Origin of the sequence: Kutzneria sp. CA-103260 (genome assembly GCF_018263855.1) — a bacterium.
Lineage (GTDB): Bacteria > Actinomycetota > Actinomycetes > Mycobacteriales > Pseudonocardiaceae > Kutzneria.
Genome location: NZ_CP073318.1, coordinates 6,016,421 through 6,129,836, shown reverse-complemented (window position 1 = coordinate 6,129,836; position 113,416 = coordinate 6,016,421). Strand labels below are relative to the sequence as shown.

Annotated in this window: 108 protein-coding genes (1 of these 108 only partly in view); 49 read left to right on the top strand and 59 right to left on the bottom strand. The window is 70.7% G+C overall.

Annotated features, from left to right (window positions below):
* Positions 1 to 176: 176 nt before the first annotated feature.
* The 4 genes from JJ691_RS26805 (at position 177) to JJ691_RS26790 (ending at position 6,318) form a co-directional block, all read left to right on the top strand.
* Positions 177 to 2,372, top strand: a complete 2,196-nt coding sequence (locus JJ691_RS26805) for an RICIN domain-containing protein (RefSeq protein WP_442912444.1) — start codon at positions 177 to 179, stop codon at positions 2,370 to 2,372.
* A gap of 121 nt (positions 2,373 to 2,493) precedes the next feature.
* Entirely contained in the window at positions 2,494 to 3,402 is a 909-nt protein-coding gene (locus JJ691_RS26800; protein WP_211762403.1) for an RluA family pseudouridine synthase, read from the top strand.
* 523 nt (positions 3,403 to 3,925) lie between these two features.
* Positions 3,926 to 4,921: a tryptophan dimethylallyltransferase family protein gene (locus JJ691_RS26795; RefSeq protein WP_249227030.1), complete on the top strand. Its 996-nt coding sequence runs from the start codon at positions 3,926 to 3,928 to the stop codon at positions 4,919 to 4,921.
* A gap of 20 nt (positions 4,922 to 4,941) precedes the next feature.
* Entirely contained in the window at positions 4,942 to 6,318 is a 1,377-nt protein-coding gene (locus tag JJ691_RS26790; RefSeq protein ID WP_211762401.1) for a tryptophanase, read from the top strand.
* A gap of 56 nt (positions 6,319 to 6,374) precedes the next feature.
* Here the strand turns inward: JJ691_RS26790 and JJ691_RS26785 are convergent, their stop codons facing one another.
* Genes JJ691_RS26785 through JJ691_RS26770 form a run of 4 tightly spaced genes read right to left on the bottom strand, consistent with a single transcriptional unit; the run spans position 6,375 to position 10,394 of the window.
* Entirely contained in the window at positions 6,375 to 6,986 is a 612-nt protein-coding gene (locus tag JJ691_RS26785; protein ID WP_211762400.1) for a GTP-binding protein, read from the bottom strand.
* Positions 6,967 to 7,335, bottom strand: a complete 369-nt coding sequence (locus tag JJ691_RS26780; protein WP_211762399.1) for a DUF742 domain-containing protein — start codon at positions 7,333 to 7,335, stop codon at positions 6,967 to 6,969. Before JJ691_RS26780 ends, JJ691_RS26785 begins: the two co-directional genes overlap by 20 nt.
* Before the next feature lie 3 nt (positions 7,336 to 7,338).
* On the bottom strand, positions 7,339 to 7,767 hold the full coding sequence (locus JJ691_RS26775; protein WP_211762398.1) for a roadblock/LC7 domain-containing protein: 429 nt from the start codon (positions 7,765 to 7,767) through the stop codon (positions 7,339 to 7,341).
* Positions 7,767 to 10,394 carry a sensor histidine kinase gene (locus JJ691_RS26770; protein WP_211762397.1) on the bottom strand — a complete coding sequence of 876 codons (2,628 nt, stop codon included), beginning with the start codon at positions 10,392 to 10,394 and terminating at the stop codon, positions 7,767 to 7,769. Before JJ691_RS26770 ends, JJ691_RS26775 begins: the two co-directional genes overlap by 1 nt.
* A gap of 392 nt (positions 10,395 to 10,786) precedes the next feature.
* Here JJ691_RS26770 and JJ691_RS26765 point away from each other — a divergent pair, with 392 nt between their 5' ends.
* Positions 10,787 to 11,254, top strand: a complete 468-nt coding sequence (locus JJ691_RS26765; protein WP_211762396.1) for a hypothetical protein — start codon at positions 10,787 to 10,789, stop codon at positions 11,252 to 11,254.
* 314 nt (positions 11,255 to 11,568) lie between these two features.
* On the opposite strand, the gene recQ is transcribed toward JJ691_RS26765, so the two are convergent.
* From recQ to JJ691_RS26745, 4 genes are all read right to left on the bottom strand, one after another.
* Positions 11,569 to 13,386 (bottom strand): DNA helicase RecQ, encoded by a 1,818-nt coding sequence (gene recQ / locus JJ691_RS26760; RefSeq protein WP_211762395.1) that lies wholly within the window; start codon positions 13,384 to 13,386, stop codon positions 11,569 to 11,571.
* Complete coding sequence (locus JJ691_RS26755; protein WP_211762394.1) at positions 13,383 to 14,558, bottom strand: FAD-dependent monooxygenase; 1,176 nt, start codon at positions 14,556 to 14,558, stop codon at positions 13,383 to 13,385. The genes recQ and JJ691_RS26755 overlap by 4 nt, the downstream gene beginning before the upstream one ends.
* An 80-nt stretch (positions 14,559 to 14,638) precedes the next feature.
* Complete coding sequence (locus JJ691_RS26750; RefSeq protein ID WP_211771733.1) at positions 14,639 to 16,390, bottom strand: sensor histidine kinase; 1,752 nt, start codon at positions 16,388 to 16,390, stop codon at positions 14,639 to 14,641.
* Entirely contained in the window at positions 16,390 to 17,082 is a 693-nt protein-coding gene (locus JJ691_RS26745; RefSeq protein WP_211762393.1) for a response regulator transcription factor, read from the bottom strand. The genes JJ691_RS26750 and JJ691_RS26745 overlap by 1 nt, the downstream gene beginning before the upstream one ends.
* A gap of 78 nt (positions 17,083 to 17,160) precedes the next feature.
* Here JJ691_RS26745 and JJ691_RS26740 point away from each other — a divergent pair, with 78 nt between their 5' ends.
* The 5 genes from JJ691_RS26740 to JJ691_RS26720 all read left to right on the top strand — a co-directional run bounded on the left by JJ691_RS26740 (position 17,161) and on the right by JJ691_RS26720 (position 21,518).
* Positions 17,161 to 17,697 (top strand): hypothetical protein, encoded by a 537-nt coding sequence (locus JJ691_RS26740; RefSeq protein WP_211762392.1) that lies wholly within the window; start codon positions 17,161 to 17,163, stop codon positions 17,695 to 17,697.
* Between the two features lie 13 nt (positions 17,698 to 17,710).
* Positions 17,711 to 18,784, top strand: coding sequence for a peptidoglycan-binding protein (locus JJ691_RS26735; RefSeq protein WP_211762391.1), 1,074 nt, complete (start codon positions 17,711 to 17,713; stop codon positions 18,782 to 18,784).
* Positions 18,781 to 19,467 (top strand): ABC transporter ATP-binding protein, encoded by a 687-nt coding sequence (locus JJ691_RS26730; protein ID WP_211762390.1) that lies wholly within the window; start codon positions 18,781 to 18,783, stop codon positions 19,465 to 19,467. The genes JJ691_RS26735 and JJ691_RS26730 overlap by 4 nt, the downstream gene beginning before the upstream one ends.
* A 61-nt stretch (positions 19,468 to 19,528) precedes the next feature.
* On the top strand, positions 19,529 to 20,737 hold the full coding sequence (locus JJ691_RS26725; RefSeq protein ID WP_249227029.1) for an ABC transporter permease: 1,209 nt from the start codon (positions 19,529 to 19,531) through the stop codon (positions 20,735 to 20,737).
* Between the two features lie 79 nt (positions 20,738 to 20,816).
* Positions 20,817 to 21,518, top strand: coding sequence for a flavodoxin family protein (locus tag JJ691_RS26720; RefSeq protein WP_211762389.1), 702 nt, complete (start codon positions 20,817 to 20,819; stop codon positions 21,516 to 21,518).
* Positions 21,519 to 21,636: 118 nt separating this feature from the next.
* Here JJ691_RS26720 and JJ691_RS26715 read toward each other — a convergent pair whose 3' ends face one another.
* Positions 21,637 to 22,122, bottom strand: a complete 486-nt coding sequence (locus tag JJ691_RS26715; protein ID WP_211762388.1) for a MarR family winged helix-turn-helix transcriptional regulator — start codon at positions 22,120 to 22,122, stop codon at positions 21,637 to 21,639.
* Between the two features lie 14 nt (positions 22,123 to 22,136).
* Positions 22,137 to 23,246, bottom strand: coding sequence for an FAD-dependent oxidoreductase (locus tag JJ691_RS26710; RefSeq protein WP_211762387.1), 1,110 nt, complete (start codon positions 23,244 to 23,246; stop codon positions 22,137 to 22,139).
* Positions 23,247 to 23,511: 265 nt separating this feature from the next.
* On the opposite strand from JJ691_RS26710, the gene JJ691_RS26705 reads away from it, so the two are divergent.
* Positions 23,512 to 24,444 carry an NAD(P)-dependent oxidoreductase gene (locus JJ691_RS26705; protein WP_211762386.1) on the top strand — a complete coding sequence of 311 codons (933 nt, stop codon included), beginning with the start codon at positions 23,512 to 23,514 and terminating at the stop codon, positions 24,442 to 24,444.
* A 75-nt stretch (positions 24,445 to 24,519) separates the two neighbouring features.
* Positions 24,520 to 25,533, top strand: coding sequence for a LacI family DNA-binding transcriptional regulator (locus tag JJ691_RS26700; protein ID WP_211762385.1), 1,014 nt, complete (start codon positions 24,520 to 24,522; stop codon positions 25,531 to 25,533).
* 89 nt (positions 25,534 to 25,622) lie between these two features.
* Here JJ691_RS26700 and JJ691_RS26695 read toward each other — a convergent pair whose 3' ends face one another.
* From JJ691_RS26695 to JJ691_RS26685, 3 genes are read right to left on the bottom strand one after another with little or no spacing between them, the layout of a single operon-like run.
* Positions 25,623 to 27,674: a xanthine dehydrogenase family protein molybdopterin-binding subunit gene (locus JJ691_RS26695; RefSeq protein ID WP_211762384.1), complete on the bottom strand. Its 2,052-nt coding sequence runs from the start codon at positions 27,672 to 27,674 to the stop codon at positions 25,623 to 25,625.
* Positions 27,671 to 28,135 carry a (2Fe-2S)-binding protein gene (locus JJ691_RS26690; RefSeq protein WP_249227028.1) on the bottom strand — a complete coding sequence of 155 codons (465 nt, stop codon included), beginning with the start codon at positions 28,133 to 28,135 and terminating at the stop codon, positions 27,671 to 27,673. Before JJ691_RS26690 ends, JJ691_RS26695 begins: the two co-directional genes overlap by 4 nt.
* An 11-nt stretch (positions 28,136 to 28,146) precedes the next feature.
* Positions 28,147 to 29,037, bottom strand: coding sequence for a LysR family transcriptional regulator (locus JJ691_RS26685; protein WP_211762383.1), 891 nt, complete (start codon positions 29,035 to 29,037; stop codon positions 28,147 to 28,149).
* Positions 29,038 to 29,111: 74 nt separating this feature from the next.
* On the opposite strand from JJ691_RS26685, the gene JJ691_RS26680 reads away from it, so the two are divergent.
* Positions 29,112 to 30,317, top strand: coding sequence for an MFS transporter (locus JJ691_RS26680; RefSeq protein WP_211762382.1), 1,206 nt, complete (start codon positions 29,112 to 29,114; stop codon positions 30,315 to 30,317).
* Here JJ691_RS26680 and JJ691_RS26675 read toward each other — a convergent pair.
* Positions 30,301 to 30,939: a TMEM175 family protein gene (locus JJ691_RS26675; RefSeq protein ID WP_211762381.1), complete on the bottom strand. Its 639-nt coding sequence runs from the start codon at positions 30,937 to 30,939 to the stop codon at positions 30,301 to 30,303. The genes JJ691_RS26680 and JJ691_RS26675 overlap by 17 nt on opposite strands.
* 85 nt (positions 30,940 to 31,024) lie before the next feature.
* On the opposite strand from JJ691_RS26675, the gene JJ691_RS26670 reads away from it, so the two are divergent.
* Positions 31,025 to 31,750, top strand: coding sequence for a class I SAM-dependent methyltransferase (locus JJ691_RS26670; protein WP_211762380.1), 726 nt, complete (start codon positions 31,025 to 31,027; stop codon positions 31,748 to 31,750).
* 25 nt (positions 31,751 to 31,775) lie between these two features.
* A complete protein-coding gene (locus JJ691_RS26665; RefSeq protein WP_211762379.1) occupies positions 31,776 to 32,366 on the top strand; it encodes a nitroreductase family protein in 591 nt (196 codons plus the stop codon).
* 140 nt (positions 32,367 to 32,506) lie between these two features.
* Here the strand turns inward: JJ691_RS26665 and JJ691_RS26660 are convergent, their stop codons facing one another.
* Positions 32,507 to 34,063, bottom strand: coding sequence for a CocE/NonD family hydrolase (locus JJ691_RS26660; protein ID WP_211762378.1), 1,557 nt, complete (start codon positions 34,061 to 34,063; stop codon positions 32,507 to 32,509).
* Between the two features lie 52 nt (positions 34,064 to 34,115).
* On the opposite strand from JJ691_RS26660, the gene JJ691_RS26655 reads away from it, so the two are divergent.
* The 4 genes from JJ691_RS26655 to JJ691_RS26640 all read left to right on the top strand — a co-directional run bounded on the left by JJ691_RS26655 (position 34,116) and on the right by JJ691_RS26640 (position 37,537).
* On the top strand, positions 34,116 to 34,649 hold the full coding sequence (locus JJ691_RS26655) for a GNAT family N-acetyltransferase (protein WP_211762377.1): 534 nt from the start codon (positions 34,116 to 34,118) through the stop codon (positions 34,647 to 34,649).
* A gap of 31 nt (positions 34,650 to 34,680) precedes the next feature.
* A complete protein-coding gene (locus tag JJ691_RS26650; protein WP_211762376.1) occupies positions 34,681 to 35,661 on the top strand; it encodes a GNAT family N-acetyltransferase in 981 nt (326 codons plus the stop codon).
* On the top strand, positions 35,658 to 36,614 hold the full coding sequence (locus tag JJ691_RS26645) for a GNAT family N-acetyltransferase (RefSeq protein ID WP_211762375.1): 957 nt from the start codon (positions 35,658 to 35,660) through the stop codon (positions 36,612 to 36,614). Before JJ691_RS26650 ends, JJ691_RS26645 begins: the two co-directional genes overlap by 4 nt.
* A 137-nt stretch (positions 36,615 to 36,751) precedes the next feature.
* Complete coding sequence (locus tag JJ691_RS26640) at positions 36,752 to 37,537, top strand: sugar phosphate isomerase/epimerase family protein (RefSeq protein ID WP_211762374.1); 786 nt, start codon at positions 36,752 to 36,754, stop codon at positions 37,535 to 37,537.
* Here JJ691_RS26640 and JJ691_RS26635 read toward each other — a convergent pair.
* Both JJ691_RS26635 and JJ691_RS26630 read right to left on the bottom strand, forming a co-directional pair.
* Positions 37,532 to 37,738 (bottom strand): hypothetical protein, encoded by a 207-nt coding sequence (locus tag JJ691_RS26635; protein ID WP_211762373.1) that lies wholly within the window; start codon positions 37,736 to 37,738, stop codon positions 37,532 to 37,534. The two genes, JJ691_RS26640 and JJ691_RS26635, sit on opposite strands and share 6 nt — an antisense overlap.
* A 1-nt stretch (position 37,739) precedes the next feature.
* Complete coding sequence (locus JJ691_RS26630; RefSeq protein ID WP_211762372.1) at positions 37,740 to 38,543, bottom strand: NAD(P)-dependent oxidoreductase; 804 nt, start codon at positions 38,541 to 38,543, stop codon at positions 37,740 to 37,742.
* Positions 38,544 to 38,601: 58 nt separating this feature from the next.
* On the opposite strand from JJ691_RS26630, the gene JJ691_RS26625 reads away from it, so the two are divergent.
* Complete coding sequence (locus JJ691_RS26625; protein WP_211762371.1) at positions 38,602 to 39,486, top strand: LysR family transcriptional regulator; 885 nt, start codon at positions 38,602 to 38,604, stop codon at positions 39,484 to 39,486.
* Between the two features lie 54 nt (positions 39,487 to 39,540).
* The gene (locus tag JJ691_RS26620; RefSeq protein ID WP_211762370.1) at positions 39,541 to 41,175 is read left to right on the top strand and encodes a flavin monoamine oxidase family protein; all 1,635 of its coding nucleotides are present in this window, start codon (positions 39,541 to 39,543) and stop codon (positions 41,173 to 41,175) included.
* Here JJ691_RS26620 and JJ691_RS26615 read toward each other — a convergent pair.
* The 3 genes from JJ691_RS26615 to JJ691_RS26605 form a co-directional block, all read right to left on the bottom strand.
* The gene (locus JJ691_RS26615; RefSeq protein WP_211762369.1) at positions 41,161 to 42,288 is read right to left on the bottom strand and encodes a glycosyltransferase; all 1,128 of its coding nucleotides are present in this window, start codon (positions 42,286 to 42,288) and stop codon (positions 41,161 to 41,163) included. The genes JJ691_RS26620 and JJ691_RS26615 overlap by 15 nt on opposite strands.
* A 114-nt stretch (positions 42,289 to 42,402) precedes the next feature.
* Positions 42,403 to 43,665 (bottom strand): aspartate--tRNA(Asn) ligase, encoded by a 1,263-nt coding sequence (aspS, locus tag JJ691_RS26610; RefSeq protein WP_211762368.1) that lies wholly within the window; start codon positions 43,663 to 43,665, stop codon positions 42,403 to 42,405.
* Positions 43,666 to 43,970: 305 nt separating this feature from the next.
* Positions 43,971 to 44,423 (bottom strand): MarR family winged helix-turn-helix transcriptional regulator, encoded by a 453-nt coding sequence (locus JJ691_RS26605; RefSeq protein WP_211762367.1) that lies wholly within the window; start codon positions 44,421 to 44,423, stop codon positions 43,971 to 43,973.
* A 112-nt stretch (positions 44,424 to 44,535) separates the two neighbouring features.
* Between JJ691_RS26605 and JJ691_RS26600 the strand changes: the two genes are divergently transcribed.
* Both JJ691_RS26600 and JJ691_RS26595 read left to right on the top strand, forming a co-directional pair.
* Positions 44,536 to 45,996, top strand: a complete 1,461-nt coding sequence (locus JJ691_RS26600) for an aldehyde dehydrogenase family protein (RefSeq protein WP_211762366.1) — start codon at positions 44,536 to 44,538, stop codon at positions 45,994 to 45,996.
* A 106-nt stretch (positions 45,997 to 46,102) separates the two neighbouring features.
* Positions 46,103 to 46,840, top strand: a complete 738-nt coding sequence (locus JJ691_RS26595; RefSeq protein ID WP_211762365.1) for a DUF4097 family beta strand repeat-containing protein — start codon at positions 46,103 to 46,105, stop codon at positions 46,838 to 46,840.
* Positions 46,841 to 46,928: 88 nt separating this feature from the next.
* Here JJ691_RS26595 and JJ691_RS26590 read toward each other — a convergent pair whose 3' ends face one another.
* The 3 genes from JJ691_RS26590 to JJ691_RS26580 all read right to left on the bottom strand — a co-directional run bounded on the left by JJ691_RS26590 (position 46,929) and on the right by JJ691_RS26580 (position 51,743).
* Positions 46,929 to 50,522: a discoidin domain-containing protein gene (locus JJ691_RS26590; RefSeq protein WP_211762364.1), complete on the bottom strand. Its 3,594-nt coding sequence runs from the start codon at positions 50,520 to 50,522 to the stop codon at positions 46,929 to 46,931.
* Positions 50,523 to 50,672: 150 nt separating this feature from the next.
* Positions 50,673 to 50,903 (bottom strand): hypothetical protein, encoded by a 231-nt coding sequence (locus JJ691_RS26585; RefSeq protein WP_211762363.1) that lies wholly within the window; start codon positions 50,901 to 50,903, stop codon positions 50,673 to 50,675.
* Positions 50,904 to 50,954: 51 nt separating this feature from the next.
* Positions 50,955 to 51,743 carry a helix-turn-helix transcriptional regulator gene (locus tag JJ691_RS26580; RefSeq protein ID WP_211762362.1) on the bottom strand — a complete coding sequence of 263 codons (789 nt, stop codon included), beginning with the start codon at positions 51,741 to 51,743 and terminating at the stop codon, positions 50,955 to 50,957.
* A 51-nt stretch (positions 51,744 to 51,794) separates the two neighbouring features.
* Between JJ691_RS26580 and JJ691_RS26575 the strand changes: the two genes are divergently transcribed.
* Positions 51,795 to 52,496 carry an SDR family oxidoreductase gene (locus JJ691_RS26575; protein ID WP_211762361.1) on the top strand — a complete coding sequence of 234 codons (702 nt, stop codon included), beginning with the start codon at positions 51,795 to 51,797 and terminating at the stop codon, positions 52,494 to 52,496.
* A 52-nt stretch (positions 52,497 to 52,548) separates the two neighbouring features.
* Positions 52,549 to 54,588 (top strand): oxidoreductase, encoded by a 2,040-nt coding sequence (locus JJ691_RS26570; RefSeq protein ID WP_249227027.1) that lies wholly within the window; start codon positions 52,549 to 52,551, stop codon positions 54,586 to 54,588.
* A gap of 7 nt (positions 54,589 to 54,595) precedes the next feature.
* On the opposite strand, the gene JJ691_RS26565 is transcribed toward JJ691_RS26570, so the two are convergent.
* The 10 genes from JJ691_RS26565 to JJ691_RS26520 all read right to left on the bottom strand — a co-directional run bounded on the left by JJ691_RS26565 (position 54,596) and on the right by JJ691_RS26520 (position 63,174).
* Positions 54,596 to 55,234 (bottom strand): cytochrome b/b6 domain-containing protein, encoded by a 639-nt coding sequence (locus tag JJ691_RS26565; RefSeq protein WP_211762360.1) that lies wholly within the window; start codon positions 55,232 to 55,234, stop codon positions 54,596 to 54,598.
* Entirely contained in the window at positions 55,212 to 55,877 is a 666-nt protein-coding gene (locus JJ691_RS26560) for a molybdopterin-dependent oxidoreductase (protein ID WP_211762359.1), read from the bottom strand. Before JJ691_RS26560 ends, JJ691_RS26565 begins: the two co-directional genes overlap by 23 nt.
* A gap of 72 nt (positions 55,878 to 55,949) precedes the next feature.
* Complete coding sequence (locus tag JJ691_RS26555) at positions 55,950 to 57,098, bottom strand: serine hydrolase domain-containing protein (protein ID WP_211762358.1); 1,149 nt, start codon at positions 57,096 to 57,098, stop codon at positions 55,950 to 55,952.
* A gap of 121 nt (positions 57,099 to 57,219) precedes the next feature.
* Positions 57,220 to 57,807 (bottom strand): TetR/AcrR family transcriptional regulator, encoded by a 588-nt coding sequence (locus JJ691_RS26550; protein ID WP_249227026.1) that lies wholly within the window; start codon positions 57,805 to 57,807, stop codon positions 57,220 to 57,222.
* 31 nt (positions 57,808 to 57,838) lie between these two features.
* Positions 57,839 to 58,873 (bottom strand): amidohydrolase family protein, encoded by a 1,035-nt coding sequence (locus JJ691_RS26545; RefSeq protein WP_249227025.1) that lies wholly within the window; start codon positions 58,871 to 58,873, stop codon positions 57,839 to 57,841.
* The gene (locus tag JJ691_RS26540) at positions 58,870 to 59,658 is read right to left on the bottom strand and encodes a methyltransferase domain-containing protein (RefSeq protein WP_211762357.1); all 789 of its coding nucleotides are present in this window, start codon (positions 59,656 to 59,658) and stop codon (positions 58,870 to 58,872) included. Before JJ691_RS26540 ends, JJ691_RS26545 begins: the two co-directional genes overlap by 4 nt.
* Complete coding sequence (locus tag JJ691_RS26535) at positions 59,651 to 60,739, bottom strand: cupin domain-containing protein (protein WP_211762356.1); 1,089 nt, start codon at positions 60,737 to 60,739, stop codon at positions 59,651 to 59,653. Before JJ691_RS26535 ends, JJ691_RS26540 begins: the two co-directional genes overlap by 8 nt.
* Before the next feature lie 72 nt (positions 60,740 to 60,811).
* Entirely contained in the window at positions 60,812 to 61,702 is an 891-nt protein-coding gene (locus JJ691_RS26530) for an oxygenase MpaB family protein (protein WP_211762355.1), read from the bottom strand.
* A 15-nt stretch (positions 61,703 to 61,717) separates the two neighbouring features.
* Entirely contained in the window at positions 61,718 to 62,665 is a 948-nt protein-coding gene (locus JJ691_RS26525; protein ID WP_211762354.1) for an LLM class flavin-dependent oxidoreductase, read from the bottom strand.
* Positions 62,662 to 63,174, bottom strand: coding sequence for a hypothetical protein (locus JJ691_RS26520; protein ID WP_211762353.1), 513 nt, complete (start codon positions 63,172 to 63,174; stop codon positions 62,662 to 62,664). The genes JJ691_RS26525 and JJ691_RS26520 overlap by 4 nt, the downstream gene beginning before the upstream one ends.
* 263 nt (positions 63,175 to 63,437) lie before the next feature.
* On the opposite strand from JJ691_RS26520, the gene JJ691_RS26515 reads away from it, so the two are divergent.
* Positions 63,438 to 63,773 (top strand): hypothetical protein, encoded by a 336-nt coding sequence (locus JJ691_RS26515; RefSeq protein ID WP_211762352.1) that lies wholly within the window; start codon positions 63,438 to 63,440, stop codon positions 63,771 to 63,773.
* Positions 63,774 to 63,824: 51 nt separating this feature from the next.
* Complete coding sequence (locus JJ691_RS26510; RefSeq protein WP_249227024.1) at positions 63,825 to 64,646, top strand: hypothetical protein; 822 nt, start codon at positions 63,825 to 63,827, stop codon at positions 64,644 to 64,646.
* Positions 64,647 to 64,741: 95 nt separating this feature from the next.
* Here the strand turns inward: JJ691_RS26510 and JJ691_RS26505 are convergent, their stop codons facing one another.
* The 4 genes from JJ691_RS26505 to JJ691_RS26490 form a co-directional block, all read right to left on the bottom strand.
* A complete protein-coding gene (locus JJ691_RS26505) occupies positions 64,742 to 66,925 on the bottom strand; it encodes a heavy metal translocating P-type ATPase (RefSeq protein WP_256449306.1) in 2,184 nt (727 codons plus the stop codon).
* A 58-nt stretch (positions 66,926 to 66,983) separates the two neighbouring features.
* On the bottom strand, positions 66,984 to 67,190 hold the full coding sequence (locus JJ691_RS26500; RefSeq protein ID WP_211762351.1) for a heavy-metal-associated domain-containing protein: 207 nt from the start codon (positions 67,188 to 67,190) through the stop codon (positions 66,984 to 66,986).
* 53 nt (positions 67,191 to 67,243) lie between these two features.
* On the bottom strand, positions 67,244 to 67,525 hold the full coding sequence (locus tag JJ691_RS26495; protein WP_211762350.1) for a metal-sensitive transcriptional regulator: 282 nt from the start codon (positions 67,523 to 67,525) through the stop codon (positions 67,244 to 67,246).
* Positions 67,526 to 67,612: 87 nt separating this feature from the next.
* Positions 67,613 to 68,302: a TetR/AcrR family transcriptional regulator gene (locus JJ691_RS26490; RefSeq protein ID WP_211762349.1), complete on the bottom strand. Its 690-nt coding sequence runs from the start codon at positions 68,300 to 68,302 to the stop codon at positions 67,613 to 67,615.
* Positions 68,303 to 68,387: 85 nt separating this feature from the next.
* On the opposite strand from JJ691_RS26490, the gene JJ691_RS26485 reads away from it, so the two are divergent.
* On the top strand, positions 68,388 to 69,401 hold the full coding sequence (locus JJ691_RS26485; RefSeq protein WP_211762348.1) for an aldo/keto reductase: 1,014 nt from the start codon (positions 68,388 to 68,390) through the stop codon (positions 69,399 to 69,401).
* On the opposite strand, the gene JJ691_RS26480 is transcribed toward JJ691_RS26485, so the two are convergent.
* Positions 69,398 to 70,213 (bottom strand): class I SAM-dependent methyltransferase, encoded by an 816-nt coding sequence (locus JJ691_RS26480; protein ID WP_211762347.1) that lies wholly within the window; start codon positions 70,211 to 70,213, stop codon positions 69,398 to 69,400. The two genes, JJ691_RS26485 and JJ691_RS26480, sit on opposite strands and share 4 nt — an antisense overlap.
* Positions 70,214 to 70,268: 55 nt before the next feature.
* Here JJ691_RS26480 and JJ691_RS26475 point away from each other — a divergent pair, with 55 nt between their 5' ends.
* Together JJ691_RS26475 and JJ691_RS26470 are read left to right on the top strand one after the other, a co-directional pair.
* Positions 70,269 to 70,811 (top strand): DUF2087 domain-containing protein, encoded by a 543-nt coding sequence (locus JJ691_RS26475; RefSeq protein ID WP_211762346.1) that lies wholly within the window; start codon positions 70,269 to 70,271, stop codon positions 70,809 to 70,811.
* Positions 70,812 to 70,905: 94 nt separating this feature from the next.
* Positions 70,906 to 71,823, top strand: coding sequence for an MEDS domain-containing protein (locus JJ691_RS26470; RefSeq protein ID WP_211762345.1), 918 nt, complete (start codon positions 70,906 to 70,908; stop codon positions 71,821 to 71,823).
* A gap of 58 nt (positions 71,824 to 71,881) precedes the next feature.
* Here JJ691_RS26470 and JJ691_RS26465 read toward each other — a convergent pair whose 3' ends face one another.
* A complete protein-coding gene (locus JJ691_RS26465) occupies positions 71,882 to 72,340 on the bottom strand; it encodes a helix-turn-helix domain-containing protein (RefSeq protein WP_249227023.1) in 459 nt (152 codons plus the stop codon).
* Between the two features lie 17 nt (positions 72,341 to 72,357).
* Between JJ691_RS26465 and JJ691_RS26460 the strand changes: the two genes are divergently transcribed.
* Positions 72,358 to 73,317, top strand: a complete 960-nt coding sequence (locus tag JJ691_RS26460) for a hydrogenase expression protein HypE (protein ID WP_211762344.1) — start codon at positions 72,358 to 72,360, stop codon at positions 73,315 to 73,317.
* 114 nt (positions 73,318 to 73,431) lie between these two features.
* On the opposite strand, the gene JJ691_RS26455 is transcribed toward JJ691_RS26460, so the two are convergent.
* The 4 genes from JJ691_RS26455 to JJ691_RS26440 form a co-directional block, all read right to left on the bottom strand.
* Positions 73,432 to 74,568, bottom strand: a complete 1,137-nt coding sequence (locus JJ691_RS26455) for an ABC transporter permease (RefSeq protein WP_249228275.1) — start codon at positions 74,566 to 74,568, stop codon at positions 73,432 to 73,434.
* 92 nt (positions 74,569 to 74,660) lie between these two features.
* Positions 74,661 to 75,347: an ABC transporter ATP-binding protein gene (locus tag JJ691_RS26450; RefSeq protein WP_211762343.1), complete on the bottom strand. Its 687-nt coding sequence runs from the start codon at positions 75,345 to 75,347 to the stop codon at positions 74,661 to 74,663.
* Positions 75,344 to 76,429, bottom strand: coding sequence for a peptidoglycan-binding protein (locus tag JJ691_RS26445; RefSeq protein WP_211762342.1), 1,086 nt, complete (start codon positions 76,427 to 76,429; stop codon positions 75,344 to 75,346). Before JJ691_RS26445 ends, JJ691_RS26450 begins: the two co-directional genes overlap by 4 nt.
* A complete protein-coding gene (locus tag JJ691_RS26440) occupies positions 76,426 to 76,932 on the bottom strand; it encodes a hypothetical protein (RefSeq protein WP_211762341.1) in 507 nt (168 codons plus the stop codon). The genes JJ691_RS26445 and JJ691_RS26440 overlap by 4 nt, the downstream gene beginning before the upstream one ends.
* A 113-nt stretch (positions 76,933 to 77,045) precedes the next feature.
* Between JJ691_RS26440 and JJ691_RS26435 the strand changes: the two genes are divergently transcribed.
* Positions 77,046 to 77,705, top strand: coding sequence for a response regulator transcription factor (locus JJ691_RS26435; protein WP_211762340.1), 660 nt, complete (start codon positions 77,046 to 77,048; stop codon positions 77,703 to 77,705).
* Positions 77,702 to 78,817, top strand: a complete 1,116-nt coding sequence (locus JJ691_RS26430; RefSeq protein WP_211762339.1) for a sensor histidine kinase — start codon at positions 77,702 to 77,704, stop codon at positions 78,815 to 78,817. The genes JJ691_RS26435 and JJ691_RS26430 overlap by 4 nt, the downstream gene beginning before the upstream one ends.
* Here JJ691_RS26430 and JJ691_RS26425 read toward each other — a convergent pair.
* The gene (locus tag JJ691_RS26425) at positions 78,798 to 80,006 is read right to left on the bottom strand and encodes an NAD(P)/FAD-dependent oxidoreductase (protein ID WP_211762338.1); all 1,209 of its coding nucleotides are present in this window, start codon (positions 80,004 to 80,006) and stop codon (positions 78,798 to 78,800) included. The two genes, JJ691_RS26430 and JJ691_RS26425, sit on opposite strands and share 20 nt — an antisense overlap.
* 174 nt (positions 80,007 to 80,180) lie before the next feature.
* Between JJ691_RS26425 and JJ691_RS26420 the strand changes: the two genes are divergently transcribed.
* Complete coding sequence (locus JJ691_RS26420; protein ID WP_211762337.1) at positions 80,181 to 80,816, top strand: maleylpyruvate isomerase N-terminal domain-containing protein; 636 nt, start codon at positions 80,181 to 80,183, stop codon at positions 80,814 to 80,816.
* Between the two features lie 13 nt (positions 80,817 to 80,829).
* Here the strand turns inward: JJ691_RS26420 and JJ691_RS26415 are convergent, their stop codons facing one another.
* Both JJ691_RS26415 and JJ691_RS26410 read right to left on the bottom strand, forming a co-directional pair.
* Positions 80,830 to 81,432: a TetR/AcrR family transcriptional regulator gene (locus JJ691_RS26415; protein WP_211762336.1), complete on the bottom strand. Its 603-nt coding sequence runs from the start codon at positions 81,430 to 81,432 to the stop codon at positions 80,830 to 80,832.
* Positions 81,433 to 81,478: 46 nt separating this feature from the next.
* Positions 81,479 to 82,900 (bottom strand): aldehyde dehydrogenase family protein, encoded by a 1,422-nt coding sequence (locus tag JJ691_RS26410; protein ID WP_211762335.1) that lies wholly within the window; start codon positions 82,898 to 82,900, stop codon positions 81,479 to 81,481.
* A 231-nt stretch (positions 82,901 to 83,131) separates the two neighbouring features.
* On the opposite strand from JJ691_RS26410, the gene JJ691_RS26405 reads away from it, so the two are divergent.
* Positions 83,132 to 83,779 carry an HNH endonuclease family protein gene (locus JJ691_RS26405; RefSeq protein ID WP_211762334.1) on the top strand — a complete coding sequence of 216 codons (648 nt, stop codon included), beginning with the start codon at positions 83,132 to 83,134 and terminating at the stop codon, positions 83,777 to 83,779.
* Positions 83,780 to 83,862: 83 nt separating this feature from the next.
* On the opposite strand, the gene JJ691_RS26400 is transcribed toward JJ691_RS26405, so the two are convergent.
* The gene (locus JJ691_RS26400; RefSeq protein ID WP_211762333.1) at positions 83,863 to 84,786 is read right to left on the bottom strand and encodes a LysR family transcriptional regulator; all 924 of its coding nucleotides are present in this window, start codon (positions 84,784 to 84,786) and stop codon (positions 83,863 to 83,865) included.
* A gap of 82 nt (positions 84,787 to 84,868) precedes the next feature.
* Here JJ691_RS26400 and JJ691_RS26395 point away from each other — a divergent pair, with 82 nt between their 5' ends.
* From JJ691_RS26395 to JJ691_RS26385, 3 genes are read left to right on the top strand one after another with little or no spacing between them, the layout of a single operon-like run.
* Entirely contained in the window at positions 84,869 to 85,567 is a 699-nt protein-coding gene (locus JJ691_RS26395) for a succinate dehydrogenase cytochrome b subunit (protein WP_211762332.1), read from the top strand.
* Between the two features lies 1 nt (position 85,568).
* Positions 85,569 to 87,497 carry a fumarate reductase/succinate dehydrogenase flavoprotein subunit gene (locus JJ691_RS26390; RefSeq protein ID WP_211762331.1) on the top strand — a complete coding sequence of 643 codons (1,929 nt, stop codon included), beginning with the start codon at positions 85,569 to 85,571 and terminating at the stop codon, positions 87,495 to 87,497.
* Complete coding sequence (locus tag JJ691_RS26385; protein ID WP_211762330.1) at positions 87,494 to 88,228, top strand: succinate dehydrogenase/fumarate reductase iron-sulfur subunit; 735 nt, start codon at positions 87,494 to 87,496, stop codon at positions 88,226 to 88,228. The genes JJ691_RS26390 and JJ691_RS26385 overlap by 4 nt, the downstream gene beginning before the upstream one ends.
* 4 nt (positions 88,229 to 88,232) lie before the next feature.
* Here JJ691_RS26385 and JJ691_RS26380 read toward each other — a convergent pair whose 3' ends face one another.
* Positions 88,233 to 88,829 (bottom strand): DedA family protein, encoded by a 597-nt coding sequence (locus tag JJ691_RS26380; protein WP_211762329.1) that lies wholly within the window; start codon positions 88,827 to 88,829, stop codon positions 88,233 to 88,235.
* A 114-nt stretch (positions 88,830 to 88,943) separates the two neighbouring features.
* On the opposite strand from JJ691_RS26380, the gene JJ691_RS26375 reads away from it, so the two are divergent.
* The 6 genes from JJ691_RS26375 (at position 88,944) to JJ691_RS26350 (ending at position 97,029) form a co-directional block, all read left to right on the top strand.
* Entirely contained in the window at positions 88,944 to 90,062 is a 1,119-nt protein-coding gene (locus JJ691_RS26375) for an MFS transporter (protein WP_211762328.1), read from the top strand.
* Between the two features lie 73 nt (positions 90,063 to 90,135).
* A complete protein-coding gene (locus JJ691_RS26370; protein ID WP_211762327.1) occupies positions 90,136 to 91,059 on the top strand; it encodes an ABC transporter ATP-binding protein in 924 nt (307 codons plus the stop codon).
* A complete protein-coding gene (locus tag JJ691_RS26365) occupies positions 91,056 to 92,393 on the top strand; it encodes an ABC transporter permease (protein WP_211762326.1) in 1,338 nt (445 codons plus the stop codon). The genes JJ691_RS26370 and JJ691_RS26365 overlap by 4 nt, the downstream gene beginning before the upstream one ends.
* A 4-nt stretch (positions 92,394 to 92,397) precedes the next feature.
* The gene (locus JJ691_RS26360; RefSeq protein WP_211762325.1) at positions 92,398 to 95,121 is read left to right on the top strand and encodes an alkaline phosphatase family protein; all 2,724 of its coding nucleotides are present in this window, start codon (positions 92,398 to 92,400) and stop codon (positions 95,119 to 95,121) included.
* A 119-nt stretch (positions 95,122 to 95,240) separates the two neighbouring features.
* The gene (locus JJ691_RS26355; RefSeq protein WP_211762324.1) at positions 95,241 to 95,816 is read left to right on the top strand and encodes a TetR/AcrR family transcriptional regulator; all 576 of its coding nucleotides are present in this window, start codon (positions 95,241 to 95,243) and stop codon (positions 95,814 to 95,816) included.
* A 19-nt stretch (positions 95,817 to 95,835) separates the two neighbouring features.
* Positions 95,836 to 97,029 carry a macrolide family glycosyltransferase gene (locus tag JJ691_RS26350; RefSeq protein WP_211762323.1) on the top strand — a complete coding sequence of 398 codons (1,194 nt, stop codon included), beginning with the start codon at positions 95,836 to 95,838 and terminating at the stop codon, positions 97,027 to 97,029.
* Between the two features lie 49 nt (positions 97,030 to 97,078).
* On the opposite strand, the gene JJ691_RS26345 is transcribed toward JJ691_RS26350, so the two are convergent.
* The gene (locus JJ691_RS26345; RefSeq protein ID WP_211771724.1) at positions 97,079 to 98,479 is read right to left on the bottom strand and encodes a S28 family serine protease; all 1,401 of its coding nucleotides are present in this window, start codon (positions 98,477 to 98,479) and stop codon (positions 97,079 to 97,081) included.
* A 175-nt stretch (positions 98,480 to 98,654) separates the two neighbouring features.
* Between JJ691_RS26345 and JJ691_RS26340 the strand changes: the two genes are divergently transcribed.
* The 3 genes from JJ691_RS26340 to JJ691_RS26330 are packed head-to-tail and all read left to right on the top strand — an operon-like array spanning position 98,655 to position 101,448.
* Positions 98,655 to 99,902 carry an MFS transporter gene (locus tag JJ691_RS26340; protein WP_211762322.1) on the top strand — a complete coding sequence of 416 codons (1,248 nt, stop codon included), beginning with the start codon at positions 98,655 to 98,657 and terminating at the stop codon, positions 99,900 to 99,902.
* Positions 99,892 to 100,152, top strand: coding sequence for a hypothetical protein (locus JJ691_RS26335; RefSeq protein ID WP_211762321.1), 261 nt, complete (start codon positions 99,892 to 99,894; stop codon positions 100,150 to 100,152). The genes JJ691_RS26340 and JJ691_RS26335 overlap by 11 nt, the downstream gene beginning before the upstream one ends.
* A gap of 51 nt (positions 100,153 to 100,203) precedes the next feature.
* The gene (locus tag JJ691_RS26330; RefSeq protein WP_211762320.1) at positions 100,204 to 101,448 is read left to right on the top strand and encodes a flavin-dependent oxidoreductase; all 1,245 of its coding nucleotides are present in this window, start codon (positions 100,204 to 100,206) and stop codon (positions 101,446 to 101,448) included.
* A gap of 216 nt (positions 101,449 to 101,664) precedes the next feature.
* On the opposite strand, the gene JJ691_RS26325 is transcribed toward JJ691_RS26330, so the two are convergent.
* The 7 genes from JJ691_RS26325 to JJ691_RS26295 are packed head-to-tail and all read right to left on the bottom strand — an operon-like array spanning position 101,665 to position 108,536.
* Positions 101,665 to 102,591, bottom strand: coding sequence for an NAD-dependent epimerase/dehydratase family protein (locus JJ691_RS26325; RefSeq protein WP_211762319.1), 927 nt, complete (start codon positions 102,589 to 102,591; stop codon positions 101,665 to 101,667).
* Positions 102,588 to 104,105 (bottom strand): class I adenylate-forming enzyme family protein, encoded by a 1,518-nt coding sequence (locus JJ691_RS26320; protein ID WP_211762318.1) that lies wholly within the window; start codon positions 104,103 to 104,105, stop codon positions 102,588 to 102,590. Before JJ691_RS26320 ends, JJ691_RS26325 begins: the two co-directional genes overlap by 4 nt.
* A complete protein-coding gene (locus JJ691_RS26315; protein ID WP_211762317.1) occupies positions 104,102 to 105,283 on the bottom strand; it encodes a cytochrome P450 in 1,182 nt (393 codons plus the stop codon). The genes JJ691_RS26320 and JJ691_RS26315 overlap by 4 nt, the downstream gene beginning before the upstream one ends.
* On the bottom strand, positions 105,280 to 106,038 hold the full coding sequence (locus JJ691_RS26310) for a glycosyltransferase (RefSeq protein WP_211762316.1): 759 nt from the start codon (positions 106,036 to 106,038) through the stop codon (positions 105,280 to 105,282). Before JJ691_RS26310 ends, JJ691_RS26315 begins: the two co-directional genes overlap by 4 nt.
* Positions 106,039 to 106,040: 2 nt before the next feature.
* The gene (locus JJ691_RS26305; RefSeq protein WP_249228274.1) at positions 106,041 to 107,027 is read right to left on the bottom strand and encodes a 3-oxoacyl-ACP synthase III family protein; all 987 of its coding nucleotides are present in this window, start codon (positions 107,025 to 107,027) and stop codon (positions 106,041 to 106,043) included.
* 28 nt (positions 107,028 to 107,055) lie between these two features.
* Positions 107,056 to 108,282 (bottom strand): beta-ketoacyl-[acyl-carrier-protein] synthase family protein, encoded by a 1,227-nt coding sequence (locus JJ691_RS26300; protein ID WP_249227022.1) that lies wholly within the window; start codon positions 108,280 to 108,282, stop codon positions 107,056 to 107,058.
* On the bottom strand, positions 108,279 to 108,536 hold the full coding sequence (locus JJ691_RS26295; protein WP_211762314.1) for an acyl carrier protein: 258 nt from the start codon (positions 108,534 to 108,536) through the stop codon (positions 108,279 to 108,281). Before JJ691_RS26295 ends, JJ691_RS26300 begins: the two co-directional genes overlap by 4 nt.
* A gap of 266 nt (positions 108,537 to 108,802) precedes the next feature.
* Between JJ691_RS26295 and JJ691_RS26290 the strand changes: the two genes are divergently transcribed.
* On the top strand, positions 108,803 to 110,005 hold the full coding sequence (locus JJ691_RS26290) for a PucR family transcriptional regulator (protein WP_249227021.1): 1,203 nt from the start codon (positions 108,803 to 108,805) through the stop codon (positions 110,003 to 110,005).
* Positions 110,006 to 110,060: 55 nt separating this feature from the next.
* Here the strand turns inward: JJ691_RS26290 and JJ691_RS26285 are convergent, their stop codons facing one another.
* Positions 110,061 to 110,435, bottom strand: a complete 375-nt coding sequence (locus tag JJ691_RS26285; RefSeq protein WP_211762313.1) for a hypothetical protein — start codon at positions 110,433 to 110,435, stop codon at positions 110,061 to 110,063.
* Positions 110,436 to 110,454: 19 nt separating this feature from the next.
* On the opposite strand from JJ691_RS26285, the gene JJ691_RS26280 reads away from it, so the two are divergent.
* Entirely contained in the window at positions 110,455 to 110,682 is a 228-nt protein-coding gene (locus JJ691_RS26280) for a hypothetical protein (RefSeq protein WP_211762312.1), read from the top strand.
* 58 nt (positions 110,683 to 110,740) lie between these two features.
* Here the strand turns inward: JJ691_RS26280 and JJ691_RS26275 are convergent, their stop codons facing one another.
* Together JJ691_RS26275 and JJ691_RS26270 are read right to left on the bottom strand one after the other, a co-directional pair.
* Positions 110,741 to 111,268 carry an alpha/beta hydrolase gene (locus JJ691_RS26275; RefSeq protein WP_305873244.1) on the bottom strand — a complete coding sequence of 176 codons (528 nt, stop codon included), beginning with the start codon at positions 111,266 to 111,268 and terminating at the stop codon, positions 110,741 to 110,743.
* 49 nt (positions 111,269 to 111,317) lie between these two features.
* A protein-coding gene (locus tag JJ691_RS26270; RefSeq protein WP_211762310.1) for an ATP-binding protein crosses the window boundary here: on the bottom strand, positions 111,318 to 113,416 show its 3' portion. 175 nt of this gene lie beyond the right edge of the window; only the last 2,099 of its 2,274 coding nucleotides appear in the window; its start codon lies beyond the right edge, outside the window — the gene reads right to left on this strand; the stop codon is at positions 111,318 to 111,320.

Sequence of the window (113,416 nt, the reverse complement as noted above, 5' to 3'; positions counted from 1 at the left end):
AGTCGTGTATTGACGCTTTCCTGTGACCCCCATAACATTCGGCCTTGTCGGGGCCGCCAACTGACACCTGTCCTCTTTCCAGCGAAGCAGGAGGGCCTCGTGACTGAGCTTGCGAAGGCACCATTCAACACAGCGGCCTCGGTCGCAGACTCGCCGAGCGTCAGCGAGGTGGGACTGTGACCCCTGTGCGAACCGCCGCGCTCGCGGCGGTGGTCGTGACCCTGTCCGCGACCGCAGTCAGCATCGCCGTGGCGCCGGCGGCCAGCGCCGCGGTGAATCCCGGCACCTACACCGTCACCAACGTCGGCAGCGGGAAGTGCGTGGACGCGGCCTCCGCCGCCACCGCCAACGCCACCGTCGTGCAGCAGTACAGCTGCAACGGATCCGGCGCCCAGTCGTGGACCTTCACCGCGACCGACTCCGGCTACTTCAGAATCGGCGCGGCCGGCGCGCCGTCGCAGGTCTGGGACGTCACCAACGTCTCCACGGCCGACCAGGCGCCGATCCAGCTGTGGCTCTACGGTGGCGGCGCCAACCAGCAGTGGCAGCCGGTCGACGAGGGCAACGGCAACTTCCACCTGGTCAACCGCAACAGCGGCAAGTGCCTGGACGTGCCCGGCGCGTCCGTGAACGACAGCGTCCAGCTGCAGCAGTACGCCTGCAACGGCACGGCCGCGCAGTCGTTCTCCATCGGTGGCGGCGGCAGCAACCCGCCCCCGCCGCCCAACACCCCGGACTTCGGCCCGAACGTCTCGGTCTTCACGCCGTCCACGCCGCAGTCGACCATCCAGAACAAGCTCAACCAGGTCTTCAACGCCCAGCAGACCGCGCAGTTCGGCGCCGGCCGCTACGCCCTGCTGTTCACGCCCGGCACCTACAACGTGGACGCCAACATCGGCTACTACGAGCAGGTCGCCGGCCTCGGTCTGACCCCGGGCCAGGTCACCATCAACGGCCAGGTGCACGTCGAGGCCGACTGGGACGGCGGCAACGCCACCCAGAACTTCTGGCGTGACGCCGAGGGCCTGACCATCAACCCGCCCGGCGGCACCAACACCTGGGCCGTGTCCCAGGCCGACCCGCTGCGCCGGGTGCAGGTCAACGGCAACCTGAAGCTGGACGACGGCGGCTGGTCCTCGGGCGGCTTCCTGGCCGACTCCCGGGTCACCGGCCAGGTGCAGTCCGGCTCGCAGCAGCAGTGGCTGTCCCGCAACGACCAGATCGGCAGCTGGAACGGCCAGAACTGGAACATGGTGTTCTCCGGCGTGCAGGGCGCGCCCGGCAACACGTTCCCGAACCCGCCGTACACGACGGTCAACAACAGCCCGGTGATCGCCGAGAAGCCCTACCTGTACGTGGACGGCTCCGGCAACTACAACGTGTTCGTGCCGGCGCTGCGCACCAACAGCTCGGGCACCTCGTGGGCCAACGGCAACCCGGCCGGCAACTCGCTGCCGATCAGCCAGTTCTACATCGTCAAGTCCGGCGACACCGCCGCGACCATCAACGCGCAGCTGGCCGCCGGCAAGAACCTGATCGTCACGCCCGGCATCTACCACCTCAACCAGGCGCTCAACGTCACCCGGCCCGACACCGTGATCCTGGGCCTGGGCATCGCGACCTTCGTGCCGGACAACGGCGTCACCGCCATCTCGGTCGGCGACGTCAACGGCGTGAAGATCGCCGGCCTGCTGATCGACGCCGGCACCACCAGCTCGCAGTCGCTGGTGCAGGTCGGCCCGAACGGCTCGTCGGCCGACCACAGCGCCGACCCGACCGTGCTGTCCGACGTGCACTTCCGGCTCGGCGGCGCGACCGTCGGCAAGGCCCAGCAGTCGCTGGTCATCAACAGCAACAACGTGATCACCGACGACACCTGGATCTGGCGCGCCGACCACGACGACAACAACGGCACCGCCGGCTGGAACGTCAACACCGGCGCCAACGGCCTGGTCGTCAACGGCAACAACGTCACCGCCTACGGCCTGTTCGTCGAGCACTACCAGCAGTACCAGACCATCTGGAACGGCAACGGCGGCAAGACGATCTTCTACCAGAGCGAGATGCCCTACGACGTGCCCAACCAGGCGGCGTACATGAACGGCTCCCGCAACGGCTTCGCCTCGTACAAGGTGGGGGCCAACGTCACCAGCCACGAGGCGTGGGGCCTGGGCGTGTACTGCTTCTTCAGCGCCAACACCAGCGTGAACAACTACCACGCGTTCGAGGCGCCGCAGAACGGCAACGTCAAGTTCCACGACATCATGGACATCTCGCTGGGCAACAGCGGGTCGATCACCCACGTCATCAACGACACCGGTGCGCAGACCCCGACCAACACCACCCCGGTCGACATCGTCAGCTACCCGTGATCCCGGGGGTGGTCGAGGGGCGCCGTGGGGCCTCCTCGACCGCCCTCCTCCACCCTGATCCGAAGGGCCCTTTCCTCACGGGGAAAGGGCCCTTCGCGCGCTTGCCGTACGCTGAGTCCCGATGAGACGCCGAGCCAAGCCGCCGCTGCCGCAGCGCCTCGGCCTCGACCCGGTGCGGATGCGGATGCCGGCGGAGGGGCCGTGGCGGACGCTGCGCGAGCACCTGGTGTTCCGACTGCCCAGAGTGGACCCGGCGCGCATCGACGAGATGTTGCGGGAGCAGCGGATCGTCGACCTGGCGGGGCCGCTGGGCCCGGACGCGCCGTTCGTGCCGGACGGGGTGATCTGGTTCCACCGGGACCTGCCGGTGGAGACCCCGGTGCCGTTCGCCATCGACATCGTGCACCGCGACGACGAGCTGCTGGTCGTGGACAAGCCGCACTTCCTGGCCACCATCCCGCGGGGACAGCACATCGCCGAGACCGCCCTGGTGCGCCTGCGCCGGGATCTCGACCTGCCGGATCTCGTCCCCGCGCACCGGTTGGACCGGGTCACGGCCGGCCTGGTGCTGTTCGTCATCCGCCCCGAGGTTCGCGGCCGTTACCAGACGATGTTCCGGGATCGCTTGGTGCACAAGGAATATGAGGCCGTCGCCCGGCACCGTCCCGAATTGGCGCTGCCGACCACGGTGCGCAGCCGAATCGTCAAGGAGAAGGGTGTGATCGTGGCGCAGGAGGTGCCCGGGCCGGCCAACGCCGAGACCATTGTGGAGCTCGTCGAGCACCGCGACGGCCTCGGCCGCTATCGGCTGCGCCCACTCACCGGCCGCACCCACCAGTTGCGGCTGCACATGAGCGGTCTCGGCGTGCCCATCCTGCACGACGACTTTTATCCGGAGCTCACCGAGAAGCCCCTCGACGACTTCTCCGATCCACTCCAGCTGCTGGCCAAGGTGCTGGAGTTCGACGATCCGGTGACCGGGAGGCCCCGCCGCTTCGAGAGCCGCCGAGCACTGTCCGCCTGGGACTGACGCCGCTGTCCTAAAGTGCTTGTCCCAAAGTGGACATTCGTTGCGTTCGAATCTTTGTTCGAATACGATGGGGTCGCGCTCAGTGGCAAACGTTAACGGTGTGTGCGTTTGCTCGCAGCGCGGACGCGAGATCCTAGCATGCTTAACGTCTCGCGAGTGGGTGAATTCCGGACTCCGGTCGGCGCACCCCTGTTGATATGCGAAAACGTGCCCGAGGTCGACATGTTCGACTTCCGTTGACATTCTCACAATGCGTCGCCAACTCCGCTGGGTTATGGAAAGTTGAGCATGCAAACGCCGGATAGGCGGTATGCCGGTTCGGGGGGCCTGTGTAGGTTTCTGGACAGCTTGCAGGGACGCTGGACAGGTGATTAATGTAACGAGTCATCGGAGTCGAAGGATGATCGTGCGGTCCCTTTCGTTGCGTGAACATGTGTGCGCTCAGCTGCGCAGTCTGTGTGTCGCGGTGGGCTTGGCGGACGCCGAGACGCCGGTGAGCATTCTCACATTGCTATTGGGTGCGGTGGGTGAGCGGCCCCCGGCCGAGCCGCCGATATGGGCCTCGCACGTATCGGACGACCTGACGCCGGTCGAATTCTCGCTCGCGATTGACGAGGACGGTTCGCCGGCCCTGCGAATGCTCGTCGAACCGATCGCCGACGGCTCCGGTGTGTTGGCCAACAATCGGGTCGCGCGGCGGGTGCTCGCCGCGCTGGCCGAACGGTACGACATTCCACTCGACAAGTTCGAGGAGGTGTGGGGACTGTTCGCGCCGGGCGAGCCGAGTGGACGTTTCGGGATGTGGTTCTCCGTCATTTTCCGTCGGGACGCCGCACCGGATTTCAAGGTCTACTTCAATCCCTCGGCCCGTGGCGAGGAACGCGCCCCGGCGCTGGTGGCGGAGGCGCTGGCCCGGTTGGGGCTCGACGCGGCGTACGGACTGGTCAGGGACCGTGCGGCCACCCGGCCGGAGCTGGACCGGCTGACCTTCTTCGCCCTTGATCTGCATTCCCGGTCCGAGGCCCGGGTGAAGATCTACGTCTCCCACTACGACGCCGGCCTGGCCACCGTCGAGCGCGCCGTGGACGGCGTCCCGGGCGTCGCGTTGGACCGGGTCCGCGAGTTCTACTCGATCATCGGCGGCGACCTCGATCGACGGCTGACCGGGCTGCCCTCGCTGTCGAGCTATTCGTTCGTCACGGGGAATCCGGACGTGCCGAACAACTACTCCTTGTACCTGCCGATCCGCGATCTTGTGCCCGATGACGAGGCGGCGGCGGAGCGGGTGATGACATTGATGGATCAATGGGGCCTGGATCGACCGCTGTTGGAGCGCTCCATCGAAGCCGTGTGCGCACGGCGACTGGAGGACGGGGTCGGGCTGATCGCCTACGCCTCGTTGCGGATGGGTCCGGACCGGTCCGGGATCACGGTGTACCTGTCGTCGGAGGCGTACGCGACGATGCCGCCGCGGTCCGGGGCGCGCACAGCCGTCCAACTTTCACAAGCGAACCTGTAGAGAGGTGGAAGGGTCATCCCATGCCCATCATCGAACCGTACCGGATCAAGGTCGTCGAGCCGATCCCGCTGACCACGCGGGAGGCCCGTGAGCGCTCACTGTCTCGTGCCGGCTACAACGCCTTCAACCTCCGGGCCGACGAGGTCACCATCGACCTGATGTCGGACTCGGGCACCGGCGCGGTGTCGGTGGCGCAGGAGTCGGCGGCGGCGCTGGGCGACGAGTCCTACGCGGGCGCCCGCTCCTTCTACCGATTCCACGGGGTGCTCAGCGAGCTGACCGGGTTCCCGCACATCTTCCCGGCACATCAGGGCCGGGCCGCGGAGCGCATCCTGTTCGGCGCGCTATTGGAGCCGGGCCAGATCACCCTGAGCAACACTCACTTCGACACCACCCGGGCCAATGTCGAGCTGTTGCGCTGCGAGGCGCGCGACCTGCCGTGCCCGGAGGCGGCCGACCTGGACAGTCTGGATCCGTTCAAGGGCAACATCGACCTGGCCGAGTTGGAGCGGACGCTGACCGGGCCGGACGGCGGCCGGGTCGGCTTCGTGATCATGACGATCACCAACAACGGCGGCGCCGGCCAGCCGGTGTCGATGGCCAACATCGAGGCCGCCGGCGCGCTCTGCCGTCGCCACCACGTGCCGTTCCTGTTGGACGCGGCCCGGTTCGCCGAGAACGCGTGGCTGGTGACCCAGCGGGAGCCCGGATATGAGCACTGCTCGCCGACCGAGGTGGCCCGCAAGGCGTTCCGGCTGGCCGACGGCTGCGTGGCCAGCCTGAAGAAGGACGGGATCTCGCCGATGGGCGCGTTCCTGGCCATGAACGACCCGGAGCTGGCCTCGCGCTGCGAGCTGATCCTCACCGCCACCGAGGGCTTCCGCACCTACGGCGGCCTGGCCGGCCACGAGCTCGACCGGCTGGCCCAGGGCCTGCGCGAGGTGCTTGAGCCCGACTACCTGCGGTCCCGGGCGGCGGCCGCGGCCCACCTGGCCCAGTTGGCCAACGAGGCCGGCGTCGACGTCGTGCAGCCGCCGGGCATCCACGCCCTGTACGTCAACGCCGGGCGCCTGCTGCCGCACATCCCGCCGGGCCGCTTCCCCGGCCACGCCCTGGCCTGCCAGCTGTACCTGGAGGGCGGCATCCGCTGCGTCGAACTGGGTTCGCTGTACCTGGGCACCCTCGACGACGACTACGAACTCGTCACGCCCGCACCGTACGAGCTGGTCCGGCTGGCGCTGCCGCGTCGGGTCTACACCCAGAGCCACTACGAGTACGTCGCGGAGACGCTGGCCACCATCGCCAAGAACCCGGAGCGCGTGCCCGGCTACCGAATGGTTGAGACCACGCCGATCCTGCGGCACTTCAACTCCCGCATGGCGCCCGTGCAGATGTAGGCCCACACAGGAAAGGGCCCCGCCGGACGCGTCGGCGGGGCCCTTTTTCCGTTGTCTCAGGCGGAAGCCTTCTCGCCCTCCACCGGCAGCCGGCTCATCGCGTGCTCGATCAGCCGGATCAGGATCAGCTTGCTGGCGTCCCGCTGACGGGCGTCGCAGGGCACGATCGGGATACCCGGGCTGATCGCCAGCGCCGAGCGGATCTCCTCCGGCTCGTAGCGGTGCTTGGCCCCGTCGAAGTGGTTGATGCCCACCACGAACGGGATCTCGCGCCGTTCGAAGAAGTCGATCGCCGCGAAGCTGGTGTCCAGCCGACGGGTGTCGATCAGCACGATGGCGCCGATGGCGCCGCGCGCGAGTTCGTCCCACATGAACCAGAACCGGTCCTGCCCGGGCGTGCCGAACAGGTACAGCACCAGCTTGGGGCTGATCGTGATGCGGCCGAAGTCCAACGCCACCGTGGTGGTCGTCTTGCCTTCGATGCCGGCGAGGTCGTCGACGCCGCTGCTGGCCTCGGTCAGTAGTTCCTCGGTGCTCAGCGGCGGGATCTCGCTGACCGACGCGACCATGGTGGTCTTGCCGACGCCGAAGCCGCCGGCCACCAGGATCTTCACCGACTCGGGGGCCAGCGCCGCGGCCTGACGCTGGTCAGAGTGCACGGACACCATCGAGCACCGCCTGGAGGAGGTCGCGACCCGGCGCTTGCAGGGCCTGTGCTGGGGGACGGACAACCACGTCGCCGCGATCCATCAGGTCACTGATCAGGACCTTGATCACGACGAGCGGCACGTTCACGTACGAGGCGAGCTCGGCCACCGACAGCGCGCGGTGGCACAGCTCGAGGATGGCCTGGTGCTCGGGACCGAGGCCGAGTCGCTCGGTGGCCGACGGCACGGTCACCACCTGGGTGGCTACGTCCAGCCAGGTGGCGCCGGGCCGGGTGCGCCCGCCGGTCATCGCGTACGGCCGGACGAGCGGGCCGTTCTCCTCGTCGAACCACTGTGTCTCCTCGGTCATCGGCTACGCCCTCTGACCGGTGTCCGCGGCCGCCGCGCTGCGCGGCGCCGAGCTCAGGTACACGCCGACCTGCTTGACGAGCAGGTTCATCTCGTAGGCGATCAGGCCGACGTCGGCGCTCTCGGTGGCCAGCACCGCCAGGCACGCGCCCCGGCCGGCCGCGGTCACGAACAGGTAGGCGTGCTCCATCTCGACGATGGTCTGCCGCACCTGCCCGCCGCTGAAGTGCCGGCCGGCGCCTCTGGCCAGGCTCTGGAAGGCCGAGGCCATCGCCGACAACTGGTCGGAGTCGTCGCGCGAGAGTTCCCTGGACTTGCCGATCAGCAGTCCGTCCGCCGACAACACGACGGCGTGCTGGGCGTCGACGACCCGCTCGACCAGGTTGTCCAGCAGCCAGTTGAGGTCGGTCTCCGAAGTGGCCTTCTCGTTCATCAGTCCTGACTTCCCTGTGCCTGCGGTGAAAAGTCCGAGGATTCGCCGGCGCGGCGGCCCAGCAGGGAACCGCTCTGGAATGCCGACATGGTCCGACGGATCTCCTCGGGAGACTTGCCCTGGTCGTCGTCGAGCTCGGGTTCCGGCTCGTCGTAGAGGTCGCCGCGCAGCTGCGGCGCGAGGTTGTGCTGGGGCTGCCGCTGCGGCAGGACCGGACGGCTGCCGGTGGCGCCGAACGAGGGCTCCTCGTCCGCGACCTCCGCGGCCGGCGGCGACGGGGGTAAGGGGTCGACGCCCTGGATGTCAGCGCCGGGGAGGTCGATGTGCTGCGCGCCCACGCCGCGGGAGTCGATGCCGTGGGAGTCGATGCCCTGGATCTCGCTGGCGGCCCGGTTGAAGCTGTCCTGGCCGTAGCCGTTGTGCCGGTGGCTGTCGCGGCCGAAGCCGTCCTGGCCGTCGCCGCTCTGGCCGACCATCGGCGGCGCGACCCGCTGGGCCTGCGCCGGCGGCGCGGCGACCTGCTGGCGCGCGCCGGTGGTCTGCACCGAGTCGGCCAACCGGGACCGGCTCAACGCCCAGAACTCGTCCAGCTCGTTGGCCCCGCTCATGTCCTCCTCCTGGTACTCGCCGGACACCGGCTGGCCGACGACCGGCACCAGGTGGCCGGTGACGGACTCGGCGTAGGGCTCCTCGTCGCGGGCCAGCAGCTGGTTGGGCAGCAGCACGATGGCCCGCGTGCCGCCGTAGGGCGAGACCCGGAACTCGACGTTGATCTCCAGCCGGGACGCCAGCCGCGCGATCACGAACAGGCCCAGCCGGGAGTCGGACTTCAGGGCCATGGCGTCGAACTCGGGGGCGTCGATCATCATCGCGTTGGCCCGGGCCCGGTCCTCGTCGCTCATGCCCAGACCCTGGTCCTCGACCTCGACCACCACGCCGCGGGCCACCGGCGTGCTGCCGACCAGCACCTGGGAGCGCGGCGGCGAGAACGACGTCGCGTTGTCCACCAGCTCGGCGATCAGGTGGATGGTGTCGGCCACCGCGGAGCCGACGATGGCCACGTCCGGGCCGCGCTCCACCTGAACCCGGTGGTACAGCTCGGTTTCCGACACCGCGGCCCGCAGCACGTCGACCAGCTTGACCGGCTTGCGCCAGCGCCGGCCGGGCAGCTCGCCGCCCAGGATGATCAGGTTCTCCGCGTTGCGCCGGGCCCGGGTGGCCAGGTGGTCCAGCTGGAACAGGCGCTCCAGCTGCTGCGGGTTCTCCTCGCCGCGTTCCATCGTGTCCAGGATCTTCAGCTGCCGGTGCACCAGGCCCTGGTTGCGGTGGGCGATGCTGAGGAACACGTTGTGCACGCCGTCGCGGGCCTGGGCCTCGGTGACGGCCGCGGTGACGGCGGTGTACTGGGCGGCGTTGAACGCGTCGGCCACCTGCCCGATCTCGTCGCCGCCGAATTTCAGGTCGGGCAGCTCGGCGCGCACGTCCACGGTCTGGCCGTCACGCAGCCGCCGCACGATGTCGGGCAGCCGCTCCTGGGCCGAGCGCAGCGCCTCCTCCTTCATCTTGGTCAGTCGGGTGACCAGGGTGCGGTCGACCAGGGTGCGGGACACCCGGACCGCGAAGAAGATGGCGCCGACCGCGGCCAGCAGGGCCAGCACGCTGCCGACGATCACGGTGGTGAGCTGGCTGTTGCTGTCGTCGATGGCCTGGCTGGAGACCTCGTTGGCCTGGTCGACGGTGAGCGAGACCAGCTGGTCGGAGACCCGGTTGGTCAGGTCCAGCCAGGCGCCCTGGCTGGTGGGCAGGCCGGCCAGGCCCTTGGTCCAGGCGCCGTGCTCGATGAACGCGTTCTCGGTGTCGACGAGCTGCTTCCAGTCGTCGCCGGCCAGCAGCGCGTTGAACCGGTTCTGGATGTCGGACTGCACGAACGGGACGGTGGTGTCCAGCTCGGAGTGGTAGGCCGCGACCTGGTTCGAGTACTGGAGGTGGTCGGCCGGGCTGAGCGTGCCGGCGGCGAAGCCGCTGGAGATCAGCGTGGCCGAGCGGGACATGAGGTCGGTGGCGCGGAAGACCGCCGCCGAGGTGACGCCGCCCAGTGAGACGGTGACGGCGGGCAGGATGCGGGCCTGGGTGTCGAACAGGCTCCAGGCCGAGTCCAGCATCGTGTTGTAGAACTGGAAGACCTGGGCCTTGTCGATGGTCTTGCTGTCGACCTCGGCGCGGATCTTGGGCAGCTGCTCGATGCTGGCGTTGAGCTTGGCCAGCCCCTGCACGACCGGCGGCGGCGCGTTCTGGGCCAGCGCGTCGGCCGCGGTTTTCATCGTGGCCAGGTACTTGTCGGTCTGCTGCTCCTGGTTGTGCAGCGTGTTCAGGTCGTTCGACGATCCGCTCAGGAAGGCGGTGCCCAGCTGGCGTTCCTTCTGCGCCGAGGCCAGCGCGGTGACCGCCGGGATCGACACCTCACGGACGCCGCTGACCACCAGTTTCACGTAGATCGCGTCGAAGACCAGGTACGATGCGGCCACCGTCCACAGCACGACCAGCGCGATACTGGGAATCAGCACCGCGCCAACCAATCGCGACTTGATCGACCGGTTCGCCTTGTCCGGCTTGTCCTTGTTCTTCACGACGCTCCATCACCGACCCTGAGGTGTGCGGTTCGTGGCCTCACACCGACCGTCCTGGCGGACGGTCGGCGATTTCGGCGGCGGTCACTCCCCGTTCCTTGCCGGCCGCACTCGTGGCCGTCTTCGGACAGGAAGCATCCGCTCACCGATCTTGATCTTCTTGCGGCCAGGAAATCTAGCACGTTCCAGTTCGCACGCGAACAGTCCGCGGCTCGGCGAGGCGGCCTTTTCCCGACTACTGCGGTGAGCGCGCCGAAGCATGCGCCGAACGGTCGCAAGTCGTTAGGTCGGACTGTCGCCTAGGGGCGGTTCTGGCCCCGATCTTTCACTCGTTCGGTGGTACGCACCCTGCGGTTCGGCGGGATATGGGGCCGAAAGTTTCGTCGCTATCGGTGTTCAACCGGATCGGTACAGTGATCATTCGCGGGTTCGGCGAATTCTCTGTCTTCATCGTGAAAATTCGGTCCGGCATTACCGTCGGTGAAACGCTTGTCCGCGCTGATCTGCGTTTATGTGCCGACGTGCAGATGCACGTGCACGAAGGTGCACGCACGAGGCGTCACGACTGGTCGCTGATCGTGTCGGTCGGCTCCTCGACGTGCTCCCGTCAGCCGAACCGCCGCGTCCGATCGACAGCGATCGGCACGCCGGGCCGACTATCGCGGCGGCCGCGGGTGGGACTGCGGTCCGTCGCCAGGCGAGTGCGCGGCGGCGTGGCGGTCGGTCGTCGCGCCTCGGCGCGGTCGGTCCGGCGCGGTCGGCCGGAGTGGGTCTGGGCCCAGCGGTGCAGTGTCGGCTGCGCCGACCGTCACAAGGGCAACCGCCGACCGGTCGTGCCGAGAAAAGAGTCACCGCATTGACGATATTCGTGCGAAAACGTTTTTGCCGGCCGGTCTGCGCCCGCTGCCTGCGCTGTTCGACGCCCGTGCGCCCGTCGCGACAGTGGACCGGGAGTCCGTGTCGCTGACGGGCCTCTGGTCAGCGCCTTCTCGGTGGAACGGTGGGATTCCGGCCGCCGATTCCGGCGGCGGACGGGCTCTCATCGGCGCGCCGGGAATACGGCACAAGGTCGCTGTGGGTATCCTGTGTCGACGGTCTTGTGGTGCCGCGTCCCACATTTGTCGCGTGTGCGTGGTCGAATTTATGTCCTTTTAACGACCACTGTGCGTGTTGTTCACGCCCCCGGGCTGAGGGTGTCCAGGATGGCCTGGCCGTATTTGGCGAGTTTGTTCTCGCCGACGCCGCTGACCGTGCCCAGCTCGGCCAGGCTGGTCGGGGCCTGGGTGGCGATCTGGCGCAGCGTCGCGTCGTGGAAGATCACGTAGGCCGGCACGCCCTGCTCGCGGGCGGTCGCGGCACGCCACGCCCGCAGCTGCTCGAAGACCGGGGCGGCCTCGGCCGGCAGGTCGGCGACCGCGGCGGCGGCCTTGGTGGAGCGGGCCGCCCGGGGCGCCTTGACGGCGGTCTCCCGGCGCAGCCGGACCTCGCGCCTGCGGCCGAGCACGTCGGCGCTGGCCTCGGTCAGCGACAACGTGCCGTAGTCGCCCTCCACGGCCAGCAGGCCCTGGGCCAGCAGCTGCCGCACCACGCCGCGCCACTCCGACTCGTTGAGCTCCTCGCCGATGCCGAACACCGTGAGCCCGTCGTGGTCGTGCTGGATCACCTTGGCGGTCTTGCGGCCCAGCAGGATGTCGATGACCTGCCCGGCCCCGAAGCGCTGCCGGCGCTCCTTGTCCAGTCGGAACACCGCGGACAGGAACTTCTGCGCCGCCACGGTTCCGTCCCACGACTCGGGCGGCGTCAGGCAGGTGTCGCAGTTGCCGCAGGGCTCGGTGAGCGTCTCGCCGAAGTAGGCCAGCAGGTTGCCGCGCCGGCACTGCACGGTCTCGCACAGCGCGAGCATCGAGTTCAGGTGCTGCCCGAGCCGCCGCCGGTGCGCGTCGTCGCCCTCGGAGGTGTCGATCATCTTGCGCTGCTGGATCACGTCCTGCAGGCCGTAGGCCAGCCACGCGGTGGACGGCAGCCCGTCCCGGCCGGCGCGGCCGGTCTCCTGGTAGTAGCCCTCGACCGACTTGGGCAGGTCCAGGTGGGCCACGAAGCGTACGTCCGGCTTGTCGATGCCCATGCCGAAGGCGATGGTGGCCACCATGACCACGCCGTCCTCGCGCAGGAACCGGGCCTGGTTGGCGGCGCGGGTCTGGCTGTCCAGCCCGGCGTGGTAGGGCAGCGCCGGAATCCCTTGCTCGGTAAGCCATTCCGCCGTCTTGTCAACCGAGGACCGGGACAGGCAGTAGACGATGCCGGCGTCGCCGGAGTGCTCGGTGCGCAACAGGTCCAGCAGCTGCCGCTTGGGCTCGTTCTTGGGCGCGATGCGGTACTGGATGTTGGGCCGGTCGAAGCTGGACACGAAGTGCCGGGCCTGCTCCAGGTTGAGCCGGCTGGCGATCTCCTTGCGGGTGGCCTCGGTCGCGGTCGCCGTCAGCGCGATCCGCGGGACGTCCGGCCAGCGCTCGTGCAGGTGGGACAGCTGGAGGTAGTCCGGCCGGAAGTCGTGCCCCCACTGGGAGACGCAGTGCGCCTCGTCGATGGCGAACAGCGACACCTTGCCCCGCTCCAGCAGCCGCGGCGTGGACTCCATGCGCAGCCGCTCCGGCGCCAGGTACAGCAGGTCCAGCTCGCCGGCCACGAACATGGCCTCCACCATCTGGCGCTCGCCCGGATCCTGAGTGGAGTTCAGGAAACCGGCCCGCACGCCGAGCGCGCTCAGCGCGTCCACCTGGTCCTGCATCAGCGCGATCAGCGGCGAGACCACCACGCCCACGCCGTCCCGGACCAGCGCGGGGATCTGGTAGCACAACGACTTTCCGCCGCCGGTCGGCATCAGCACCAGCGCGTCGCCGCCGGCCACGACATGCTCCACGATGGCCTGTTGGTCGCCGCGGAACGAGTCGTAGCCGAAGACGGTGCGCAGCACATGAGCCGGATCTGTCACGCCGCCCGAGTGTAGTCCGGCAACTCGATCGAGTCGGCGGTGCGGTTGACCAGCCACGTCAGCAGACCGTTGAGCGGCTTGAGGTTGAGCACCCGGTACACGCGGCTGCGGCCGCGGATGCCCCGCGCGCTGTCCGGCGCGAAGAAGCCGCCGGCCCGCTTGGCCTGGTTCTGGCCCATCTTGGCGGAGGGTCGGATGATCCGCTCGTAGGCGGCGAAAGCCTGGTCGTGGCCCGAATTCGTGGCCAGCTCGCCGGCCAGCACGTAGGCGCCGACCATGGCCAGGCCGGTGCCGCCGCCGCCCGGGCCGGCCGACCACGCGGCGTCGCCGACGAGCACCACACGGCCCTTCGACCACTTGTCAAGTCGCACCTGGCTGAGCGAGTCGAAGAACAGCGTGTCGGTCTTCGCCAGGCCGTCCAGCAGGATCGGCAGCTGCCAGCCGGCGGTCCGGAACTTCTCGGCCAGGATCCGCTTGTGCTGCTCGGTGTCACGCCGGTCGTAGGACAGCGGCTCGGACGCGAAGACCAGCATCGCGCCCAGGGTGTCGCGGTCGACAGCGCTCGTCACCATCGCGCCGAGGCCCGGCTCGGCGTACAGCTGGCCGGCGTGGTCCAGCCGGAGGTGGTTGGGCACGGTGAAGTAGGCGGCGTAGTAGCCGAGGTGGGTGGCGAAGTCCCGCTCCGGCCCGAAGACCAGCGACCGCACCCCGGAGTGCGCGCCGTCCGCGCCGACCACCAGGTCGAAGGTGCGGGGCGCGCCCTTGGCGAAGGTGACGTCCACGCCGCCGGCGTGCTCGGTCAGCGCGGTGATCCGGTCGCCGAAGACGTACTCCACCTTGTTCTTGGTGTGCTCGTACAGCACCCGGCTGAGGTCGCCGCGGGGGATCTCCACCTCGCCGCTCATCACCGCCGACGGCACCCGCGCCTGGTACCGGCCGTCGCCGTCGACGATCGTCACGTCGCCCATCCGCGTGCTGCGGGCCTCGACGTCGGCCAGCACGCCCATCTTGCGCAGGATCTCCAGTTGCTCGCCCCGGAAGTCGACGGCCGAGCCGCCGGCCCGCAGCGCCGGGGCCTGCTCGACGACGGTGACCTCGAAGCCGTGGCGGTGCAGCCAGTAGGCGGCGGTCGGGCCGGCGATGCTCGCCCCGGAAACCAGGATCTTCGTCATGACTGCCTCCATCGATCGGTGTGTGTCCACACCGTCGCGGCCGGCCCTGACCGTCGGCTGACCAACCGCTGACGAGGCCGTCAGCGGGCCGGCAGCCGGACCCGGAACACGGTCCCCACGCCGAGTTCGCTCTCCACCCCGACCCTGCCGCCGTGGGCCTCGACCAGCTTGCGCACGATGGCCAGGCCCAGGCCGCTGCCGCCGGTCTGCCGGCTGCGGGACTTCTCGGCCCGCCAGAACCGGTCGAACACGTGCGGCAGGTCCTCGGGCGAGATCCCGCTCCCGCTGTCCCGGACCTCCAGCACCACTTCCTCGCCGTCGACAAAGCTGTTCAGGCGCACGGAACCGCCGGTACCGGTGTGCCTGATGGCGTTGGTGACGAGGTTGTCCACGACCTGCCGCAGCCGCACCGGATCGGCCGGTAGCTCCACGTCGCCGTCCTCGGCCGCCAGCGTCACGCCGGCCGCCTCGGCCCGGGTGCGGTGGGCCGCGGTGACCTGCGTGAACAGCTCCCGCACGGACACCGTCTCCGGGTGCAGGCGCAGCGTGCCGGCGTCGGCCATGGCCAGGTCCTGGAGGTCGTCGATGATGTGGTGCAGCTGCATGGCCTCCTCCAGCAGCGACGCCACCAGCACGTCGTCGGCCTCGGCCACCCCGTCCTGGGCCGCCTCCAGCCAGCCCCGGATGTTGCTCAGCGGCGTGCGCAGCTCGTGGGCGATGTCGCTGATCAGGTCGGTCCGCAGCCGCTCCACCTGCGCCCGGCTGGCCGCCATGTCGTTGAACGCCCCGGCCAGCCGGCCGATCTCGTCCCGGCGGCGCACCGTCACCTGCGTGGTCACGTCGCCGTCCCGCATCCGCTGCGCCGCCGTGGTCAGCGCCCGCAGCGGCCGGATGAACCGCCGCCCAGCCAGCACCGTCACCACGATCGTCACCACCAGCACGCCGCTGACGGCCAGTCCGATCCGCAGCTTGTTGCCGGCCGACAGGTCGAAGGGGCTGGGCGTGGCGACTCCGCCGGCGCTGGTCACGAACAGCAGGGCCGCCGGCGCGACGAACGGCGTCAGCTGCTCGTGCCGGCCGGTGGTGACGCAGTCCTGCACCCGCTGGTCGGTCTGCCCCGGCACCGCCCCGCTCGGCGCCGCCTGCGCCGTGGTTGGCTGCCACCCGAAGTCCAGCCCGAGCAGAATCGGGGGCAACTGCTGGCGGGCCAGGCACTCGTTGACTAGCGAGTCCAGCTGGCTGAGCGCGGCCTGCTCCGACTTCACCGGCGTGTCCAGGGTCCTCGTGCACTGGGCGGTGGCCACCGGGTCCGGGCTCTGGATCCTCGGCCGACCGCTGGGCGAGGTCACGATCGACCCGACGGCTCCCCGCTCCCGCACGCACTGCAAGGCCCGCTGGGCCAACACGTTCAGTGTGTCGATGGACGTCTGGTCCAGCGCGTACGGGCCGATCGCCGACGGGCTGATCCGGTCCGGGCCGGCGCTGACCAGGCTCGGGTCCACCGCCAGCGGGTCCACGTTGGCCGACGCCGAGTCCGGCAGCGGGTGGCTGCCCGGCTCCGAGTCCACGATCACCCGCCGGTTCTGGTCGGTCAGCACGATCCGGCGGCCGGTCTCCTGGGCCAGCACCGTCACGACCTTGTCCACGCCGGCCCAACTGGTGTGCTGGGCCGCGTAGTCGACCAGGACCTCGTAGACGCGGTTGCCCGAGCTGATCGCCTGCCCCTGCTCCTGTTGGATGGCCACGCTGGTGGTCTGCACCGCCAGCCAGGCCGTCGCGGCGATCGAGCACGCGGCGACCACAATGGACACCGCCAGCAGCCGGGCCAGCATCACGGCCTCTCGTCGGTGGTCAGCTTGTAGCCGACGCCGTACACCGTGACCAGGCGGACCGGTCGCCGCGGGTTGGGCTCGATCTTCTTGCGCAGGTTCATCACGTGCACGTCGATCGTGCGGTCGGTGATGTAGCGGTCGAAGCCGTGCAGCCGCTCCAGCAGCTGCTGCCGGGTGAACACCCGATCCGGTTGCCCGGCCAGGGTTTCCAGCAACCGGAACTCGCCCGGCGTGCACTCCACCCGCTCGCCATCGCAGGTGACCACGTGTTTGGCCGGGTCCACCGCCAGGGTGCCCACCCGCAGCAGCGCGTCCGGCTCGTCCGCGCGCTGGCCCCGCCGCAGCAGGGTTCGCACCCGGGCCACCAGCTCACGAGGGCTGAACGGCTTGGTCATGTAGTCGTCAGCGCCCAGGTCCAGACCGAGCAGCAGATCGTCCTCAGTGGACCGTGCGGTCAGCATCAGCACCAGCACGTCCGATTCGGCCCGCAGCACCCGGATCACGTCCAGACCGTCCACTTTGGGCATCATCACGTCCAGCACCAGCAGGTCCGGCCGGTCGGTCCGGACGGTGTCGATGGCCGCCCGCCCGTCGCCGACCACGACCACCGTGTGCCGCTCCCGCTCGAGATAGCGGCGGACCAGCTCCGCCTGCTTCTCGTCGTCCTCGGCCAGCACGATGTGGGCGCACATGGCACCGATGATAGGGCGGCCACGCACCGGCCACCGGATCCTGACAAGTTCCTCATATCCGTCGGCGATGTTGTCGTCATGCGCAAAGTCCTCGGCCTCGCAGCGGCGGCGGCACTGCTGAGCGCCTGTTCCACGGCCACGCCGCCGCCGTCGCAGGTCGCCTCGCTGGACGGCGGCAGCACGGCCGCCACGACCACCAGCGCCGCGCCGACCACCGACCGGCCCTACATCCGGCTGGACGCCACCCAGGACGAGATCAACCAGCTGCTCAAGGGCTGGTACGCGTGCCTCAAGGACCAGGGGCACAAGATGATCGTGGTGCGCGGGTCGCCCGACTTCCAGAGCAACACCCCGGCCGACAAGGCGGCGGTGGCGGCGTGCGAGAACAAGCACCCCTACGGGCCGGACGAGATGGACCCGAAGAAGAACCCGCACTTCTACGACGACTACCACGTCTACATGAAGTGCCTGCCCGAGCACGGCCTGATGGTGCACGCCATCGACCCGTTCGGCACCGGGTGGACCTTCGACGACGGCGTCACCCAGAAGCTGTCCAACGACCAGATGACGAAGGTCGAGCAGGACTGCCAGATCCAGGCGTTCGGCAAGCACTGAGGGAGAACGAGTAGTGGCAGCGGACACCCGCCGGCGGGCGGTGATCGGGATCGCCGTGCTGGTCGTGGTGGTCGGTGCGGTGCTGGGCGTCGCCGTGATCGACTCACGGCATGGTTCGGCGGCCAGTGTGACCGCCACTCCGCCGTCGGCCCAGACGGTCGCGGTGAAGCGGATGGACCTGTCCAACGGGCAGTCCTTCGGCGGCACGCTCGGCTTCGGAGCGCCGCAGGCAGTGAAGGGAGCCGGCTCCGGGGTGGTGACCAAGCTGCCCAAGATCGGCGACGTCGCGGCTCAGGGCAAGGCGCTCTACTGGGTCAACGACAAGCCGGTGCCGGTGTTCTTCGGTGACACGCCGTTGTTCCGCAAGTTGGACGGGCCGACGGTGAAGGGCGCGGATGTCGCCGTGGTGGCGCAGAACCTCAAGGCCCTCGGCTACAGCGTCGGCATCCTGCCCAAGGACCCGCAGGAGACGGCGTTCACGCCGGCCGTCGCGGCGGCGTTGAAGAAGTGGGAGAAGAACGCCGGCCTGGACGACACCGGAACCCTTGACGTGGGCCAGGTTCTGGTGCTAGCCGGGCCGATGCGGGTCAACTCGGTGACCGCTCAGCTGGGCGATCCCGTGGCTGGCGACCTGCTGACCGTCACGTCGACGCAGAAGGTTGTCACCATGCCGGTGGACGCCACCGAGGTCGGGCAGATCAAGACCGGGGCCGCGGTGACGATCATCCGCCCGGACAACAAGACCGTGACGGCCAAGGTGACGGCGATCAGCACCACTGTGGACGGTGGCGACAAGCAGCAGAACACCGGTCCGCCCAAGCTGAACGTCACCGTGACGCCGGACGACCCGTCCACGCTGTCGGACCTCGACGCCGCCTCCGTGCAGGTGCAGGTGACCACGTCCGTCCACAAGGGAGTGTTGGCGGTCCCGGTCGGCGCGCTGGTGGCCCTGCGCGAGGGCGGCTACGCCGTGCAGACCGTGGACGGCAAGTACCACGCCGTGCAGACCGGGATGTTCGCCAACGGCATGGTGGAGATCAGCGGCGACGGCGTGGCCGAGGGGCTGAAAGTGGTGACCACGTCGTGACTCCGGTGCTGGAACTGGCCGGCGTGAGCAAGCACTACCCGGGCGGGGTGGTGGCGCTGGACTCGGTGTCGCTGGAGATCGAGACCGGCGAACTCGTGGCCATCGTGGGACCTTCGGGCTCGGGCAAGTCGACCATGCTCAACATCGTCGGCACCCTCGACCTGCCGTCGCAGGGCACCGTCCGGCTCGGCGGCCTGGACGTCACGACGCTGTCCGACCGCCGGCTGTCCGCGTTGCGCGGGCGTTGGCTCGGCTTTGTGTTCCAACAGTTCCACCTCACTGACGGCTTGAGCGCCGCCCAGAACGTCGCCACCGGGCTGCTGTACGCCGGCGTCCCACGCCGACGCCGCCGAGCCCTGGCACTGGAGGCGTTGGACCGGGTCGGGCTCTCACACCGGGTCGACCACCTGCCGCAGCAGCTCTCCGGCGGTGAACGGCAGCGGGTGGCCATCGCCCGCGCCGTCGTCAACGATCCCGCGCTGGTGCTGGCCGACGAGCCGACTGGCGCGCTGGACACCGCGAACGGGCAGGCCGTGCTGGAACTGTTGCGGCGCTTGAACAGTGACGGCACCACCATCGCCGTGATCACGCACGACCGGGACATCGCCGCCAGCCTGCCCCGCCGCATCGAGATGCGGGACGGCCGACTGGTGGCCGATACCCGCGCAGGGAGCCTGGTGTGAGGGGACTGAACCCGCGGCCGGTCCGCCCGGCCTCCGACCACTTCCGCGCCGGGAGGCCGGCTTGACCACCCTCGACACCCAGCCCGTCCGCCTCTCCTTCGGCGACATCTTCCGCCTCGGGCTGCTCGGCGTCGGCACCCGCAAGATGCGGACCGTGTTGTCGGCGCTGGGCATCTCCATCGGCATCGCCACCATGGTGATCGTCACCAGCATCCCGGCCTCAAGCCAGCAGGCGCTGCTGGACCAGCTGACCGCGTTGGGCACCAACTTGTTGCGGGCGGAACCCCAGCAGACGCAAGACAATCCCATCCTGCTGCCGCCCGACTCGATGGACATGGTCAAACGGATCGGCCCGGTCACCGCCGCGGCCCAGGTCGCCAACGCGCACAGCCACGTGCAGCGCAACGACAAGATCGACCCCAACGCCGACTCCGGCATCACGGTGTTGGCCAGTAGCACCAACCTGCTCAGCGCCGTCAACGGATCCCTGCACGCCGGCAAGTTCCTCGACGACGCGACCTCCAACTTCCCGACGGTCGTGCTCGGCTCCGTGGCCGCGGCCCGACTCGGTTTCACCACCCTGACTCCGGCACAGCAGCCGCCGCAGGTGTTCATCGGCCAGCAGTGGTTCACCGTGATCGGCATCCTCAACCCGATGCCGCTCGACCCCGACCTGGAACGGGCCGTGCTGGTCGGATGGGGCGCGGCCAAACAGGTTCTGGGCTTCGACGGGCATCCGACCGTGGTCTACGTGAAGGCCGACGAGGACGCCATCCAGGATGTGCGGGCGGTGCTCGGACCGACCCTGTACCCGCAGCTGCCGGGGCTGGTGCAGGTGTCACGGCCGTCTGATGCCTTGGCGGCCAAGCAGGACACCAAAACCACCTTCTCCGCCCTCTTCCTCGGCCTGGCCGGTGTCGCCCTGTTGGTCGGCGGTGTCGGCGTGGCCAACACCATGGTCATCTCCGTCCTGGAACGGCGGCGGGAGATCGGTCTTCGCCGGGCACTCGGCGCCACTCGGGGCCAGATCCGTGGGCAGTTCCTCACCGAGGCCGCGGTGCTGTCCGGGCTCGGCGGCCTCGCCGGCACGATCATCGGGGTGGCGGCGACGCTGGCCTACACCGGATACCAGGGCTGGCCCGTGGTCATCCCGTTCGCCGCGCTCGGCGGCGGCCTGGCCGGGGCGGTGCTGATCGGCGTGCTCGCCGGCATCTACCCCTCCGTCCGAGCCGCGCGGCTGACCCCCACCGAGGCGCTTGCCACCACGTGACATTAGGGGGTTCTTACCGATCGTCCACAACGGCCGGTTTCGTGCTGGACTGTCGGTGGACGGGAAGGAGCCCCCTCACATGTCGTTCCAGGACCTGCGCGCGCTGTTCGTCAACTGCACGCTCAAGCGGTCGCCGGAGACCAGCAACACCGACGGGCTGATCGACATCAGCAGCGGCATCATGGCCCGCAACGGAGTGACCGTCGAGGTGATCCGGGCCATCGACCACGACATCGCCGTCGGCGTGTGGCCCGACATGACCGAGCACGGCTGGGCCGCCGACGCCTGGCCGGCGATCTACCAGAAGGTGCTGGCCGCCGACATCCTGGTGCTGTGCGGCCCGATCTGGCTGGGGGACAACAGCTCCGAGATGAAGAAGGTGATCGAGCGGCTCTACGCCTGCTCCCACCTGCTCAACGGCGCCGGCCAGTACGCCTACTACGGCCGGGTCGGCGGCTGCCTGATCACCGGCAACGAGGACGGCGTCAAGCACTGCGCCATGAACGTGCTCTACAGCCTGCAACACCTGGGCTACACCATCCCGCCGCAGGCCGACGCCGGTTGGATCGGCGAGGCCGGCCCCGGACCGTCCTATCTGGACCCCGGCTCGGGCGGGCCGGAGAACGACTTCACCAACCGCAACACCACGTTCATGACCTGGAACCTCATGCACCTGGCCCGGCTGCTCAAGGACGCCGGCGGCATTCCCGCCCACGGCAACCAGCGCTCCGAGTGGGACGCCGGCGCCCGCTTCGACTTCCAGAACCCCGAATACCGCTGACCGTGCCATTGCCGCGCGTTCCGCGCGGGGCGAGGCCGCTCGTGACCGGTGCCTCGCGACTCTGGCTTGAATCCGTATTCATCAATTCGGTGTGTCGGAGAGCGTGACTCGCCGGGGTTCAGGCCCAGCCGGTGTCGATGACGGCGGGCTCGCCGCCGGCCTCGGCGAAGGCCAGCAGGGCGTCGACCAGGCCGGCCCGGGTGGGCTCGGGCATGCGGGCGACGATGGCGGCGATCTCCTGGCGGCGGCGGGCGGTCACCTGGCGGACGACCCGGCGGCCCTCGGCGGTGAGCTCGATGACGATCTCCCGCCGCGACGCCGGGTTGGCCTGCCGGTCGACCATGCCGGCGCTAACCAGACGGTCGACCATGCGGCTGGCGGTGGACGGGTTGACGCCGAGCTGGTCGGCCAGCGCGGCGTGCTTGACCGCGCCGACGGTGTTGAGGATGACCAGCAGCCGGAACTGGGCCAGGGTGATCGACTCGTCCACGGCGGCGATGGAGCGGGCGGTCACGGCCATCAGCAGCCGGGCGGCGGCCAGCACCGCGTCGGTGACGGCGTCGACCTCGGTGTTCTCGGCGAGCTCGCCCGGGGTGCGCGGCATGGCACCAGTGTGCCTCAGGCCGGCCCGGCCAGGGCCGGCACGCCGTCGCGGATGATGATCTGCCACCGGGTCGTGGGCGCGACCCAGCCGGCTGCCCGCCGCCCGGTCCGCTGCACGAGTTCGACGGCCGGCATCAGGCCCTGCTGGTAGGCGATCATGCCGGCCCGCAGGTCGACGGCCTGGTGCAGCGACTCGGCGAGCCGGTAGCCGCCGAACACGGCCAGCGACGCCCCGTGCCCGGCCAGCACGGACCCGGCCGCGGCGGCGTCGCCGACCAGCACGGTCCGGCCGACGTGCCAGCCGGCCAGCTCGACCTGGGCCACCGGGTGGTGGGCCAGCCCGGCCGGGCAGTGGTCCAGGGCCCGGTCGACGATCCAGCCCATGCCGGCGCAGCGCCGCCGCACCTCGGCCACCGGGTCGTCGGGGGAGTGGTCGCCGCGGTGCACGACGAACGCGGCGACCCGGCCGTCGGCGGTGCGGCAGAAGCCGGCCTGCCGGTCGGCCAGGCTGAGCACCTTCAGGTTCGGTCCGAGGCACGCCGCGAGCTCGTCGTCGGCGAACACGAAGGCGCCGCTCTGCTGGCCCAGGGTGCGCACGTACAACCGGTCCGGCCCGAAGACGAGCCGCCGCACGGTGGACGCCAGGCCGTCCGCGCCGACCAGCAGATCCACTTCCTCGACGCGGCCGTCGGACAGCGTGACCCGCAGTGGATCCCCAAGTCCGTTGACACCGCCGTCCTCGACGCCGACGACCTCGGCCCCGCGGCGCAGCCGCACCTGGGCCGGCAGCGCGGCGGTCAGCGCCGCCTCCAGGTCGCCGCGCATGATCGTGAGCAGCCGGCCGTCCAGCAGCGTGGCGGCGGCCAGGTAGCTGACGGTGGCCAGGGTGCTGCCGTCCTGGTCGACGTACTCGATGGCCCGGATGGGCCGCCGGGTCCGGGCCAGCGCCGGCAGCAGACCCATCTTGTCCAGCACGTCATAGCCGGCGCCGCCGATGTCCAGCAGGTGCCCGGGACCGCGGGGGTGCTCGTCGCGCTCGGTCAGCAGCACGTCCCAGCCGTGTCGGCCGAGCCACCACGCGGTGGTCAGCCCGGCGGCCCCGGCGCCGCACACGAGCACCCGCATCGTCCCTCCGTCCCGTTGTCCGGTTCCAGTTCTATCCGGTTTCCCTGTCCGGTTCCCGGCTTTCGGCCGGGTTACCCAGGTTCAGACCAATCGACATTCTTGCATAGTGCAACAGTCGACGGCGGTACCATGCGCCATCGGCCCTGGTGGAGGAGTGCCCGCGACAATCGATTGCATCACACTGCCGGGCTAGTGGGGTTGACGTTCACAGGATGCAGGGGCATCGTGAATGCGAACGATTGCAAATGCGATGCGGAGGAAGGTCATGGCTACGCCCAGCATCGGGTGGATCGGCGCGGGCCGGATGGGCGCCGAGCTGGTGAAGCGGTTGTTGGCCGCCGGGTATGACGTGGCGGTGTACAACCGGACGCGGGCCAAGGCCGAGGCGCTGGCCGGGCGGGGTGCGGCGGTGGTGGGGCGGCCGGTGGAGTTGGCCGGTCGGGACATCGTGTTCACGATGGTGGCCGCGTCGGCGGATCTGGAGCAGGTGACCTCGGGTGTGGACGGCCTGTTCACCGATCCGCAGGCCGCGCCGGGGGTGTTGGTCGACTCCTCGACGGTGTCGCAGGAGGCCTCGGCGGCGGTGCGGGTGGCGGCGGGCAAGCGGGGCACGGAGTTGTTGGCCGCGCCGGTCAGCGGGAATCCGAAGGTGGTGGCGGCGGGCAAGCTGACGTTGGCGGTGTCGGGTCCGCGGCCGGTGTTCGACGAGGTGGAGCCGGTGCTGCGGGTGTTGGGCCGGGGTGTGACCTATGTCGGGGAGGACGAGGTGGCGCGGTTGGTGAAGATCGCTCACAACGTGTTTCTGGGGGTGGTGATCCAGTCGTTGGCCGAGATCACGGTGTTGGCGGAGAAGGGTGGGGTGAGTCGGGCGGCGTTTCTGGAGTTCCTCAACGACTCGGTGCTGGGTTCGGTGTTCACCCGGTACAAGTCGCCGGCGTTGGTGAATCTGGATTTCACGCCGACGTTCACGATGCCGTTGCTGCGTAAGGACTTCGATTTGGGGTTGGCGGCGGCGCGGAGTTTGGAGGCGCCGATGCCGGTCGCGTCGGCGACCGCGCAGTTGGTGGCGTCGGCGGTCGGGGCGGGGCACACGGAGGAGGACTTCGCGACGCTGGTGCTGGAGCAGGCCCGCCGCGCCGGCCTGACGCTGGAGCCGGAGCACGCGGCGGTCGATGACGGGCTGGCCCCCGGTGTTTGACCAGCCGATCATCGGTTGATCAGGTTCGCGTTTGTCGCCGACATGGACCGAACATCCAGTCCCTATGCTGGCGCGATGGACAAGCCCGCGACCATCAAGGACGTCGCCGAACTGGCCCGCGTGCACGCGGCGACCGCGAGCCGTGCGCTGAACCCGCAGACCAGGGACAAGGTGAGCCCGCGGACAGCGGCCCGGATCGTGGAGGCGGCGCGGACCCTGGGCTACTCGCCCAACTCGGCCGCGCGCTCGCTGCGCACCCGGACGTCCTCGGTGGTCGGGGTGGTCATCCCCGACCTGCGCAACCCGGTGTTCCCGCCGATCGTGCGCGGCGTCGAGGACGGGCTGCGGGAGGCCGGCTACCTGGCGCTGCTGGGCAACACCGACGGCGACGTCGAGCGGGAGCGGGACCTGTTGGCCACCATGCGCGGCCAGCAGTTGGCCGGGTTCATCCTGGCCACCAGCAAGCGGGACGGCGCGCCGCTGGGGCCGGACTCCTCGGTGGTGCTGGTCAACCGGCGCACCGACGCCGGGGACATCGCCTCCGTGGTCGCGGACAGCGCGGCCGGCGTGCATGCCCTGGTCAACCTGTTGGTGAGCCAGGGGCACACCCGGATTGGCCATCTGGCCGGGCCACAGGACACCTCGACCGGCGTCGAGCGGTACCGGGCGCTGCTGGACGGCCTGTCCACCCACGGCCTGGCCCCGTCCGGCGTCGAGTTCTGCCCCGCCTACAGCGAGGAGGCCGGCTACGACGCCACCCTCGCGCTGCTGGCCGACCGGACCTCGGCCACGGCGATCGTCGCCGGCAACGACATGATCGCCCTGGGGTGCTACCGGGCGCTAGCCGAGCTGGGGCTGCGCTGCCCGGAGGACGTCTCGGTGACCGGCTTCAACGACATGCCCTTCGTGGACAAGCAGCGGCCCCCGCTGACCACGGTCCGCATCCCGCACTACGGCATCGGCTACGAGGCGGCCCGGCTGCTGCTGGAGCGCATCGCCAACCCCACCTCCCCGCCCAAGCGCATCGTCCTACCCGTGGAGCTGATCCCCCGCGCCTCCGTCGCGCGAGTCCCGCTCTCAGGCAACTGAAACACCAATTCCAGGCGCCGCGGGTCCCGGCTCTCGGCCAGTCATGAAACTCGACACATGGCTGCCTGAGAGCGGGACTCGCGGGGGTGTCACAGGGCGGCGATGATGTTGGCGGGGGTCAGGGGCAGGGTGCGGACGCGGATGCCCAGGGCGGAGTGCAGGGCGTTGGCGATGGCCGCGGCGACCGGGCCCTGGGCGGTCTCGCCGGCGCCCAGGCTGGGCTGGTCAGGGCGGTCCACGAGGACCACCTCGACCGCCGGCACCTCGGAGAACCGCAGGATCGGGTAGGACTCCCAGTCGGTGCTGGTGACCCGGGACCGGTCGAACCGGACCTGCTCCTTGACCGTCCAGCTGGTGCTCTGGATCGCCCCGCCCTCGACCTGGTTGCGCAGCCCGTCGGGGCTGATCACGGCCCCGGCGTCGACGGCGAGGGTGAGCCGCCGAACCCGCACCGAGGTCTCCGCCTCGACCTCGGCGACGACCGCGCAGTAGGCGCCGTGGTTGCTGTAGCGGGCGAAGGCGAAGCCCCAGCCCTCGCCGCGGTCGGCCCAGCCGGCGGCGTCGGCCGCGGCGGTGATCACCGCCCGGGCGCGGTCGTCTTCCAGGTGTCGCAACCGGTACTCGACCGGGTCGGCCCCGGCCCGCGCGGCCAGTTCATCCACAAAGGACTCGATCGCGAAGACGTTGGCGTACGCGCCCAGCGCCCGCAGCGACGAGGTGCGCAGCGGCATCTCCAGCAGCCGGTGCTTGACCACGTGCTTGGACGGAAACGTGTACAGCGGCACGGAATTGCGCTCGGAACCACCGCCGCCGGCGTAGGGCGGGTCCATCGAGACCGGCGGGGCGTCACCGGTCCGAAGCTGATTGCCGAGCAGCGAGGGGATGTCGAACAGGCCCGGCCGACTGACGTGTCCGTTGCTGTACAGGTCATGCCGCCACGCGACGACCTCGCCGTCGGCATCGAGATCGGCCTCCACGCGCACGGCCATCGCGGCGCCGAACGGGGACCAGCCGAGTTCGTCGGCCCGGGACCAGACCACCTGCACCGGCTGCCCGTTCACGGCCCGGGCCAACAGAACCGCGTCGAAGGCGGCGTCATCGGCGCCGTTGTGGCCGTAGGCTCCAGCGCCCTCGACGTGGTGCACGGTGACCTGGTCGATCGCCACCCCGAGCGCCCGGCAGATGTCCCGGCGCAGGTGGTAGACGCCCTGGCTGTGGCACCACAACTCCAGCTTGTCGCCGTCCCAGCGGGCCAGGGCGCAGGAGGGCGCCATCGACGCGTGGGCCAGATACGGCCGGGAGTACACGGCGCTGACCGTGGTCTCAGAAGAGTCCGAAATGGATGGTCCGCTGATCGTGACGTCCTCGGTGTCGCGGGACATCAGGAACTCCGGCAGGGCGTCGACATCGGGCAGGCAGTCCTGCTCGACCCACTCGCAGCGCAGCAGCTCCGCGGCCCGCACGGCGGTTTCCTCACGGGTGGCGATCACACCGAGGAAGTCGCCTTCCCGCACCACTTCCACCAGGCCGTCCAGCTTGGGAGCCGCCATTGACACCAGGGTCGCGCCCCGGGACGGCGGCCGGACGACCCGGCCGTAGAGCATGCCGGGCAGTGCGACGTCGTGGATGAACCGGGGCCGCCCGTACACCTTGTCGGGGATGTCCAGCCGCGGCCAGCTGGTGCCGACCACACGCCGCTCCGCGAACGGTTTGGGGGCGACGGATCCGGTCGCCTCCACGTCCAGGTCGACATCATCGACCAGGTCCCAGTAGGTGATGGCGCCGTTGATCACGCCGTCGTCGACCGACAGCAGGTCGGTCGACACGCCCATGATGCCGGCGGCGGCATCGACGAACAGGGCGCGGACCTCCGCGCCGACCTGACGTAGCGCGGCGCCGGAGTCCTCGATGGAGCGGCTGCCGGCGGTCAGCGCCTCGTCCGGGCTGGAGTCGGTGGTCAGCGGCACCATCCGGATCCGGTGGTAGGCCACGTCCAGCTCGTCGGCGGCGATCTGCGCCAGCGCGGTCAGAACACCCTGTCCCAGCTCGACCTTGCCGCAGCGGACGTCGATCGTGCCGTCGGCGTGCACGGAAACCCAGTGCGACAGCCGGGGATTGGCGGCCAGATTGGGCGGTATCATCGGGTCGCCTCGACCTGGGAAGCCTTCACCACAGCCCGCACCATCCGGTTGTGCGCCCCGCAGCGGCACAGATTGTCGTCCAGCGCCGCCCGGACCTCGGCCTCGTCCGGCGCGGAATTCCGGGCCAGCAGGGCGGTCGCGGTCATCACCACGCCGGACACGCAGTAGCCGCACTGCGCCGCCTGCTCGTCGATCATGGCCCGTTGCAGGGGAGTGTCGCCGAGGCCTTCCACCGTCACGACTTCCTTGCCGTCGACCGACCACAGTGGAGTGTCGCAGGAGTGGATCAGCCGCCCGTCGACGAGCACGTTGCACGCCCCGCACAGTCCCAGACCGCAGCCGAACCGGGTGCCCTTCAGTCCGAGCCGGTTGCGCAGCGCGAACAGCAACGGAGTGTCGCGGTCGCACTCGACTGTCACCTCGGCCCCGTTGACCAGCAGCCGGAATGTCTCGTCGCTCACCTGAGGAAACGCTAGTCGTCCGCCACCAGCCCGTCCACCAGGTCCAGCAGCGTGGCCAGCGCCCGGCTGGGCTGCCGGTCGGCCAGGCACACCAGCGTCACCAGCCACTCCACCGCCGTGCCGGCCAACTCCACCGCCACCAGGTCCGGCGCGCGGACGATGTCGAGGTCCGGCACGACCGCGATGCCCAACCCGACCCGCACGTAGTCGGGCACTGTGCGGATGTCGGCGACCTCCGCGACCACCCGCCGCGGCGCGCCGGCCGCCTCGAAGGCCCGGTCGACGGTGACGCGGTTGCCGAATCCCCTTGGCGTGTCGACGAATTCCTCGCCGGCCAGGTCGGCGACGGTCACCGCTGCCCGCTCGGCAAGCCGGTGGCCGGGCGGCACCAGCAGCAGGTACGGCTGCCGGTCCAGGTGTCGCGTCGACAGGCCGCTCAGGTCCGAAGCGGGCAGCGCCACCATGGCGGCGTCGAGCCGGCCGGTGCGCACGTCCTCGACCAGCCCGGTCGAACCGGCCGTCGACTCGATCAGGTGCAGGTCGACCAGCGGATACCGGTGATGGAACGCGCCGAGCAGGCCGGGCAGGTCGATGTTGCCGACGGTGGTCATGGTGCCGATCCGCAGGCTGCCCCGCAGCCCCGCGCCGGCTTCCTCCACGACCGCCCTCGCTCGGTCCAGCGCAGCCAAGGCCGCCTTCGCTTCAGGCAGGAACGCCGCGCCGGCCGGGGTGAGCGCCACCGCCCGGGTGGACCGGTCGAACAGGACGGTGCGCAGGTCGGACTCCAGCGACTTGATGCCGGCCGACACCGTGGACTGCACGGCGTGCAGCCGCAGCGCGGCCCGGGTGAAGCTCAGCTCTTCGGCGACCGCGACGAAGTACTCCAGCTGGCGCGTCTCCATTAACGCATCATATCGATAACTGAGACAAGAATCTTTCGTTGGACTCGATCAACAATCGATCGCATCGTAGGGACATGACTTCCTCGCTGATGGTCGAGCGCCCGACTCGGCTCGGACACGGCGGCGGCTTCTGGGCGGTGGCCGCCGCGTTCGGGGTGTCGCTGGCGTTCTCGACCCTGCCGACCCCGCTCTACCGGCTCTACCAGGCGCGCGACGGCTTTCCCACGGCTGTGGTGACGGTGGTGTTCGCCGCGTACGCGATCGGCGTGGTGGCCAGCACGTACCTGGTCGGACACATCAGCGACCGGATCGGCCGTCGCCGCATGGTGCTGGCCTCGGTGCTGGCGGAGATCGTCGCGGCGGTGCTGTTCCTGGCCTGGCCGGAGGTGCCGGGCCTGATCATCGCCCGGTTCGTCTGCGGCACCGGCATCGGCGCGCTGACCGCGACCGCCACCGCCCACCTGGCCGAGTTGCGAGCCGTGGCCCACCCGGGCCGGGACGCCGGGCTGTTCTCGTCCATGCTCAACATGGCCGGCCTCGGCCTCGGGCCGGTGGTCGGCGGGGTGCTGGCCAGCTACGTCACCGCGCCGTTGACCGTGCCGTACCTGGTTTTCCTCGTCCTGCTGGTGGCGGTGGCCCTCGCCGTGCGGCACGTGCCCGAGACCGTCGAGCGCAGCGAAGACCGCCTTCGCTACCGTCCGCAGCGCGTGTCCGTGCCGCCCCACGTGCGGCCGGTGTTCTGGGCCGCGGCCGCCGTCGCCTTCGTCGGCAACATGTTCAGCGGCCTGGTCTCGGCCGTCTCTCCGACCCTGCTGGCCGGCTCCTTCCACATCGCGTCGCCGCTGGTCGGCGGCCTGCTGTCCACCTCGGTCTTCGCCGCCGCGGCCGGCGCGCAGCTGCTGTTCGTCGGGCAGCCGCTGCGTCAGCAGCTGATCACCGGGCTGGGCGCGATGATCGTGTCCCTGGCTGCCATCCCGGCCGGTGTGCTGGCCGGCAGCGTGCTGCTGTTCTGGGGCGGCGCCCTGTTCGGCGGCGCTGGCATGGGCCTCACCTTCCGGGTCACCCTCGCGATGGTCGGCTCGCTGGCCACGCCCGAGCTGCGCGGCGAGACCCTGGCCGGCGTGTTCCTCGCCTTCTACCTGGGTCTCGCCCTGCCGGTGCTGGGCATCGGCGTCGCCCTCACCGCGCTGCCCAGCCTCACCGTCCTGGTGCTGTTCGGCCTGGTCGAGCTGGTGCTGGTGGTCTGGGCCGGCCGGCGGCTGCTCACGCAGTGGCGCTGATCCGCCGTCCCACGAAGCGCACGATGGCCCGCACCACCGGCAGCAGCAACCAGCACAGCAGCGCCCAGTTCGTCACGAACGCGACCGGGATCGACAGCACGAACATCGCCGCCACCGCCGTCATGAACTCCATCGCGTCGCTGATCACCTCGGCCGGGGCGTCGGCCCGCAGCAGGTGGAACCGGCGCAGGTCGGCCACGGCCAGCAGCAGGAACAGGCCGGCCAGCGCCTGGTCGGCGGCGTACACCGTGAACTGGACCGGGAACGCGTCGACCTCGCTGGTCAGCAGCTTGGTGGTGCACGGCATGAGCACGATCATGAGCAGCCACAACAGGTTCCACCGGATCAGCCGGCCGTCCAGGCCCACCGCGTGGCGGAACAACCGCTGGTGGATCAGCCAGTGCATGGCCACCGCCCCGAAGCTGATCAGGAAGGCCAGGTACTCCTCGGCGTGCTCGCCGAAGAACGCCAGCACGCCGGCGTCCCCGTGCACGCCGGAGGTCGGCGTCGGCAGCTCCAGGGCCAGCAGCGTGATGGCGATGGCGATCACCGCGTCCGAGAAGTAGATCAGCCGTTCCGGGCCGGCCACCTCGACGTCGGCGCGGGCAGCAGTCTCGGCCATGTGGTGTCCCCTCTGACAGTCCATTGTTGGACGGTCCGAAGTTAGACTGTCGGCGTTCGCCTCGTCAAGACGGCATGGTGGGGGCATGAGCCTCCAGTACCGCACCACCGGAAAGCTCTCGGCCCGGATCGAGCTGCACCGCTACGGCACGAATCCGACCCCGTGGCACGACTGGGTTCGGGACCACCTGCCGAGCGGCCGTCGCGTGCTGGAGGTCGGCGCCGGCACCGGGGCGCTGTGGCCGTACCAGCCGGATTTCCAGCTGGTGCCGACCGATTCCTCCGCGGCGATGTGCACCGCGTTGCGGGACAAGGGATTCGCGGCCGCCCGGTGCAGCGCCGACGCCCTGCCCTTCCCGACCGGCTCGTTCGACGGCGCGGTCGCGTGTCACATGCTGTACCACGTCGACGATCCGGCCCGGGGCATCGCCGAGCTGCGGCGGGTGCTGCGCCCCGGCGGCTGGCTGGTCGCGAGCACCAACGGTGACGGGCACATGGCGCAGCTGTGGGAGATCGCCGCCCGGGCCGGGCTGCCGATGTCCTTTCCCGAGGCCATGAATCTCTCGTTCCGGGCCGAGAACGCGGTCGAGCTGCTGGCGGCGCAGTTCGACGACGTCGAGCTGGTCCGCTACGAGGACGAGCTGGTCGTGCCGACCGCCGAGCCGGTGGTGGCCTACCTGGCCAGCTGCGTCGACCGCGACCTCACCGACGAGGAGTTGTCGGCTCTGCGGGCCGAGGTCACCGGCGACGTTCGGGTGAGCAAGCACGCAGTGCTGTTGACGGCCCGTTCCCGGCCCGGGAATGGTTCGTGACGCCGATCGATCCGAGGAGATGCCCGTGGACTTCGCCGATGTGCTCCGCGCCCGCCGAATGGTGCGCAGCTACCGCCCCGACCCGGTGCCCGAGGACGTGGTGCGCCGGATCGTGCAGGTCGTGCACCGCGCGCCCAGCGCCGGCTTCAGCCAGGGGCACCGGCTGATCGTCGTCACCGACCCTGAGATTCGCGGCAAGGTCGCCGAACTCATCGAGCCGCCCTACCTGGAGTCCGGCGTGGGGCCGTGGGTCTCGGTCGCCCCGGTGCTGATCGTCATCGGCGTGCGCGAGGCCTCCTACCACGAGCGGTACCAGCAGCCGGACAAGGTCACCGAGGACGGCGAGGAGGGCCAGTGGCCGGTGCCGTACTGGTGGTTCGACAGCGGCAGCCTGCTCGTGATGCTCCAGATGGCTGCCGCCAACGAAGGCCTGGCCACCGGCTTCTTCGGCCCGCACGCCGACGGTCTGGAGGAGGTCGTCGGCCTGCCGGCCGACGTCGGCCTGGCCGGGATCATGACCCTCGGCTACTCCGACGACAACGACCGCCGCGTGCCGGCCAAGCTGACCAACCGCCCCAAGCGCATCCCCCTGGACGACCTGGTCACCTGGCGCTAGCCTCGCCCCTCTTTTTTCGCCACATGTGGTCCACATGTGGCGAAAAAAGTCGACTGTGGCGCACATGTGGCATTTGCCTGTGTGAAAGGCGGTGGGTGGAGGGTGGGGTGGGGTGGCGTGGTGTCCGGGTGGCGGGGCGGTCAGCCGGCCGGCCCGCGGTCGATCACCGGCAGGGTCAGCCGGCTGGGGCGGGCCGCGCCGAAGTACACCGTGTTCTCCGCGACCACCACATCGTCCTTGCCCGCGGCCGCGACCACCCCGCCGGTGTTGGGACTGCGGTCGTAGCGCGGGAAGTTGCTGCTGGTGACGTCCAATCGGATCCGGTGGCCGGGGAGGAACACGTTGGACGTCACCGAAAGGTCCAGGGTCAGCTCGTAGACCCGGTCCGGCGCAAGGAGTTCCGGCGTGGACAGGGAGTTGCGGTAGCGGGCGCGCAGCATGCCCTCGCACAGGTTGACGGCGGCGCCGTCGGGGTGGACGTCGACGAGCTTGCCCATGAAGTCGGTGTCTACGGCGGAGCTGGACACGAACAGGGTCAGCGACACGTGTCCGGTGACCTCCAACGGGTCGGCCAGCGCGGGCCCGGTGAAGCTGAGCACGTCGTCGCGGGCCTCGACCGGGCGCTGGTCGCGCGGACCGGCGTCGGCGGCGAGGGTGTTGCCGCCGAGGGTGGGCACGGGGTCGAGCGGGTCGTACCGATAGGTCAGGGAGCCTTCGGCGAGCGTGGTGCCGGAAAGTGTGCCGTCGCCGAGGAAGTAGTCCATCCGACGGGTGTCGGGCAGCGGCCAGGCCGGCTCGTCCCGCCACTGGTCGATGCCCATCACGAAGATCCGCACCGGCGCCGAGTCGTCGGGCTTGCCCCGTAGCCACTGGTCGAAGAACCGCAGGTGCGCCTCGGTGAGGTTGGCCCCGCGGTAGTCGGTGCTCAGGTGCGTCCACGGCCCGATGACCAGCCGCTCGTTGTGCCCGCGGACCGTCTCGTCGATGAAGACGTCGTACCAGCCGCCGACGCTCAGCGCGGGGGCCTTGGCCGCGGCGGCCAGCTGCTGCCAGTACTGATCCCGGTCCGGGTGGGCGAAAACCGTGTCCAGCCAAGGGAAGTGCTTGGCCAGCACGGGATGGTCCCTGGTCGGCAGCGCGTCGAACTGCTGCCGCATGATCTCCGGCAGGTCGCCGACCGCGCCGGCCTTCATGGCCTCGCCGGCGGCGTTCGCGGTGATCCACGTCAGCACAGTGTGCAGCGACATCGCGCCGCCGGGGGAGTACCAGGGGGCGCGGTAGAAGTCGGCGGTGGCGAACGTGGGGGCGATGGCCTGCAACAACTCGGCCGACTGCCACTGCACCGCGCCCTGGTAGGACGCGCCGAAGCCACCGATGTTGCCGTCGCACCAAGGCTGTTCCCGCAGCCAGCCGATGGTGTCGGCGCTGTCGGCGGCCTCCGTCTCGTGCGGCACGTGCACGCCCCCGGAGCGGGCGGTGCCCCGGCAGCACTGGATCACCACCGCGTAGCCGGCGGCCAGCAGGGCGAACAGGTTGGGCCGGTTGCCGCCGTAGCTGGCCACGTCGTCCTTGCCGTACGGGGTGCGCAACAGCAGCACCGGCGCGGGGCGCTCGTCGGCCGGCCGCCAGATGTTGCTGGCCAGCGCGATGCCGTCCCGGGTCGGGACCGGCACGTCGGTGTCCATGATGAAGCGCATGGCCCGGATCGTACGGGCGTTGCCGAACGGGTGTCTCTGGCATTGTTGCGGCATGAACCCGTTCGCATCGCCGCTGGTCCTCACCGGAAACGGCCTGCTGCTGCGGGATTTCACCGACGCCGACCTGCCGGCGATGGTCGAGCTGTTCGACGATCCCGACGTGGCGCTGCGCACGCCCATCGTGACGCCGTTCGACCTGGCCGCGGCCCGGGACTACCTGGCCGCCATGCGGCGGACCCGGGTCGAGGAGAACCGGCTGCACCTGGCCATCACCCGGCCGGGCGAGGACGTGCCGCTGGGCATGGTGTTCCTGCGGCCGGCGCTGTGCCTGGCCGGCTATGTGGTCGGCAAGGCCCACCGGCGGCAGGGCCTGGCCGTGCGGGCCGGGCAGGTGATCACCGGGTTCGCGCTGCGCACCGTGGGGCTGCCGCACGTGCTGCTGGAGATCGAGGCCGAGAACGTGGCCAGTGTGGCCGTGGCCCGGGCGCTCGGGGCCCGGCTCAGCGGCGCCGCCCCGATCGAGGTCACGTCCAAGGGGCGGTCGCTGCGGGTGGACATGTGGATCATCGAACCGGAATTCGCCTGACCGCACGGCGTTGAGCGGCCATAGTGGGTTGGTGCTGGAAGTGCGATTGGTCGACGGGCGGCAAGCCGACGTCGACGAGTACCACGAGTTGCAGCGGGCCGCGAGCCTGGTCGACTACCCGCAATCGCCGCCGCCGACCCGGGACGCCGTGTTGGCCCGGCTCCGCGATCCCGACGTCGACCTGGGCGAACGCCTGCTGTGGACGGCTCGTCTGGACGGTCGGCTGGCCGGCTGCCTCATCGCCCAGCTGCCCGTGGACGGCAACGAGCACCTGGCCTTCGCCCGGATCGTCGTGCATCCCGCGTTGCGGCGGCAGGGCATCGGCTCGGAACTGCTGCGCACCGGGGCGGTCGCCCTGCGCGAGCGCGGCCGGGTGGTCGTCGAGGTCTCCCAGGTGGAACCCAACTCCCCGGGGGCTCGGTTCGTCGCCGACCGGGGCTTCCGCACGGTCAACATCTCCGTCTTCCAGATCCTGGAGTTCGCCGAGGTCGACCCGGCCATCTGGGAGGTCGAGCCGCCGCCCGGCTACCGGCTCGTGCGCTGGATCGGGCACGCGCCCGAAGACCTGGTCGAGTCCTACGCCCGGGCTCGGCACGCCATCGGCGACGCCCCGCCCGGGGAGTCCGCCTTCCGGGCCCCCGACTGGACCGTGGAACGGGTTCGGCGGCTGGAGGCCGGCTACCGCGAGCACGGCATCGAACGCCGGGTCGTCGCCGCTGTCGCCCCGAACGGCGAGGTGGTCGGCGTGACCGAGCTCGATCTCCAGCCCTTTCGGCCCGAGCTCGCCGCCCAACGCGACACCGCCGTCCTGGCCGCCCATCGCGGTCTCGGGCTCGGCCAGGCCATGAAGGCCCACATGCTGTGCTGGATCACCGCCGACAAGGCCGGCCTGCGCCGGGTGTGGACCTCCACCGCCACCGCCAACCAGTACATGGCCGATGTCAATCACCGCCTCGGTTTCGCCACCGTGCGGCGGTATTCCGTGGTGAACCGGGAGCTGGCCGGCCTGTGATCGAAATTCAGCCGGGCAGCGACGTCGACATCGACGAGTACCACGCGATGCGGTGTGCGGTCTACGCCGTCGACTATCCGGAGCTGCCGACGCCGACCCGGCAGGCCACTGCCGCCGTGCTGGCCGTGCCCCCGGTGCACCTCGGCGAACGCCTGATGTGGCAGGCGCACCTCGATGGCCGGCTCGTTGCCGCGGCGACAAGCTATCTGCCGGTCGACGGCAACGAACACCTGGCCATCGCGCAGCTCTTCGTGCACCCGGAGTTCCGCAGGCAGGGCATCGCCACGGAACTGTTGCGCGCCATCACTCCCGTGCTGCGCGAGCGTGGCCGCACCAGCATCGAGGGCCGGCACGTCACCGAGGGCGGAGCGGGCGATCACTGGACGAAGGCCCTCGGTTTCCGGGCCGTGCACACCACTTTGACCCAGATCCTCAACTTCGGTGAGGTGGACCGGGGACGCTGGGAGGTCGCCGTGCCCGAGGGGTATCGGCTGGTGCGCTGGATCGGCGCCGCACCCGATGACGTCGTCGAGTCGTACGCGAGCGCCCGCAACGCCATCGCCGACGCCCCGGCCGGCCTCGTGACGCCGAAATGGTCGGTGGACCGGGTGCGGCGCGTCGAAGCCGGCCTCGCCAAGCACGGCGTCGAGTGCCGGACCGTCGTCGCGGTCGATCCCGACGGCGAGGTCGTCGGGCTCACCGAGCTGGAGTACCGACCGCTGAATCCGATGCGGCTCATGCAGGGCGACACCGCCGTGCTCGCCGCCCACCGCGGGCACGGGCTGGGTCTCGCGATGAAGGCGGCCATGCTGCGCTGGTTCACCGCCGATCGCGACGGGCTGCGGGAGATCTGGACGAACACCGGGGCGGACAACACGCACATGGTGGAGGTGAATCTTCGGCTGGGGTTCGAGACGGCCCGCCGGTCGAACGTGGTGAGTCTGCGGCTGTAAACCCCGGGGCCGGTTTTTCGACCATATGTCACCCCAGGCGTGGCCGGGCTGGACCGTTACGGCCGGTAGCCGTTGCGTCGAGTGGCGGACAGCTGGTACTCCACGGGTAACCCTGCCGATCGTGGAGTGGAAGCGCCATGCGGTTGTCCGTCATCACCGACGAGATCGCCCCCGATCTCGACACGGCGCTGCGCGAGTGCGAGGCGCTGGGGTTGGAGGCGGTCGAGCTGCGCAGCGTCGCCGGCCGCAACGTGGTGCACCACGACCAGCGCCGCCTGCGCGAGTTCCAAGCCGCTCTGAAGGGGTTCAGCTGTCCGGTGGTGGACACGCCGTTCCTGAAGGCGACCAAGGCCATCTGGGAGCACCTGGACCGGGGCATGGAGATCGCCGACCTGGTCGGCGCGCAGGCCATCCGGGTGTTCTCCGGCCTGCGGGTGGACGACCGCGACTGGTACCTGCCGTGGCTGGCCGACGTGCTGTCGGCGGCGGCCAACCAGGCCCGGGCGGCCGGCTTCACGCTGCTGCTGGAGATCGACGAGGCCTGCATGGTGGCGACCGTGGCCGAGGCCGACGAGCTGCTCGGCAAGATGGCCCCGGGCCTGCTGGGCGTGGTCTGGGATCCGGCCAACGAGGCCCGCTTCCGGGACGCCGAGCCGGACCCGGTCAACCAGGGCAAGGTGGCCGACGCGGTGGCCCACGTGCACGTCAAGGACTACCAGCGGGGCGAGGGCTGGGTGCGGCCCGGCGCGGGCATCGTGGGCTGGGCGGGCCAGCTGCGCAGCCTCGAAGACGCCGGCTACGGCGGCTACCTGTCGATCGAGACGCACCACTCGGTCCCCGAGGGCGGCACGGTGCAGGCGACCCGGGACAGCGTCCAGGCGCTGCGGCAGATCGCCGCGGAGAACGGGATTTCCCTGCTATGATGGGAGAATCCCGCAGCGCTGGGCCCGCAGCACGGTGGTGAGCCGGTCGGACGTGCCCAGCTTGCGGTAGGACGCCGCGGTACCACGGCGTCCACACCTCGACCTCGTCCGGTCCGCGTTGCGGCTGTCCATCACCGCGACGGCCAGGTCGAGCATGCGCTCGTAGTCGCGCGACACCAGCTCCGCCAGGTCACGGCGCACGCTACACGGCGGTATGCCGCAATTGCGCCACCACCTTGCCCAAGTCCTGCTCGGAGTCGGCCAGCCGCGTCAGCTGTTCGTGCACGGTGCGCGCCAACGGCAGCTCGGCCGACCCGGTGGCGAGCGCGACATCCTTGGCCGCCAAGCGAATCGGGTAGTGCACGCCCTCGGCGAAGGCCCGCGCCGTGACGCCACCGACCGGGCTGTTGCCCAGGGCGGCCCGGACCAGATCCTCGGGCAGGCCATAGGTGTCGGCGAGTTTCACGGCCTCCGCCACCGCCGTCACGCCGACGATCACCGCCGTGATGGCGACGATCTTCAACGCCGAGCCGGTACTTGGCCCGCCGCAGCGGGTGATCCGGCCGAACCGCTCCAGGACCGCCTGCACGGGCGTCGGATCGCCGCCGACGAACAGCACCAGCTCGCCGGCGGCGGCTCGATCGACACTGCCCAGCACCGGGGCGTCGATCGCGGTGATGCCCGCCGGCAACTTGGCCGCGACCTCGGCGAAGGCCTGCGGGCCGATGGAGGACATGTCGATCAGATGTGCGCCCGGCTTGAGGGCTGGGGCCATGGCGTCGACGACGGCGTGCACGGCCTCCGGATCGGCCAGCATCGTCACCACGACGTCGGCGTCCCGCACGGCTTCCGCCGGGGTGGAGGCGACCTTGGCACCGTCCTGGGCCAGCAGGTCCGCCTTCGCGGCGGTCCGGTTCCACACCGTCAGCTCGTGGCCGGCGGCCAGCAGGCGGTGGGCCATCGGCCGGCCCATCGAGCCCAGTCCCAGAAAGGCGATCTTTTCCATGGCGTCGACGCTACGATTGTCCCCGCGATGCCACCAGCGAATGTCTAGCATGACTGGCATGCCAGACGCGCATGAGTTGTCCAGCAGCCTGCTGCGGGTGTTCGTCGAGGTCGCGAGGCTCGGTTCGTTCACCGCGGCCGGCACGCGCCTGGGCTACACCCAGTCGGCGATCTCCCGGCAGATCTCCGCGCTGGAGGACGAGGCCGGCACCCCGCTGTTCGACCGGCTGCCGCGTGGCGTCCGGCCGACCGAGCCCGGCCGCCGCCTGCTCCTGCACGCAGAGGCGGTGCTGGACCGGCTGGAGGCGGCCCGCCGCGAGCTGGCCGACCTGCGCGAGCTGGCCACCGGCCGGCTGCGGATCGGCGCGTTCGCCACGGCCGACGTATCCCTGGTGCCGAAGGCGATCGCGGCCTTCCGGGCGGCTTATCCGGCGGTCGTGGTGACGCTGACCGAGGGCTACACGCCGGGCCTGGCCAAGCGTTTGCGGGCCGGCGAGCTGGACGTGGCGATCCTGTCCGGCGACGGCCCGTTCGACGGTCTCGACCTGCGCAAGCTGTGCGATGACCCGATGCTGGTGGCGCTGCCGGCCGGGCACCGGCTGGCCCGGCGGCGCCGGGTGCGGCTGGTCGACCTGGCCGAGGAGCAGTGGATCGCCGGCAGCGACCGGTCCGAGGACACCCTGATCAGCTCCTGTCTGGAACACGGCTTCCGGCCGCGGATCGGCTTCGTGGCCCGGGACTGGCTGGCCAAGCAGGGCCTCGTCGCGGCGGGCGTGGGCATCACGCTGATCCCGGGCATCGCGGCCGAGTCGGTGCGGCCGGACATCAGCGTCGTGCGGCTGCATCCGGACGAGGTGCCGGTGCGGGCCGTGCACGCGGCGACCCCGGCCGGAGTGGCGCTGTCTCCTGCGACTCGCGCGTTCCTGGGCATGGTTAACGACTGATTTCGTTGCAAGAATTCGTTGACAGTACTGATTCAGTTGGTGTTTGCTCCCGGCATGCCGCGTACGGAGATGTTCCGGTTCCTGCGTCGAGTCGCCGCCGACCACACCGCCGCCGCGCGGCTGGGCCTGCCGGTTGCCGAGTTCCAAGAGGCGCGGGCGGCCCGTGCCGCCGGCACGTTGGGTCGGCGAGACGTGCTCAAGATATTCGGCGCCACCGCCGCCGTGCTGGGCGCGGCGAGCGTCTTACGCGCACCGAAGGCGGCCGCGGTCCCGCGGATCGACACCAAGGCGCGGATTGCTGTCATCGGCGCCGGCATCGCCGGCCTCAACGCGGCACTCGCCCTGGCCGACGCCGGCGTGCGCTGCACCGTCTACGAGGCCAACGACCGGGTCGGCGGCCGGATGTTCTCCGAGCGTCACTACTGGAACGGCGGCCAGGTCACCGAGTATGGCGGCGAGCTGATCGACACCGACCACACCGTGATCCGGGACCTGTGCAAGCGGTTCGGCATCGGCCTCACCGACATCCACGCCGCCGAACCGGCCGGCAGCGAGGACGTCCTGTTCTACGAGGGCCGCTACCGTTCGCACGCCGAGTTCACCGCCGAGTTCCAGCCGGTCTACAAGGCGTTGCAGGACGACATCGCCAAGGCCGGCCCGGACGCGCCGGCCTGGAACTCCTCAACCCCGGAAGGCGTCGCGCTGAGCCGGATGAGCGTGCAGGAGTGGATCGCCACCCGGGTGCCCGGCGGCCACTCCACCTGGTTCGGCCGCTTCCTCGACGACGCCTACGTGGTCGAGTACGGCCGGGACAGCGGCCAGCAGACCGCGGTCAACCTCGCGTACCTGATGATCGACCAGGAGAACCTGGACGAGCCGTCGATCTGGGGCGCGTCCGACGAGCGCTACCACATCACCGGCGGCAACCAGACCCTGCCCGAAGCCATCGCCGCCACGTTACCTAGCGGCACCGTGCAGCACGGGCATCGGCTGGAAGCCTTGGTGCGCAACGGAGACGGCACCCAGACCCTGCACTTCGACACCGGCGCCGTCCGCGTCGACCACACCATTCTCACCGTGCCGCTCGGCGTGCTCCAGCGTCTCGACCTCACCCGCGCTGGCTTCGATCCGCGCATGCGGGGCGCGATTTCCACGCTGGAGATGGGGTTCTGCACCAAGCTGCACATGCAGTTCACCTCCCGGCCATGGGTCGGCCGTGGGCCGTGGCCCGGCATTGCCAACGGGATCAGCTTTGCCGACACCGGTTATCAGCAGGTGTGGGACGCCACCACCGGGCAGCCGGGACGGCCGGGCATCGCCATCCAGTACGGCGGCGGCAGCGGGGCCCTGAGCTTCCAGCCGTCGACGCCGTTCTCCAACGCCTCCTCGTCCTCTGTGCGGGCCGCCGTGCGGACGAAGCTCGCCCAGTTCGGCGTGGTGGTTCCCGGGATCAGTAGCGCCTACGCAAGCAAGGCCACCCTCGCTGCGTGGCACAAGAATCCTTACACCTACGGCGCCTACAGTTGCTACCCCGTCGACTACTGCCACCGCTACGCCGGCTACGAGGGCACCCGCCAGGGCAACGTCCACATCGCCGGCGAGCACACCTCCGTGGACTCCCAGGGTTATATGAACGGCGGCGCGGAATCCGGGGCCCGCGCCGCCGCCGAACTGCTATCGCTGCTCTAGCACCATCTTCGCCGCCACCGTGGTCCCATCGGTGCGGATCGTGCTGGCCACCTCCTCGGCCCGCACGGCCGTCTCCGGGGCCAGGGCAGTGGCCAGCGCGGCCGAGAAGGACTCGTAGGTCGGCGCGGCACCGTCGTGCGCGGCCCCGATGCCCAACTCGGCCACCCGGGCGGCGAACTGGGGCTGGTCGCCGATCTGCGGCACGACCACCTGCGGCGCGCCGGCCCGGGCGGTCGTGGTCGTGGTGCCGGCCCCGCCGTGATGGACGACGGCTGCGACTCGTGGGAACAGGGCCTGCTGGTTGACGTCGCCCACGACAAAGCAGTCGTCGTCGGCAGCGTCCAGTTCGGCCCAGCCCCGGGCGAGCACCACCCGCCGCCCCTGGGCCCGCGCGGCCTCGACGGCGATCCGGCCAAGGTCCGGCGCGGCGTGCAGGTGCATGCTGCCGAAGCCCACGTACACCGGCGGCTCACCGGCGTCGAGGAATTCCGCCAGCCCGTCAGGCAGCGGGCGGTCGTCGGGCAGGATCCACGCCCCCGTCTGCACGACATCGAGCGCCGTGACACCTTGCCACGGGCTGAGCACCGGATCCGCCGCCAGCCACGGCCGGTCGGTGAACACGTGATCACGCACGTTGTCCACCGGCGGTAGGCCGAGCGCGGCCAGGTGGGTGTTGAGCGGTTCCTGGTAGAAGGCGTTGATCCGCGCGACATCCTGCTGCCACACAGCCTTCTGCAGCCCGTACAGCTGGTAGCTCGCGAACACGTAGCGAATGCCCAGCTGCTCCGCGACCGTGCGGGCCCCGGCCGGCATCAGGCCGGCGGCCACGATCGCGTCGCTGCCCTCCGCCACCTTCGCCAGCGTGTCGAACCGTTCGTCGACCAGGCCCGCCGCGAGCCGGAACGGGTCCGGCTTCGCAGCGGACATCAGCTCCCGCACCGACGGCCCGAGCGGCACATGCGGCACGCCGGCGCGGGCCATCAGCGCCACGAACTCCTCGTCCGGCGGCGCGCACACCGTCGCCTCCGCCCCGAGCTCCCGCAGCCGCGCTGCGAGCGCCACCACCGGCTCCACATCGCCGCGCGAGCCGTACGCCGTCACCGTGACATGCATGGTGAATCCCCCCATTTCCGCTGGTACAGGTCGTCCGGCGGGCAATGATGAGGCATCACCGGGGCCTTGCCGCAAGGCCCCCGGTCGGCTATATCTTGAAGTGGGGAGAAGGCACTACGGCGTCAGTCGGTGCAGGTCTCGTGGGAACAGCGTGGTCTGCCGGATGTTGGCCACGCCCAGCAGGCGGGCCGTCCAGCGCTCCAGACCGATCGCGAAACCGCCGTGCGGCGGCATTCCGTGGGCGAACACCTCCAAGTAGCTCTGGTACGCCTCCGGTGACTCGCCACGTTGTTCGAGTGCGGCAAGGTAGTCGGCGTGCCGGTGCAGGCGCTGTCCGCCGGTGACGAGCTCCAACCCCCGGAACAGCAGGTCGAAACTGTTGCTGTACTTGGGGTTTCCCGGTTCGGGTTGGGTGTAGAACGGCCGTTTGGCCATCGGATACCCGGTGACGAACAGGAACTCCGAGCCGTGCTCCCGCAGCGCCCACTCCGACAGGAACCGCTCGTCGGTCGGGGCCAGGTCGACCTCGTCCTTGCCGCCCAACAACTGCCGCGCCTCGGCGAAGTGGATCGACGGAATCTCCGCCGGCACCTCGGGCAACTCGGCCCCCAACAGGGACACGGCGGATTCCCGGGAGGCGGCCCGCTCCAGCATGCCGGCGATGGCGTGCCGCAGCACGGCCATCACGTCCCGGTGGTCGGCGATGAAGCCGATCTCGGCGTCGAGGCTGGTGTACTGGGCCAGGTGTCGGGCGGTGTCGTGCGGCTCGGCCCGGAACACCGGGCCCACCTCGTACACCCGCTCGAACACGCCGACCATGGCCTGCTTGAAGAACTGCGGGGACTGGGCCAGGAACGCCCTGCGCCCGAAGTAGTCGATGCCGAACACGGTGGCCCCGGACTCGGTGGCCGAGCCGACGATCTTCGGCGTGTGGATCTCGGTGCAGCCGATGCCGTCCAGCGCGGCGCGGAACCCGGCGACCGACGCCGCCGCGATCTCGAACTGGGCCCGCAGCCTGGGATGCCGCAGCGTGACCGGCGCACTGTCCAAAATGGTCGGCAGGGTGGCGGAAACCGTGGGCCGGTACAGGTCGAAGGGCGGCGGCGTGACCGCTTCGCCGAGCACGACCAGCACCGGCTCGGTGAGTTCGGCCCCGCCCGGGGCCTTCGGGTTGGCGGTGACCAGGCCGGTCACCTCGACGACGGTCTCCTCGGTCGGCGCGGGCCCGGACATGACCACCTGGGCCAGCCCGGACCGGTCCCGCACGATCGCGAACGTCACGGATTTCAGCTCACGGCCGCGGTGCACCCAGCCGGCGACGCGCACGCGTTCGCCGATGTGGGCGGGAAGTTCCGCGGCCAGTACTCGGGCGATCATCGCCACTCCAGTGGTCGAGTCGACCCCTTGGGAGTGCGGGCGAGAAGGGAAACTCGCGGTGCCACCGCACTTTCGTCCCCACCTGGGGACCTCTGCGACCCGATCACGGGGGCCGGCCGGCGGGGCCCTTCGTTCGATGTCACTGCTCCCCGCACCGCACTCGGGAGTGTCTTCACCGTGGGAACGCGAGTCCGCCTTCGCAGCTGCCGGCGGCTCTCTCCGACCCGCGTCGATCCCGGCTACTTGTCTCCGTCATCGTGTTGCGGCCCAGCGTATCCCGGGACACCGGCCGACGCCTCCGGATTTCAGACGACCCGGTCGCGCAGGTTCTCGTGCAGCGCGGCGACGCCGTCGGCCAGTGCGTCGAACTGCTCGCGGCTCATGCCGTCCACGAACAGCTCCCGCACCAGCGCGGCGTGGCCGGGGGCGGCCTCCCGCAGCTTCTGCCAGCCCTGCTCGGTCAGCACCGCCACGATGCCGCGCTCGTCGCTCGGGCAGCCCTGCCGTTCCACCAGGCCGGCCTTTGCCAGCTGGCCGACCTGGTAGGTCAGGCCGCTCTTGGACGTCACCGCCACACCGGCCAGCTCGGTCATGCGCAGCCGCCCCTCGGGGGCCTCGGCCAGTCGGGCCAACACCTCGAACTGCGGGTGGGACAGTCCGGAGTCCTGCTTGAGCTGCTGGTCGAGGAGCCGGTTGAGGACGGCCCCGGTGAGCAGGAACTGCTTCCAGGCGGTCAGTTCCCGTTGGTCGAGCCACATGACCACATAGTACGAATTCAAACCTTCCATGGCTTGACGCCGGCCGTCGACCGGGCCAGACTGCTGTGCGTATCGCGAATTGCCGTGCGCAGAGCGAACATCGGAGTGGGTTGTGACGATCAAGCGAGACCTGGTCATCGGCGGCGAGGACGTCCCGGCGCTGGACGGCCGCACGACAGAGGATCTCAACCCGTACACCGGCGAGGTGTACGCGGTGGTGGCCGCCGGCGGCGCGGCCGACGTCACCCGCGCGGTGGACGCGGCGCAGCAGGCGTTCCCGGCCTGGTCGGCGACCTCCCCGGCGGCCCGCCGCCGGATCTTCCTCAAGGCCGCCGACCTGATGGAGGCCAAGGCCGAGCAGGGCGTGGCGCTGATGGCCGAGGAGGTCGGCGGCGTCGCCGGCTGGGCCCACTTCAACGTCGGCCTGGCCGCCGGCATCCTGCGTGACGCGGCCGCCGCGATCGGGCAGCCGGTCGGCGAGGTGCTGTCCACCGAGACCGAGGGGCAGCTCTCGCTGGCGCTGCGGGAGCCGCTCGGCGTGGTGGCGGCCTTCGCGCCCTGGAACGCCCCGCTCATCCTGGGCACCCGCGCGCTGGCCGTGCCGCTCGCGGTCGGCAACACCGTGGTGGTCAAGCCCAGCGAGGACGCCCCCATCGCCTGCGGCCTGTTCATCGCCGACGTCCTGCGCGAGGCCGGGCTGCCGGCCGGCGTGCTCAACGTCGTCACCAACGCGCCGGCCGACGCCGCCGACGTGGCCCGCACGCTGATCGCCGACAAGCGGGTCCGGGCGGTCAACTTCACCGGCTCCACCCGGGTCGGGCGCATCATCGGCACCACCGCCGCCGAGCACATCAAGCCGGCCGTGCTGGAGCTGGGCGGCAAGAACGCGCTGCTGGTGCTGGACGACGCCGACATCGACTACGCGGTCGCCGCGGCCAACTTCGGCGCGTTCAACAACGCCGGCCAAATCTGCATGTCCACCGACCGCGTGCTGGTGCACCGGTCGGTCGCCGCCGAGTTCACCGAGAAGCTGGCGGCCAAGGCCGCGTCCCTGCCGCACGGCGACCCGACCGACCCCGGCACCGTGATCGGGCCGCTGGTCAGCGCCGGCGCCGCCCGCCGCGTCGCCGAGCTGGTGGCCGAGGCGGCTGCGGCCGGCGCCTCGGTACGGGCCGGCGGCGGCGCGGCCGACGGCTCCCGCTACCCGGCCACCGTGCTCGCCGACGTCACCCCGGACATGCGGATCTTCACCGAGGAGATCTTCGGCCCGGCGGTCACCGTGACCGCCGTCGACGACGACGAGCAGGCCCTGGAGATCGCCAACAACACCGACTACGGCCTCACCGCCGGCGTGATCACCGAGGACTCCCGGCGCGGCCTGGCGCTGGCCCGGCGGCTGCGCACCGGCATCGTGCACGTCAACAACCAGACCGTGGACGACGAGCCGCAGGTGCCGTTCGGCGGCGTGAAGTCCAGCGGCTACGGCCGGTTCGGCGGCCGCTGGGGCGTGGAGGCGTTCACCGCCACCCGCTGGGTCACCGTCGCCGGCCAGCACAACGGCTATCCCTTCTAGGTGGGCTTTTCCCTACCAGAAACCTCAGGGTTGTACCCGATGCGCAGCCGCGTCGGGCCCCGATACCGTGCTGCGGAGCAGAAGGATCGTTCGGGGGAGTGACAACATGCGCAACTGGGGTATCGGCGTGCTGGTGGTGGCCGCGGCCTGTGCCGTCGGCGGCTGCGGCAACCTGGCCACCCTGCTGCCGCCGCAGTCGGTCAGCGACACCAAGGCGCTGGACCAGTCGATCACGTCGATCAAGCTGGACACCCACGCCGGTGATGTGAGCGTGCAAGGGCAGGCTGGGCTCACCAAGACCACCGTGGTGCGGACCATCAAGTACACCACCGGGCCGGCCCCGACTCAGGACACCTACCACGTCGACGGTGGGGTGCTGACGCTGTCCGGCGACTGCGGCTCCAACTGCTCCATCGACTACCAGGTGACCGCCCCGGCCGGGCTGCCGATCAGCGGCCAGGCCACCGCCGGCGACATCACCCTGGCCAAGGTCGGGGCCGTCGACGTCGGCGCCACCTCCGGTGACGTCGAACTGACCGACGTCACCGGCACCGTGAAGGCCAAGACCACCAACGGCAATGTCACCGGCTCCGGCCTCAAGAGCGGCACCGTGCAGGCCAACACCACCAGCGGCAGCGTCAACCTCACCCTGGCCGAGGCCGCCGACGTCAGCGCCCACACCACCAACGGCCAGATCCGGCTGGCCGTCCCGGGCGACAGCTACCGGGTGTCCACCGACACCCACAACGGCGACCGCAAGATCCGCGTCGCCGACGACCCGGCCGGCAAGCACAGCCTCGACCTGACCACCGACAACGGCGACATCCGCGTCGACCACGCCTAACCCGCGAGTCCCGCTCTCAGGCAACTGAATGTCGAGTTCCGGAACTCGACACATGCTTGCTCGAGAGCGGGACTCGCGAGATCAGCGGCTACGACAGGGTTGTCGGCACGTTGTAGCCCTCGACGAGGAGCCGGGGGTGCGACACGGACTTCCGGGGCGTCACGGTGACGGTCTTGCTCTCGCCCGGCAGCAGCCAGAAGTAGTTGTCGCCGTACAGGGTGGGCAGCACGCGGTCCTTGCCGTTGCTCTCCCGCAGCGACAGCCGAACCATGGCCGCCACCGTCTTGCCGGTGTTCTTGACGACGGCGCTGTACGCGGAGCCGTCCGGCCGCAGCGACACGGAGACGCTGGTCGCCGCCACCTGGTTCAGGGACCGCATGTCGGTGTCGGCGCGGTAGCGCCAGTACGTGTTCTCGGACAGCAGGCCGCCCTTGCTGTCGGTCATCCGCAGCCGCAGCAGGTGCAGCGCCGGCAGCGAGTCGCCGAACGCCACGGTGAAGGCCTGGCTCACCGAGGAGGCGGCGATGTCGACCTGCTGGGTCTGCGCGGCGCCGATGGCCTTGCCGGTCAGGTCGTACAGCTGGGCCGTCACGGTCGCCCCGGACACGGCCGCCGGCGTGTGGTTGACGGCGCTGACCTGCCAGGTCGCCAGGCTGGCCTGCACGTGGTGCGGTTCGCAGCCCTTGCGGGAGCCGTAGTAGCTGCCGTTGACGTCCAGGTCGTAGTCGTAGGTCTGCCACACGGTGCTGTGCCAGGCCGGGTGCGACATCCACAGCAGCACACCGCGGGCGTCGTTCCACAGCAGGGCGTTCCACGCCTCGAAGATGGCGCGCATGCTCTCGTAGTTGACGAACTGGGCCTTGCGGCAGAACTCCTCCAGCCCGCTCGACGGCGCCAGTCGCGCGTCGATCGCCGCCAGATAGGTCTGCGGGGACTGGTTGCCCTGCGACGACCAGTCGTGCAGGTACCACGGCGCGCCGATCGGCCAGCCGGGGTCGCCCGCGCCGACCAGGTTGCGCATGCTCTCCACCACCGACACGGTGGGGATGCCGATCTCGCTCCAGAAGCCGTGCTTGCCGCCGGTCGCCTCGCCGGTGAAGTACTGCTTGGGGTCCAGCCACCGGTACGGGCCGTCGCCGCTGATCACGCCGCCGGCCGAGTTGCTCTGGTACATCAGGTCGGTGTTGCCGGTGACGATGTCGCGCAGCGGGCCGTCGATGGCGTCCGGCGGGGTGCCCTCGTTGCAGCCGAAGAACACCACCATGCAGGCGTGGTGCCGGTAGCGCAGCACGGTGTCCTTGGCCTGGGCCAGGAAGATGTCGTGGTTGGCCGGGTCGGTGGAGAAGCCGTCCCAGAACTCGTTCCACACCAGGATGCCGTTACGGTCGGCCGCCGCGAACAGCTCCTCCCGGTAGCTGCAGCCGATCCAGTTGCGGATCAGGGTGAAGTTCATGTCCCGGTGCATCGCCACGACCGACTCGGTGCGCTCGGCCGGCATGCGGCGCAGCAGTTCGTCCCAGCCCCAGGCGCCGCCGCGGATGAACACCTTGACTCCGTTGACAAAAACCGTCATCGGCACCGGCGAGTTGTCCACCGACTTCACATCGGTCCAGGTCTTGCCGTCGGCCGAGACCTGGACCTTGAACGTGGCCGCGTAGGCCTGTTCCCAGGTCAGCACGAACCGGTCGAAGGTCTGCGTGGAGCCGAGGTCGACAGTGATGTACTCGTTGTCGTTGTACGCCGACGACCACCGCGTGTTCGGATTGCCGTCGACCGCGTTCGGCGCCGGGTTGCCGTCGTCGGAGGAGGCGGTGGCCGTCTTGTTCAGCGCCAGGTCGGTGGTCGGCGCGGCGCTGTTGACCACGGACAGCGTCCACAGCGAGATGCCCCAGCCGGTGGCCCGCTTGCCGCCCTGCACCCGCACGTACTGGGCCTGCTGCACCGGGAAGTCGACGGTTTGCTCGGCGCGGTCGTTCTGGATGGTGATCGGCAGGCCGTAGTCGTAGCCGATCTTGCGGATGCCGAAGCTGAGGGACCGCTTGTCGCTGGCCTGGCCGCCGACGGTCGCGGTGAGCTGGAGGTCGTGCAGGTTCGGGTCGCCGTAACCGTTGGGCCACCACAGCTTCGGGTTGGCCAGCTTCAGCTGCGGGTAGGCGGTGGGGTCGAACTTGACGTCGGCCTGCTGGCCGGCGGCGACGGTGACCGTGGCGCTCAGTTTGACGTTGTCGAAGGCCGCGGCCACGGTGATCTGCTGCGAGCTGGCCGAGGCGTTGCGCACCGGCACCGTGATCGTCAGCTCGGCGGCGCTCAGGTCGGGCAGCTTCGGCAGCACGGTGTCGATGCGGGCGTCGCCCAGCACCGCCGCGCCGGTGGAGCGCAGCCGCACGTGGTCCCAGATGCCGGATACCCGGTCCCGGACCGCGGGCATCCAGTCCCAGCCGGACGCGGCCACCAGGGTGGGGGAGTTGGCGAAGATGCCGCCGCCGGCGTCCACAAAGGACTGACCGGCCGGGCCCTTGTCGCCGGGGCTGCCGGGGAACGGGATGGGGGAGACCTTCACCGCCAGCGCCTGGTCGCCGCCGCGGCGCAGCGCGTTCGTGACGTCGAAGGCGGCCCGGCCGAAGGGGTGCGACAGGGTGCCGACCGACTTGCCGTTCAGCCACACGTCGGCCTGGTTGTTGACGCCGTCGAACTCCAGCCAGACGAACCGGCCCGCGCCGGTGTCCAGGCCCGACGGCACGGCGAAGGTGCGGCGGTACCACCAGGCGTGGCGGCTCAGCGCCTCCGGGATGACCATGTTGTTCATGCCGGACACCGGGTCCGGGAAGTGGCCCTGCTCGACCAACGAGGCCAGCACCGTGCCCGGCACGGTCGCCGGCACCCAGCTGTCGGTGTTCACCGCCGGGCCGGACAGCGCCGCGCCGTCCTGGCTCGGCGCGAAGTCGTCCATTGTCAGCACCCAGCCGGACTCCACCGGCACCGTGCCGTCGGCCGCCACCCGCAGCGCCGGCGGCGTGCGGTGCTGTGCGGGCCAGTTGGTCCAGCCAGTCACCTGCGGGCGGTTCGCCTTGGTGCTGCCGTACACCTGAAAACCGTTGAGCCCCAACGGGTTTGACGTGGAGCGGGCGAAGGAGGTGAACCGCACCCAGCGCGCCGTCGCCGTCGTCGACAGCGGGATCGTGTTCACCGCGCCCGCGCCGGAACCCGTGCTGTAGACCGTGGTCCACACCTCGCCGTCGGTCGACACGTCCAGCGCGTACGACGTCGAGTAGCTGGTCAGGATCTCCAGGCCGGTGGTCTGGTTGCGGGACTTGCTGAAGTCGAAGGCCGGGTCGCCGGGCCTGGCGTCGAAGGTCAGCACGATCTTGCTGATCTGGCACTGGCCCTGCAGGTCCACCACCATCCACTGCGGATCGCCCTGGGTCGCCCGCCAGCCCGAGCCGCGCAGGCCGACCTGGGCCACGCCGTCCACCGCGAACGAGCCCGGCGTCGCCGCGTAGTCCGTGGAGGAGACCGTCACCGGGCGGAACAGCGCCAGGTCCGACGGCGCCGAGGCGTCGGTGCTGTCGGTCGCCGCGGCCGCCTCGGCCGGCAGTGCCGCCGCCAGTCCGAACCCCGCGAGCAGAGTGACCCCGGTTGACAGGAATCCCCTTCTCGACACCCCGTCTGCCTCGTGCGCCATGCCCGTCTCCCGATCCCGTCGCTACGTTGACAACGTTGCCAAGACCCTGCTGGAGGGCCATCACAGTGTCAAGAAGACAAGCAAGACAGGAAATCCGGCCATCGACAACGTTGTCTAAATGGCCGGATCCGAGCGACCGGACGACCGGTCTCAGCCCGCCGCGACCGGCTGCGGCCGGTGCGGGAAGTGCTTCACGATCTCGGCCATCCACGCTGCCGGGTGGGTGGCCGTCGTCGCGCCGCCGGACTGGGCCCGCGCCTTGTCGATGCCCTCGATCAGCGCCGCGGTGGCGGTCTTCGTGTTGTAGCGCTCCTCGATCCACTGCCGGCCGGCGCGGCGGACCTCGTCCTGGCCGGATGAGCACCACTCGGTCCCGAACACCTTGGGGGCAGAGACCCGCCCGAACGGTCAGGACGGGCGGGCAGCGCCTCGTCAGACGAGGGAACGGAACAGGCGGGCGGTGGCGGTGCCGGGATCGGCGGTGATGAACACGACCTGCTGGTCGTCGTCGGGCACGGTGAGGATGTCGCAGTTGAGACGCAGCGGCCCATGGGTGGGGTGATCGAGGGTCTTGCTGCGGTGCCCGGGGGTGCGGACCGGATTGGTGTCCCAGATGTGGCGGAACTCTTCGCTGGACCGGAGATCGGCGAGCAGACGGGACAGGCGGGGATCATCGGGGTAGCGGGCGGCGGCGGCCCGCAGGCGGGCGACGGCGATCTCGCCGAACTCCTCCGCGCCGGAGGTCCGGGCCCGATCGGGGGTGAGAAAGCGGCGGCGGGCCAGGTTGGCGTCGCTGGACAGGTCGCCGAGCAGGGCCGCGGCCAGGGGGTTCCAGGCGATGATCTCGTACGTCGCGTCGGTGACGACGGCACCGGCCTCGGGGATGCGGCGCAGCAGGTCGGCGACGTAGGGGCGGACCTGGCGGGCGGGTCCGGGCGGCGCGGCGGGGGTGGTGTCGGCGAGCCGGAACAGGTGGCGGCGCTCGGCCGGAGGCAGGCGGAGCGCGTCGGCGATGGAGTCGAGGATGCGCGGCGACGGCCGCGGCCCACGGGCTTGTTCGAGCCGGGCGTAGTAGTCGACGGACATGGTGGCCAGGCCGGCGACCTCCTCGCGGCGCAGGCCGGGCGTGCGGCGGCGGCCGCCGATCGGCAGCCCGACGTCGGCGGGCCGCAGACCGCGGCGGCGGTCGCGCAGGAACCGGGCCAGTTCTTCCCTCGGCATGGTATCGATTGTGCCTGGTTACGGCCCGACGCTGCCGGCATCGTCGAGGGCATGACGCAATCCACGGCACTGGTGACCGGCGCCAACAAGGGCATCGGCAAGGAGATCGCCCGGCAGCTGGCCGCCCACGGTCTGACCGTCCACCTCGGTTCGCGGGACGCGGAGCGGGGCAAGCGGGCGGTCGAGGAGATCGGCGGCGACACCCGGCTGCTCGTGCTGGACGTGATCGACGAGCACAGCATCGCCGCCGCGGCGGCCCAGGTCGACACGCTCGACGTGCTGGTGAACAACGCCGGCATCCTGGTCGACGGGGCCAAGCCGGACGAGGCCGACATCGACAGCTTCCGCCGCACCTACGAGACGAACGTGTTCGGGGTGCTGGCGGTGACCAACGCCTTCCTGCCGGCGCTGCGCCGGTCCGCGCATCCCCGCATCGTCAACATCTCCAGCGGCACCGGCTCGCTGGCCTGGAGCACGGACGGGCAGTTCGCCTCGGCCGGTTCGGGGGCCGCGTATCGGTCGTCGAAGACGGCGCTGAACGCGCTGACCGTGTTCTACGCGCAGGCGCTGGACGGCTTCAAGGTCAACGCCTTGGCCCCCGGACTGCGGCGGACGGATCTCAACGCGCGGGCCGCGGCGGCCGACGGCGATCCGGCTGAGGCCGCCGCGGGCGCGGTGCGGCTGGCGCTGCTGCCCGACGACGGCCCCACCGGCGAGTTCGTGTCCTGGGACGGCTCGCCGGCCCCCTGGTGATCACGGCGTAGGGGGGCTGCCCGATCGGAACCCGATATGGCACGGTGGCGTCGTGGCCTACGACGTGCTGTTCGAGCCGGTGCCGATCGGGCCGGTCGTCGCCCGCAACCGGTTCTTCCAGGTGCCGCACTGCAATGGCATGGGCTATCGGGATCCGTCGGCCGAGGCGGCGATGCGCGGCGTGAAGGCCGAGGGCGGCTGGGCGGTGGTGTGCACCGAGGAGACGGAGATCGACCCGTCCAGCGACCTGACGCCGTCGATCGAGCTGCGGCTGTGGGACGATCGGGACGTGCCGGCGGTGGCCCGGATCGCCGACCGGATCCACGAACACGGGGCCCTGGCCGGTATCGAGCTCGTCCACAATGGACCGCACGCGGCCAACCTGGCCAGCCGGATCCCGCCGATGGGGCCGAGCGCGCTGCCGGTGGTGGGCAGCAACCATCCCGTGCAGGCGCGGGCGATGACCCTGGCCGACATCGCCGCCCTGCGGGAGATGCACCGCGCGGCGGTCCGCCGGGCGCTGTCGGCCGGCTATGACCTGATCTACGTCTACGCCGGGCACGGGTATTGTCTGCTGGAGCACTTCCTTTCACCGCAACACAATCAACGCTCCGACAGCTATGGCGGCAGCCTGCGGAACCGGGCCCGGCTGCTGCGCGAGGTGCTGACCGACACCCGTGAGTTGTGTGCCGGCCGGGCGGCAGTGGCGTGTCGACTGGGCGTGGGCGGCGGGGCTGAGGAGACGGCGCTGTCGGTGGCCGAGACCCGGGAGGTCGTGCACGAACTCCGTGACCTGCCGGATCTGTGGGACTTCGTGGCCGGGCCGTGGTCGGCGGACTCCAACACCTCCCGGTTCGGGCCGGAGGGCGAGCATGAACAGGCCGTCCGGGGGCTGAAGTCGTTGACCGACAAGCCGGTTGTCGGTGTCGGCCGGTTCACCTCGCCGGACGCCATGGTCCGCCAGATCCGTGCCGGCGTGCTGGACTTCATCGGCGCCGCCCGGCCGTCGATCGCCGATCCGTTCCTGCCGGCCAAGATCCGGGACGGGCGGCTGGACGAGATCCGGGAGTGTATCGGCTGCAACATCTGCGTGTCCGGGGACCACACGCAGTCGCCGATCCGCTGCACCCAGAACCCCAGCATGGGCGAGGAATGGCGGCGGGGTTGGCACCCGGAGCGATTACGTCCCAAGGGATCCGATACCAGCGTGCTGGTCGTCGGCGCCGGTCCCGCTGGTCTGGAAGCGGCGATGTCGTTGGGGCGTCGGGGATATCGGGTCACGGTGACCGAGCGTTCCCGGGTGCTCGGCGGTCGGGTCCGGCGCGAGGCCGCTTTGCCGGGGTTGGCGGCGTGGCTGCGGGTCGCCGACCACCGGGCGGCGATCATCGACAAGCTCGACACCGTCGACATCTACTTCGAGAGCACCATGACCGCCTCCGACGTGCTCGAACACGGCTTCTCCCACGTGGCCGTCGCCACCGGCTCGCGCTGGCGCTCCGACGGCGTCGGCCGGGCCCATCCCCTTGGCCTGCCAATCGATCCCGCCGCCCAGGTGCTCACCCCCGACGACATCATGGCCGGCTCACGCCCGCGTGGCCGTCGAGTCCTGGTCTACGACGACGACCACTACTACCTCGGCGCGGTCCTCGCCGAGCTGCTGGCCCTTGAAGGCTTCGCCGTCGAGCTCGTCACTCCCGCCCCCAGCGTGTCCGAGTGGACCGCCAACACCATGGAGCTCACCAAGATCCGCCGCCGCGTGATCGAGGCCGGCATCACCGTCACGACCAACCGGGCCCTGGTGTCGCTGGCCCCGGATTCCGTCCGCACCGCCTGCGTCTTCACCGGCTCCGAACTCGACCACCCCGGCGACGCCGTCCTGCTGCTCACCGCCCGTCTCCCCGTCGACTCCTTATGTCAGGACCTGCTTGCCCGCCAAGGGGAGTGGGACCAGCTGCGCTCCGTCCGCGCCATCGGCGACGCTTTCGCCCCCAGCACCATCGCCGCCGCCGTGTGGTCCGGCCGCGAGTACGCCGAAACCCTGGACGCTTTGCCCGATCCGTTCCGGCGTGAGATCACCGGCCTCGATCATTGACCTGACGCTACCCGAGCCAGTTCGGGTGTTCCTCCCGTGCCCAGGACAGGCGGACCTGTCCGGTGCGCATGCCCTCCCGGGCCAGCGGATCGCGCTGGGCCAGCCGGATATGGCCCAGCAGCACCGCCCCGATGGCCAGTGCGAGCCAGTCGTGCACAAAAATGGCGCTGGTGCGGGGAATCCACGGCAACAACCCGCCGAACCACATCAGCAGCCCGGTGAACAGCATCACCGGCACCGCACCCGCGATCCATGCCGCGTACAGCTTCTGGCCCGCATTGAACTTGCCGGCCGGCCGCTCCTTGATACGCCTCACCGCGCGCCGCAGCCACTCCCCGTCGTACTTGGCGAACCGGTTGAGCCGCCCCAGATCCGCCCGGAAAGACGCCGAGAACAGCCCCAGCAGCGTCGGCACCGGCAGCAGGACGCCCGAGAACTCGTGCACCGTGACCACAAGCAGCCGCCGGCCCACCAGTTCGGCCAGCGGCGGGAAGTACAGGCAGGCCGCCGTGGCCACGCACAACAACATCAGCCACCCGGTGGTCCGGTGCACCAGCCGCTGCACCCGCCCGAACCGGTGCACCCGCTCCTCGGGCCGGGCCAGGTCGGACTGCTCGACGCCCTCAGAGCCAACCGTCGACGGCATAGCCGTAGTCCTCCCAATAGCCGGGCTTCACCGCGTCGGTGACCGTGATGCCGGACAACCACTTCGCCGACTTGTAGAAGTACATCGGCGCGACGTACAGCCGGACCGGGCCGCCGCGTTCGTGGGTGAGCGGCTGGTCCTGCAACTTCAGTGCCACCAGCACATCCGGGCGGCGGGCCTGCTCCAGCGTGAGGCTTTCGGTGTACAGGCCGTCGAAACAGGTGAACCTGATCGCCGCGGCTTCCTTTCTCACGCCGGCGGCGTCGAGCAGGGTGGACAACGGAACGCCGGTGAAGGCGGCGTTCTCCACCTTCCAGCCGTCCGTGCACTGCACGTCGTGCACGACTCGTCGTTGCGGTAGGGCCGCCAGCTCCGCGAGGGTGAAGGTGCGGGGCCGATCCACCAGGCCGTCGATGGTCAGGCGGTAGTTGGCCTCGTTCTTCACCGGCACCGACGCGGTGACGCTGTAGTAACGGAAGCCGCCACCGTTGGGCAGCAGTTCCGTCACCCCGATCGGATCGGCGTCCAGCACCTTCTGCCACCCGCCCTGCAACACCGGCGCGGCCGCGATGCCCGCCGCCCCGGCCGCCAGCATGCCCAGCAGCACCCGCCGCCCGATCGGCTTGCCCTCGTCTTCGCTCACGACATGGAGCTTAGGCGCACCGGTTAGAACGGTGCGCATTGGTGGGGGAGGTTGGCGGGATCCGTGGGCCGGCTACCGGTGCCGCGCGGCCGCGCTCAGGGCGCGCAGGATGCGGGCGTGGTCGGTGTCGGCCTGCGGCGGGAAGAGGAAGCGCCGGCGGAGGAAGGCATAGGACAGCTCATTCCGCGGATCGACGAGGGACTGCTGCCCGCCGGCGCCGCTGTGGCCGAACGCTCCCTGGCCGAGCGAGGGGTAGAGCTCGGAGACGGCGTGAAAGCCGACGGCCCAGGCCTTGTGCTGGCGCAGCACCAGGTCCCAGCCGGCGTACTGGATCTGTCCGAACGCGGCGACGGTGTCGGGGGTGAGCAGCGGGGCCGCGCCGTCGACGGGACTGACGAGTGCGGCGTAGACCTTGGCCAGGTCACGGGCGGTGCCGATGCCGCCGAACGAGGTCGGCCCGGCGGAGCGGATGGCGGGCAGGTTGGGCAGCTCCCAGACCTCGTGGTTGTCCGGGTGGTGACGGTTGAAGGCGATGCCGCTGAGGCTGTTCGGGGCGGTCGAGACCGCCGCGAGGGCCTGGAGCCGTTCCGGGGTGGCGAGCATCGGCTGCGCCGGCAGGAAGCGGTGGTCGTGCTCGGCCGGCAGGCCGAAGTGCAGGTCCAGCTGGTAGGGATTGCTCAGGCGGGTGGTCACGAGATTCGCCACGGTCTGGCCGGTGGCGCGACGGATCACCTCCGCGCTCAGGGCTGCCATGACCAGGGCGTGGTAGCCCGACGCGGTTCCTGGGCGCCAGTAGGGGCGTTGGGCGGCGAGCCGTTCGGCGACCAGCGCGTCGTCGGCCAGTTCCGCCATGGTGAATCCCGCATCGGCCCCGACCAGCCCGGCCTGGTGTGACAGCAGCTCGCGCAGCAGGATCTCGCCCTTGCCTTCGACGCCGAACTCGGGCCAGTAGTGGCTGACCCGCTGGTCCAGGTCCAGCACTCCGTCCTGCACGAGCAGGGCCACGATCAGGTGTGTGATCCCCTTGCTGGCGGAGTAGATGCCCAGCAGCGAGTCGCGTTCGGTGTCCGCGCCGGCCCACAGGTCGACCACCAGCTCGCCACGGTGGTAGGCGGCGACCTGGGCCGACAGGTCGGTGCCCTCCGCGGCCAGGATCGCCGCGAACTCGGTGCGCACGGCCTCGAATCCGCTCGCGACGGTGCCCTGCACGGTGTTTGTCATCGCTGCCCCTCCCGGAGGTGCCGAGCCCGGCGGCCCGGTGCTGATCACGACGCTAACCCAGTTAGTAACCAGTGGCCACTAATTAGCGTGTGAGGCGGCTGACACGGCACTCGAGTGCTGGCTACGGGCGGGGCACGCCGGGCGCGCGGGCCGGCAGCCCGCGCAGGAGGACGTCGAGGAACAGCTCGAAGCTGGCGACGCCCGGTCCGACGTCCAGCGGGTTCTCGGCCGAGGCGAGCCAGCCGACCACGCAGGTGATGAAGATGTGCCAGCTCTGCTGCGCGAGCTCGTCGTCGACCTCGGCGGCCCGGAAGATGTCGACGACCGTGCTCCTGAGGACACCGATGGAGTGGTCGCTGTGGCGGTGCGGTCGGGAGAGGTGCGTCGCGAACCCGGGCAGGGCCAGGAACTCGTCGTGCATGGCCCACGAGACAGCCGTGAGCCGGGCCGCCCAGTCCCCGCTCGGCACGGCGCGAGCTGCGACCGCGCCCACGATGCGTTCGACCAGCACTTCACTGACGAGGTCGAACAGCTCGTCACGGTTCTTGACCCAGCGGTAGAGGGCGCCGTGCGTGACCCCCAGGCGAGTCGCGAGCTCGCGCATGGTCAACGTGTCGACGTTCTCGGCCGACGCCACCGCCTCGACGATCCGGTCCCGGCTGATCTGCGCCGGGCGGCCCGGCCGGCGGCCACTGGCCTGTCCCACCACGGGACGACCTTACGACACCGGCCTCGACGGTTCAGCGGACGCGGCGGCCACGCAGGATGACGGCGGAAGGCTGGTCCAGCACGGACAAGTCGGTGCGGGGATCGCGGGGATAGACGACGGCGTCGGCGGGGGAGCCGGGGGTGAGGCCGCCGAGGCCGAGGTAGGCACGGGCGGACCAGGAAGCGGCGGCGAGGGCGTCGTGGGGGCGCAGGCCGGCGGCGACGAGGGCGCGGATCTCCTCGACGATGCCGCCATGGGGACGGGAATCGGTGCCGGCGAGAACGGTGACGCCGGCTTCGACGGCCATGGCGGCCAACCGGCCATGGACCTCAGCACCGCCGAGGTACCAGTCGCGGCGGGGACTGGGGTCGGCGGCGCGGGCGCGCGGGAGGTCGGACTCGATGACGGAGAGGGTGGGCGTGAGCACGCTGCCCTGGGCGGCCATGGTGGGTAGCACCGAAGGGTCGAGGCACATGCCGTGTTCGACTGAGTCGACGCCCGCGGCGACGGCGGCGAGACCGCCGGCGGCCTGCTGGGTGTGGGCGGCGACGCGGCCGCCGACGGCGTGCACGGCATCGACGACGGTGCGGAGCACGGCCACCGGCACGGGCTCGTCGTCGATGCCCCAATCGGTGATGATCTTCGCCCAGCCGGTGCGGGCGGCCTGGGCGGCGGCGACGGCGGGCAGCTCGGCGTGCTCGACCCGACGGCCCCAGCCGTCGAAGAACTGGCCGTGCTGGGCCAGCCACGGACCGGCGTGCCAGGCCCGCGGCACGTCGGCATCCTGGCCGAACCACGAGGGCGGCTCACCGGCGATGCCGGGCGCGCGGATGAGGGTGACGCCGGCATCGACATGGCGGTGCAGGTCCTCGCGCAGCAGCGCTTCGTCCAGCGGATCGCCGGGCTTCTCCGCGCCGGGATGGGTGTGCGCGTCGACCAGGCCGGGCAGGAGCCAGCCCTCGATCAGCTCGGCCCCGGGCGCGGGATCAGTGGTCCACCGGTCGCCGTCGGCGTAGAGGTCGACGACCTCGCCGGCCGGCAACGCGTTGCCGCGGACGCGGATCACGCCGTCCGCCGTGCGGTGAGCAGCAACATCCCGGCGGGGCTGCGCAGGTCGACGAGGTCGAGGCCGGCGGCGGTGAGCCAGGAGACGAGCTCGGTGGTGGTGAACGAGCGGACGCCGAAGGTTTCCTCCTGCTGGCGCTGGAAATGCCGATAGGTGGGGCGGTCGGAGCGGCGGTAGGTGAAGGCGGTGAACACGCCGCCCGGACGTAGGCAGCGGCCGACCTCGCGCAGCACGTTGCGGGGCTCGGGCAGCAACTGCAAGGCGTTGGAGCAGTTGACGCCGCCGAGCGAGCCGGTGGCGAACGGGAGGCGGAGCGCGGTGCCGCGGACCACGCGCACACCGGGCACGCCGGCCCGGATCGTCTCGATCATCGGGACGCTCAGGTCCAGCCCCACGACCCGGTCCAGTCCCAGATGGTCGACCAGGGTGCGAGTCCACCGTCCGGCGCCGCAGGCCAGATCCAGCAGGGGCACGTCGGCCAGCGACAGGTGGGCCCGGAGGTAGTCGTCCTCGGCTTCCGGCGTGAGGGCGTTCTCCCAGTTGTCGCCCATGATCTGGAGGAACGAGATCCGGGTGTGCCGCTCGTACCGGGGCACGTGCAGCGGGTCCTGGAGCATGAACATGCCGAGCCCGCCGTTCGGACCCCGGGCTGCCGGCCCGAGATCCAGGTAGCCGCCGGCATCCGGGTAGGGGTGCCCGCAACTGGTGCACTCGACGCCGTCGGCGGTCGCGGCCAGGGTGCCGAGGCAGTCGGGGCAGGCGAGGATGTCGATGAGGTCAGACACGTGCGTTCCGTTCCACGTAGTGGTCGGCGCGGGCGCCCATGAAGGCGAGGATGGCCGTGGTCTCGGCGTCCCAGATGGCCTGCACGGTGGCGGCGTCCCAGGCGCCGGACTCGCGCCACTGACGGTCGGTTTCCTGTTCCTCGGCACTGAGTTCCCACAGGGCAGGGGTGGGCCAGGAGCGGCCGATCAGGTCCGGGGAGACGGTGGCGAGGCAGCGCTCCAGGCGCTGGAAGTCCTCGGGCGGCAGATCCCGGAGCAGGTCCAGCAACGCGGCGGAGTGCTCACGGAAGTGGGCGCCGAGATAGGCCAGGGCCAAGGCGACAGTGGCGGGCAGGGAAGGCCCGAGCGAGGCGAGGATCTCGGGGATGCGCGGGGAAACGGCCTCCGCCCGGGATTCGGCGAGGATGCCGAGCAGAATGAGCGCCCGAGCATGGCCGGGATCATCGGGAATCCGTTGGGCCGCAACAACAAGGCCGTCGATGACATCGGCCGGCACCGGAGTCGGGCCGGCGACCAGGTGGGCGAGGTAGCGGTAGGAGTCGGCCGTGCCGACGGAGGTGGCGAGCAGGTGCAGGTGCCGGGCCCGCTCGGCGGGATCGTCACGGAAGACCGTGGCGCCACGGAAAGCCGATTCCGCGGCCATGACGGCGGGATCGGTGTGGGTCTGCACGTCCTCGGCCGAGGGCAGGCGTTCCTCGGCGGCGGGCGAGCTGACGACCTGGAACATCTCCTCGAAGCCGCCGGGGGTGATCAGCATGAGGTAGTGGGCCCGCTCGGAGATCACCTCGAAGCGGTGTGCCTGGTGGCGGGGCAGGAAAGCGGATTCTCCGGCCCGGAGCACGCCCGAGCGCTCGCCGACGGTGTACTCGAGTTCCCCGTCCAGCACGACCAGGGTCTCGTCCTCACGGGAATGCACGTGCGGCGGCGTGGCATAGCCCCGCCGGGCCCGCTGCTCGACGACGCTCAGGGCGCCGTCGGTGTCGCCAGCGGTGACCCGGACCGACATCAGACCGCCGAGGTGCCACAGCTGTCGTGGCAGCTCGGAGGTGCGCCGGGCCAGCAGACCGGGTGGGATCGACATGGCGCCAACCCTAGCGACTGGTCGGCAACGGCAAAGCGGTTTGGCGTCGAAGGGGCAGTCCACACAGGACGGTCAGAGGCCGATCTGCTCGATCCGGTACCCGTCGGGATAGCTGGGCGTCTCCAGTTTGTCCTGGTAGAGGGGTGTTTGCCGGACGGGCAGCCAGCGCACTACCCGACCGCGGGCCTTGAACGCAAGCCGGGCGGCGAGGGTGGCCGCGGGGGCAACCGGTCCGACGCCCAGCGCGGCCCGCAGGCGGTCGTCGAGCAGGGCGTTGGCCAGGGTGTCGGCGAACCGTCGGCCGGCCGGCACGAGCGGACGGGGCAGCCACGCGGCGAACAACTCGGTGAGCTGGGCCCGGGTCGCGTCCCATTGCCGCTGGTTCTCGACGGTGTAGGCGAAATGCTCCCGTTCGTACGCGTCGAACCACGCCTCGAACTCCGGCAGCGTCGGCGGCACGTCCCGGACGCCCATGAGCCGGCCCATCTCCTGGTAGAACCGGAACATCGCGGTGCGCTCGTGGCAGCAGACCGGCCGCCAGGCATAGGCGTCGAGCCAACGCAGCGACGGGATGACGAAGGTGCCGAGCACGTAGACGAACTGGTGGTTGGGGATCCGCCACGGCTGCCCGTCGGTGCTCACGCGACGGCTGGCGGCGGCGTGCACGCGGCGCATCTGCCGCACGGCGGCCAGACCGCGCTCGTGCTCGAGGCCGAAGCGGATCGCCTCGAAGAGCAGGATGCCGGTGTTGTCCAGCCGCCGCTGGGTGTGCGCGGTCATCCGGCCGGTGCGGTCGAGCAGCGCGCTGATGCCGGGCACCGCGAAGTTGCGGTAGAAGCCCAGCTGGATGCCCATGGTCAGGTCCCACGGGAACTCCAGCAGCGCCATGTCCCGGTAGATGCGGTGGTAGTCGCGGTCCGGGTCGAGCCGGCGGAACTCCCGCAGCCGGTCGTAGCGCCCCATCGCCAGCCTCCCGAGTCAGGGCCGGATCTTGCTGACCAGCTCGTACGACCGCCGCCGCGCCGCGTGGTCGTGCACCGGCGTGGTCAGCATGAGCTCCGTCGTGCCGGTCTCGTCCACCACAGCCTGCAACAGCGGGCGCACGGTGTCGGGGGAGCCGACCAGCGCGCCACCCGAACGGACGGCGATCTCCTGCCGATCCTCGTCGCGGTAGGGGTACGCCGCCGCGTCGGCGGCGCTGGGCAGCTGGATGCGTCGTCCCCGCACCCGGCTCAACACCTTCAACCGGGTCGAACCGGCCAGGTATTCGGCTTCCGCGTCGGTGTCGGCGACGATCACCGAGACGCTGACCAGCGTCTGGGCCCCTCGGCACCGGCCCAGCGCCGAGGCGGCGTTGTCCGGCCTGAGGTGGTGGGCGAAGGCGTAGCCGAGGCCGAGCGACCCGGCCAGTTCGGCGCTGTGGCCGCTGGATCCGAGCAGCCACACCGACGGCTTGTTGCCGACGGCCGGCACCGCGCGGACCCGGTCGTCGCCAGGCCTGAAGTACCCCAACAACTCCCTGACCTGGTCCTCGAAGCTCTTGGCGGTCCGCTCGCGCTCGCTGCGTACGGCGTCGACGGCCGGCTGCGGGCCGCCTGGGGCACGGCCGAGGCCGAGGTCGATCCGCCCGGGATGGAACGCCTCCAGCGTGCCGAACTGCTCGGCGACGACGATCGGCGCGTGGTTGGGCAGCAGTACGCCGCCGGCCCCGACCCGGATCCGCTCGGTGGCGGCGGCGATCCGGCCGACCACGACCGCCGGCGCGGAGCTGGCGACGCCCCGCATGCCGTGGTGCTCGGGCACCCAGTACCGGTGAAAGCCCAGCTCCTCGGCCAGCAGGGCCAGGTCCAGCGTGTGCCGCAGCGCCTCCCGTGCGGTGCTGCCCTGCACGATCGGGGACGTGTCCAGCACGGACAGGCGGGTCACGCCTTGTGGTCGTCGATGACGGTCAGCGCCTTGGCCAGGGCCCGCATCATCGAGGCCTGCTCCCGGGCGGTGCGGGCGTTGACCATGCCGCGGTGGGTCATCTTGGTCACGCCGGAGTCGCGCATGGCCTGCTGGAGTTCCTGGGTGGCGGCACGCAGCTCGTCCTGGGCGGCCTGGTTGGTGGCCACCGTTCTGGCCAGCCGCTCGGCCTGCTCGGTGAGCTCCCGGTCGACGTCGGCCGGGATCTCGGTGTCGGTGAAGTAGCCGACCTGGACCTCGAAGAACGAGGCGATGGCCTGCAGGGTGCGCAGCGTGGGGTTCTGCTTGACGCCGCGGCGCAGCTCGGACAGGTGCGACTCGGACAGCTCGAAGCCGTTGGCCTTGCAGCCGGTGACCACCTCGCGGTTGGTGTACGCGCGTTCCGGCTCCTCGGCCGGCCGTCGCACGTCGAACAGGCGGTTGAGCCGATCGCTCAGCGTCGTGGAGGTCTGCTCGCGATCGCTGCTCATGTCTTCGTCTCCCCGGCTTGGCGTTGCCGAACCAGCATGCCACGTCGTTGGCATGTGAAACCAGCGTCAGCCGGGTGGTTGGTGAATCTGATTCACTTCATTCCAGCGTAGCGAAACGGCTCGAAGGTGGGGTACGGTTTCGCTAGAGCGACGAAGCCATCGTCGCCGGGGTGAGTGTGCAGTGCGGGGGAGTGGGGTCGTTCCGGCGCTCTAGGGGTGCGCCGGACCGGCCACTCATACCGCCATGGGGTATCGTCGGCGGGGTGAGGACGAGTGCGCGGCTGCTGACGCTGGTCGCCGTGCTCGTCGGCGTTTTCGCCATGCACGGCCTGGCGACGCGGGACTGCTCCGGCGTCGCGATGTCGTCGATGGCGGCGCACGCGGCCCCCGGCATGGACATGGGCTCCGGCCACGGCGGCGTGTGCGTGTTCACCGCTCCGTCCCGTGACCAGGCTCCGGTGCTCGCCCTGGTGCTGCTGGCTGTCGCCGTCCTGCTGACGGCCCTGTGGCGGCCGATGTTGGTGCCTGGCCCTCGTCGCCGCGGCCCGCCGCTGTTCGGCGCCGGACTTCTGACCATGGTGTGTGTCGCCCGGACCTGACAGGCGCTCGCGTTGAGCCGTCCTGTTCACATATCCCGGAAAGACAACGCCATGTTCGTTCGTGCCCTGGCGGCTGTTGCCGCCGTGGGGCTGCTGGCCGCTGCCTGCGGCAGTGCCCCCGCCAGCATGCCGATGTCCCCGACCACCTCGCCGTCCTCGATGTCCATGCCCGGCATGGCCATGGGTGACGGCCTGGCCGCCGAGTCCGGCGGCTACACGTTCTCGCCGGCGTCCACCACGGTGTCCGGCCCGTTCACGTTCCGGATCCTCGGGCCCGACGGCAAGGCCGTCACCGAGTTCGAGCCCGAGCAGACCAAGCTCATGCACTTCTACCTCGTGCGCTCCGACCTGACCGGGTTCCAGCACGTGCACCCGACGATGGCCGCCGACGGCACCTGGACCGCCCCGCTCACCGCCGCCCAGCCCGGCGACTACCGGGTCTACGCCCAGTTCGTCGTCAAGGGCACCGACGAGGTGCTCAGCCAGGCCGTCACCGTTCCCGGCGCCGCGACCACGTCCGCCTTGGCTGCGCCCAGCGCAACCACCGAGGTGGATGGCTACACCCTCACCCTCAGCGGCGAAAAGCCGATGGCCGGCATGAGCCACCAGTTGACCGTCAGTGTCGCCCGGGACGGCCTGCCTGTCAGCGACCTCCAGCCGTACCTCGACACCTATGCGCACGTGAGCGCCTTCCACGCCGGTGATCTCGCCTTCGCCCACCTGCACCCGCAGGGCGAGGTCTCCGGCGACCACGGCGGCCCGCAGCTCACCTTCGAGGCCATGCTGCCCAAGCCCGGCAACTGGCGCCTGTACATCCAGTTCCAGACCGCCGGCGTGCTCCACACCGCCGCCATGACGGTCGCCGTGAGCTGACGAGAATCATGAAGGGCCCCTTCCTGACGTTCATCGTCAGGAAGGGGCCCTTCATGACGATGAACGTCAGGATCGGAGCCTTGATCTTGGCGGGGTCAGCGGAAGCGGCGCAGGCGGAGGCTGTTGCTGACGACGAAGACCGAGGAGAAGGCCATGGCGGCGCCGGCGATCATGGGGTTGAGCAGGCCGAGGGCGGCCAGGGGGAGGGCGGCGACGTTGTAGGCGAAGGCCCAGAAGAGGTTGCCCTTGATGGTGCCCAAGGTCTTGCGGGACAGGCGGATGGCGTCGACTGCGGCGAGGAGGTCGCCGCGGACGAGGGTGAGGTCGCTGGCCTCGATGGCGACGTCGGTGCCGGTGCCCATGGCCAGGCCGAGGTCGGCCCGGGCGAGGGCGGCGGCGTCGTTGACGCCGTCGCCGACCATGGCGACGACCCGGCCCTCGGCCTGGAGGCGGGCGACGACGTCGACCTTGTCAGCGGGCAGGACCTCGGCGATGACCTCGTCGATGCCGACCTCGGCGGCGACGGCGCGGGCGGCGGCCTGGTTGTCGCCGGTGAGGAGAACGGGCTTGAGCCCCAAGGATTTCAGCCCGGCGACGGCAGCGGCGGAGGTGGGCTTGACGGTGTCGGCGACGACCAGCACGGCCCGGGCGGCGCCGTCCCACGCGACGGTGACGGCGGTGCGGCCGGCCTCTTCGGCGGCAGACTTGGCTGCTGCCAACGAGTCCAGGGAAACGGACCACTCTGCCAGCAATCGATCCCGACCGACCAGAACCGCCTTGCCGTCGACGATCCCCTGCACACCAAGGCCTTCGACGTTGCGGAAGTCCTCGACGGCGGGCAGTTCGCCGACCCGGTCGACGGCCCCGGCGACGATGGCCCGGGCGATTGGGTGCTCGGAGGCGTGCTCCAACGCGCCGGCCAGCCGCAGCGCTTCGGCCTCGTCAACACCAGCAGCCACGTGCACGGAGACCAGGCTCATCCGGCCGGCGGTGACGGTGCCGGTCTTGTCGAGCACGACGGTGTCGACGCGACGGGTGGACTCCAGCACCTCCGGGCCCTTGATCAGCACCCCGAGCTGGGCGCCGCGACCGGTGCCGACCAGCAGGGCGGTGGGAGTGGCCAGGCCAAGGGCGCACGGGCAGGCGATGATCAGCACGGCGACGGCGGCGGTGAAAGCGGCCTCGGCGGGGTGGCCGGTGGCCAGCCAGACGACCAGGGTGGCCAGCGCGAGCACGATCACCACCGGCACGAACACGGCGGATACCCGGTCGGCCAGGCGCTGCACGGCGGCCTTGCCGTTCTGCGCCTCCTCGACCAGCTTGGCCATCTGCGCCAGCTGCGTGTCCGCGCCGACCCGGGTGGCCCGCACGACCAGCCGCCCGCCGGCGTTGACGGTCGCGCCGACCACGGCGTCGCCCGGCCGGACCTCGACCGGCACGGACTCGCCGGTGAGCATGCTCATGTCCACGGCCGAGCTGCCCTCGGCAACCACGCCGTCGGTGGCGACCTTCTCGCCCGGCCGGACCACAAACTCGTCGCCAACCCTGAGTTCTGCCAACGGAATCCGGCGTTCCTGGCCGTCGCGCAGCACGGCGACGTCCTTCGCGCCGAGCTCCAGCAGCGCCCGCAGGGCAGCGCCGGAGCGACGCTTGGACCGGGCCTCGAAGTAGCGGCCGGCCAGGATGAACACGGTCACCCCGGAGGCGACCTCCAGGTAGATGTCGGTGCCACGCATGCCGGACATGGCCATGGTGACGTCACCGAAGAACAAGGCGTACAGCGACCACAGGTAGGCCGCGCCGACGCCCAGCGAGATCAGGGTGTCCATGGTGGCCGCGCCGTGCCGCAGGTTGGTCCACGCCGCGCGATGGAACGGCAGCGCGCCCCACACCACGACCGGGCTGGCCAGCACCAGGGCCAGCCACTGCCAGTTGGGGAACTGAAGCACCGGAACCATCGACAGCAGGATCACCGGCACGGCCAGCACGGCCGACACGATCAGCCGCTGGCGCAGCGGCCGCGTCGAATCCTCCTCGACCGCGGGTTCCTCGGCGACCGGCAGCGCGGCGGTGTAGCCGGCGGCCTCCACCACCTGCACCAGGGCCTCGGGGGTCACCGTGTCCGGGAAGCTGACCTTGGCCTTCTCAGTGGCGTAGTTGACGGTGGCGGTGACGCCGCCGACCTTGTTGAGCTTGCGTTCGATCCGGGCCGCGCAGGAGGCGCAGGTCATGCCGCTGATGGACAGCTCGACCTCGTGCTGAGCCAGTGTGGAAGTCAACCGAACCTCCTGACGAGGGGAAAGAAGGGCCCGCCGCACGGGCGGCGGGCCGGTGGCGTCAGCCGACCAGCTGGTAGCCGGCCTCCTCGACGGCCGCGCGGATGTCCGCCTCGGGCACGTCGGTGTCGCTGACCACGGTCAGCCGGCCGCTGGCCAGGTCGACGTCCACCTGCCGCACGCCCGTGACCTCGCTGACCTCCTCGGTCACCGAGCTGACGCAGTGCCCGCAGGTCATGCCCTGGACGGTGTAGGTGTTCTCGGCCATCGGTTTGCTCTCTCCTCAGGGGGATGGGATACGGCCAAAAGGGAATGACGCTGTCAGGAGCGGACCAGCCGGGCGATCGCGTCGCCCGCCTCCTTGATCTTCTCGTCGGCGTTCGACCCGCCCTCGGCGATCGCGTCGGTGACGCAGTGCCGGAGGTGCTCGTCGAGCAGCGACAGGGACACCGCCTGCAACGCCCTGGTCGCGGCGGAGATCTGCGTCAGGATGTCGATGCAGTACTTGTCCTCGTCGATCATTCGCTGCAGCCCGCGGACCTGTCCTTCGATCCGGCGCAGGCGACGCAGGTGCGCCTCTTTGTTGTCGGCGTAGCCGTGCATCGTCGTCCTCCTGTGGTCGGGGCGCCCACGACGCGGCCGGTCACGGCAAGGACCGGGGGAACCGCGGGCTCTGCCTCCTTTATACCCCTAGGGGGTAGCGGTACGCCAACCGCGGGCGGTCAGGCCGGCCAGCATCACCTGAAGGAGTTCGCCGTAGCGGGCCGCGAAGTCCACCCGGGACCGCCCGAGGCGGGGGTCGGCGGTGGCCTCGATCACCGCCGGCGGCGGTGTGCTGAACGGCCACAGGCCGACTAGGCCGATCACGATGTGCTCGGTGAGCAGCAGCGCGTCCTCAGCGGTGAGAGCCGGCACCCGCTCGCGGATCAGGCCGGCCAGCACGGTCCGGTGCGCCAGGTCGGTGAACTTGTAGGCGCGCACGGTCTCGACCGAGACGTTGCGTTCCAGCACGCTCGGCAGCAGGCTCCACAGCTGGCTCAGGACCGGTCGGGCGGCCAGTGTGTCGGCCAGGGACTGCATCACGGCATCGGGCGAGCACGGCGGGGCGGGCCACTCGGTGGCGGCGGCCTCCAGCCACGCCAGTCGCATCCGGTTGAGCAGTTCGAGGAAGACGCCCTCGCGGCTCTCGAAGTAGCGCACGATGTGGGTCTTGGACACGTCGAGCTGGCGGGCCAGCTCCCGCAGGCTGATCTCCTCCGCCGAGGCCCCGGAATACAGTCCCACGGCCAGCAGCGCCTCGGCCGCGTCCAGGATCTCCTGCCGGCGCAGCTCCCGCTGCTCGGGTCGCCGGGCCCGCTGGAAGGGCGGCACCTCGTCCATCGAACCAGCCTAGCGGGCCACCGGACCTTTGATATGTGTCCAGTGGACCGCTAACGTGGAAGGGGAGACCGGAGGAGGGCAGTCCATGCGGGACGCTCACATCACGCTGGGACACACCGACATCGCGGTCCGGCCGATCGGCCTGGGCTGCATGGGAATGTCCCAGTTCTACGGCGACGCCGACGAGCAGGAGTCGATCGCCGCCGTGCACGCGGCGATCGACGCCGGCATCGACCACTTCGACACGTCCGACATCTACGGCGCGGCCTCCGGCGTGCGGTCCCGCAACGGCTTCGGGCACAACGAGGAGCTGCTGGGCCGGGCGGTCCGGGGCCGGCGTGACCAGGTCGTGCTGGCGACGAAGTTCGGCACCCGGCCGCATCCGGAGGACGGCGTCGTCTTCGACGGCCGGCCCGAATACGTGGCGCAGGCCTGCGAAGCCAGCCTGCGCCGGCTCGGCGTCGACCACGTCGACCTCTACTACCAACACCGCTACGACCCCTCGGTCCCGATCGAGGACACCGTCGGGGCGATGGCCGAATTGGTTGAGGCGGGCAAGGTGCGGGCTGTCGGGCTGAGCAACGTGCAGCCGGACATCCTGCGCCGGGCCGCCGCCACCGCGCCGATTTCCGCGCTACAGAGCGAATACTCGCTGTGGTCCCGCGAAGTGGAGCGGGAGGTGCTGCCTGTCTGCCGCGAACTGGGCATCACCTTCGTGCCGTACAGCCCGCTCGGCCGGGCCGCGCTGGCCGGCCGGTTCACCGCGGACAGCGCGTTCGACGGCGACGACTTCCGGGCCACGCTGCCGAAGTTCGAGGCGGCGAACTTCGCCCACAACCTGCGGCTCGTCGAGGGGTTGAAGGCCTTCGCCGACGAGCGTGGGCACGCGCCGGGACAGGTGGCGCTGGCCTGGCTGTTGGCGCAGCCGTACGACATCGCCCCGATTCCCGGCACCAAGCGGGCGAAGTACGCGGTCGAGAACGCTGCCGCCACAGCGGTTCCGCTCAGCGCGGACGACATCGCCTTCCTGGCCGAGCTGTTCGATCCCGCACAGGTGCGGGGCGAGCAGTACGGGACGCTGAAAGTGCGTGCGCGCTAGCCCTTGGTCGCCACCAGGGCCAGCGCCGGCCCGTGCGGATGATCGGGCGTCTCGAAGGAGACGGCCTTGATGCGCCAGCCGAAGTGCTCCAGGGCGGCGGTCAGGTCCTTGCGGGACAACCAGTTGCTGTGCGGGGCGCTGCCGCCGCAGAAACCCTTGAGCTGTAAGGCGCTCTCGTACTCGAAGCGGTGCAGCGTGTGCTCGAAGCCCTCGTATGAGAACTGCTCGGTGGTGCGGAACCGGGGCGACAGCAGCTCGCTGGAGCGGACGATTTCCTCGTCGTAGTAATGGGTCCAGAGGAACAGCTTGTTGGCCGCGCGGGCCGTCAGCGCGATCGTCTCGACCGGGTTGCGCATGTGGTAGAGCACGCCGCTGGCGAACACCGTGTCGAAGCGCTCCTCGGTCTCCCGTAAGTACGCCATGAAGTCGCCGAGCACGAACCGCACCTTGGGCATGTCCATGAGTTCCTTGGCGATTAGGCACTTCAGGTAGGCCCGGGTCTGCGACTCGACGGCCAGCACCTCGGCCCCGGCCCGGGCGAGCATGTAGGTGTGGCCGCCCTCCAGCGGACCCAGCTCCAGCACCCGCGCCCCGGCCACGCCGCCGAGCTGGCCCAGGGCCCACTCCACGCGGTCGTCGGCGAACAGCGGGATCGGCCCGGCGTCGGCCACCGGCAGCTGCGACGACCACTCGCCGGCGAAGACGTCGACCGCGTTCTGCGGGGACGGCGCCGTCGTCACGTACTCGTCGAGGATCGACGGCTGCGGCGCGGCGGCCGGTCGCGGCCGGAACCGGGTCAGGAAGTTGCGCACGGTGTGCACGGTAATTGAGCGGCGTCGCCGGCCGCGCCAGGGCTACCCTCCGGCGGTGTCCGCGGAACTGAGTGCGGCGGCCGCCGCGTTGCAGGCGTTGTCCAATCCGACCCGGCTGGCCATTCTCGCCGCCGTCTCCGAGCGCAACGAGCGGCGGGTGCCGGTGGTGCTCGGCGAGCTGGGCTTCGACATGAAGGTGCTGACCAAGGAGATCGGCCGCCTGACCGAAGCCGGCCTGCTCCGCACGGTCCGCGGCCAGCTCATCGCCGACCTGTCCCCGCTGGCCGGGCTGGCCAGTGCCGTGGTTGAGGCCACCGCTCTGGCCAGGGCCATCCCGCCGGACTCGTCATTGCGCCGCTACCTGGTGCGCGGCCGGATCCAGTCGCTGCCCAAGCGGCCCGAGGACCTGGATGCGATGGCGGTCGCGCTGTGCACGCTGCTGCCCGACGACCGCACGCTCACCGAGGCCGAGGTCAACGACCGGCTGGCCCCGGCCGGCGACCCGGCGGTGCTGCGTCGGTTGCTCGTCGACAAGCATTTCGTGCGGCGCGGCGCCTCGGCCGAATACCGCGTCATCGAGCACACCATCGTCGTGTAGGGACAATTGTGTCCGGTGTGGGACCGATGGTCCGGACAATTCCGTTCGCCCTGCTCGACGGGTACTCTCCCCGGGTAACGAACCGGGCGGTGAAATGGCATCGGGCTTACGTCACCAGGGTTGTCTCTACGGCAGCGACGCGGAATTCCTCGCGATGGCGGTGCCGTTCGTACGCGATGGACTGGCCCGTGGCGAGCCGGTGCTGGTCGCCACCACCTCGGCCAACCTGGAGCTGCTGCATGAGGCGATGGGGCCGGAGGCCGACGGCGTCGACTACGCCGAGGCGGCCTACTTCGGCCGCCGCCCGCCGCAGCGGGCCACGGCCATCCACGAGTACTGGAACCGGCACCACGAGGCGGTGCGGGTCATCGCCGAGCCGATGTGGACCGGCCGCTCCCGCCGCGAGATCGAGGCCTGGCAGCGCATGGAGGCCGGCCTCAACGTGGTGCTGGCCGACGCTGACATCCGGCTGATCTGCCCGTACGACACCAGAATCGTGGCCCCGGGCATCGCCGAGGACGCGTGCCGCACCCACCCGGAGCTGGTCGTGGGCGCTGCGGCCGGGCCGTCGCCGCAGTTCATGGCGCCGGCCGACTTCGTCCGCACGCACCGCACCGCCGGCGCGCTCGACGTCGCCGCCGACGTCTTCCACTTCGACGGCGATCTGGCCGCCGTTCGGCGGTACGTGCTGGATCGCGCCACGCCGTTGCTGCGGTCGGAGGACGACGTGGCCACTTTCGGCATCGCGGTCGGTGAGTCGATCACGTACCTGCTGGGGCACGGCGTCACCTGCGTCTCGGTGTGGGTACGGGCGGCGGCCGGCCGGGTCGTGTGCACCCTGCACAGCGACCAGTCGCTGGCCCTGTACCCGTTCGTCGGCTTCCGGCACGGCGACGCGCTGTGGCTGACCAACCAGATCTGCGAGTGGCTGGACGTCAGCTCCGACGCCGGCGGCTGCACCGTCGAGCTGGCGGTGCCGGGACATCGCGCGGCGGAGGCTTTCGGTGTGTGACCGGTCAGCTCGGGCGGCCCGTTCAGTTCAGACGCCCCGTTCAGTTCAGACGCCCCGTTCAGTTCAGACGCACAGCGCCGAACCGCTCCTGGATCCGGCGCAGCTCCCGCATCCGGGGCTCGGTCTCGCCGCCGACCCAACGGCTCACCGTCTTCGCCGAGACGCCCAGCTCACGGGCCACGGCCTCGCGGGACAGGCCCTCCCGGCGCAGCGTCTCCGTGATCCAGTCGGCGAAGCTGTCGCGCACCGCCTCCGGCTGCGGCGGCTCGGCCACCGCGTGCAGGACGTCGAACTCGAAGTAGTCGGGATAGGTGCGGCAGGAGATCTGGATCGCGCCGGCCGGGCCGGCCGAGTCCAGCAGGGCCCGGAACACCGCCCTGGACACCTCGCGGCCGTCGGCCTCGCTCAGCGGCGCCTCGGCCGTGCACTGGCGGATGAAGTCGCGGATCTCCGGCACCGCTGCCGGCCGCGCCGGGAACAAGCGGGTGCGCACCTCGAGCGGGAGCACCTCGATCACACCAGGGATTTTCTCCGATGACGGCCGGAAGCACCAGCACCGGAGGCGACGTGCTGCACATTCTCTGGCTCAACGGCGGCCTGGGCTGCGACGGCGACTCGGTCGCGCTGACCGCCGCCACCCAGCCCAGCATCGAGGAAATCATGCTCGGCGGCCTGCCCGGACTGCCGCGGATCGCCATGCACTGGCCAATGTTGGCCTACGACAACGGGCCGGACCTGATGGTCTGGTGGCACCGGGCCGCCCGCGGCGAACTCGACCCGTTCGTGCTGGTCGTGGAGGGGTCGGTGGCCGACGAGAGCAACAAGGCCGAGGGCTACTGGACCGGGTTCGGGACCGATCCCGAGACCGGGCAGCCGATCACCGCCAGCGAGTGGCTGGACCGGCTGGCCCCCAAGGCCTTCGCCGTGCTGGCGGTCGGCACCTGCGCGGCCTACGGCGGCGTGCACGCCATGGCCGGCAACCCCACCGGGGCCATGGGCGTGCCGGACTACCTGGGCTGGCAGTGGAAATCCAAGGCCGGCATCCCCATCGTGTGCGTTCCCGGCTGCCCCATCCAGCCCGACAACCTCTCCGAGACCCTGCTGCACCTGCTCTACCAGTACGGCAGCCCGCAGCCGGCGCTGCCGCTGGACGAGGCGCTGCGACCCAAGTGGCTGTTCGAGAACACCGTGCACGAGGGCTGCGACCGGGCCGGCTACTACGAGCAGGACGACTACGCCGAGCACCACGGCACCGCGAAGTGCCTGGTCAAGCTGGGCTGCTGGGGTCAGGTCGTGAAGTGCAACGTGCCCAAGCGGGGCTGGATCAACGGCGTCGGCGGCTGTCCCAACGTGGGCGGCATCTGCATCGGCTGCACCATGCCCGGCTTCCCGGACAAGTTCATGCCGTTCATGGAGCCGCAGGCCGCGACCGGCCGGGAGACACGACTGTCCGGCTCGGTGGTCCGCGTCCTGCGCTCCATCCGCACCGGCTGACGTCGTGAAGGGCCCCATCCTGACGTTCAACGGCAGGATGGGGCCCTTCATGACGTCGAAAGGGGTGCGCCGTGGGGGACCGCCATGGGAGTGCGGCAGGTCCCCCACGGGCTTTCAGGCGAGGGCTTGCGTCGGTGGCAGCCGCGCCGCACGCATCGCCGGGTACGCCCCGGCGACCGCCCCGACCAGCGCGGATATCGCGACGCCGCCCAGCAGCGCCTGGGGTGGCAGGATCGCCGGCCAGCCCTGGGACAGGGCGTAGCCGGCCGTCACCAGCACCCCGATCAGCACGCCGACCAGGCCGCCGAGCCCGGACAGCAGCACCGATTCGGCCAGGAACTGGCCGCGGATCTGGCGTCTGGTCGCGCCCAGCGCCCGGCGCAGGCCGATCTCGCGGCGGCGCTCCAGCACCGAGATGACCATGGTGTTGGCCACCCCGACCCCGCCGACCAGCAACGCGATCCCGCCCAGGCCCAGGAACAGCGCGCTGTAGGTGTCCTGGGTCAGCGCCTGGGCCTCCAACAGCTCGGACGGCCGCTGCACGGCGACCCCGAGCGGCGACTCCGGGTTGATCGTCGCGCCGAGCACCGCCCGCACGTCGGCGACCGCGGATTCGGCCGCCTTCACGTAGACGGTTGTGGGATGCCCGTCGAAGCCGAGCAGCGCCCGCGCGGTGGACTTGCCCACCAGCGCCGACCGCTCGATCTCCGGGGCCAGCGGCATCGAGTCCAGCACGCCGACCACCGTGAACCACTGCCCGCCCAGGTAGACCTGGGTCGGATGGGCCGGGTCCACGTGGTCGATGCCCAGCCGGCTGGCGGCGACCGCCCCCAGCACCGCCACCGGGAAGTTCTCGTTGGCGGCGGTGAGGAACGAGCCGCTGTGCAGGTGGCCGCCGATCACGTCCAGCAGGGTGGGATCGGCCGTCAGCACCGACACCCCGGACGTCTCCTCCGCCGAGATCCTGTCCGAACGGCGGATCGTGGTGTTCGGCACCAGCCCGGTCGCGGCGGCGCCGATGACCGGGCCGATCCGCTTGACCATGGCGACGGCGTCCGCCGGCAGCTGGGCCTTGCCGCCGGTCAGCGACTGCCCCTGCGTCGCGGTGAGCAGGTTCGGGCCCAGCGCCGCGAGCTTGTCGTGCAGCGCCTGCGCGCTGGACGCGGGCACCGCCAACACGGCGACCATCGCCGCCACGCCGATGGCGATGCCCAGCGCCGACAGCACAGCCCGCATCGGCCGGGTCCGCATGCCATGCGCCCCAAGGGTCAGCACGTCCGTCGCGGGGAGACGGGACGCCTCCGGCAGCGTTGACAGGCTCTGGGTTGACAGGCTCTGGGTGATCACCGTGGCACCGCCAGACCGGTGTCCAGCTGGATCCGCCCGTCCAGGACCTCGATCCGGCGCGGCATGCCGGCGGCGATCTCCCGGTCGTGCGTGATCACCACGATCGACGTGCCGTCCGCGCTGAGCTCGGCGAGCAGGCCCAGCACGGCCGCGCCGGTGGCGGTGTCCAGGTTGCCGGTCGGCTCGTCGGCCAGCAGGATCGACGGCTCGTTGACCACGGCCCGGGCGATCGCCACCCGCTGCCGCTCGCCGCCGGACAGCTCATTCGGGAAGTGCTCGGCCCGATGCCCCAGCCGGACCCGGTCCAGCGCGGCCAGTGCCTTGGCCCGGCGGCGCCGCCGCGGCACGCCTGCGTACAGCAGCCCGGTGCAGACGTTGTCGACCGCGCTGACCCCCTCGCTGAGGAAGAACTGCTGGAACACGAAGCCGATCCAGGCCGAGCGCAGTGCCGACAGCCGACGGTCGGGCAGCGTGGCCACGTCGTGGCCGCGGATCTCGATGCGGCCGGCGGTCGGCTGGTCCAGCGTGCCCATCAGTTGCAGCAGCGTCGACTTGCCCGAGCCGGAGGGGCCGACGACACCGACCATCTCACCCTCCTGAATGGACAGTGACACGTCGCGGAGCGCCTGCACGCCACCGGGGTAGGTACGGGAGACCCGATCCGCGCGCAGCACGGGGATCACGAAGTCGTCACCACCTTCGTGCCGGCCGACAGCCCAGCACCGGACACCTCGACCTGGCCGCCGGAGAACAGCCCGGTCTGCACCGGCACCAGATGCCGCTGGCCGTTCTGCTCGACTTCCAGGGCGTAGCCGCCCTCCCGCAGCGCGAGCAAGGCGCCGACCGGCACCACCAGCACGTCCTTGTGCACGTCCTTGACGAAGTGCACGGTCACCGGCGCGGAGTCGAGGCCGCCGCCGGCGTTCGGGTCGTCCAGCGTGACCGTGACGGTGATGACCGACCTGCCGTTGGGTTGGCCGCTGGAATCCTTGTCCGGCACGGCGTTGTGCCCCACGTCGACGACCCTCCCGGTGCTGCTGCCGCCGTTGACGTCGACACTGACCTTGTCCCCGACCTTGGCCAGATCCTGTTTGGCCACATCGAGTTTCACCTGCACGACCCGGCTGGTGCCGGTCGTCTTGACCACCGGACCCTGGGCCGCGCCGCCGAGCTGGGCCGTCACCGTGGAGACGCGGACCGGGCCGGCGGCGAGGACCACGTCGCCCGGGCTGAACGTGCCGGTCTGCGGAAGTCCTTGCGCCTTCTGCCATCTCTTCAGCGCGGCCGCGGTGGCGGCGGTGAACTTGGTGTCCGGCGTGCCGAATCCGGTGTAGCCCAGCGCCGCGAGGTTCTCCTCCAGCTCCTTGACGTCCGGGCCGTCGGCAACGCCGGCCGACAGATCCCGGTAGAACGGCAGGATTCCGTAGAACAGCACCACCGGGGCGGCGTCGACGCCGTACACCTGCTGGCCCCGGTTGACCGCCGAGCCGACCGGCGGCAGCCAGGTGATCGTGCCGGGCTTGCGCCCGGTCACGTCCGACTCGGCGCCGTAGCCCAGCGTGCCGTCGGCGCTCTCCTGCTCGCTCAGATCGGTCTTGGTGACGGTGGCGGTGGCGACCGGCGGGGGAGGAGTCGGCGGCGTGCCCGCCTCCGACGCCTGCGCCAGCACCACTACCGATCCCGTGCCCAGCACGACCACCAGCACGGTCGCGCCGACGAGCCACCGGGTCCGGCGACCCCGCCTTTTCTGCTCGGACCTGGTCATTTCAGGATCGGCCCACAGGCCTTGGACGCGGCGTCGAGCTTCTGGTCGCCAGAGCCGCCCATCGGCAGCGTAAGACCCTCGCCCGGCTTTGGGTCTTTCATGTCGTAGCCGTGGTCGCGCATGCACTTGGCGTACTTCAGCATCTTGTCCCGCACCTGCGGGTCGTCCGGGCCGGGGCCGCCGCCGGTCGGCTCCACCGACTTGCACGCCTGCTCGGCCGGCGCGAACTTGGGGTCGTTCGGGTTGATGGCGGCCACCGAGTTGCTGTTGGGATCCGGGTCCTTCATGTCGTAACCGTGGTCGCGCATGCACTTCGCGTACTTCCGGTACTGGTCGAGATCGGCGCCCTTGCCCGAGCCGCTGTCGCCGGCCGCGGGCGCGGCACTGCTGCTCGTGTTCGGCGACGACAGCGAGGCCACGGTGCTTCCGTTGTCGCCGCCGCCGCAGCCGGCCAGCAGCAGCACGATCGCCGCGCCGCCGAGCAGCATGATGGGTTTGCGCATGACACTCCCTCGGGTTGGTTCAGGACCAGTCCAGAAGTACCGATCGAGTGATCCGGAACCGATAAGCGAGAGCGTTTATCCGACGTTTATCCCCGGCTGCCTAGCATCGGGTCGTGCGAGTGCTGGTGGTGGAGGACGAGCGGTTGCTGGCGGACTCGATCGCCGAGGGGCTGCGCAAGTTCGCGATGGCGGTCGATGTCTGCTACGGCGGGGAATGCGCCCTGGAGCGGGTCGGTGTGCACGAGTACGACGTGGTGGTGCTGGACCGCGACCTGCCCGACGTCTCCGGCGACGAGGTGTGCGCCGCGGTCATCGCGGCCGGCGGCGAGATCCGGGTGCTCATGGTCACCGCGGCCGGCGACGTCTCCGACCGGGTCGAGGGGCTGGGCCTCGGAGCCGACGACTACCTCACCAAACCGTTCGCGTTCAGCGAGTTGGTGGCCCGGGTGCAGGCGTTGGGCCGACGGGCCCGGCCCGCGCTGCCGCCGGTGCTGGCCGCCCACGGCGTGGTGCTCGACCTGCCGCGGCACCAGGCCTCCCGGGATGGCCGGTTCCTGCCGTTGTCGCCCAAGGAGTTCGCCGTGCTCCGGGTTCTGATGCGGGCCGACGGCACCGTGGTCAGCGTGGAATCGCTGTTGGAGAAGGCCTGGGACGAGCACGCCGATCCGTTCACCAACGCGGTGCGGATGGCCGTGATGACGCTGCGCCGCAAACTCGGCGATCCGCCGCTGATCGAGACCGTGCCCGGCGCCGGCTACCGGTTCGGCGCATGAGGCCGCTGTCGGTGCGGGCCCGGCTCACCGCTTTGTACGGCGGGATGTTCCTGCTTTCCGGGATCGTGCTGGTGGTCATCGTCTACCTGCTGGTGAGCCAGACCCTGCCCTCTCCCGCGAGCTTTGCCGACACCGTCATGCAGGTGCCGGCGTACCTGGGCACGCCCGCCGACACCGTGCCAGCCGTGCCGGCAACGCCGATGGACACCAAAGTCATCGACTCGCTGGCCGCGTACCGCTCGTCCACGCTCACCACGCTGCTGGTCCAGTCCGGGGCCGCGCTGCTGATCACCGCCGCGCTGGCCGTGGTGCTCGGCTGGTTCGTCGCCCGCCGGGTGCTGCGCCCGCTGCACGACATCACCGCCACCGCGCGCCGGCTCGGCGCCGAGGACCTCGGTCGCCGGATCAAGCTCGTCGGACCCGAGGACGAGCTCAAGGAGTTGGCCGACACCTTCGACGGCATGCTCGACCGGCTGTCCGGATCCTTCGACAGCCAACGGAGGTTCGTCGCCAACGCCTCTCACGAGCTGCGCACACCCCTTGCCCTGCAACGGACTCTGATCGAGGTCGCGCTGCTCGGCGACGACGTGCCGGCGCAGACCCGGCTGCTCGGCACCCGGTTGCTCGACGCCAATGCCCGTACCGAACGGGTGTTGGAAGGGCTGCTGGTGCTGGCCCGCAGCGATCGGGGCCTGGCCGACCGTACGCCGGTCCGGCTGGATCACTTGGTGGAGACGGTTGTCGAGGGTTTCCCCGGGGTTGAGGTGGTGGCCGTGCCGCGGACCGTCGCCGGTGATCCGGTGCTGCTGGAACGGCTGATCGTCAACCTGATCGACAACGCCGTCACCTACAACCGGCCCGGCGGCTGGGTTCGCGTCGAGGTCGCCGACACGCCCGCGCTGGTCGTGCGCAACACCGGGCCGGTGATCGAAGAGTCCACCGTGGACGCTTTGTTCGAACCCTTCCACCGTGGCCCCGGCGACCGGACCGACAGCGCGCACTCGGGTCTAGGGCTTTCGATCGTGCGGTCGGTCGCCGCCGCCCACGGCGGCCGGGCCTCGGCTCAGGCTCGGGCCGACGGTGGGCTGGAGGTCACTGTGCGGCTGCCGTGAGCAGCTGGTCCGGGTCCTTGAGCGCCTTCGGGTCGACCGGCTGGCCGATCAGGGCCCTGATCGGGTCGACCACGTCCCAGACGTTGACGTTCATGCCGGCCAGGACCCGGTTCTCCTTGAGCCAGAAGGCGATGAACTCGCGGCCGGCGGGGTCGCCACGGAACACCACCTCGTCGTAGCCGCCGGGGTCGACGTGGCCGACGTACTCCATGCCCAGGTCGTACTGGTCGGTGAAGAAGTACGGCAGCTCCTGGTGGCTGGCCTCGCGGCCCAGCATCGTGGCCGCCGCGGTGATCGGCTGGCTGCGCGCGTTGGCCCAGTGCTCGACCCGGATGTGCTTGCCCAGCAACGGATGGAACGCGTTGGCCACGTCGCCGGCGGCCACGATGTCCGGGTCGCAGGTGCGCAGTGCGGCGTTGACCATGATCCCGTTGTCCACGTGCAGGCCGGCCCGCTGGGCCAGCTGGGAGTTGGGTGCGGCGCCGACACCGACCACCACTGCGTCGGCGGCGATCTCCGTGCCGTCGGCCAGGGTCACGCCCTTCGCGGTGATGCGCGCGACGCTCGCCCCGAACCGGAAGTCCACGCCGTGTTCCCGATGCAGGGCAGCGAAAACCGTCGCCACCTCGGGACCCAGCACCCGCAGCAGCGGCAGCTGCGAGGAGTCCACCACCGTGACGGCGACACCCGCCTGCCGGGCCGCCGCCGTCACCTCCAGGCCGATCCAGCCGGCGCCGACCACCACCAGCCGGGACGCCGTCCTCAGCACGTCCTTTATGGACTCCGAGTCCTCGATCCGGCGCAGGTAGTGCACTCCCGGCGTGTCCGCGCCCGGGACCGGCGGCTTGCGGGGGCTCGCGCCGGTGGCCAGCAGCAGCTTGTCGTAGCGGTGCGAACTGCCGTCGGCCAGGTCCACGCGGTGGGCCTCCCGGTCCAGCCGGCTCACCCCGATGCCCAGCGCCAGCTCCACCTGATGGTCGGTGTACCAGGCCGCCGGATGGACTGCCATGCTGTCCCGGTCCGCTCGGCCGGCCAGGTGATCCTTGGAGAGGGGCGGGCGCTCGTAGGGGAGGTGCAGCTCGTCGCCGATCAGCGTGATCTGCCCGGTGAAGCCCTGGTCCCGCAGGGCCTCCGCCGCCTTCGCCCCGGCCAGGCCGGCCCCGACGATCACGAACCTCTGGTCTGCCACGGCGCCGCTCCCTGCCGTTCGGTTTCGCCAACAAATCCTGGCGTTATGGCCGTGAGCGGTCAAGCCTCGCCAGTCGATCGGGTACTCGCTTCGGTTGCGGAAACAACCATGGTCGTTACTGGGCAACGGAACAATTCGGTCGCCGCCGCCCGTTCCCGCTGCTAGCGTGCTGCCGTGGAGCTCTTCTCGCGCTCGTGGACCGCCCTGCTCTCGGCCGTCGCGGCGCTGCCCGACCGCGACTTCGAGCTCCCCTCCGGCTGCGCCGGCTGGCTCGTCCGGGACCTCGTCTGCCACCTCGTCATAGACGCCCAGGACGTCCTGATCACCCTGGCCACCCCCGCCGACGCCCCTCCCACCCGGGACGCCATTTCATACTGGGAGGTCGTCACGCCGCCCACCGGCGCCGACCCCCTCGACGCCCTCACCGTCCGCCTCGCCGCCGCCTACGGCGATCCCGCCCTGCTCAAGTTCCACCTCGACGACGTCGGCTCCGCCGCCGGCCGCGCCGCCTCCCTCGCCGACCCCGCTGCCTGCGTCGGCACCCGCGACCAGGTCCTCACCGCCGGCGACTACCTCACCGCCTACGTCATGGAGTGGACCCTCCACCACCTCGACCTGTCGCCCAGCGCCGCACCCCCGGCCGCTCGCGAGGCCCGGGCCATGCTCGAACAGATCGCCGGCTTCGCCTTCCCCGCCTCGTTGTCCGACGCCGACGCCCTCCGCATCGGCACCGGCCGCCGCCTCCCCACCGCCGCCGAGCGCGCCGCCCTTGGCCCCGCGGCCGCGAAACTGCCGCTCCCGTTGTGCTGACCGTCCACGGCGGTCACCCCGGTCCCGCGCGCAGGCCGGCGATGAGCGTGCCGATGGTGCCGGCGACCACCGTCTCCGGCGGCCGGTTCCCGATCATGCCGCTGCCGATGATGGTGGCCAGGCCCTGGATCGTGGCCAGCACCGCCATGCTCACCCGCTCGTAATCGTCGACGATGTCCCCGGCCCGCAGGGCGTCGGCGATCATTCGCTGCGGGGCGGCGAAGGCCCGCTCGTTGGCGGCGCGCAGCTCGGCCGAGGACTCGGCGTCCTTGCGGGTGAAGATCAGGCCCAGCAGCACCGGGTGGGCGGTGGCGAAGTCGACGTAGGCGTGCGCGAAGGCCAGCAGCCGCTGGTCGAAGTCGCCGTCCTCGCACGCCCCGATCCGAGCTTCGGTCAGTTCGCCCAACTCGTCGAGCCCACGCACGGCCAGCGCGTCCAGCAGCGCCTGTTTGTCGGCGAAGTGCCGCTGCGGGGCGCCGTGGCTGACGCCGATCTCGCGGGCCAGCTCACGCAGCGACAAGCCGGCGGCACCGGTCTCCTCGATGCGCTTCTGGGCCAGGTCGAGCAGTTCCGCGCGCAGGCTGCCGTGGTGGTAGGGGCTGGATTTGGGGGGCACGAACCACCTTCTCAGGAGACGACAGCGGCGGGCCGGCCAGACTACCTCACACGCCGACCGTGAGGGGCTCGGTGAAGCTCATGATCCCCTCGACGCCGCCGAGCTCGCGGCCGGCGCCGGAGGCCTTGAAACCGCCGTAGGGAGCGTCGAAGTCGAAGTCGACCGCGGTGTTCACGGTCTGCGCGCCGGCGCGGACCCGAAGCGCCACTTCGATGGCCTGATCGGGGTCGCCGAAGACCGCGCCGGACAGGCCGAACGGGGACGCGTTGGCGACGGCGACGGCCTCGTCGACGGTGTCGTAGTCGAGGACGCAGACCACCGGCCCGAAGATCTCCTCCTGGGCGATGCGCATGGTGTTGTCGACGTCGGTGAAAACCGTTGGCCGCACATAGAATCCGACGTTCACGCCAGCGGGGCGGCCGCCACCGTAGGCCAGGGTCGCACCCTCCTGTCGGCCGAGGTCGATGTAGGACAGCACGCGGTCGTACTGCCGGCGCGACACGATCGGGCCGAGGGTGGTCACCGCGTCGGTGGGCTCGCCGACGATCACGTTGTCGAGGGCGGTGGTGTAGGCGGCCATGAACTCGGCCCGCCGGGCCCGGGGCACCAGGAGCCGGCTGAGCAGCGAGCAGGCCTGGCCGGAGTTCACCGTGGTGCCGGTGACCACCGCCGGCATGATCGTGCCGAAGTCCGCGTCCGGCAACACGATTCCCGCCGACTTGCCGCCCAGTTCCAGCGTGACCCGCTTGAACTCGCGGGCCGCCAGCTCCGCGACCCGGCGGCCGGTCGCCGTGCTGCCGGTGAAGGAGATCTTGTCCACGCCCGGGTGGGCCACCAGGTACTCGGAGACCTCCCGGTCCGCCGGCAGGATGCTGACCGCGCCCCGGGGCAGGTCCGCCGCCCGGAACGCCTCGGCCAGGACCGTGGAGTCGTAGGCCGTCTCCGGCGCCGGCTTGATGATCACCGGGCAGCCGGCCAGCAGCGCGGGGATCGCCTTCTGCAGGGCCAGGAACAGCGGCGCGTTCCACGGCACCACCGCCGCCACCACGCCGACCGGGACCCGCCGGATCACGCTCGGCCGGAACGCCCCCTCGCGGCGTTCCTCGAACCGCAGCTCGTCGGCCAGCGACACCAGGAACCTGGTCAGGCCCACCGCGCCTTGCACCTCGCTCTGCCGATTCACCGGCGCGCCCATCTCGTTGCGGATCGCCTCGGTGATCGGGCCTTCCCGCCGCGCCAACTCGTCGGCGAACCGCCCGAGCGCCGCCGCCCGGTCCTTCGCCGGCCACTCCCCGGATGCCAGCAGCTCCCGCGCCGCAAGCACCGCCGCGTCCACCTCCGCGCGGCCGGCCTCCCGTACCCGGTAGGCGAGCTGCTCGGTCGCCGGATTGACCATCTCGAGGTAGCGGTCGCCGGTCGCCGGCACCCACTCCCCGGCCACAAAAACGTCCTCACGCTGGGCGAACATGACTGACAACCTCCTGAAGTAGGCGATGGCTACATGTGGAGAGTAGGCAATGGCTACAAAGTAGTCAACGGCTACTTCGGCGCGTGGCAGCGCAACCAATGCCGTTCTAAAGCCAGATGGCCGGGCGGCGGACGGGAGGCAAAAGGTGCTGATTGTCGGGTTGGGGGTGTTGAGCGGCGCGAGTGGGTAACCGAACGATGAAGGTCTTCACCCTGCGACCATTGGAGATCCATGGCCGACTCCATGATCAAGCGGCGGGCGCTGTCCGTCGCGCTCACCCTGCTGGCCTGCGCGGCGACGGCGGTGACCCTGGCGCCGTCCGCGGCGGCGATGCCGCCGAACATCCCGAGCAAGGCGACGGCGCAGTCGGAGCTCAACGCGTTGACGGTGCGGGCGGAGGGATCCATGAGCGGGTACTCCCGGGACCGCTTCCCGCACTGGATCATCATCTCGGGCACCTGCGACACCCGGGAGACGGTGCTCAAGCGCGACGGCACGGGCGTCACGGTCAACAGCGCCTGCGCCGCCACCGCGGGCAGTTGGTACAGCCCGTACGACGGGGCGACCTGGACGCAGGCCTCGGACGTGGACATCGACCACGTGGTGCCGCTGGCCGAGGCCTGGCGCTCGGGCGCGTCGAGTTGGACGGACAGCAAGCGGCAGCAGTACGCCAACGACCTGACCGACCCGCAGCTGATCGCGGTCACCGACAACGTCAACCAGTCCAAGGGCGACCAGGACCCGTCGACCTGGCAGCCCTCGCGCACGGCCTTCCGCTGCACCTATGCGGAGATGTGGATCAAGGTGAAGTCGGTCTGGGGCCTCACGCTCCAGTCCACGGAGAAGACGGCCCTGCAGACGATGCTCAACGGCTGCTGACCCCCGCGAGTCCCGCTCTCGGGCAACCATGTGTCGAGTTCCGGAACTCGACATTCAGTTGCCTGAGCGCGGGACTCGCGATGTCAGGGGCGGACCAGGGACTGGGTGCCGCGGGGGAGGGCGGCGGCGTTGGCCAGGTGCCGGGTGATGGCGTCGCGCAGCGCCCGCGCGGCCCGCGACGGCTCGACGTCCTGCCGGTAGGCCAGCCGCACCACCCGGCTGAGCCCCGGCTCGGCGAACCTCGTGACCCGGAACCGGTCCCTGACCACGGTGCTGGGCACGACGGCGATCCCCATGCCGGCCCGCACGAACTCCAGCACGGCATCCATCTCCCCGCCCTCGATGGCGAACGACGGCTCGAAACCCTCGGCCCGGCAGGCGTTCACGGTGGCGTCACGCAGGTCGTAGCCGCGGCGGAACATCACCAGCGGGCGGTCCCGCAGGTCGGAGATCCGCACCCGGGCCCGCCGCACCGGGGCCGGCCGGTCCATGGCCGAGATCACCACCAGCTCCTCGATGAGCAGCGGCAGGGTGGACAGCCGGCTCTCGTCGCGCAGCCGCGAGTCGACGATGATGGCCAGATCCAGCGCGCCCTCGGACAATTCGGTCTGCAGGTCCCGCGAACCGCTCTCGTGCACTGTGAGCTCGATCCCAGGGTAGGCGGTGCGGAACCCGGCGAGCATGGCCGGCAGCAGGCCGGTGCACAGGCTCGGGGTGGCCCCCAGCCGCACCCGTCCGCGGCCCAGTTCGTCCAGTTCGCGCACGGCCTGGTACGCCGACTCGGCCTCGGCCAGCATCCGCCGGGCGAACGGCAGCAGCGTCTCGCCGGCCTCGGTCAGCGAGAGATTTCCCCGTATCCGGTGGAAAAGCTCGGCCCCGACGTCCCGCTCCAGGGCCCGCACCTGCTGCGAGAGCGAGGGCTGGGCGACCCGCATCCGCTCGGCGGCCCGGGTGAAGTGCCGGGTGTCGGCGACGGCCACGAAGTAGGCGAGCTGGTGGAGCTGCACCACCCTATCATAGGCACAGCCTCTGCTGACCAGACCCAGCTTCTGTTTGCCCTCTGGTGGGCGCGCTCCTAGCGTCGGTCCCGTGTCCACCGAGCTTGCTGTCCCACCACGAAAACGCTCCTCGGTCGGCCGGTTCTGGACGTCGACGATCGGCAAGAAGACCGTCATGGCGGTGACCGGCCTGGCCCTGGTGGCCTTCCTGTTCGCGCACATGCTGGGCAACCTGAAGGTGTTCCTGGGCGCGGCCGATCTCAACGAGTACGCCGCTTGGCTGCGCACCATCGGCGAGCCGGCGCTGCCGTACGGCGTGTTCCTCTGGATCATGCGGGTCGGCTTGGTCGTGGCGGTGGTGCTGCACATCACCGCCGCCGTGCAACTGTCCATTCGGGACCGTCGGGCCCGCCCGGTCCGTTACGCGCACAGTCAACGGGCTCGGGCCAGCTTCGCCACCAGCACGATGCGCTGGGGTGGCGCGACCCTGGCCGTCTACGTGGTCTGGCACATCCTCGATCTCACCGTGGGTGTGGCCAACCGGGACTTCGTGGACGGCGACCCCTATCACAACATCCTCGCCGACTTCGGCGTGTGGTGGGTCAACGTGATCTACATCGTGGCCCTGCTCATGCTCGGGTTGCACCTCAACCACGGCTTCTGGAGTGCCGCCCGCACGCTGGGCGTCGCCGGCAACGCGGTCCGGACCGTCGGCGCCGTGGTGGCCGTGGTGATCACCGGCGGCTTCCTGGCCGTCCCGATCGGCGTGATGACCGGATTGGTGGCCTGACATGCTCGAACACACCGTCGGTGCTGCGATACACGACACCAAGGCTCCTTCAGTGCCACTGGAGAAGCGCTGGGACGAAAGGAAGTTCACCGCCAAGCTGGTGAACCCGGCGAACCGCCGCAAGCACCGGGTGATCGTCGTCGGCACCGGGCTGGCCGGCGCCTCGGCCGGCGCGACGCTGGCCGAGCAGGGCTACCACGTGGTGCAGTTCTGCTTCCAGGACTCCCCGCGCCGGGCCCACTCGGTGGCCGCGCAGGGCGGCATCAACGCGGCCAAGAACTACCGCAACGACGGCGACTCCGCCTACCGGCTGTTCTACGACACGGTGAAGGGCGGCGACTTCCGCTCGCGGGAGTCCAATGTGTACCGACTGGCCGAGATCTCCACCCAGATCATCGACCAGGCGGTGGCCCAGGGCGTGCCGTTCGCCCGCGAGTACGGCGGCCTGCTCGACACCCGCTCGTTCGGCGGAGTCCAGGTGCAGCGCACGTTCTACGCCCGTGGCCAGACCGGCCAGCAGTTGCTGCTCGGGGCGTACCAGGCGCTGTCGCGGCAGATCGGGGCCGGCATGGTGGAGATGCACCCGCGCACCGAGATGCTGGACCTGATCGTCGTGGCCGGCCAGGCCCGGGGCATCGTGGCCCGCGACCTGATCACCGGCGAGATCACCACCCACCTCGCCGACGCCGTGGTGCTGGCCACCGGCGGCTACGGCAACGTGTTCTACCTGTCTACCAATGCCAAGAGCTCCAACGCGAGCGCGATCTGGCGGGCCCACCGCCGTGGCGCCTACTTCGCCAACCCGTGCTTCACTCAGATCCACCCCACCTGCATTCCCCGCTCCGGCGACCACCAGTCGAAGCTGACCCTGATGAGCGAGTCGCTGCGCAACGACGGCCGGATCTGGGTGCCCGCACGCCGTGGCGACACCCGCTCGCCGGACCAGATTCCCGAGGACGAAAGGGATTACTACCTGGAGCGGATGTACCCGAGCTTCGGCAACCTGGTGCCGCGGGACATCGCTTCGAGGGCGGCGAAGAACGTCTGCGACGCCGGACAGGGTGTCGGACCCGGTGGACTGGGCGTGTACCTGGACTTCGCCGACGCCATCGAACGCCTGGGCCGGCCGGCGATCGAGGCCCGCTACGGCAACCTGTTCGACATGTACCAGCGGATCACCGCCGAGGATCCGTACCGGGTCCCGATGCGCATCTACCCGGCGATCCACTACACCATGGGCGGCCTGTGGGTGGACTACGACCTGCAGAGCACCATCCCCGGCCTGTTCGTCATCGGTGAAGCCAACTTCTCCGACCACGGGGCCAACCGGCTCGGGGCGTCGGCGCTGATGCAGGGCCTGGCCGACGGCTACTTCGTGCTACCGGCCACCATCAACGACTACATCGGCGCCAACACCTTCGACCCAGTCACCCCAACGAATCCGGCCGTCACAGCCGTGGAAACCGAGGTGCGGCAACGCCTTGACCGCCTGCTGTCGGTGAACGGCACGCGGACCGTGGACTCGTTCCACCGTGAGCTGGGGCTGCTGATGTGGGACCACTGCGGCATGTCCCGCAACGAAAGTGGCCTGCGTAAGGCGCTCGACCGAATCCCCGAGCTGCGGGCCGAGTTCTGGCGGTCGGTGCGGGTGCCCGGCGAGGGCCGGGAACTCAACCAGGAGCTGGAGAAGGCCAACCGGGTGGCGGACTTCCTGGAGCTGGCCGAGCTGATGCTGCTGGATGCCCTGCTGCGCGAGGAATCCTGCGGCGGACACTTCCGTGAGGAGCACCAGACCCCCGACGGCGAGGCCCGGCGGGACGACGTCGACTTCAGCCACGTCGCCGCGTGGGAACACGGCGACAAACCCGTGCTGCACCACGAAACCCTGACCTTCGACCACGTTCACCCCACCCAGCGGAGCTACACGTGAAACTCACCGTGCGCATCTGGCGCCAGTCCGGGCCGAAGGACCGCGGGCGGCTGGTGTCCTACCAGGTCGACGACGTCAGCCCGGACATGTCCTTCCTGGAGATGCTGGACGTGCTCAACCAGGATCTGATCACCCGGGGCGAGCCGCCGGTGGCGTTCGACCACGACTGCCGGGAGGGCATCTGCGGCTCCTGCGGCGTGGTGATCAACGGCCGGGCCCACGGCCCGGAGCGGACCACCACCTGCCAGCTGCACATGCGGGCCTTCCGCGACGGCGACGTCATCGACGTGGAACCCTGGCGGGCCAAGGGTTTCCCGGTGGTCAGGGACCTGGTGGTGGACCGGTCGGCGTTCGACCGGATCATCCAGGCCGGCGGCTACGTCACCGCCCCCACCGGCAGCGCCCCCGACGCGCACGCCACGCCGGTGCCCAAGCCCGACGCCGACGTCGCCTTCGACAACGCCACCTGCATCGGCTGCGGGGCCTGCGTCGCCGCCTGCCCCAACGGCTCGGCGATGCTGTTCACGTCGGCCAAGGTCAGCCACCTCAACGTGTTGCCGCAGGGGCAGCCCGAACGGGAACGGCGGGTGCTGGACATGGTCGCCGCCATGGACGACGAGAGCTTCGGCGGCTGCACCAACACCGGCGAGTGCGTCGCCTCGTGCCCGAAGGGCATCCCGTTCGCCAGCATCGCCAACCTGAACCGGGAATTCCTCCGAGCCTCCCGATGACTGCTCAGGACTCGCGGGCCGCCTGGTCGGCGCGGCGCTTGATCAGGAACGACAGCAGCAGGCCGCCGAGCAGGGCGGCGACCAGGCCCCACAGCGCGATGCCGCTCAGCCACGTCTCGACGACCTTGCCGACGTAGTGGATGAGGGCCGCGGTGCCGGTGGCCCAGACGATGCCGCCGAGCGCGTTGGCGATCAGGAAGCGGGGATAGGGCATCTTCAGCGCGCCGGCCAGTGGACCGGCCAGGATGCGCAGCAGCAGGATGAAGCGGCCGAAGAACACCGCCCACATGCCCCACCGGTCGAACGCCTTCTCCGCCGCGGCGATGTGCCCCGGCCCGAAGTGCTTCGGGAATTTCCGGCCGGCCCAGGCGAACAGCGGCCGGCCGCCCTTGCGGCCGATGGTGTACCCGATCGAATCCCCGATGATCGCCCCCGCGCTGGCGCAGGCCGCGATGATGCCCCACTGGACCGGCGCGTGCGGCTGCAACGTCAGCAGCGAGGCCCCGACCAGCGCGAACTCGCCCGGCAGCGGGATGCCCAGGCTCTCGATCATGATGATCAGGCCGACGGACAGGTACACCGCCAGCGGCGGCACCGTCATGATCCAGTTGCTGATCCACTCGCCGATGAGAATCGCCCCCCGTGGTCGGCGCTATTCTGCCCCCGACACCGGCAATCGGGTCGAATCGACTGAGGGTTCGCTGAGAATGAGGCTGTGGCTGTGAAAGGCGTCCGCCCGCTGTACGCCGCGGGCTTCGTCACCGCCTTCGGCGCGCACAGCATCGCCGCCAACCTCGGCGGCCACACCGGGTCCCTGCTGGCGCTGGGCATCGTGCTCGCCGTCTACGACGGGGCGGAGGTGCTGCTCAAGCCGGTCTTCGGCGGCCTGGCCGACCGGATCGGGCCCCGGCCGGTGCTGCTCGGCGGCCTGGTGGCGTTCGCGCTGGCCTCGGCGGCGTTCGTGTTCGCCGGCGACCCGGGCGCGGTCGGGGTGGCCCGCTTCGCCCAGGGCGCGGCGGCGGCCGCGTTCTCACCGGCGGCCGGGGCGATGGTGGCCCGCCTCACCCCGAAAGCCCGGCAGGGCCGGGCGTTCGGCCGCTACGGGGCGTGGAAGGGCCTGGGCTACGCGCTGGGGCCGGTGCTCGGCGGCGCGCTGATCACCGTGGGCGGGTTCGCGTTGCTGTTCACCACTCTCGCCGGCCTTGCCGCCGCCGTCGCGGTGTGGGCGGCGATCGCGGCACCACGGCTGGAGCCGTTGCCGCGGGCCCGACAGACCGTGGTCGACCTGGCCCGCCGCCTGACCAGCGGTAGTTTCCTCCGGCCGACGGCGGCGCTGGCCGCGGCCACCGCCGCGCTCGCCACCGGCGTCGGATTCCTGCCGGTGCAGGGCATCGCCCTGGGGCCGCTGGTCACCGGCACGGCGGTGTCCGTGCTGGCGGCCGCGGCGGCGGTGGTGCAGCCACGGATCGGCCGGGCCCGCGACGCCGGCCGGCTGCGTGACGGCGTCGGCATGGCGATCGGCCTGGGGCTGGCCGCTGGCGGCTTCGTGATCGCGGCCACCGTGCCGGGAATTGTCGGAATTGTCCTGGCAGCGTTGGTGATCGGCGTGGGCGTCGCGGTGGTCACGCCGCTGGGCTTCGCGATGCTGGCCGCGTCGACGCCGCCGGAGCGGCTGGGGCAGACCATGGGCAGCGCCGAGGTAGGCCGTGAGCTCGGCGACGCCGGCGGTCCGCTGCTGGTCGGCGCGGTCGCCACGGTCGCGGCGGTGAGCGGAGGATTTGTCGCTTTGGCCGCTTTGCTCGTCGTCGCGGCGATTGCTGTCGCGATAGGGTAGTCACGCGAGTTCCCCGAATGTTCAGCCAACTCGCCGCCACCCCGTTACCTGCCGCGCCTACGTTGCTCACCCCGTGGGAGAAACGACGCTCGCGGTCCGGGCGCGCGGCATCACCAAGTGCTTCGGCGACGTTGTCGCCCTCGACGGAGTCGACCTGGATGTCGCGCCGGGACAGATCCATGGCCTGGTCGGCCCGAACGGGGCCGGCAAGACGACGCTGCTCGGGCTGCTGCTGAGCCTGGCCGTCGCCGACGAGGGCAGCCTGGAGATCCTCGGCGCGCCGGTGGGCCGGGCGCTGGCCGCCCCGGACGGGATCGCCGGCTTCGTGGACGGACCCGGCCTCTACCCGTCGCTGACCGCCCGCGGCAACCTGGCCGCGCTGGCCCGGCTGCGCGGCCGCGCCGCCGACATCGACGACGCGCTCAAGCAGGTCGGCCTCACCGACGTCGCCGACGACCGGGTCCGGGGCTTCTCGCTGGGCATGCGCCAGCGGCTCGGGCTCGCGGCGGCGCTGCTGACCGAACCCCGGCTGCTGGTGCTGGACGAGCCGTCCAACGGACTCGACCCGGCCGGCAAGAAGCACGTGCACGGCGTGCTCAACCGGCTCGCGGCCGGCGGCGCCACGGTGATCGTCTCCAGCCACAACATGGACGACGTCGAGGCGCTGTGCTCGGAGGTGACGATCATCGCCACCGGGCGGGTCGCCTTCTCCGGCCCGCTGGGCAAGCTGTCCACCGACAACCGTGAACTCGACTACCGGCTGCGCACCTCCGACCCGGAGGCGGCCCGGCGGCTCGCGGGGAGCACGGCCGGTGTCGAGCTGGTCGGCAGCGCGAATGCCGAACTCCTTGTGGTGCGGGCGAAAACGCCGGCCATGGACGAACTCGTGACCCGGCTCGTGCGCGACGGCATCGCCCTGCGGGAACTGGCCCCGGTGGTGTCGCCGCTGGAGGCCGCGTTCCTGGCCCTCACCGAGCAGGAGGAGAGCGGCCGATGACCGTTCTGGAAACCCCGGTGGCCCGCCCGGTCCCGGTGGCCGGCGCGTACCGGTTCGAACTGGTGAAGCTGCTGTCCCAGTGGCGGATCCGGCTGCTGGTCCTGGCCTGCTGGCTCGCCCCGGCGGCGTTCGTGGCCGCGGTGAGCGAGCAGAGCGACCTGCCGACCGACACCCTGTTCGGACGGTGGATGAACATCACCGGCTGGGCCGGGCCGCTGGTGATGCTCGGCTTCGCCGGCGTCTACGCGCTGCCGCTGCTGACCTCGGTGGTCGCCGGCGACGTGTTCGCCGCCGAGGACCGGCTCGGCACCTGGCGGCACCTGCTGGTCGCGGTGCGGTCCGCCCGCCGGATCTTCGTGGCCAAGGCGCTGGCCAGCCTCACCGTCATCCTGGCGCTGGTGGTCGGCATGGCCGTGTCCAGCACGGTCGGCGGTGTCGTGGCGGTCGGCAGCCAGCCGCTGGTCGCCCTCGACGGCCAGGTGCTCGCCCCCGGGGACGCCGCCGGGCTGGTGCTGCTGGCGTGGATCTGCGTGCTGGCCCCGACGCTGGCCCTGGCCGGCATCGGCCTGCTCGGCTCTGTCGCGTTAGGACGGTCGCCGATGGGCCTGCTGCTACCGGCCGTGGTGGCCCTGGCCATGGGACTGGCGCAGATGCTGCCGCTGCCGGTCGCGATCCGCCTCGCTCTGCCCAGCTACGCCTTCATCGCGTGGGAGGGCCTGTTCACCAGCCCCGCGCAGCTCGGGCCGCTGCTGATCGGCATCGTGGTGAGCCTGGTGTGGGCGGTCGCCGCCACCGCGCTGGCCTGGATTCTGTTCCTGCGCCGGGACTTCACCAACCTCACCCTCGACGGCCTGGGCCGCCGGGCCCTCACCCTGGGGGCCGCGCCGCTGGCCGGGCTGCTCGTCGTGACCATCGGCGTCGTCGCGATCGCCACGCCGGCAACGGGTTCCGGCATCGCGCAGGACAAGATCCAGCAGGCCGTGGCCACCGCGTTCGGCCATCTCTACCGGCTCCAGGCCCAGCAGCTGCACCACCCGGACGTCACCGAGCAGGAGCTGGCCACCACGGTCGCGTGCACCAAGGGGGACGGGCTGGTCGCGCCCGAAGGCCCCGGCAACGACTGGCGCTGCGTGGCCTCCTGGCACCTGCCCAACACCACCGCCGTGGGGCAGGCGATCTACCAGCTCGACATCACCTCGGACGGCCAGTACGTCGCCGACGGCGACGGGCCGAAGGAGGTCAACGGCTACTTCCAGGTGCGCACGCCGACCGGCGACCAACCGAACCCGCTGTGGCAGTTCGACGGCCACATCGATCTGCTGTCGAAGGGATGACCGAATGCAGGTAACACGTCGCAGAAGAAAGCAGGCCGGCAGGCGAGGCCGGCTACGGGTCTGGACGGCCGGCGCGGCCACGCTGGCCCTGGTCGCCACCGGGGCCGGCGTCGGCTCCGCGTCGACCCGCCAGTTCGGCACCGAGCAGGTCGGCGACATGACCAGTCAGGGCGAGGTCATCTCCAGCGACCAGTATCTCAACCCGATCGGCGACCGCCTGGTCGTGAACAACGGCAAGATCATGGCCTCCGCGGTCAGCCCCGACGGGAGCCACCTGGCCGCGCTCACCACCGACGGCGGCATCGCGCTGACCGTGGTGGACCTGAAGAACTGGAAGGTCCAGCAGCTCGTCGGCAACTCGGCGACGGCCGACCTCAAGATCCCCGGCAACGACGTCGGCCAGGAGGGCCCGTCGTACTCGCCGGACGGCAAGACGCTGTGGATGGCCCAGACCGACGGCTACCGCCGGTTCACCGTCAACGCCGACGGCTCGCTGGCCAACCCCACGTTCGTCACCATCCCGGCCGACGGCGACAAGCACGGCCTGCCGGCGCAGGCGGTGTTCTCCGCCGACGGCAAGACGGTCTACGCCGCGGTCAACGGCCAGAACCGGGTCGTCGCCATCGACGCGGTCTCCGGGGCCATCCAGCAGAGCTGGGCCGTCGGCAACGCCCCGCGCGACCTCGTGCGCATCGGAAACCGGCTCTACGTCAGCAATGAGGGCGGCCGCCCGGCGCAACCCGGTGACACCACACTGAATTCGTACAACACGCAGGTGCCGGCCAACCCCGTCACCGGCGCCACCACCACCGGCACGGTCAGCGTGATCGACCTGGCCCACCCGGCGGTCAGCAGCATCGACGTCGGCCTGCACCCGACCGCGTTGTACGCCAAGGGAAGCACGCTGTTCGTGGCCAACACGGCCAGCAACTCCGTCTCGGTCATCGACACCGGCCGCAACAAGGTCGTGCAGACGATCGCGACGCAGCCGTGGCCCGAGGCCTCGGTCGGCTACGAGCCGGACGGCATCACCATGACCGGCGACGGCCACCTGCTGGTGACCCTCGGCCGGGCCAACGCCGTCGCCGTCTACCGGTACACCTGGGCCCAGGAACCGGTCAGCTACGTCGGTCTGCTGCCGACGGACTACTTCCCGACGGCGATCACCACCGTCGGCAACACGGTCGTGGTCTCCAACACCCGTGGCATCGACGCCCGCCGCCCGACCACGGCCGCCGGGCACGGCACCCACGACACCACCGCCAGCGTGCAGAAGTTCCGGCTGCCCGACGACCACACCATCCGCGCCTACACCGGAAAGGTGTTCCAGCAGAACGGCTGGACCGCCGGCTCGGTGCAGACGGCCAACGACAAGGGCAAGGCGAAGCCGGTTCCGGTGCCGCAGCGGCTCGGCGACCCGTCGACGATCAAGCATGTGTTCCTGATCGTCAAGGAGAACCGGACCTACGACCAGGTCTACGGCGACGACGCGCGCGGCAACGGCAACGCGGCGCTGGCCCAGTTCGGCGAGAACGTGACGCCCAACCAGCACGCCCTCGAGCAGCAGTTCGGGTTGTACGACAACACCTACGACATCGGCACCAACTCGGCCGAGGGCCACAACTGGCTGATGCAGGCCGACAATCCCGAGTACACCGAGTCCTCGGCCGGCGAGTACCTGCGCAGCTACGACACCGAGGACGACGCGCTGGGCCACCAGGAGTCCGGCTTCATCTGGACCGGTGCCCAGGCCGCCGGCAAGACGGTGCGGGACTTCGGCGAGTTCCAGCAGTTCCTGACCAAGCCGGCCGACGCCAGCTGGCAGAACCTGTACTGCGACGCCAAGAACATGGCCGCCACCGGGCAGCCGACGGCCTACCCGCTGAACTCCTCGTCGCCGATCCCGTCGCTGAACAAGGTGTCGGTGCCCGGCTTCCCGAAGTTCGACACCTCGGTGCCGGACATCTACCGCGAGCAGATCTGGAAGCAGGACTTCGCCAAGAACGGGCCGGCCAACTTCAACATGTTCTGGCTGTCCAGCGACCACACCGGCGGCCCGCCCAACCCGGCCGCCCAGGTCGCCGACAACGACCTGGCCACCGGGCAGATCGTCGACACCATCTCGCACAGCCCGTACTGGAAGGACTCGGCGATCTTCGTCGTCGAGGACGACTCGCAGGCCGGTCTGGACCACGTGGACGGGCACCGGGCCCCGATCCAGATCATCAGCCCGTGGGCCCAGCACGGCGTGGTGGACAACCACTACTACTCGCAGATCACCATGATCCGCACCATCGAGCAGATCCTCGGCATCCACCCGATGAACCAGAAGGACAGCGCCGCGACGCCGATGTTCGGGGCGTTCACCGGCAAGCCCGACAACACGCCGTTCAACGCCGTGCCCAACCGCACCTCGTTGACGCTGGGCCTGTCCACGCCGCCGAGCTGCGGCAACGACAACGTGCCGGCGCAGTACGCCGCCGCCGAGCCGTCGACCACCGTGCCGGCCGACAAGCAGCAGCTGGCCGCGCAGTGGCAGCAGTGGGCCGGCAAGCAGCGCCTCACCGGTCCCGACGCCGTGCCGGACTACGCCAATCCCGCGCAGATGAACCACTACACGTGGTACCAGACGCACGGGTGGACGCAGCCCTACCCGGGCGAGAGCAAGGTCTTCGCCCCGGACCAGGTGCCCGGCGCCTACATCCCGTCCTCGGACTCGGACGGCTGACCGCACCAACCTGATCAACGAGGGCGACCCGGGGCTTCCCCGGGTCGCCCTCGGCGTTTCCGGGCCGTGCGAAGCAGATCACACCACCGGGCGTTACTGACCACGTGTACATTAGTGGTGTGACCACGGCGAAGCGGGTCCGGGATCCCGAGGCCAAGCGGGCGGCCATACTGGCCGCGGCGCGCTCGGTGTTCGCTGAACACGGCTACGACAAGGCCACCATCCGGCAGATCGCCGAGCGGGCGGGGGTCACCCACGGGCTGGTCATGATGCACTTCGCGACCAAGGCCAAGCTGTTCGTCGCCGCGGTGCCCGCGCAGCACCTGGCCGACAAGGTGGTCGGCGACGTCGAGGGCCTGCCCGAGCGGGTGGCCCGCGCCTATGTGGAGCGCATGACCAGCGCCGAGGGCTGCAACCCGTTCATCGCCCTGGTCCGCGGCGCGGCCACCGACCAGGACGACGCCAAGAGCCTGTTGCGCGCCATGCGCGAGACCAGCGTCGAGATCTACCGAGGCATGCTCGACGACGAGGATGTCCCGCAGCGGGCGGACATGCTGGGCGCCCTGTTCATGGGCGTCGCCTACAGCCGTCACGTGCTGGCCGACGGCCCGATCGCGGCCATGACCCCGGACGAGCTGATCCGCTACATGACCCGCGCCATCAGGGCGATTCTGCTGGGGCACGACAACATCTGAGAACTGAAGCTGGGGAGACATGGGCAAGCACATCGTTTTCGCCGTGCCGCCGGGGCACGGGCACGTGAACCCGACTCTGCCGCTGGTGGAGGAGTTGGTGGCCCGCGGCCACCGGATCACCTACCTGACCGGGGCCGACCTGCTGCCCAAGGTGGCGGCGATCGGGGCCACCCCGATCGAGACGCCGTGGGCGATGCCGGAGCGGCCGCCCGGGCCGTTCAAGTTCTCGGTCGAGATGTTCGCCGGCATGCAGGCCATGATGCGGCAGCTGGCCGAGCAGGCGCTGCCGGGTCTGCTGGAGCACTTCCAGCAGGACCGGCCCGACGTCATCTGCTTCGACGGCTTCTCGCCGATCGGGGTGATGCTGGCCGCCAAGCTGGACGTGCCGATGGTCGGGCTGATGCCCAGCATGGCCTTCAACGAGCACCACACGTTGCGGGACATGATCGTGCGCGGCGGCATGGCCGCCGACGAGCAGCTGGACAAGGCGATGGCCGCGATGGCCGAGGGGCAGGCGGCGTTCCGCGCGTCGCTCGGGCTGGCGGAGCCGGCGACCGGGGTGCTGTCACTCGGCCCGTCCGCCCCGCTCAACCTGGTGTTCGTGCCGCGGGAGTTCCAGATCGCCGGGGACAGCTTCGACAACCGGTACCGCTTCCTCGGCCCCGCCGTGGGTTCCCGGGCCGACGACGAGAGCTGGCAGCCGCCGGCCGACGGCTCGCCGGTGCTGTTCATCTCGCTGGGCACCGCCTTCAACGACCGGTCCGACTTCTACGACATGTGCGTCGAGGCCTTCGGGAACAGCCGCTGGCACGTGGTGATGGCCGTCGGCAGCCGGGTGGAGCTGCCCGAGGCGCCGGCCAACTTCGAGATCGCGGCGCACGTCCCGCAGCCGGCGGTGCTGGCCGCCACCACCGTGTTCCTGTCCCACACCGGCATGAACTCCACCCTGGAGTCGCTGTACTACGGGGTGCCGCTGGTGTCGGTGCCGCAGATGCCCGAGCAGACCGTCAACGGCGGGCGCGTGGTGGAACTGGGCATGGGCCGTCAGCTCGACCCGGAGGCGATCACCGCTCAGCTGCTGCGTGACACCGTCGAGGAGGTGGCCACCGACCCGGTGATCCGGGCCAACGTCACCAAGTTCGGCGAGCAGCTGCGCACGGTCGACGGGCCCGCGCTGGGCGCGGACGCCCTGGAAGAGCTGCTCGGAAGCTGAGCGATTCGGCCCCGCCACAGCCTTTCCCGGCCGTGGCGGGGCCGACGCTTCACAGCCTCGGCTGGCCGACCATCGACAGGTCGGCGTCGAACTGCGGGAATCCGACCATGTTCAGCCGGAAACTCGGGCCAGCCGGCGTCGCCGGCAGGCCGGCCCAGCGGCGCACCGTGGCCGTCGCGGTGGCGGCCTGGTCGGCCGGCAGCTGGGCGATCCTCGAACCGTGGTTGCCGCCGGCCACGAAGTAGCGGGACGAGTCGTGGCGGCTGGGCACGAACGGCTCGGCGCCCCACGGGTCGTTGGCGCCGTAGACGAACAGGAACTGCGAGCCCTGCGTCTTCACCCACCAGTCGATGTCGGCCATCGCGAACGGCTGGAACGGCGGCACCTTGATCGACTTCGGCACGAAGGTCCGCGGCGCGTCCGCGCCCGGGTAGCGCAGCAGGTCACGCAGGTAGCTGTCGTACGCCTCGGGCGCGTTCAGCTGGACCGCCGCCTGGTAGTAGTACGGGATGAACGGCGACACCTCCTGGTCGGCGTAGGTGTTGAGGCTCTCCACCTTCTCGAACCAGGCGTAGATCTGGTCGGCCGGCGCGCCGGCCTTCGGCACCGTGGCGCAGTCGGCCTGCTTCTGGTACTGCCAGAAGGCGAAGTACGAGTCGATCACGGCGATCTCCAGCGACTCGTCCACCGACCCGACGATGCTGAACGTGTAGCCCTTCTTCGCCGCGTCCGCGGTCGCGATCGCCCCCAGCTCGGCCCGTCGCCGCAACGTGTCCCGTTGCAGCGCCTTGAGGTTGTCGCGGCAGGCCGGGTCGTCGCCGACCCGGGCCAGGAACCGGTTGTAGCTGCCGTCCTGGACCACCTCGTTCGGCGCCACATAAGGGATCGTGCCGTTGACGTCGTTCGGGAAGAACCGCCGGAAGTAGGTGGCCGTCATGCCGCCCTTGCTGCCGCCGGTGGCCAGCCACTTGCCCGGGTAGATCGCCTTGAACGCCTGCACCGCCCGGTGCTCGTCGGCCGCCGCCTGCCAGATCGTCAGCTGCTGCGACCAGTTCTCCGGATTCGGCCGGGAGGGCAGGAAGTACCGGTACTCCATCGACAGCTGGTTGCCGTCGACGATCTGCGTGGGCTCCGACCGGTTCGGCACCGTCGAGACGTTGTAGCCGCTGGTGTACGCCACCGTCGGCGCGGCGAAGTCCCGGTGCAGCAAGGTGAACCGCTGTTGGAAGGTGCCCGCCTGCGGGTGCCGGTGGTCGGCCGGCTGGGTGTAGTTCAACTCGAAGAACCGGAACCCGGCCGGCGCCGGGTCCTCCTTCACGATCGTCAGGCCCGGAATCTGTTGCAGCGCCACCTTGATGTCGCCGCCGCCCGGCTCCGCGGCCTGCGCCACCGGCGCCAGCCCGGCCACCGCGACCATCGATAACAGGCCGATCGAGACGGCCTTCGCCATGCTCCGCACGTGCCCCTCCAGAGGAAGTCTGTCGTCACGACGACTAGACACGCTCCACCACCCTTCGTCAACAATCCTTTAGTCGGGTGATTCCCGCCCTGGTGAACCGGCGGACCGTGCCCGGTCCGCCGTGCCACGATGGGGTCAGTTGACGGCTGACGGGGTGGGGGACAGGGTGGCGGCTGGGCGCGACGCACTGTGGCGGGATCGCGATTTCGGCGTCTTCTGGCTGGTGCAGACACTGTCCGCGCTGGGGGACTCGTTCGCGATGGTCGCGTTGCCGCTGCTGGTGCTCAAGGCGACGGGCTCGGTGGGGCAGATGGGCCTGCTGACCGGCATCGCCGGCGTCGGCACCGTCGTCACGGGCCTGTTCGCCGGCATGATCGTGGACCGGGTGGACCGGCGACGGCTGCTGGTGCTGTGCGACGTGGCGCGGGCGGTGCTCTACGGGGCCGTGCCGGTGTACTGGTTGTTCAGCCCGCGGATCTGGCCGCTGTACCTGGTGATGGGCGTCGCCTCGGTGTTCAGCATGCTGTTCCAGGTCGGCTACGTGACGGCGGTGGCCAACCTGGTGGACCGGGACCAGATCGTGCGGGCCAACAGCCGGCTGGAGACCACCAACGCCATCGCGGCGGTGCTCGGGCCACCGCTGGCCGGCCTGATCACCGCGACTTTCGGGGCCACCACGGCGATCGGACTTGACGCGGTCAGCTTCGCGATCTCGGTGCTGGGGCTGTCGCTGATCCGGCTGCGAGTGCCACACACCCCGCCGGAGGTGGCGATGCGCTGGCGGGACGTCCGGTCCAGTTTCCTCGACGGCATTCGCTTCCTTTGGCGCACACCGGTGTTGCGGGCGCTGACCATGCTGCTGACCGTGATCACGTTCCTCAGCTTGGGCCTGACCGACGTGTTCATCTTCTACGTCCGAAACCAGTTGGGGCAGGGCGATCAGGGCGTCGGTGTGGTGCTCGCCCTCACCGGCGTCGGCACCGTCCTGGGCGCGGCGCTGACCGCGCGGATGCGTCAGTCGCTCGGTTTCGGGGCCTGCTGGCTCGGTGCGTGCGTGCTGATCGGCGCGTCCATCGCGGTGTTCGGCACCACCGGCGACGTCGTGGTCGCGGCCGGGGCCGGCCTGGTCTACAGCGCCGGCATGGCGCTGGGCGGCATCTGCTCGATGTCACTGCGGCAGATGGTCACCCCGGACCGCCTGCTCGGCCGGGTCACGGCCGCGTTCTGGACCCTGCACAGCGCCCTCGGCCCCATCGGCGCGGCGACACTGACCGCGCTGGTCGGCGCCTTCGGCCCCCGGATCCCGCTGCTGGCCGTCGGGGCGACGTTCGGTCTGATCGTGCTGGCCGGCCTGTGCACGCCGATCCGACAGCGTCATCCCGAGCGTCACAGGATCGGCTCCGTTGGCAGCTGAACGAACGGGGGAGACCAAGACCAGGGGAAGCGAGGAGATTCTCCGCCGCGCCCTGGCCAAGCTGGGAGCGCGTGACCGCATCGTGTTGGCCAGCAAGGTGAACGTGCGGATGGGCGGGGACCCGAACGCGGCCGGCAACCACCGCCGGCACGTGATCGAGCAGTGCCACGCGTCGCCCGGCGGCTGCGTCGTGCCCTACTACCTGGACGACGCCACCGCCGACTTCAGGCCGCACGCCTTCCGCTGGTAGGAGGACGGGGCGTTCAGTTCTAGAGTGGGTTGGGGCGGAAGGGGGCCGGTCGTGCGGATCGTCATCGTCGGCGCGGGAATCGGTGGGCTGAGCGCGGCCCTGACGTTGCACCGGGCCGGTTTCGACTGCGTGGTCCACGAGCGGAGCGAGCAGGTCCGGGAGCTGGGCGTCGGGTTCAACATGTTGCCGCACGCGGTCAAGGAACTGGCCGCTCTGGGGCTGCTGGACCGGCTGGACGAGGTGGGGATCCGCACCCACGAGCTGTGCTACGCCCATCGGCTGGGGCCGGTGATCCTGCGCCGGCCCTGCGGCCTCGACGCCGGATTCTCGTTGCCCCAGTTCAGCCTGCACCGCGGTCGGTTACAGGCGGTGCTGCTGCGGGCGGTGCTGGAACGACTGGGGCCGGACGCGGTGCGGCTGGGCCGGCGGCTGGTCGGCTTCGAGCAGGACACGGCCGGTGTGCGTGCGGACTTCGTCGACCGCGCCGGTCGGCCGGTGGACTCCGCGCGTGGCGACGTGCTGGTGGCTGCCGACGGCATCCACTCGACAGTGCGGTCCCAGCTGTTCCCGGCCGAGGGGGCGCCGCGGTGGAACGGCGTCATGCTGTGGCGTGGGGCCACGGATTGGCCGGTGTTCGGAACCGGGCGTTCCGCGGTCATCGCCGGCGGCAACGCGGCGAAATTCGTGGTCTACCCGATCGCTGCGGGCGCGACTCCCGACACCAGGCTCACCAACTGGGCGCTGTGCGTTCAGACCGGGCGGGACGGCGATCCGCCGCCGCAGCGCCAGGAATGGTCCCGCCGGGCCGACCCCGCCGGCCTCGTGCCGCACCTCGGCCGCTTCCACCTGCCGCTGCTCGACCACGCCGCACTCGTCACCTCGACCGAGGAGTGCTTCGAATTCCCCATGTGCGACCGGGATCCCCTGCCGTACTGGACGCAGCGCCGGGTGACGCTGCTGGGCGATGCCGCGCATCCCATGTACCCCATGGGTTCCAACGGCGCCGGGCAGGCCATCATCGACGCCGCCCGCCTCGCCGACCATCTCTCCCGGCACACCGATCCCGTCGACGCTTTGCGGGCGTACCAGGACGATCGTCTGCCGGCCACCCGCGAGGTGGTGCTGCGCAACCGGACCGGCGGCCCGGAGCGGGTCATCGACGAGGTCGAGCGCCTTGCCCCGGACGGGTTCTCCCGCGTCGAGGACGTCATCGACCCGGCCGCGCTCGACGCCATCGTCGGCGGCTACGCCCGGGCCGCCGGGGCCTCCCGGGAACAGGTCAACCGAATCCGCTGAGCCAAGCTTCCCCAACCGGCCGGCTGAGCTGCGGCGATGGCCGGTAGCCGTTCGATATCGGACGGGTAGCCGCCGCCGTCAGACTGGTTCGGCATGGGAGAGCCGACACAGCCGACTGGTGGCGGATAGCAGGTCAGAGGGGAATCTGCTAACCACCACGAGTCGGCGTTCGGCCGCGCGTTTCCGCCCGGGGCGGCACTGGGCACAGGTCGGTCGTCACGGTGATTGTCGAGTGCGTTCCCCGTAGGTGAACATGGTCGGCGTGGGGGCGTAGCCGAGTCGGTCGACGGCCGCCCCGATGTCCAGGGTGCGCTCCATGGCGAGCTGGCTGATGACGTACCGGTTGAGGCGGATCCGCCGTGGCCGGCCGCTGAACCGTTGCACCGCTTCCAAACCGGCCGCCAGCGGCCAGACCAGGCGGGTGGGCAGGTAGACCGGCGTGGCGTCGACATCGGCGGCCGCGAGCAGGCCTCGAAGCGCCTGGTCGATCGACAGGGTGTCGCTGTCGGCGATGTTGAACACGCCGGTCGGCGTGCTGCGGGCGGCGAGCAGGCACGCCTGCGCGAGGTTGCCGACGGCCGTCATGCTCAGCAGCGCCCGGCCGTCGCCGGGGACGAGAAGACGGCCGGCGCGGATGTTCTCCAGCAGCCTCGGCACCAGGGTGGTGTCGCCGGGACCGTAGACGGCGTGCGGGCGAAGGATCACGGTGTCGCGGCGGGCAGCCAGCACAATTCGCTCGGCGGCGGCCTTCGATGCGCCGTAGGCGTTGAGATATCGCGGTACTGGCGCCTCCGCTTCGGTCGCTCGCACGGCCGGGCGGAACGGGTCGTACACACTGGCACTGCTCACATGCACGATGCGTGCGTGGGGAAACGCGTCGAGCACCCGGCGGGTGCCGGCCACGTTGGCCGCCCAGACCTCGCTGGGCCGACCGGCGTCGGTGGCGGCGGCAGCGCAGTGCACCACAGCGTCCACGTCGGACAGTGCTGGCGGTGTGCCGTTGAGATCCCACGATTGGTAGGTGGCACCAGGGACAGTGGCTGGCCGCCGGCTGAACGCATGCACCTCCCAGCCCGCCGCCACGGCCGCCCGGCACACCTCGCCGCCGACGAAACCGGTCGCCCCGGTGACCGCGAGCCTCACGTGGCCGGCCCGGCCAGCACGGCCCGCAACCCTGGACGATCGAGCTTGCGGGAACGGCCCGAGCGCGGCAACTCGTCGAGCACCACGATCCGGTCCGGCACCGCCTCGGCGTCGATGACGTCGGGCAGCTGCCTTCGCAAACGCCGCGTCAGCGCCTCGGCGTCCACGCCCTCGTCGGCCACCACCGCCAGCACCACGGTCTCGTCCTCGGTCACCGGGTCGGGCAGGCCGACCATGGCCGCCTCCCGCACCCCGGGCAGCAGGGCGATGGACGGCTCGTAGAGGCCGGGGTAGATGTTGTACGAGCCCCTGATCAGCATGTCCTTCTTGCGCCCCAGCATGATGATCCGGCCCCGCTCGTCCAGCCGGGCCAGGTCCCCGGTGGGCAGTTCGGCCAGCGTCGGCTCGCCGAGATAGCCCCGGCAGACGCTCGGACCAGTCACCAGCAGCTCGCCGTCCTCGGCGATCCGCGCGGTGACCCCGTTTGACAGCTCGCCGAGCAGGTCGCCGGCGTGGCCCTGTTCGGTGTGCGCGAGCTTGTCCTCGGCCCGCCCGACCGCGATGGGGATTGCCTCGGTCATCGCATAGATCGAGAGCACCTGGCCGTCGGGGACCGCGCTCATCGCCTGCCGCAGCACCGCCGGGGCGGCTGGGGCCGAGCCCATCAACAGGTAGCGCACATGCTCGGGCCACTTCGGCAACACGTCGAACACTTCGGCCAGCTGCACCGGAACTCCGTAGGCGTGGGTCACCTTGCGGTCGACCAAGTCCTGGGCGAAGCGCTCGGGTGCGGCCAGCGACAGCCGTGCGCCGCTGACCAGTGCCGGCAGTCCGGCGACGATGCCGTCGGTGTGCATGACATCGCCTTCCGCAAAGGGAAAATGTCCGGCGAGCAGGTACACCGCATTGGTCAGCGTCCGCAGGGTGTGCACGACACCCTTGGGACGCTCGGTGGTGCCCGAGGTGAACACGATCAACGCGGGCGCGTCCAGATCAGGCAGTGTGGATGGCTTGTCGCCGGACAGGTCGCCAACCTTGACCGCACCCCAGGGCACACCGGGCAGCCATCGTCCACTGTAGACGTGCCGAATCGACGGATCGGCGATCGCCTGGCGGAGATCCGGCACCGACCAGCCCCGGCGACGACAGAGCGAGCGCATCGGCCCGAACACGCTGGCCGGATAGAGCACCGACTCGGCGACGAGCCAGCGCGGCCGGTACGCCCGCATCCGTGCGGCAACCAGTTCCGGCCCGACCGCGGTGTCCGCGGTGATCAGCACGCCGCCCGCCGCCAGCACTCCGAGGAACAGGGCGACACCGGCTGCCGAGGTACGCACCGCGAACAACACGCCGTCGCCGTCCTGCATTCCGCGTGCGCGCAGGCCATTCCGAACCGCGACCACTTGGTCGTGCAGCTCGCCGAAGGTCGTGACCGCCCCGTCCTTGTCGACGATGGCCACCTCGTCCGGCCTGGTCGACGCCTGCGCCAGGACGGCGTTCACAATGTCGATCACGCTCGGCTGACCTCCAGTCGTTGGTAGGCGGGGAAGAGCACGCCGCGAGCCGCCTTGCGCCCGGTGATCCGCAGCGGGCTCTGTTCGAGCAGCGCCCCGACGATGGCGTGGATCTCGGCCATGGCCAGCGGATAGCCGAGGCAGAAGTGCGGGCCCGCGCCGAACCACAGCCGGCGCAGCTCCGGCGGGTGGGCCCGGCCCAGGTCGAAACGGCCGTAGGCCTTGGCGCAGTTGAGGGTGGACACGACCACCCGGTCCCCGGGCAGGACCCGGACGTCGCCGACCCGGCCGGGCAGGGCCGCATTGCGCAGGATGATCGGCGCGGGCGTGACGAGTCGGGAGGTCTCGTCGATCGCCGCGTTCAACGGCCCGGTGTCGCCCGCGCGCAACGCATCGGCCACCGTCGGCAGCACGCCGTGATCGTGCAGCAGCGCGACCAGTCGGGGCACCAGGCTGGAAATGGTCTCGGTGCCGGCGATGAGGAAGGCCGAAGCCAGCCCACGGGCCTCCACTTCGGACAGTCCGAAGTGGCGCATCCGGCCGACGGCGGTGTTCTCGTCGCCGGCCACCCAGGCGGCCGACGCCGCCGCGCCGACCTCGTCGGCGATCGCCCGCGCCTTGGCGATCTGTTGCGGGGTAAGGCTCAACCGGCCCAGCTTGACCATGCCGGTGATCAGCTCCGACTGGTGGGTCAGCCGCCGGTAGCCGGCCTCGCGCTCCAGCGCCGACCCGGTGACGGTGAGCCCGACCAGCGCGCTGGTGACCGCGCCGGACATGACCTTGGTCGCGTCCACCACGTCCACCGGCTCGCCCAGCCGCAGCCGGGCGGCCATCCGGTCCACCTGTTCGTCAAGCACGTCGGCGCAGAGCTGTTTGACATAGGCCGGTGTGAAGAACTCCGCGAGCTTGCGGCGCATCGCCCGATGTTCGGGGCCGTCCATGTTGACCAGCATCGAAGGGCCGAACACCGGCGTCCACAGATCGGCCTCGCCGCCACCGCCGGTGCGGAAGGTCTTCGGGTCGGTGAGCACCTGCCGGGCCAGCCGGGCGTCGTTGACCATCACCCCGAGCCCGGGCACCCGCACCACCGGGCCGACCCGGCCCAGCGTCCGGATCACCGGGTACGCCAACGGATGTGCGGCCAGCTGCACGCCGAGCTCATGCCACGTCGCGCTCACCGGACGTCCACGACCTCGGGACGGTAGCTGTGGTCGGTGTACCAGTTCAGGGTGTTGCGCACGCCCCAGGCCTTCGTGCGGCGCATCGACCAGTACACCACCATGTCCCGACGTCGCCCGTACGCCCGGGTGACCTGCCGGACCCGGTTCATCAGCGTGCGGTCCTCGTGATCCTCCTCGATGGATGTTCGGGGATAGCCGCCGCACCGCTCGTAGAGATCGGCGGTGATCGCGCTGTTCCCGCCGGTGCACAACACATAGGGGCCGAGGAACTGCGGCCCGCGGTGCTCGCGCCGGAACCGGGCGGCCAGCGCGCCCGCGTGGATCAGGAAGGCCAGCACCGCCTTCTCCCACACAGTGACCGGGTAGTCGTCGGTGCGGGCCTTCAGCCGGCCGCCGACCATCTCCAGCCCGGACGCGAAGGCCCGCAACGCCGCCGCCGTCCACTGTGGATGGAGCAGGCAGTCGGCGTCGGTCCGGGCCAGCTGCGTCGCCCCGTTGGCGATGGCGTGCCGGAAACCGGTGTCGCAGGCGGCGCCGGTGCCCTTCTGCGTCTCGGTGATCACGCGCACGTCCATCCCACGGTGCTCGTCGGCGAACCGACGGACCACGTCGGCGGTCCCGTCGGTGGAGGCGTTGTCCACCACCAGCACGGTGAACGCGGCGTGCCGCTGGCCGGCCAGCGACGCCAGCGTGCTCCCGATCCACTTGGCCTCGTTGAAGGCGGGAATGACAACCCACAGGGTGTTGGCCATGATCACAGCTCCACGAACACGATGCCGATGCTGGTGCCGCCGGCGAGACCGATGAAGGCGACCTTGTCCCCGGGGCCGCACCGGCCCGACTCGAGGGCGAGGCTCAACTGGAGCGGGATGCTGCACGAGGCGACGTTGCCGTGCTCGGCGATGGTCACCACGAGCTTCTCCTCCGGAATGTCGGCAATCTCCTGCAGTGCGCGCAGATACGGCGTCGCGACCTGGTGCACGCAGAAGACCGCGAAGTCCTCTCGACTCAGGCCGGTCACCGCCAGCGCGCGGTCCAGCTGCGGCCGCAGGTGCCCGGCCACCGACTCCAGCAGGGCCCGGCCGTCGCCGCGGATGTAGCCGTCCCGCCGTGGGTCGTGGGTCTCGGCGCAGCCGCTGCCGGGAATGGAGCTGACGTGCCAGCTCGACGAGTCGGCCGTGAAGTCGCGGTAGAAGATGCCGGGGCGCAACGACGTCTCCAACACCATCGCAGCGCCCGCGTCGGACAGGGTGTACCCGGCCAGGGAATCGGCGAACTGGGCGCGGTCGGCCACCGACCAGCGCGCCACCCGGCTGCCGGTTTCCCCGCTGCACACCAGGATTCGCCGGTACTGGCCGCCGCGGATGAACGCCTCGGCGACCTGGACGCCGTTGAGGAAGCTGTTGCAGGCGTTCTTGACGTCGAACACCGGGCACCTCGCGCCCAGCTTGGCCGCCACGATGTGCGCGGTGGCCGGCTCGACCACGTCCTGGGCGGCCGCGGCGAACACGATCAGGTCCAGCTCACCTGGGGCGACGCCCAGGCCGTGCAGCAACTTGTCGGCGGCGTGCACGGCCAGGTCCGAAGCCTGGTCGCCGGGATCGGCTCGATGCCTGGTCCGGACGCCGCTGAGCTTCCCGATCGCGCCCGGTCGGGGTGTGTAGCCGGTGATCCTGGCTTCCACAGCCTGGTCCGTGACCAGCGTGGGCGGTAGGTAGGCGGTGACGCCGGTGATCGACACGTTCAAGACAGACACCTTTCTCGGCCGGTCACAGGGCGCTGAACGCCAGGGTCACGTTGTGCCCGCCGAAGCCGAAGGAGTTGCTGATAGCGGCGGTGAGCGCGACCTTGCGGGGCGCCTTGGCCACCACATCGAGCTCGATCCGTTTGTCGAGGCTGTCCAGGTTGGCCGTTGGCGGCACCAATCCGTCCTTGATGGACAGCAGCGTGGCGATCGCCTCGACCGCGCCGGACGCGCCGAGCAGATGCCCGAGCACACCCTTCGGCGCGGTGACCACCGGCCGATCGCCGAAGACGTGCCGGATGGTCGCGCTTTCCACGAGATCGCCGAGCGGGGTCGAGGTGGCGTGCGCGTTGACGTGACCGATGTCCGACACGGCCAGGCCGCCCGTGCGCACGGCGGCGGTCATCGCGCTGGCCTGGCCGATGCCGTCGGGGTCGGGCGCGGTGATGTGGTGGGCGTCGTTGCTCATGCCCGCGCCGGCCAGCCGCCCGTACACCCGGGCCCGGCGCGCGGCCGCGAACTCCGCGCGCTCCAACACCACGACACCCGCGCCCTCACCCAGCACGAAGCCGTCCCGGCCGGCGTCGAACGGCCGGGAAGCCGCGTCCGGGCTGGCGTTTCGGCTGCTCATCGACCGGGCCCGAACGAAACCGGCCATGATCGCCGGCGTGATGCAGGCGTCGGCCCCGCCGGCCAGCACCACGTCGGCCTCCCCGGCCTTGATCATCCGCCAGGCCCAGGCGATCGCCTCCGCGCCGGACGCGCACGCCGACATCGGGGCGTGCACCCCGGCCCGGGCCCGGAACTCCAGTCCCACCATGGCCGCCGGGCCGTTGGGCATGATCATCGGAATGGTCTGCGGCGACACCCCGCGCAGGCCACGGGTCCGGATCCCGTCGTGCTGGGCCACCAGCGTCAGCGCGCCGCCGATCCCGGTGCCGACGACCACCCCGCGCCGGGCCGGCTCGACCGAGTCCTCGGCCAGGCCCGCGTCCCGCCAGGCCTGCCGGGCGGCGATCAGCGCCAGCTGCTCGCACCGGTCCATCCGCTTCAGCTCGACGAAGTCCAGGTCCCGGTCCGGCTCGACGGCCAGCTGGGCGGCGATGCGCACCGGAAACCGATGCTCGTCCACCCAGTCGGCCGACAGCTCGGACACGCCGGTCCGGGCGTCGAGCAGGCCGGCCCAGGTCGCGGCCACGTCACCGCCCAGCGGCGTCGTCGCGCCCAGGCCGGTGACCACGACCTCGGTCACCGCTGGGCCCGCAGGTAGTCGGCCACGTCGCCGAAGGTCCGCAGCCGGTCCAGGCCCTCCTCGGGGATCTCCAGGCCGTAGCAGTCCTCGATCTCGTCGACCAGCTCGACCATGGCCAGCGAGTCGATCTCCAACTCGTCCCGCAGCGACATGCCGGCCAGCTCCCGGTCCGGGAACACCGCGCGGGGGTCGTGACCCGACACCTTCTTGATCAGCAGTGCCAGCTCGCGGTCGACGTCGTCGACAGTGCTCATCGGCGTGACTCCCCCTGTGTCATCGGCGCGCGGCGAAAAGCCGTGCGGTGAAAGGAAATTGGCTCCCCGCGACGTTCTCGAACGGGGCGATGACGGCGACCCTAACCGCCGATCCGGCCGGGGAGATCGTGACTGTGCACAGCGCACAACCAGGTCGCGGCAGCTGCCCATGGCCAGCGGTCACGCCGGGGAGCAGGATTGGGCCCAGGGCGCTGAGAAGGGAGATTCCGGCCCGCGGCACCGTTGCGGGGCTTTACCGTGGCCCCATGACGGAGCACTCGCACGCGCCCAGGTCGGTGATCCAGGAGGTGGCGGCCGTCGTGCTGGCCGACATGCCCGGCTTCGCCGACCGGCTGACCGAGATGGGCGCCGTTCGGGAGGAGCGGATCTACGCCCGCAACGGCCGGGTGCCCAAGGCTGACATGTGGAAGTCCTTCCACGACAACGGCCGCAGCGTGCTACTCCTGATGACCGGGGGGTTTGAGGATGAGCGCGAGTGGCTGGATCCGCCGCTGGCCACCGGGCGTCGCCGGGCCGAGCAGGGGGTGCCGCTGGAATCGGTGCTGCACCTGTTTCGGCTCGGCGGCCAGCTGCTGTGGGAAATGCTGCTGGCCGAGGCCCGGCGGCGCTCCCCGGCCGAGCTCCAGGAGTTCGTGGACGGTGTGATGCTGCTCTACGAGGCCATCGAGCGGATCTCGGTGGCCATGGTCGACTCGTACCGCACCTGGCAGGCCGAGACCCGCCGCCGGGTCAACCGCCGCAAGGAAACCCTGGTCGGCGCCTTGATCGGTGGGCGTGGTGTGGACCCCACCGTGAGCGCCCACGCCGAGGCCGAGCTCAACCTGCCCGCTCGTGGACGGTATGTCGTCGTGCTGGTCACCGGCGACGAGACCGACGAGGACGGCCTGCGCGCCGTCCAGTCCTGCCTTGCCGTGCACGGGATGCAGTCCGTCTGGCTGTCCCGCGGCGACCGCGTCGTCTGGCTCGTGGAACTGGCCGCCGGCACCCCGGCCCGGGTGTCCGAGCTGCTCACCCCGCACATGCGTGACCGGGCCGGCATGTCCGGCGTCGTCGACGGCTTCGCCGAACTCGGCGTCGGCTACCAACTCGCCGAGACCGCCCTGCTCACCCAGCCCAGCGGCACCGTCGGCATCGCCGTCCTCGACGAGCGCCTGCCCGAGGCCCTGGTCGTCTCCAGTCCCCAGCTCGCCCAACGCCTCGCCGCCCGCACCCTGGGCCGCATCCTCGAACTCGACGCCCCCGAACGCGCCCTGCTCCTCGACACCCTCGAGACCTGGTTCCGCACCGAGCGCTCCGCCGGCCGCACCGGCGCCCTGCTCTACTGCCACCGCAACACCGTCCTCAACCGCCTGCGCAAGGTCGAGCTCCTCACCGGCAAGTCCCTGGAGGACGACCGCCACCAACTCGCCTGCCGCCTCGCCCTGATGGCCTATCGGACACTGCTGTGACAGCACCAGCGCCCACGGCCGGGTGGCCGTGGCGCTGATCGTGTGGATGGTTCGGTCAGAAGGTGTAGCCCGCCAGCGTGACCTGGCCGGAGTTGACGTTGCCGGCGACGCTCTCCACGTTGCCGAGGCGCTGCCAGGACCCGTCGTAGTGGCGGGTGGCGTGGGCCAGGCCGCCGTACTGGGTGGAGAAGGCCAGCTGCATGTCACCCTGGGCGTAGGTCATCGCGACGTGCTGGGCCTCGCTGCCGAAGCCGGCCACGGCCTGGACGTCGGAGAACTTGGACCAGGTGTCGCTGGACCAGACACCGTTGTCGGACAAGTCGAAGTCGCCGACGGTCTTGCCGTCCGCGGCGAGCTCGACCACGTGCAGGATGGTGGTGTCGGGCGCCACCGCGACGCTGCTGACCAACGGCGGCGACGCGTACCCCATGTACGCCTAGGTTTTCGGTTTGCTGCTCAAGGAACTGGCCGGCGTGACGCAACCGGACCTCCCGGCGCCGGCCGACCCGAACGCCGTCCCCACCGACGCACTCGAACTCGTCGCGCTGGGGCCGGATTCGCTCATCACGGTGGTGCCCGACGAAGGAGCGCACTCCGTGTTCGCCCTGATCGACGACGCCGCCGGGCGGGCCCGGTTCCTGCACACGAGCCGAGCCATCCCACGCCGACCCGAATGAGCCCGCCTCACGGGGCGGCACACCTCACATCGAGCGCGGGGTTCGGGGTGGAGTCCGCTCAGGCCTTGCGCAGGCGGGCGATGATCCCGTCCAAGTCGCGCTGCACCATGTAGTTGCGGACGAAGTGGCCGCCGGGTTCCTCGTGCGACTCGTACGGGATGCCGGCGTTGTCGAGCAGGCCGCGGAACTCTCGTTGGCCGGCGAGCACCTGGGTCTCGTTGGCCTGGTCGTACCAGCTGACCGGGTCGGGGCTGGTGCCGGCGACGAGGAAGACCCGCTTGTTGCGGTAGCTCTCGACGCGCTCGATCGGGTTGTCGGCGGTGACCCTGGCCTGGTCCCACGGCGCCCCGTAGACCATGCCGCCGCCCAGGTCCAGCGCGGCGGAGGTGGCGTTGGCCCAGTGCACGACCAGGCCGTCGTCGCGGCGCGGGCTGGCCGGGCCGGAGTGGGCGCTGACCGAGGCGAAGTGGCCGTAGTACTTGGCGGCGTACTTCAACGCGCCGAAGCCGCCCATGGAGAACCCGGCGACCGCGCGGCCGTCGTACTCGGCGAAGGTCCGGAAGTTGGCCTCGACCCGCGGCAGCACTTGGTCCGCACCAGGACAGCGACCGGACATTGGTGACCGGTCGGAGTGACTACTGCTCAGCCACGGGTTCGAGTGCGGCGAGCCGGTCACTGACTCGGCCAGCATCCTCCACGCGATGCTGGGACCGGTACAGTCCCAGCGCCTCCTCCCAGGCGGCGCGGGCCTGGTCGCGGTCACCGAGGCCGAGGTGAGCCTGGCCCAGTTTCTCCACGGTGCCGGCGAGGACGTAGGTCTCGCCCCGATCGCGGAACAGCGTGCGGGCCTGCCGGTAGTGCTCGCGGGAGCGCTGGTGGTCGCCGGTGAGCCCGAAGATGTAGCCCAGGCTGTCCAGTGTGTATGCCTCACCTTCGCGGTTGCCGTGGCGACGGCACAGCTCGAGCGCGGCCAGACAGTGGTCGCGGGCCTGCTCGTGACGGCCGAGCCGGGCCTCGGTCCAGCCCACCAGGTTCAGCGAGTCCGCGACCATCACGGGCGTGTCGACCGCCTCGAACAGCCGTAACGCGCGAGTCGCGTGGTCCAGCGCCTTCTCGTCGTCCCCGTACCGCTCCCACGTCCCGGACAGGTACCGGTGGACATGCCCCTGGCTGGTCAGATCGGCGATGTCCTCGGCCATGGCGAGCGCCTGCTCCAGCAGCTCCAGCGCCTCCTCGTACTGCCCGCGCAGGATGTGCACGTGGCCGAGGTAGCGGCGCACGATGATCTGGGCGGCGGGATCACCGAGGTCATCGGCCGCCGACAGGCCGGCCCGCCACACAGCCAGGCACTCCTCGTTGGGCCCCGACCGCCAGCCGAGGTGGCGCATGCTCCAGGCCAGCTGCCAGACCTGTCGGCGCCACCCAAGTTGGACGGCGAGCTGTTGCGCGGCGAGCAGGTTCGGGCGCTCGGCGTCGAACCAGGTGTCGGCGGCCGTCGAGTCGGCCAGCGGGCAGGGGCGGCAGCCAGGCGCCGGCGGGTCGAGTTGGACCGGTGGGAGGTGAGGATTGCGGAGCTGCTCGGCGCGGCTGGCGGTGTGCAGGTAGTAGTCGATCAGCCGCTGGAGCGCCGCGCCCCGGAGCTCGGGGTCCAGGTGTTTTGCCCGGTCCGCGGCGAAGAGCTTGACGAGGTCGTGCATCCGGTACCGGCCGGGGGCGTGTTGCCGCAACAGCGACACCCGCTCCAGCGCCCGCAGCGCGGCGGTCGCCCGGTCACCGGTCAGCGCGGTCAGGCTGACGGCGGCCGGCAGGCTGATCTCCGGGCCGCAGGCGACCCCGAGCAGCGCGAACACCTCGGCCGATGTCGGGTCGAGCGCGTCGTGGGTCCAGGACAGCGCGGCCTGCACGCTGGAGGTCGGGTCGCCTGCGTCCAGCCGGCTCAGCCGGGCGGCGCTGTCGCTCAGCTCGTTGGCCAGCGCGGCCAGGGTGAAGTCGGGATACAGGGTGGCGCGGGCGGCGACCACGGCGAGGGCCAGCGGCAGACCGGCGCAGAAATGCAACAGCGCGGCCACCGCTCTCGGTTCGGCGGCCAGCCGGTAGTGGCCGAGCCGGCACGCCAGCAGCGCCCAGGCATCGTCGTCGGCGAGGGTGCCGAGCGGCAACAGCGTCGCATCATGCCTGGTGGCCAGGCCCGCGAGCCGGTCGCGGCTGGTCACGACGACGATGCAGCCCGGGTTGCCGGGCAGCAACGGGGTGACCTGTTCGGTGTCGCGGGCGTTGTCCAACACGATCAGCATCCGCTTGTCGGCCACCAGGCTGCGGTACATCCCGACCTGGGCGTCGAGACCGGTGGGCACGGCGGCGGACGCGACACCGAGTGCGTCGAGGAATCCTCGCACCGCCTCCGCCGGCTCCATCGGGCCGCTGGCGGGGGCGAAGCCACGCAGGTCGACGAACAGTTGCCCGTCCGGGAACCGAGCCAGGTTGTCGTACGCCCAGCGCAACGCCAACCAGGTCTTGCCGACCCCGCCCCCGCCGCTGATCGCCGACACCACCACGGTGCCACCCCGTCCGCCGGCCCGATCAAGCGCCTTGTCCAACGCGGCCAGCTCGTCGTGGTGACCCAGGAACATCCCCGGTGGCGCGGGTAGCTGCCTGGGTCCGGGTCGGGCCGCGACATCGACGTCAGCGGCCCCGACCGCCGCGGCCAACAGCTCCTCGCGGTCGGTGGACCCGA

Bases quoted from the DNA above. Each gene is read 5' to 3' on its own strand.
- JJ691_RS26410 (WP_211762335.1), bottom strand. From the start codon at position 82,900: ATGTTCGCCCAGCGTGAGGACGTTTTTGTGGCCGGGGAGTGGGTGCCG.
- JJ691_RS26620 (WP_211762370.1), top strand. From the start codon at position 39,541: ATGCCGCGTACGGAGATGTTCCGGTTCCTGCGTCGAGTCGCCGCCGAC.
- JJ691_RS26350 (WP_211762323.1), top strand. From the start codon at position 95,836: ATGGGCAAGCACATCGTTTTCGCCGTGCCGCCGGGGCACGGGCACGTG.
- JJ691_RS26745 (WP_211762393.1), bottom strand. From the start codon at position 17,082: ATGTGCGCCCACATCGTGCTGGCCGAGGACGACGAGAAGCAGGCGGAG.
- JJ691_RS26615 (WP_211762369.1), bottom strand. From the start codon at position 42,288: ATGCATGTCACGGTGACGGCGTACGGCTCGCGCGGCGATGTGGAGCCG.
- JJ691_RS26310 (WP_211762316.1), bottom strand. From the start codon at position 106,038: ATGGCCAACACCCTGTGGGTTGTCATTCCCGCCTTCAACGAGGCCAAG.
- aspS (WP_211762368.1), bottom strand. From the start codon at position 43,665: ATGATCGCCCGAGTACTGGCCGCGGAACTTCCCGCCCACATCGGCGAA.
- JJ691_RS26485 (WP_211762348.1), top strand. From the start codon at position 68,388: ATGCGGGACGCTCACATCACGCTGGGACACACCGACATCGCGGTCCGG.
- JJ691_RS26290 (WP_249227021.1), top strand. From the start codon at position 108,803: ATGACGGAGCACTCGCACGCGCCCAGGTCGGTGATCCAGGAGGTGGCG.
- JJ691_RS26705 (WP_211762386.1), top strand. From the start codon at position 23,512: ATGGCTACGCCCAGCATCGGGTGGATCGGCGCGGGCCGGATGGGCGCC.
- JJ691_RS26710 (WP_211762387.1), bottom strand. From the start codon at position 23,246: ATGCGGGTGCTCGTGTGCGGCGCCGGGGCCGCCGGGCTGACCACCGCG.
- JJ691_RS26500 (WP_211762351.1), bottom strand. From the start codon at position 67,190: ATGGCCGAGAACACCTACACCGTCCAGGGCATGACCTGCGGGCACTGC.
- JJ691_RS26680 (WP_211762382.1), top strand. From the start codon at position 29,112: ATGACTTCCTCGCTGATGGTCGAGCGCCCGACTCGGCTCGGACACGGC.
- JJ691_RS26460 (WP_211762344.1), top strand. From the start codon at position 72,358: ATGACGGCCGGAAGCACCAGCACCGGAGGCGACGTGCTGCACATTCTC.
- JJ691_RS26455 (WP_249228275.1), bottom strand. From the start codon at position 74,568: ATGCGGACCCGGCCGATGCGGGCTGTGCTGTCGGCGCTGGGCATCGCC.
- JJ691_RS26470 (WP_211762345.1), top strand. From the start codon at position 70,906: ATGGCATCGGGCTTACGTCACCAGGGTTGTCTCTACGGCAGCGACGCG.
- JJ691_RS26590 (WP_211762364.1), bottom strand. From the start codon at position 50,522: ATGGCGCACGAGGCAGACGGGGTGTCGAGAAGGGGATTCCTGTCAACC.
- JJ691_RS26790 (WP_211762401.1), top strand. From the start codon at position 4,942: ATGCCCATCATCGAACCGTACCGGATCAAGGTCGTCGAGCCGATCCCG.
- JJ691_RS26405 (WP_211762334.1), top strand. From the start codon at position 83,132: ATGGCCGACTCCATGATCAAGCGGCGGGCGCTGTCCGTCGCGCTCACC.
- JJ691_RS26380 (WP_211762329.1), bottom strand. From the start codon at position 88,829: ATGACGGTGCCGCCGCTGGCGGTGTACCTGTCCGTCGGCCTGATCATC.
- JJ691_RS26530 (WP_211762355.1), bottom strand. From the start codon at position 61,702: ATGGGGCGCTACGACCGGCTGCGGGAGTTCCGCCGGCTCGACCCGGAC.
- JJ691_RS26775 (WP_211762398.1), bottom strand. From the start codon at position 7,767: ATGAACGAGAAGGCCACTTCGGAGACCGACCTCAACTGGCTGCTGGAC.
- JJ691_RS26720 (WP_211762389.1), top strand. From the start codon at position 20,817: ATGTCGTTCCAGGACCTGCGCGCGCTGTTCGTCAACTGCACGCTCAAG.
- JJ691_RS26655 (WP_211762377.1), top strand. From the start codon at position 34,116: ATGAACCCGTTCGCATCGCCGCTGGTCCTCACCGGAAACGGCCTGCTG.
- JJ691_RS26440 (WP_211762341.1), bottom strand. From the start codon at position 76,932: ATGCGCAAACCCATCATGCTGCTCGGCGGCGCGGCGATCGTGCTGCTG.
- JJ691_RS26640 (WP_211762374.1), top strand. From the start codon at position 36,752: ATGCGGTTGTCCGTCATCACCGACGAGATCGCCCCCGATCTCGACACG.
- JJ691_RS26285 (WP_211762313.1), bottom strand. From the start codon at position 110,435: ATGGGGTACGCGTCGCCGCCGTTGGTCAGCAGCGTCGCGGTGGCGCCC.
- JJ691_RS26510 (WP_249227024.1), top strand. From the start codon at position 63,825: ATGTTCGTTCGTGCCCTGGCGGCTGTTGCCGCCGTGGGGCTGCTGGCC.
- JJ691_RS26700 (WP_211762385.1), top strand. From the start codon at position 24,520: ATGGACAAGCCCGCGACCATCAAGGACGTCGCCGAACTGGCCCGCGTG.
- JJ691_RS26430 (WP_211762339.1), top strand. From the start codon at position 77,702: ATGAGGCCGCTGTCGGTGCGGGCCCGGCTCACCGCTTTGTACGGCGGG.
- JJ691_RS26520 (WP_211762353.1), bottom strand. From the start codon at position 63,174: ATGAGCAGCGATCGCGAGCAGACCTCCACGACGCTGAGCGATCGGCTC.
- JJ691_RS26360 (WP_211762325.1), top strand. From the start codon at position 92,398: ATGCAGGTAACACGTCGCAGAAGAAAGCAGGCCGGCAGGCGAGGCCGG.
- JJ691_RS26740 (WP_211762392.1), top strand. From the start codon at position 17,161: ATGCGCAAAGTCCTCGGCCTCGCAGCGGCGGCGGCACTGCTGAGCGCC.
- JJ691_RS26785 (WP_211762400.1), bottom strand. From the start codon at position 6,986: ATGGTGTCCGTGCACTCTGACCAGCGTCAGGCCGCGGCGCTGGCCCCC.
- JJ691_RS26495 (WP_211762350.1), bottom strand. From the start codon at position 67,525: ATGCACGGCTACGCCGACAACAAAGAGGCGCACCTGCGTCGCCTGCGC.
- JJ691_RS26670 (WP_211762380.1), top strand. From the start codon at position 31,025: ATGAGCCTCCAGTACCGCACCACCGGAAAGCTCTCGGCCCGGATCGAG.
- JJ691_RS26295 (WP_211762314.1), bottom strand. From the start codon at position 108,536: ATGAGCACTGTCGACGACGTCGACCGCGAGCTGGCACTGCTGATCAAG.
- JJ691_RS26595 (WP_211762365.1), top strand. From the start codon at position 46,103: ATGCGCAACTGGGGTATCGGCGTGCTGGTGGTGGCCGCGGCCTGTGCC.
- JJ691_RS26365 (WP_211762326.1), top strand. From the start codon at position 91,056: ATGACCGTTCTGGAAACCCCGGTGGCCCGCCCGGTCCCGGTGGCCGGC.
- JJ691_RS26575 (WP_211762361.1), top strand. From the start codon at position 51,795: ATGACGCAATCCACGGCACTGGTGACCGGCGCCAACAAGGGCATCGGC.
- JJ691_RS26715 (WP_211762388.1), bottom strand. From the start codon at position 22,122: ATGCCGCGCACCCCGGGCGAGCTCGCCGAGAACACCGAGGTCGACGCC.
- JJ691_RS26750 (WP_211771733.1), bottom strand. From the start codon at position 16,390: ATGCTGGCCCGGCTGCTGGCGGTGTCCATTGTGGTCGCCGCGTGCTCG.
- JJ691_RS26490 (WP_211762349.1), bottom strand. From the start codon at position 68,302: ATGGACGAGGTGCCGCCCTTCCAGCGGGCCCGGCGACCCGAGCAGCGG.
- JJ691_RS26535 (WP_211762356.1), bottom strand. From the start codon at position 60,739: ATGTCGATCCCACCCGGTCTGCTGGCCCGGCGCACCTCCGAGCTGCCA.
- JJ691_RS26345 (WP_211771724.1), bottom strand. From the start codon at position 98,479: ATGGCGAAGGCCGTCTCGATCGGCCTGTTATCGATGGTCGCGGTGGCC.
- JJ691_RS26565 (WP_211762360.1), bottom strand. From the start codon at position 55,234: ATGCCGTCGACGGTTGGCTCTGAGGGCGTCGAGCAGTCCGACCTGGCC.
- JJ691_RS26755 (WP_211762394.1), bottom strand. From the start codon at position 14,558: ATGACGAAGATCCTGGTTTCCGGGGCGAGCATCGCCGGCCCGACCGCC.
- JJ691_RS26685 (WP_211762383.1), bottom strand. From the start codon at position 29,037: ATGGAGACGCGCCAGCTGGAGTACTTCGTCGCGGTCGCCGAAGAGCTG.
- JJ691_RS26660 (WP_211762378.1), bottom strand. From the start codon at position 34,063: ATGCGCTTCATCATGGACACCGACGTGCCGGTCCCGACCCGGGACGGC.
- JJ691_RS26605 (WP_211762367.1), bottom strand. From the start codon at position 44,423: ATGTGGCTCGACCAACGGGAACTGACCGCCTGGAAGCAGTTCCTGCTC.
- JJ691_RS26555 (WP_211762358.1), bottom strand. From the start codon at position 57,098: ATGACAAACACCGTGCAGGGCACCGTCGCGAGCGGATTCGAGGCCGTG.
- JJ691_RS26630 (WP_211762372.1), bottom strand. From the start codon at position 38,543: ATGGAAAAGATCGCCTTTCTGGGACTGGGCTCGATGGGCCGGCCGATG.
- JJ691_RS26800 (WP_211762403.1), top strand. From the start codon at position 2,494: ATGAGACGCCGAGCCAAGCCGCCGCTGCCGCAGCGCCTCGGCCTCGAC.
- JJ691_RS26445 (WP_211762342.1), bottom strand. From the start codon at position 76,429: ATGACCAGGTCCGAGCAGAAAAGGCGGGGTCGCCGGACCCGGTGGCTC.
- JJ691_RS26695 (WP_211762384.1), bottom strand. From the start codon at position 27,674: ATGATACCGCCCAATCTGGCCGCCAATCCCCGGCTGTCGCACTGGGTT.
- JJ691_RS26675 (WP_211762381.1), bottom strand. From the start codon at position 30,939: ATGGCCGAGACTGCTGCCCGCGCCGACGTCGAGGTGGCCGGCCCGGAA.
- JJ691_RS26625 (WP_211762371.1), top strand. From the start codon at position 38,602: ATGCCAGACGCGCATGAGTTGTCCAGCAGCCTGCTGCGGGTGTTCGTC.
- JJ691_RS26390 (WP_211762331.1), top strand. From the start codon at position 85,569: ATGCTCGAACACACCGTCGGTGCTGCGATACACGACACCAAGGCTCCT.
- JJ691_RS26780 (WP_211762399.1), bottom strand. From the start codon at position 7,335: ATGACCGAGGAGACACAGTGGTTCGACGAGGAGAACGGCCCGCTCGTC.
- JJ691_RS26580 (WP_211762362.1), bottom strand. From the start codon at position 51,743: ATGCCGAGGGAAGAACTGGCCCGGTTCCTGCGCGACCGCCGCCGCGGT.